Here is a 115343-nt window from a genome sequence, read left to right as displayed (position 1 = left end):
GCGGGGCGCGCTGCCCGCGCGGAGCACCGCCGAGATCGGCGACGCGCTCCGCGTACGAGTAGCGGGCTGACCCGGCCGCCTCTCGAAAACTTCGAAGCCGTCGGGTCGCATCAGCGCCCGGCGGCTTCCCCCTGTCCGCCGCCGGGTGCCACCATCAGTCCCTGGGCCGTATTCACCCCGTTTTCTTCCGTCGTCGGCTCCGCGCGATAATCGAACGCGGAGCCGCGGTATGAGGGAATGCTCGGACGTCCAAGCACAGGCCACCGGCCGTACGGGCGTGAGCGCGGCCCGTCACAACACACTCGGTGAAGGACACTCACTCATGACGACGCCCACGATCGAGCTCAAGCCATCGGCCAGCCCGCTCTCCGACGCGGAGCGGGAGGCCATCCTGGCCAACCCCGGATTCGGCCGCCACTTCACCGACCACATGGTGACGATCCGGTGGACGGAGGGCCGGGGCTGGCACGACGGCCAGCTCGTTCCGTACGCGCCGATCCCGCTCGACCCCGCCACGCACGTGCTGCACTACGCGCAGGAGATCTTCGAGGGCCTGAAGGCCTACCGCCGGCCCGACGGCTCGGTCGCCACCTTCCGCCCGGAGCGCAACGCCCGGCGCTTCCAGGCGTCCTCCCGCCGTCTGGCCATGCCCGAGCTGCCCGTCGAGACGTTCATCGAGGCCTGTGACGTCCTGGTCCGCCAGGACAAGGCGTGGGTGCCGGCGCACGGCGGCGAGGAGTCCCTCTACCTGCGCCCGTTCATGATCGCCACCGAGGTCGGGCTGGGTGTCAAGCCCGCCAACGAGTACCTGTTCCTCGTGATCGCCTCCCCGGCCGGCGCGTACTTCCCGGGCGGTGTGAAGCCCGTCTCCATCTGGGCCTCCGAGGACCGCGTCCGCGCCGTCCCCGGCGGCATGGGCGACGCCAAGACCGGCGGCAACTACGCGGCCTCCCTGCTCGCCCAGGCCGAGGCCGCCGCCAAGGGCTGCGACCAGGTCTGCTACCTCGACGCCGTGGAGCACAAGTGGGTCGAGGAGCTCGGCGGCATGAACCTGTACTTCGTGTACGGGGACAAGATCGTCACCCCGTCCCTGAGCGGTTCGATCCTGGAGGGCGTCACCCGCGACTCGCTGCTGACGGTCGCCCGTGACCTCGGCTACGCGTCCGAGGAGGCCCGCGTCTCCATCGACCAGTGGCAGCGCGACTCCGAGAACGGCACGCTGACGGAGGTCTTCGCCTGCGGCACGGCCGCCGTCATCACCCCGGTCGGCACCGTCAAGCGCGCGGGCACCGAGTGGAAGCAGTCGGGCGGCGAGCCCGGCGAGGTCACGATGAAGCTGCGTCAGGCCCTGCTGGACATCCAGCGCGGTGTCACCGAGGACAAGCACGGCTGGATGCACGCGCTGGCGTAGCCGCCCGCCGGGCCGCGTCCCACCCGGCCGGCCGCCTCCCGCTCCCCGTCCGCCGTCCCCCCGCCTCCCGCCCGCCGCACGTCGGCGACGCGAACCGGTGGGCGGGGAAGGGCGGTTGGCGGCGTGCGGGCCGGGTTTCTCGCGGCACTGGATCCCGGTGTCGGCCCGCGCCGGTTCCTTCCCGGTCCCGACGCGGGCCGACGGCCGCGGCCGTGGGGCGAGCAGCAGGTACACCAGGCCGCCGACGGCCCCCGACAGCAGGAAGCTGCAGTCCACGCCGCCGGTCAGGGACAGCAGCGGTCCCTCGTACGACGGCAGGGACACCGCCGGCAGGCCGACGCCGGCGCCCACCGCCCAGCCGGGCCCGTGACGGTCGCCGCGGCGAGCAGGGTGTAGACGACGCCGTACGAGGCCGCGCTCGGCGTCAGTCCGAACAGCCGGTGCAGGACGGAGACCATCACGTCGCCGCCGATCCACACGGTCAGGGCGGTGTAGCCGAGGGCGAGCAGCAGCCCGACCACCGAGCCGACCAGCCGGCCGCGCACGCCGAACTGGGCGCCGGAAGAGGTTGACAGGTTGGTGCCGGTGCGCAGGGAGACCAGCGCCAGCGGGGCCGTGAACAGCGTGCCGACCACCGTGCCCACCACGATCGAGCTGACCGAGGCCCACCAGCCGAGCCCGAACGACGGCGGCAGCCAGCCGAAGATGATCACGCCGAGGCACAGATTGGACCCCAGCAGGATCGACACCAGATCGCGCGGACCACTGGTCCTCCCCCAAGCTCTTCGAGCAGGGGGGACCCCCACTCCTCGGGGATGGTGTCGACTCCGCGCTGTTCTATCGGCATGGCAGGTCTCCTTCGACGGCCGCCCGGGAGTTAGAGCGACGTTCAATGTGACGGCTGAATGGCTTGCCCGTCAACGGTTCCTTTCTGTGCATCTCACGTTTAGAGTGTTGCTCTAATGTGACGAGCAAGGAGGTGTCGCGGCGTGAGACTGACCCCCACCGAGCGCGACCGGCTGCTGCTGTTCGGCGCCGCCGAACTGGCCCGCGCCCGCAGGGCCCGCGGCCTGAGGCTCAACGTTCCCGAGGCCACCGCCCTGATCGCCGACACGGTGTGCGAGGCCGCCCGCGACGGCGCCCGGCTCGCCGAGGCGATCGAGCGCGCCCGCACGGTGCTCGGCCCGGACGACGTCCTGCCCGGCGTCGCGGACGTGGTCACCGAGGTGCACGTCGAGGCGGTCTTCGACGACGGCTCACGGCTCGCGGTGGTCTCCGACCCGATCGCCGGGGTCGGCCTCGCCGAGCTGGCACCGGGCGCGCTGCTGCCGGGACCGGAGCACACCGAGCCGGAGGCGGCCGTACGGCTCACGGTCACCAACACCGCGTCCGTGCCGGTCTCCGTCACCTCGCACTTCCACTTCTTCGAGGCCAACCCGCGCCTCGACTTCCCGCGCGAGCGGGCCTACGGCATGCGGCTCGCGGTGCCCGCCGGATCGTCCGTGCGGTTCGGGCCGGGGGAGAGCGCCGAGGTCGGTCTCGTACCGATCGGCGGCGAGCGGGTCGCGATCGGCTTCGCCGGCCTCGTCGACGGGCCCCTGGACGCGCCGGGGGCCAAGGAAGAGGCCCTGCGCAGGGCCGCCGCCTGCGGATATCTGGGAGCCGGCCGATGAGCATCGACCCGTACGCGTACGCAGCCACCCACGGCCCCCGGGCCGGCGACCGCGTCCGTCTCGGCGACTCCGGCCTGGTGATCCGGGTCGAGTCCGACGCGCAGCGGTACGGCGACGAGTTCCTCGCCGGTTTCGGCAAGACCGCCCGGGACGGACTGCACCTGAAGGCGGCGGCGGTTCGCGAGACCTGCGACGTGGTGATCAGCAACGTCGTCGTCATCGACGCCGTGCAGGGCATCCGCAAGGTCTCCATAGGCATCCGCGAGGGCCGTATCCAGTCCATCGGACGGGCCGGGAACCCCGACACCCTCGGCGGCGTCGACGTCGTCGTCGGCACGGGCACCACGATCGTGTCCGGCGAGGGGCTGATCGCCACCGCCGGCGCCGTCGACACCCATGTGCACCTGCTGTCGCCGCGCATCATGGAGGCCTCGCTCGCCTCCGGCGTGACCACCATCATCGGCCAGGAGTTCGGGCCGGTGTGGGGCGTGGGCGTCAACTCGCCATGGGCGCTGAGGCACGCGTTCGGCGCCTTCGACGCCTGGCCGGTCAACATCGGCTTCCTGGGCCGCGGTTCGTCCTCCCACTCCGCCCCGCTCGTGGAGGCGCTGGCCGAGGGCGGCGCCTCGGGCTTCAAGGTGCACGAGGACATGGGCGCCCACACCCGCGCCCTCGACACCGCGCTGCGGGTCGCCGAGGAGCACGACGTGCAAGTCGCGCTGCACAGCGACGGGTTGAACGAGTGCCTGTCGGTCGAGGACACCCTGCGGGTCCTGGAGGGCCGCACGATCCACGCCTTCCACATCGAGGGCTGCGGCGGCGGACACGTCCCCAACGTGCTGAAGATGGCCGGGGTCCCGAACGTCATCGGCTCCTCCACCAACCCCACCCTGCCCTTCGGCCGGGACGCGGTCGCCGAGCACTACGGCATGATCGTCTCCGTCCACGACCTCAAGACCGACCTGCCCGGCGACGCCGCCATGGCCCGTGACCGCATCCGCGCCGGGACCATGGGTGCCGAGGACGTGCTGCACGACCTGGGCGCGATCGGCATCACCTCCTCCGACGCCCAGGGCATGGGCCGGGCCGGCGAGACCGTGCGCCGCACCTTCGCCATGGCCGGGAAGATGAAGGCCCAGCTGGGCCCGGTCGACGGGGACGGCCCGGACGACGACAACGCGCGCGTCCTGCGCTACATCGCCAAGCTGACGATCAACCCGGCCATCGCGCACGGCCTCTCCCACGAGGTCGGCTCGATCGAGGCCGGCAAGCTGGCCGACATCGTGCTGTGGCGCCCCGAGTTCTTCGGCGCCAAGCCGCAACTGGTCCTCAAGTCGGGCTTCCCCGCGTACGGCGTGGTGGGCGACCCGAACGCGGCCACGGACACCTGCGAACCCCTGGTGCTGGGACCGCAGTTCGGCGCGCACGGCGCCACCCCGGCCGAGATCTCGGTCGCGTTCGTCGCCCAGGCCGCCGTGGACCAGGGCCACGACACGATGCCCACCCGGCGGCGCCGGGTCGCCGTGCGTGGCACCCGCGGTATCGGCCCCGCCGACCTGCGCCTCAACTCCCGTACCGGATCCGTCGACGTCGACCAGCGCACCGGCCTGGTCACCCTGGACGGCGACCCGGTCCGCTCGGAGCCCGCCGACTCGGTCTCCCTCAACCGCCTGTACTTCCTGTGACCTCCGTGACCCCTGCGAGGACCCCCGAGATGAACAGCCCCGCCGCCGACGGCTTCCGCATGCCCGCCGAGTGGGCGCCGCACGAGCGCACCTGGATGGCATGGCCGGGTCCCAACCCGACCTTCGACACCCCCGACGACGTCGCCGCCTCCCGCGCCGCCTGGGCGTCGGTGGCCCGTGCCGTTCGCCGCTTCGAACCGGTGACGGTGGTCTGCGGCCCCGGCCAGTCGGCCGAGGCCCGCACCCTCCTGGGCGACGGCATCGACACCGTCGAACGCGATCTGGACGACGCGTGGATGCGCGACATCGGCCCCACCTTCCTGACCAGTGACGCGGGTGGACTCGCCGCCGTCGACTGGACGTTCAACGGCTGGGGAGCCCAGGACTGGGCCCGCTGGGAGCACGACGCGAAGATCGCCTCGTATGTCTCGGACCTCGCGGGCGCGACGACGTACGCCTCCTCGCTCGTCAACGAGGGCGGCGGGATCCACGTCGACGGCGAGGGCACGGTCCTGCTGACCGAGACCGTGCAGCTCGGCCCCGAGCGCAACCCGCACTGGACCAGGGAGCAGGTCGAGGCGGAGATCCACGCCCACCTCGGCACCCGCAAGGCGATCTGGCTGCCGCGCGGCCTGACCGGCGACTACCCTCCCCCACTGCCTGAACGGCGCGGGGGGACCCCCATGGGCTACGGCACCCTCGGCCACGTCGACATCGTGGCCGCCTTCGCCCGCCCCGGTGTCGTCGTCGCCCACCACCAGCCGGACCCGGCCCACCCCGACCACGAGGTGACCAAGGAGGTCATCGGCATCCTGAAGTCGGCCACCGACGCCGGGGGCCGCCCCCTGGAGGTCGTCGAAGTCCCCGCCCCCACCGTCCTGGAGGCCGACGGGCACTGGGCCGACTACTCCTACATCAACCACTACCTCTGCAACGGCGGCGTCGTCCTGTGCGCCTTCGACGACCCGCGCGACGAGCAGGCGGCCGGCATCTTCCGCCGGCTCTTCCCCGACCGCACGGTGACCCCCGTCGACGCCCGCGCCATCTTCGCCGGCGGCGGAGGCATCCACTGCATCACTCAGCAGCAGCCGAAGCCGGTCGTCAGGTAGCAGCCGGTCGGGTACAACGTACGAGTGAACGTACTGGTCCGGGCGACCTGCGCCCGCCCCCTCACCGAGCCGCCGCGCGCCCCGCTGGCGTCCGACCCCGGGGACACGCCGTGAGCACCACCCCGGCGCCCCGTCGGCGTACCCCCGCGCCGCCCCGTGAGGACGTCCTCGCCGCCGCCATGGAGATGATCGCCGAGCGCGGTCTGGAGCAGCTCACCATGGCGGCGCTCGGGCGCGAGGTCCAGATGAGCAGCGGCCACCTGCTCTACTACTTCCGCTCCAAGGACGAGCTGCTGCTCCAGACCCTGGAGTGGAGCGAGAGCCGGCTCGGGGCCGAGCGCGGGCGGCTGCTGACCCGTGCCGCCCCGGTCCGTGAACGCCTCGACGCCTACGTCGACCTGTATGTGCCGGACGGTCACCGCGACCCCCACTGGACGCTGTGGCTGGAGGTCTGGAACCGCTCGCTGAACGCCGGCGAGGACGCCCGCGACCGGCAGGCCGCCATCGAGGGCGCCTGGCACCGGGACCTGGCCGCGCTGGTCGCCGAAGGTGTCTCGCGCGGCGAGTTCCGGCCGGTCGACGCGGACCGCTTCGCCGCCCGGCTGCGCGCCCTCCTCGACGGCTTCTCCATCCACGTCGCGATCGGGCTGCGCGGCACCGACCGGTCCCAAGTCATGCGCCATGTGAGGGAGTTCCTCGACGACGCGCTGAACCCGGCCGGGCTCGCGGACGCCTGATCAACCGCCGGGGTTGTACGTAAACCGGCGCATTGCCGCGTACCGGCCGGTGCGTTTGAATCCGGGGAGTCCTCGGCGCGGGACCGGGGGAGGACCGGTTCGGGGGAACCATGGCCATGACCGCACACGTCCGCGCAGTCCTCGGCGCCGCGTCGGCGGCGGCACTGCTGCTCGCGCTCGGCCCGGCCGCCGTCGCCGCCCCTCCGCCGCGCGTCGAGCGGATCAGCACCGCCATCGACGGGAGCGAGCTGACCGCGGCGTCGGGCGGCGGCGTCATCAGCGGCGACGGCCGGTACGCCGTCTTCACCTCGGCGGACCCCGAGGGCGGTTACGACACCCGCCTGTACCTCAAGGACCTGCGCACCGGCAGGCTCGCCCAGGTCCCGGAGGACCTGCTCTACACCACGGGGCCGATGCTCAGCGGCGACGGCCGCCGTCTCGCCTACTCCAACGGCAACCGGTACCCCAAGCCGTACGTGTACGACCGCGTCACGGGCCGCACGGAGGTGGTGTGGCCCCAGGAGCCGCCGCAGGACACCTCCTACGAACTGGGCACCGCCGCCGCGATCAGCGCCGACGGCCGGCACGTGGCGTACACCCTCGGCAACCGCCACGGAGACGACTACGCGCGCGTGCTCCTCGTCCGCGACCTGCACACCGGCACCGACCGGCGGATATCACCGCTGCCGGCCGAGGGCATGATCCTCAACGCCTGGCTCGGCGCCGACGGCCGCACGGTCGCCTACAGCGTGGCGGCCCGCACGAACCAGGGCACCGAGGGGCGGATCCACGTCGTCCGCGACGGACGCGAGTCCGACATCGGCAGCGGATTCTCGGCCACGCTCGTCCGGCTCTCCGACGACGGCCGCCGCGCCCTGTTCAACGCCACGGCGGCCGACTGGACGACCTCCGCGTACGTCGAGGACCTGCGCACCGGACGCGTCCGGCAGGTGGCCGGCACCGGGGCGGTCGCGGCCGACGGGTCGCTGCGGCACGTGCTGCTGTCCGGCGACGGCGGACTCGACCTGCTCACCCTGCCGTCCGGCAGGCGGCAGCAGGTGGCCCCGGCCGGCGCCACCGCCCTTCCCCGCGCGGTGGACCGCACGGGCCACACCGTCGTCTTCTCCTCCGCGGCCGCCGACCTGGTGCCGCACGACACCAACGGCGTCCAGGACGTCTTCCTACGACGCCTGAACTGACGTGCACCACATGCCCGACGCACCCGACGAAGTGCCGGAGGCCGAGAAGGCGTCCAGGGTGACGCCCGCATCCTGAGACGCGAGGTCCGCGGGTGACGGGATTGTGCCAGACTGCCCCCGTGCTCTCGTTCGCCATGATTATTGGCAGCAGGCGCGCCGGTCCGCAGTGACCGCCACGTACGACCAGGTACGGGCGGCCATCGTCGTCCTCGACCCGCGCGCAGACCTCTCGCACCCGCGAGGGGTCTTTCGTTTTCCCGGCCCACCCGCAGCCGGGACCGCCGCGCGAGGGACTATTGGGGGAACGGTGGAGCCGGTCATTGACGGCAAGACCGAGATTGCAAACAGGAGCCTTGAGACCATGACCGCAACCAGCCAGCTCGACGATTCGTTCCACGTCTTCGACACCACCCTGCGCGACGGCGCCCAGCGTGAGGGGATCAACCTCACGGTCGCCGACAAGCTGGCCATCGCTCGGCACCTGGACGACTTCGGCGTGGGCTTCATCGAGGGTGGCTGGCCCGGCGCGAACCCGCGGGACACCGAGTTCTTCGCCCGCGCCAAGGAGGAGATCGACTTCCGGCACGCCCAGCTCGTCGCCTTCGGGGCGACCCGCAGGGCCGGTGCCAAGGCGGCGGACGACCCCCAGGTCAGGGCGCTGCTGGAGTCCGGCGCCGAGGTGATCACCCTGGTCGCCAAGTCGCACGACCGGCATGTGGAGCTGGCGCTGCGCACCACGCTGGAGGAGAACCTGGAGATGGTCCGCGACACCGTCTCCCACCTGCGCGCCGAGGGCCGCCGGGTCTTCGTCGACTGCGAGCACTTCTTCGACGGCTACCGCGCCAACCCCCAGTACGCCAAGGCCGTCGTCCGCGCCGCCGCGGAGGCCGGCGCGGACGTGGTGATCCTCTGCGACACCAACGGCGGCATGCTGCCCGCCCAGGTCCAGGCGGTCGTCTCCACCGTCCTCGCGGACACCGGTGCCCGCCTCGGCATCCACGCCCAGGACGACACCGGCTGCGCGGTCGCCAACACCCTCGCGGCCGTCGACGCCGGCGCCACCCACGTGCAGTGCACGGCCAACGGCTACGGCGAACGGGTCGGCAACGCCAACCTCTTCCCGGTGGTCGCGGCCCTGGAGCTGAAGTACGGCAAGCGGGTGCTGCCCGAGGACCGGCTGCGCGAGATGACCCGCATCTCGCACGCCATCGCCGAGGTCGTCAACCTCACGCCGTCCACCCACCAGCCCTATGTGGGTGTTTCCGCCTTCGCCCACAAGGCGGGCCTGCACGCCTCCGCCATCAAGGTCGACCCGGACCTGTACCAGCACATCGACCCCGAGCAGGTCGGCAACACCATGCGCATGCTGGTCTCCGACATGGCGGGCCGCGCCTCCATCGAGCTCAAGGGCAAGGAACTCGGCATCGACCTCGGCGGCGACCGCGAACTGGTCGGCCGGGTGGTCGAGCGGGTCAAGGAGCGCGAGCTCATGGGCTATACCTACGAGGCGGCCGACGCGAGCTTCGAACTGCTGCTGCGCGCCGAGGCGGAGGGCAGGCCGCTGTCGTACTTCGACGTGGAGTCCTGGCGGGCGATCGTCGAGGACCGCCCCGACGGCACCCACGCCAACGAGGCCACCGTGAAGCTGTGGGCCAAGAGCGAGCGCATCGTCGCCACCGCCGAGGGCAACGGCCCGGTCAACGCCCTCGACCGCGCACTGCGGGTGGCCCTGGAGAAGATCTACCCCGAGCTGGCCTCCCTCGGCCTGGTCGACTACAAGGTCCGCATCCTGGAGGGCAAGCACGGCACCTCCTCCACCACCCGCGTCCTGATCTCCACCTCGGACGGCCGGGGCGAGTGGTCCACGGTGGGCGTGGCCGAAAATGTGATCGCGGCCTCCTGGCAGGCCCTGGAGGACGCGTACACCTACGGCCTGCTGCGCGCCGGCGTGGAACCGGTGAAGTAGCCGGTCCGCCCCCGGGCCGCCGTCCGCCGCACGCGACGGCACAGCGGAGACATGGACGCGGACGACATCCGCTCTCCGGACCGGGCTCTCCGGACGGCCGCTCTCCGGCGAGCGGACAGGTGACGCCCGGTCCGCACGGCCTGGGACCTGGACCGGGTCCGGCGCATCCGCGTCGGCGCTCCGTGGAACGGCCGGGCGGGCCGCCGTCCAAGGGCGCTCGTGGGAAGCTCGGCGCCCGGTCCCGGGACCGCGGGGGAACCCGCCGGGCGTCGGCCGGTCCGTGCGGTGACCGGCGCGACCGTGTCAGGGAGCGCGCCAGATGTTGTCGAAGGCCGCGTTCTCGATGCGCCGCCGCTGCCGCACGGCCTCCAGCTCCGTCACCGCGTTGTTGACGGTGGCCAGCACGGTGACCAGGGCGTCGTCGTCCGGCGCGATGAGCGGGGCGCCCGGCTCCGCCTCGATGCCCACGGCGGCCGCGAGCCCGGCGATGACCGGGTCGCGGGAGGCCCAGCGCTCGGCCGCCGCGCGCCGCGCCGGAGTGTCGGCGGGCGTCTTCCGGTCGCCGCGCGCGGGCATCCAGCGGTGCCGCCGACCGGTGAGCTGCCCCTCCGCGTCCAGGGCGTCGATGTAGGCCACGGCCAGGCCCTCGCCGCGGCGCCACAGCCAGTCCTCGACGGACTCGTGCGGCGACTCCTTCAGTGACGCCGCCGCACGGTCCAGCAGGCGGTCCCCGGTGTCCCGCCGGGGGAGCGGCACGATGCGGTCGCCGTCCAGTCCGGCGGCCCCGGCGGCGAGCAGGTCGACCAGTTCGGCGCCCGCCAGCGCGAGCGACAGGTCGCCCTGCTCGACGGGACGCTCGGACGGCACGTCCATGCTGATCAGCAACAGGTCCCGGGGTGTGGTCATGCCGGCGCTCCTGGTCGGGGTGGTCATGTCGGGCACGGGAACACCCCCGACCATACGTCCGCGAGGAGCCGCCGGCCCGGTGCCGCGACCGGTGTCCTGCCGCGCGGCCGGTGTCCGGCCGGCCGGAGGGGAATCCGGCCGGCCGGCCGGCGCTACTGCAACCGCCACTTCTGGTTGGCCGCGCCGGTGCACGACCAGATCTGCGCACGGGCGCCGTTGGCCGAGGAGTTGTCGGTCACGTCCAGGCACTTGTCGGCGGCGAGGTTCACCACGTCACCGGTCGAGGCGTTGTACGACCACTGCTGGGCCCCGCTGCCGTTGCAGTCGTAGAGCTGCACCTTCGCCCCGTTGGCGGTCGACGCCGACGTCACGTCCAGGCACTTGCCCAGCGCCCGCACCGACCCGTCCGGCTGGACCGTCCACTGCTGGGCCGCGCTGGAGTTGCAGTCGTAGAGCTGGACCGCCGTGCCGTTCGCCGACGAACCGCCCGCCACGTCCAGGCACTTGCCCGCGAGCCCGACGAACGCGCCCGATTTGCTCCCGCCGCCCGACTGCGTCCCGGACCAGGTGAAGGTCGCCGAGGTCCGGCCCGGCAGCGAGTAGGTGGCGTGCTGCGAGCCCCAGTTGACCGTGACGGTCTTCGCGGTGGTGGAGTCGTTGTAGGCGATCAGGGCCTTGCCGCCGTCCGGGTTGCGCCAGGCCACGTTCGGCACCGCCGAGGAGGCGGTGGACGCGATCCGCTGCGCACCCGGCCGTACGAACTTCGTCAGGTGCCCCATGTCGTAGTACTCGACCGTGTAGTCGACCTGCCCCGACCGGCCATCGCCGTTGTGCACGGTGATCAGCCCGGTGCAGGTGCCGCAACCGCCGTTGTGCGGACCCATGCTCTGGTCCACCGCCAGCGACCACTTGGTCACCGACTTCGCCCAGTTCCGGGTGTAGTCCACGATGTTGAGCATGTCCTCGCGTTGCTGGTGCCCGATCCAGGTGCCGCCCGAGTGCTCGGTGGCGAAGGCGTCCAGCTGCGGATAGCGGTTGTGCACGGTGGTCTGCTGGGCGACGTCACCGCCGTAGCCGTGCCAGGCGATGCCGCCGAAGTTCGGATGCGCGCGGACGGCCGCGTCGTCCACCGTCTGGGCGGCGTAGGAGTCGTAGGTGTCCCAGTTCCAGTCGTGCGCCAGCACCTTGGTGGACAGGCCCGCGGCCTGGAGCTTGGGCAGCAGCTCGCTCTTGGTGAAGTAGGCGAGCCCGCTGGCGTTCCAGCTCATCGAGGGGTAGCCGGAGCAGCAGGTGGGCTCGTTCTGCGCGGTCACGTAGGACACCGGGACGCCCTGGTCCCGGTAGGCCTGGAGGTACTTCACGAAGTACGTGGCGTACGCCCCGTAGTCCTCCGCCTTCAGCCAGCCGCCGTTGAGCTGCCCGCTGTCCTTCATCCAGGCGGGCGCGGTCCAGGGCGAGGCCATCACCGTGAGCGCCGGGTTGAGCTGGAGCGCCTGCCGGGTCAGCGGCACCACGTCGGCCAGATCGTGGGCGATGGAGAACTTCGCGAGCGACGGGTCGCTCTGCCCGGCCGGCACGTCGTCGTAGGTGTAGCCGTTGCGGGCCAGGTCGGAGGCGCCCATCGGGTTGCGCAGGAAGGAGAGTCCGATCCCGTCGGTGGGGGAGAACAGCTTCCGCATGGTCGCGTCCCGGGTCGACTGCGACAGCGCGCCGCTGCTGTTCATCAGCCAGGCGGCGGTGTCGGTGAAGGAGGCGCCGCCGCCGGTGAAGGTCTGGTAGCGGGTGTTCTCGTCGACGGTGATGTTCTCACCGCCGCCTCCGGTGCCGGACTGGAAGGCGAACGGCGTCTGCGGTTCGAGGCCGCGTACCACGTGCCGCCCGCCGGAGTCGTCGGTCGTGGTGAGCCAGGCGGTGACGGGCTCACCCGCCGCGTGCGCGGCCGGGGCGCCCAGGGCCGTCAGGCCCGCCGTGGACAGCAGTCCGGCGAGCAGCAGCCGCAGCCCGCGGCCGCGTCTGTCGAGAAAGGGATGCATCGGGGTGCCGCCCTTCGTGAGGTGGGGGATGGGGCGTGCGAGCGGTGAGTAAATGACGGCTTCGGGGCCGAGTCAAGAGGGTGCGCGTTCAGGAGCCGAAGCGACAACCTCCTTGATCCGGCCGTGAGTTGGCAATCCCCTCAGTCCGGCGTGAAGTCTTGACGGCAGTGGCCGGACGCTAGTTCACTCAAGCCGTGATCTAAGTCGTGAGTGAATCATGAGCCTGGGGAAGTCCCAGAGCCGAGGGAAGGTCCGTCCATGCGAAGAACCGCCCTGCTCGTCTCCGCCGGCCTGCTCGCCGCGCTGATCCCGCTGACGTCGGCACACGCGGCCGGCGACCCGGGGCCCGCCCCCGTGTCCGTCGACCGCTTCGAGGGCGAGGTGCCCTTCGCCGCCCAGCCCGCCGAGGGCATCTTCACCTGGGGCGGCGACAGCGACGATCCGCCCACGTTGCGGTTCGCCGACCGCGCCGACGCGCCCGAGGGCGCCAAGGTCCTCTCCGGCACGTACGACATCAGCGGCTACGGCGGCTTCACCCACGACTTCGCGGCCGCCCTGCCGGCCCACGACTGGTCCGCCCACCAGGGCATCCGGTTCTGGTGGGAGGGCCAGAACAACGGCAGGAAGATCGCCTTCGAGATCAAGGACGGCGGTGCGCACGGCGAGGCGTCCGAGCTGTGGACGACATCCTTCACCGACGACTTCACCGGCTGGAAGCAGATCGAGCTGCCCTTCGGCGACTTCACCTATCGCACGGACTACCAGCCGGTCGGCGGGATCGACCACGTCCTCGGCCTCACCGGGATGTGGGGCTACGCCGTCACCCTGCCGACCGGCGTCAAGGGCCGGTTCGCCATGGACGACGTGCAGTTGTACGGCAGGGCCGACCAGTCGGCGCGCGCCTCCGTCACCACCGACGCGCCGGTCTACCCGGTCACCGCGGGCGGCACGGCGGCCGTGAAGGTCACCGTCGCCACCACCGGCGCCGCCCCGCTCGACGAGCCGGTGACGGTCGCCTACCGCACCGGCACCGGCACCGCCGAGTCCGGCAAGGACTACACCCCGGTCTCCGGCACCCTCACCTTCCCCGCGGGCACCGCCTCCGGCACCTCCCGCACCCTCAAGGTCACCACCGTCAAGGCCAAGGCCGCGAAGGCCGCCGGGACGATCCCGCTCCAGCTCACCGTCACCGGCGCCAAGGCCCCCGCCGAGGCCCCGCAGATCGTCGTCGACGCGCACGGGCTGCCGTACCTCGACAGCAAGCTGCCGGTGCGCAAGCGGGTCGCGGACCTGGTCGCCAGGATGTCCCTGGAGGAGAAGGCCGGGCAGATGACCCAGGCCGAGCGCGGGGCGATGACCGCGCCGGGCGACATCGCCGCCTACGACCTCGGCTCCCTGCTGTCCGGCGGCGGCTCGACCCCGACGCCCAACACGCCGCAGGCCTGGGCGAAGATGATCGACGACTTCCAGCTGCGCACCCGGGCCACCCGCTTCCAGATCCCGCTGATCTACGGCGTGGACGCGGTGCACGGCCACAACAACCTGGCCGGTGCCACGGTCATGCCGCACAACATCGGCATCGGCGCCGCCCGCGACCCGCGGCTGGCCGAGAAGACCGGCGCGGTGACGGCGAGCGAGGTCCGCGCCACCGGCATCCAGTGGGACTTCGCGCCCTGCCTGTGCGTCACCCGCGACGAACGCTGGGGCCGCTCCTACGAGTCCTTCGGCGAGGACCCGGCCCTGGTGGACTCCATGGAGACCGTCATCCAGGGCCTTCAGGGACGCGCGGACGGGCGTGACCTGAGCCGCGGCGACAAGGTGCTGGCCACCGCCAAGCACTTCGTCGGCGACGGCGGCACCCTGTACGGCTCCTCCACCACCGGCAGCTACCCGATCGACCAGGGCGTCACCAGGGTCACCCGGCAGCAGCTGGAGGACATCCACCTGGCGCCGTACCGGACGGCCGTGGCCCGGGGCATCGGCTCGGTCATGCCCTCGTACTCCTCGCTGGACATCGTCGGCGACGGTCAGGGCCCGGTGAAGATGCACGCCCGCGGCGACATGATCAACGGCGTGCTCAAGGACCGCATGGGCTTCGACGGCTTCGTCATCAGCGACTGGGCCGCCATCGACCAGCTCCCCGGCAACGCCGCCGCGCAGGTCCGCACGTCGGTCAACGCCGGCCTGGACATGATCATGGTGCCGTACGCGTACCAGGACTTCCGGGCGAACCTGATCGCCGAGGTGAAGGCGGGCCGGATCAGCGTCGAGCGGATCGACGACGCGGTCTCCCGGATCCTCACCAAGAAGTTCGAACTGGGGCTGTTCGAGCACCCCTGGGCCGACACCTCCGGCGCCTCCCGAATCGGCTCCGCCGACCACCGCGCCGTCGCCCGGCAGGCCGCCGCCGAGTCCCAGGTGCTGCTGAAGAACAAGGGCGGCCTGCTGCCGCTGAAGAAGAAGGCCAAGGTCTACGTGGCCGGGTCCAACGCCGACGACCTCGGCAACCAGACCGGCGGCTGGACCATCACCTGGCAGGGCGAGTCCGGCACCCACACCCAGGGCACGACGATCCTCCAGGCCGTGCGCAGGGCGGGCGGGAACGTCACCTACTCCAAGGACGCCTCGGCGCCCACGTCCGGTCACGACGTCGGGGTGGTCGTCGTCGGCGAGACCCCGTACGCCGAGGGCGTGGGCGACGTCGGCAACGGCCACGACCTCCAGCTCCCGGCCGCCGACCGGGCCGCCGTGGACAAGGTGTGCGCGGCCATGAAGTGCGTGGTGCTGGTCGTCTCCGGGCGCCCGCAGCTCATCGGCGACCGGCTCGGGAAGATCGACGCCCTCGTCGCCTCCTGGCTGCCGGGAACCGAGGGCGACGGCGTGGCCGACGTGCTCTACGGCACCCGGCCCTTCACCGGGCAGCTCCCGGTGACCTGGCCGAAGTCGCAGGAGCAGCTCCCGATCAACGTGGGCGACACGGCGTACGACCCGCAGTTCCCGTACGGCTGGGGCCTGACCACGCTCGGCGGTGTCCCGGCGGGCGGCACGGCGACGCTCAAGGCGCTGGGCCTGGCGGCGCGGGCGGCCGAACGGGTCGGCGCCGACACGGTGGGCCGCGAGCTGGTCACCAAGGCCCGGTTGATCGTCCAGCAGAAGGCGGACGGGCGGATGAGCGCGGCGGTGGCGAAGCCCTTCGCCGACGCGGATCACCTGCTGCTGACGGGACGGTACGGAGCGGCGGTGGATCAGCTCACGAAGGCCTACTCGGCAGCGTGAGCCGAAAACAGGGGGCGTCTCGCGCGGGTGCGCGGGACGCCCTCTTCCTCTTCCCAGAGAGACCGGTTTGTCCTTATTCCGGTAACTTCGAAGCATGAAGGCCGTCGCCCCGACCCGAGCCCTTCTCCGCCCCCTCCTCGCCCTCGGGGCCGCCGTCGTGGTCGCGGCCCCGACCTCCGCCGTGGCAGAGGTCACCACGGGTGCGAGGACGGTGCCGCCCGCTGCCGCCGGGCCCATGGCGGCCCCGGTCGTGAACGTCCGGCCCGACGCGGGCGGCGTGCCGCGGGTCGCGGCGGTGACCAGTGTCTCCACGATCGCCCGGGCGCTTCGCAGGAGTCCGGTCTATGTCGATCCGGCCGCGTCCGCACAGCTCTCGCGCGCCGACGCCGCCGCGCTCACCCGGCGGATCAAGGACGCCGGGAAGCCCCTGTTCATCGCCGTACTGCCGGCGGACTACCCGACACGGAACCTGTTCACCGAGCTGCGCACGGCCACCGGCGTCACCGGTGCCTACGCCGTCCGCCTCGGGGACAGGTTCGACGCCCGCGCGGACTCCTCGGTGCTGCCGCGCACCGCCGTGGGCAACCTGGTCACCAGCGTCCAGGGCGAGAGCGCCAGGACCCAGCTCACCGACTTCACCGACCGGGCCCTGACCGGCATGCGCGGCTCGGCGCCCTCCACCTGGGGTGACACCGGGCACCGCGGCACGGTCCCGAACACGGCGCTGATCACCGCCGCAGCGGTCCTGGTGGCGGGCGGCGTGGGAGCGTACGCCCTGGCCAGGCGCGGCAGGAGCCGTCGGGAGGCGGAGCAGCGGGCCGCGCTGGAGAAGCTGCGGGTCGTCGTCGACGAGGACATCACCGCCTTCGGCGAGGAACTGGACCGCCTCGACTTCCATCCGGCGGAGACCGGCGCGGACGACGCCATGCGCGCCGACTACGAGCGCGCGCTGGACGCCTACGAACAGGCCAAGCAGAACATGGCCGCCGCCCGCAGGCCCGAGGACGTGCGTGCGGTGACCCAGGCCCTGGAGGACGGGCGGTTCTCGCTCGCCCAGCTCGCCGCGCGCCGCGAGGGCCGTCCGCTGCCCGAGCGCCGTCCGCCCTGCTTCTTCGACCCGCGCCACGGCCCGTCGGTCACCGACGCCGCCTGGACGCCGCCGGGCGGGTCACCCCGTGAGGTCCCGGTGTGCGCGGCCGACCAGGCGCGCCTGGCCGACGGGCGCGACCCGCGTGTGCGCGAGGTCGACACCGACCGGGGCCGCCGTCCCTACTGGGACGCCGGTCCCGCGTACGGCCCCTGGGCGGGCGGCTACTTCGGCGGCGGCCTCCTGCCCGGCCTCCTGGTCGGCACGCTGCTCGGCAGCGTGATGGCCACCCCGTCGTACGCGGCCGACTACGGCACCGGCTACGGCGACTTCGGCGCGTACGGCGGTTACCAGGGCGGCGACCTGTCGGGCGCGGACTTCGACCCCGGTGACTTCAGCGGCGGCTTCGGCGACGGCGGGGGAGGCGACTTCGGCGGCGGAGGCGACTTCGGTGGGGGAGGCGGCGACTTCGGGGGCGGGTTCTGAGCGGGCTCAGGCGTTCTTGACGGCCGAGATGTCGAAGCTCAGCTTGATCTTGTCGGACACCAGGACACCGCCGGTCTCCAGGGCCGCGTTCCAGGTCAGGCCCCACTCCGAGCGCAGGATCTCGGCCTTGCCCTCGAAACCGACGCGCTCGTTGCCGAACGGGTCCTTCGCGGCGCCGTTGAACTCGAGGTCGATGGTGAGCGGCTTGGTGACACCGAGGATGGTCAGGTCACCGGTGATGCGGTAGTCGTCGCCGCCCAGGGCCTCCGCCTTGGTGGAGCGGAAGGTCATCTGCGGGAACTCCTCGGTCTTGAAGAAGTCCGCGCTCTTCAGGTGGCCGTCGCGGTCCGCGGAGCCCGTGTCGATGCTGTCCATCGTGACGTCGATGGAGGCGGTCGAGCCGGCCGGGTCGGTGCCGTCCAGGTGCAGCGCGCCGGTGAAGTCGTTGAACTTGCCCTTGACGTTCGTGACCATGGCGTGCCGCGCGACGAAGCCGAGCGTGGTGTGCGACGGGTCGATCGTGTACTCGCCGGTGAGCGCGGCCAGGTCCGGGTTCACGGCGGCGGGGGCGGCGGCGGTGGTGGCGGCGGCGTCGTTCTTGCGGCCGAAGATGCCCATGAGGTGCTCCTTGAGGACGGTGGGTCGCTCGGCGCGGAGGGAGGAGAGCGCCGAGTAAGTTGAAGATTCAACGAGGTGAACGGTTACGACCGTAGACCTATTCCGTTCGACTTTCAACATCATCCGGTACGTGTTCACGGAATGGCGCACAGTAATCGCTCACGCCCTCTGGCGGACGCGCGTAGACCTCGGGCACTATCTCCCTGCACCACCTGCACAGCCGCCCCACAGGACGCACGGCCGACAGCAGGAAGGTTCCCCCTATGAAGACCACGAAGGTCAGCAAGCTCACCAAGGCCCGCGCGGCGGTCACCGCCCTCGCCCTCGTCGTCGCCCCCGGTGTCGCGGTCATCGGCACGGCCACCGAGGCCTCCGCCGCCACCAAGATCAGCCACGCCACCGCGACCCAGATGTTCCGCGACGTGGGCATCACCTGGTCCTCCTCCGGCAACTGCTCCGACCGCAACGTCTCCACCTGCACGTCCTTCGACCAGCTCAACCTGGACACCGCGAAGGGGGCGCAGACCCTCAAGAAGGCCAGTGGCTGCGCGCTCAACATCACCGGCGGCACCGAGACCGGCCATGCCTCCGGCACCTACTCCCACTGGAACGGCTACAAGCTCGACTACGGCAAGAACACCTGCGTGACCAACTACATCAAGAACTACTTCGCCTACATCGGCCTGCGCGGCGACGGCGCCCCCCAGTACCAGTCGGGCTCCGGCAACATCTACGCCGACGAGGGCAACCACTGGGACGTCCTGTACTACAACTGCGGCGGCTGCTGACCCGGCGCCGCCGTGCCCCGGACGGCGGCTAGGCTCTGCGTGGGCCGCCGCCGTCCGGGTCTGCGCGTCACTCCAGTGAGGGCATGTGCCCCATCCGAATGTGAGCAGGCTCGCACGCCCTGACTTTGTGGCAACTCCACAACGCGGAAGCCCTCTGAGCAGTTGGAAGGGCTGCAAGCCGCCAAGGTTCTGTTCAGTGGCACCAGGAAAACGGGTCGGAGACTGTACGGAGTCAACGGCCCGCTTTCCCAGGTGTCCTTCGTAAGGTCGCTACATGACCGTTTTGGAAGAGACGACGGGTGAGCCGGCGGACGCGCGCGGCCGGGTCGCCGAACTGCACGGGATCCGTGCGCAGGCGGTGGCGGGCCCCAGCGAGAAGGCGACCGCGGCACAGCACGCCAAGGGCAAGCTGACCGCGCGGGAGCGGATCGAACTGCTCCTGGACCCGGGCTCCTTCCAGGAGGTCGAGCAGCTGCGCCGGCACCGGGCGAGCGGATTCGGCCTGGAGGCCAAGAAGCCGTACACCGACGGTGTCATCACCGGCTGGGGCACGGTGGAGGGCCGGACGGTCTTCGTCTACGCCCATGACTTCCGCATCTTCGGCGGCGCGCTGGGCGAGGCCCACGCCACGAAGATCCACAAGATCATGGACATGGCCATCGCGGCCGGTGCCCCGCTGGTCTCCCTCAACGACGGCGCCGGCGCCCGGATCCAGGAGGGCGTCTCCGCCCTCGCCGGCTACGGCGGCATCTTCCAGCGCAACACCAAGGCCTCCGGGGTCATCCCGCAGATCAGCGTGATGCTGGGCCCGTGCGCCGGCGGCGCCGCCTACAGCCCGGCGCTCACGGACTTCGTGTTCATGGTCCGCGAGACCTCGCAGATGTTCATCACCGGCCCGGACGTCGTCAAGGCGGTCACCGGCGAGGAGATCACCCAGAACGGCCTCGGCGGCGCGGACGTGCACGCCGAGACCTCCGGTGTGTGCCACTTCGCCTACGACGACGAGGAGACGTGCATCGCCGAGGTGCGCTACCTCCTGTCCCTGCTCCCGCAGAACAACCGGGAGAACCCGCCGCGGGTGGAGTCGACCGACTCGGTCGACCGCCGCTCCGACGTCCTGCTCGACCTGGTCCCGGCCGACGGCAACCGGCCGTACGACATGACCAAGGTCATCGAGGAGATCGTCGACGACGGCGAGTACCTGGAGGTCCACGAGCGCTGGGCGCGCAACATCATCTGCGCGATGGCCCGCCTCGACGGCCAGGTCGTCGGCATCATCGCCAACCAGCCGCAGGTCCTGGCCGGTGTCCTGGACATCGAGGCCAGCGAGAAGGCCGCCCGCTTCGTGCAGATGTGCGACGCCTTCAACATCCCGATCGTCACTCTTCTGGACGTACCCGGCTTCCTGCCCGGCGTCGACCAGGAGCACGGTGGAATCATCCGGCACGGCGCCAAGCTCCTCTACGCCTACTGCAACGCCACCGTGCCGAGGATCTCCCTGATCCTGCGCAAGGCGTACGGAGGTGCCTACATCGTCATGGACAGCCAGTCGATCGGCGCCGACCTCACCTACGCCTGGCCGACGAACGAGATCGCCGTGATGGGCGCCGAGGGCGCGGCCAACGTCATCTTCCGCCGTCAGATCGCCGGGGCCGAGGACCCCGAGGCCATGCGGCAGAAGATGGTCAAGGAGTACAAGGCCGAGCTGATGCACCCCTACTACGCGGCCGAGCGCGGCCTGGTCGACGACGTCATCGACCCGGCGGAAACCCGCGAGGTCCTGGCCAAGTCCCTGGCGATGCTGCACTCCAAGCACGCCGACCTGCCCTCCCGCAAGCACGGCAACCCCCCGCAGTAACCCAGCGGACGTGCCGCGGCCATCCCGCGGACCCCTCAGCCACGGAGACTGACACCCATGGACAACGTTGACATCCGCGTCGAGAAGGGCCATGCCGAGCCCGAGGAAGTGGCCGCCATCACGGCCCTCCTCCTGGCCCGGGCCGCGGCCCGCCCCGCCGACACGACCCCGGCCCACCGCGGTCGCCCCAAGGCCGGCTGGCGCCGCCTGGAGCGCGAGAACGGCTTCCGCGCCCCGCACAGCTGGCACGGCTAGACCGGCCGCCGGCCCAGCCGGCCGCGCATGACGAAAGAGGGCCCCTCCACCTGGAGGGGCCCTCTTCCGTTTCCGTCGTCCTCGCGCCCGCCGGGCACAAAAGCAGGCGGCCCTTCCCTTGCGGGAGGGCCGCCTGCTCGTTCGTCCCGAGTGTCGCCGAGTGCTACCGCAGCCGGGCCATGAGGGCGTGTTCCACCAGGGTGATGAGGGTGGATTTGGCGTCGGCGCGGTGGCGTGCGTCGGTGATGATGATCGGTGCGTCGGGGCCGATCTGGAGGGCTTCGCGGACTTCGTCGGGGTTGTAGGGCTGCTGGCCGTCGAAGCCGTTGAGGGCGATGACGAAGGGCAGTCCGCTGTTCTCGAAGTAGTCGACGGCGGGGAAGCAGTCGGCGAGCCTGCGGGTGTCGACGAGGACGACGGCGCCGATGGCGCCGCGGACGAGGTCGTCCCACATGAACCAGAAGCGGTCCTGGCCGGGGGTGCCGAACAGGTAGAGGATCAGGTCCTGGTCGAGCGTGATGCGGCCGAAGTCCATGGCCACCGTGGTGGTGGTCTTGTCCCCGGTGTGGGTGAGGTCGTCGATGCCCGCCGAAGCGGACGTCATGACGGCCTCCGTGCGCAGCGGGTTGATCTCCGAGACGGCGCCGACGAACGTGGTTTTGCCCACGCCGAAGCCGCCCGCCACCACGATCTTCGCGGAGGTGGTGGAGCGGGAAGGACCGCCGCTAGAGCTTGCGAAGTCCACTGAGCACCCTTTCGAGCAGTGTCACGTCTGGCTGGCCACCGGCGTTCTCGTCGCCGCCGGGCTGATGGATGGCGACCAGGCCCGCCTCCGCCAAGTCGGCGACGAGGATCCTGGCCACGCCGAGAGGGATCGAAAGCAGGGCCGAGACCTCGGCCACCGATTTGATCTCGCGGCACAAATGGCAGATCCGCTGATGTTCGGGCAACTGGCCCTGCATCTGGTGCGGCTGCGCGGTGGTGTGCACCAGCGCCTCTATGGCGAGCTGGTACCGCGGCCTGGTGCGGCCGCCCGTCATGGCGTACGGGCGCACCAGGGGGTTGTTCGACGCCCCCGCGGGCGCCGGTTCAGGGGTGCGTGGCTGCGGCTGCACCGGCTGGATACGCGGCGCGGGCGGCTGGTCGTACGGAGACGGACCGGGACCCTGCGGCGTGTATGGCTGCCGGTGGTGGGGGGTGGAGGGAAAACCGTACCGGTTCGCCGAACCGTCGCCCGCGCCCTGTGCGGGGCCGTACGACCAGTTGCCCGAAGACGAACCGCCTGGGAGTGTTGCCACGTTCTCTCCTCCTCCGACTGTGCCGGGCCCCCACGGGGTGGGAGCCGCGTCCCGAAACCTTACGGCCCCGGGACGCCAAAAAGCACCGTCTGTCTGTTAGTTGAGAAGGCTCCCCTGGAGTTCCGCCCGGAGGTCCGGCGTCAGGACCGTGCCCGCGCGGTCCACCAGAAGGGCCATCTCGTACCCGATGAGACCGATGTCCGCATCCGGGTGCGCGAGAACCGCGAGCGAAGAACCGTCGGAGATGGACATGATGAACATGAATCCCCGCTCCATCTCCACAACCGTCTGGTTCACGCTGCCGCCCTCGAAGATGCGCGAGGCACCGGCGGTCAGCGAGGTCAGACCGGAGGCGACAGCCGCGAGCTGGTCGGCGCGGTCGCGGGGGAACCCTTCGGACATCGCCAGAAGGAGTCCGTCGGCGGAGACCACCACGGTGTGGGACACCCCAGGGGTGTTGTCCACGAAGTTGGTGATCAACCAGTTCAGGTTCTGTGCCGCCTGGCTCATCGGGCTCACACTAACGCTCCTGGTTGTAGGTGCTGTCAGGACCACTGTGTTCATTTCTTGTGGCCTGACCGTTCTTGTCAATTCCTGCACTGCGTCCTCGTTGGACGCCCTGGCGCAGGTTGCTCAGCCTGCCCCGGATGTCCTCGGGGGCGCGGGAGACCTGTGGGCCTCCCTGCGGGGTTGATTCCGCGGTGCCCTCGACCAGGTTGGCCTTGGGCACGCGCCGTGGCAGTCCGGAGGAGGTCACCCCGCCTGCCTTGGGCTTGCGAACCTGCGAGGCCTGCTGCCAGCGTTTGTCGTTCGCTGAATGCCAGCCGTCACCGTTGCCCGCCGGAGTACCGTTCGGAGCTTCCTGGTTCACGGGCCCCGCGCCGTTCGAACCGTTCGCGACGGTTCCGCGGCGCGGCAGCCCGGCGTCGGTCAGGTCGTGGGCGGCGGAAGGGGCCGGTCCCGGACGGTCGAAGCCTACGCGGTCCGCCTCGCCCGCGTCAGCGGCCTGCGCGGATTCCGCTTCCGGAGCGTACTCGTCCGGGTGGCCGTTCTGGTACCCGTCCTGCTGCGGCCAGCCGTCCTGGTAGGACTGCTCCTGGAAGCCGGCGTACGTCTCCGGCGCCGCGGCGTGCGCGGACGTGTGCTCCTGCTGCCCGGCTTCCGCATAGCCGGGGTCGGGGTAGCCGCCGTTGGACGAGTAGGCATCGCCCTGCGGCATGCCGGCGTCGGGCGCGAAGTACCCCTCGTCGTACGCCGGTACGCCCTGCTCGCCGTAGGCCGCGCGCTGCTGGTCGTACGCCGTGTGCTGCGGTTCCTGGTACGACGTCTGCTGGTCGTACCCGCCCTGCTCCGGGAAGGGAGCCTGTCCGCTGTCGTACAGCGGCTGCTGACCTGTGTGCTCGTCGGGGTACCCGGCCGGCTCCGGCGTCTCCGGGCCCGCCGGCCCGTCGTGCGTCTGGGCCTCCAGGGCGGCGCGGCGCTCCTCGCGCTTGAGGGAGCGGCCGACGGGGTCCAGCTCCCGGGAGTCGTCGGAGGCCTCGGCGTACCGGCTGTCGTCGAAGCCGAGCTCCGCGGCGGTGCGCATCGGCTGGGACGCGCCGAAGTCCTCGCCCTGGAACCCCTGCTCCGGGATGATCTGCGAGACGGTGAAGTCGTCGCGGTCCAGCGCCTGCTCGCCGCCACCCCCGTGGGTGATGGCGTCCGGCAGCATGACCAGCGAGGTGGTGCCGGCCTGCTCGCCGGAGGGGCGCAGCTGCACGCGGACGCCGTGCCGGTCGGCGAGTCGGCCGACCACGAACAGGCCCATGCGCTGGGAGATCGCCGCGTCCACCGTCGGCGGATTGGCCAGCTTGTGGTTGATGTCCGCGAAGTCCTCGGCGGTCAGGCCGATGCCCTTGTCGTGGATCTCGATCATGATCCGGCCGTCGGGCAGCCGGGTCGCGGTGACCCGGACCTTGGTCTGCGGCGAGGAGAACGTGGTGGCGTTCTCCAGCAGCTCGGCCAGCAGGTGCACGAGGTCGGTCACCGCGCGGCCGTGGATCTCGGCCTCGGGCACGCCGGACAGCTCGACGCGCTCGTACTGCTCCACCTCGGAGGAGGCGGCGCGCAGCACGTCGACCAGCGGGACCGGCTGGTCCCAGCGGCGGCCGGGCTCCTCGCCGGCGAGGACCAGGAGGTTCTCGCCGTTGCGGCGCATACGGGTCGCGAGGTGGTCCAGGCGGAAGAGGTTCTCCAGCTGGTCCGGGTCGGCCTCGTGGTTCTCCAGGTCGGTGATCAGGGTCAGCTGACCCTCGATCAGCGACTGGTTGCGGCGCGAGAGGTTGGTGAAGATCGCGTTGATGTTGCCCCGCAGCAGGGCCTGTTCGGAGGCGAGCCGGACGGCCTCGCGGTGCACCTGGTCGAAGGCGCGGGCGACTTCGCCGATCTCGTCGGTCGAGGTGATCGGGATCGGAGTGACCCGGGTGTCGACACGGCCGGGGTCGGTGCGCGAGAGCTGGTCGACCAGCATCGGCAGGCGCTGCTCGGCGATGCCGAAGGCGGCGTTGCGCAGCCGGCGCATGGAGCGGCTCATCTGGCGGGCCACCAGGGCGGCCAGGATGAACGCGGCCAGCAGGGCGACAACGACGATCGCACCGGTGATGAACGTCGACTTCTTGGCGTTGTCGGCGATCGTGGCCGCCTCGTTCACCGCGGTGTCGGCCATGTCCGACTCGATCTGGCGGTAGGCGTCGAACTTGAGGGTGTTGACGGCCCACCAGTTCTCGGGCGTGATGCCCCGCTGTGCCAGCGCCGCGCGCGCCGCCGGGTCCGTGCCGCTCAGCGTGGCCAGCGCGGTGACCATCTGGGTCGGATCCTGCGGCGGGGCCACGTAGTTCGGGTCCTTGGCCTTGGCCTGCTCGGCCAGGGCCGCGGCCTTCTCCTGGATCTCCTTCTTCAGCGCGTCCAGCTTGTCCGCGTCCTCCTGGGTGCCGCCGCCGATGTACTCCTCGACGGCGATGCCCTCCAGGTAGGCGTAGGACGACAGGGCGACGCGCTGGCCCGCCAGGTCGGTGGCGTCCGGGCCGGGCTTGATCAGCAGGTGCAGGCCGATCGAGCGCTCCAGGGACAGCGCGGCCTTGGTCAGCGAGATGGCGTAGACGGTACGGCCGTAGGAGGTGATGTTGCCGGTGCCCAGGCCGAGTTCGTTGGCGAACTCCATCAGCGGGTGGGCGACCTTGACGTAGCCCTCCTCGGTCTGCGCGCCGGGCAGCTTGGAGGTGAACGCCGCGGCCCGCAGCTTCTGCAGCTCGGGCTCGGTGTCGCGGAACAGCTTGAGCCGGCGCTCCAGACCGGCCTTGTGCGGCATGGACTGCGCGGCCTGGTCGAAGACGTCGGCCGCCTTGTCGGTCTGCCGGCGGGCCTCGGTGACGTCCGGGTCGTCCTGGCCCTTGCCCTGGAGCAGGGGGGCCGCGCTGACGTCGCGCTCGTGGTAGAGGGCGTCGGCGTAGGCCAGCGAGGCCTGCACCAGACGGGCGGTGTGTTCGGCGTCCTGGGCGTCCTGCCAGGTGTTGATGGAGCTGTTGACCTGGAAGCCGCCCATGACGAGGCCGACCAGTACGGGCAGGAGCAGGATCGCGTTCAGCCGGGTCGGCACCCGCCAGTTGCGCGGGGAGAAGCGGCCACCGCTCGCGGTGGTCGCGGCCGTCGGTTGTGAACCGGGCACGTGCGCGGGCGCCGCAGCACGCGGCGGCGGGGTGAAATTGCCCCGGGCCGACGGCTCGGGGCCGTTCTTGCTTCGCCTCACTCGACCAACAACCTCTCGGCGGTCGGCACCTACGTCGTGCCGCAGTGTCTCAGAACCTTGTCCGCCATCGACGGACCACTACCGGTGAGTACGTCTTTGGCCATGGGGTAGTTCAGGCATTCCAGCACGCCGACATGCGCACTTCCAAACAGCGGAAACGGGTGGTTCCGCGTGACACACGTCCCACATAAAACGGTCATAAACAACCAGCCCCGGCAAAAGTCCGGGGGATTGTGCGCGTAGCGGCATCGCATGTGCGCGACGCGTGGCCATACCACGCGATTCCTCTGCCGAAACGTTATGAACACCGGGGCCGACCGTGTCAATGGACCCGGTCGGCCCCGGTGTGTCTACGACAACTGCCGTATGGCGCTCCCCACTTGGGGGCTGCTTCTGGTGCCCCTGTTACCGCAGCCGGGCCATGAGGGCGTGTTCCACCAGGGTGATGAGGGTGGATTTGGCGTCGGCGCGGTGGCGTGCGTCGGTGATGATGATCGGTGCGTCGGGGCCGATCTGGAGGGCTTCGCGGACTTCGTCGGGGTTGTAGGGCTGCTGGCCGTCGAAGCCGTTGAGGGCGATGACGAAGGGCAGTCCGCTGTTCTCGAAGTAGTCGACGGCGGGGAAGCAGTCGGCGAGCCTGCGGGTGTCGACGAGGACGACGGCGCCGATGGCGCCGCGGACGAGGTCGTCCCACATGAACCAGAAGCGGTCCTGGCCGGGGGTGCCGAACAGGTAGAGGATCAGGTCCTGGTCGAGCGTGATGCGGCCGAAGTCCATGGCCACCGTGGTGGTGGTCTTGTCCCCGGTGTGGGTGAGGTCGTCGATGCCCGCCGAAGCGGACGTCATGACGGCCTCCGTGCGCAGCGGGTTGATCTCCGAGACGGCGCCGACGAACGTGGTTTTGCCCACGCCGAAGCCGCCCGCCACCACGATCTTCGCGGAGGTGGTCGCCCGACCCCCGTCAGAGCTTGCGAAGTCCACTGAGCACCCTTTCGAGCAGCGTCACATCCGGTGCGCCACCGTTGTTCTCGTCCCCGCCCGGCTGGTGGATGGCCACCAGGCCGGCCTCTGCGAGGTCCGCGACAAGGATCCTGGCCACGCCGAGCGGCATGGACAGGAGCGCCGAGACCTCCGCCACGGATTTCACCTCGCGGCACAGGTGGCAGATCCGCTGGTGCTCCGGTAGCAGTCCCATCAGCGCTGCCGGGTCGGCCGTCGTGCTGATCAGCGCCTCGATGGCGAGCTGGTAGCGCGGCCGGGTCCGGCCGCCGGTCATCGCATAGGGACGTACCAGCGGCTGGTCGCCCTCATCCCCGTACGGCTCAGCGTACGGATCATGAGAGGCGGGGGGCGGGGTCATGAATCCTCCGGGCGGGCGGGACAGCAAGTCGGTCAGTCAAGCCGTCTGACGGGGCCGGTGGGGGGATTGTGGCGGCCGGACGGTGATTTGGTGAGTTGGATGGTGCCGGAGCCGGTCAGTGCAGCAGACTGCCCTGTAGTTCGGCGCGCAGATCTGGCGTCAGGACCGCCCCCGCGCGGTCGACGAGCAGCGCCATCTCGTAGCCGACGAGGCCGATGTCGCACTCGGGGTGGGCCAGGACCGCCAGGGACGACCCGTCCGACACGGACATCAGGAAGAGGAAACCGCGCTCCATCTCGACGACCGTCTGCGACACACTGCCGCCCTCGAAGATCCGGGAGGCCCCGGCGGTCAGCGAGGTCAGGCCCGAGGCCACGGCCGCGAGCTGGTCGGCGCGGTCGCGGGGGAAGCCTTCGGACATCGCCAGTAGGAGTCCGTCGGCGGACACCACGACGGTGTGGGACACCCCGGGGGTGTTGTCCACGAAGTTGGTGATCAACCAGTTGAGGTTCTGTGCCGCCTGGCTCATCGGGCTCAACTAACGCTCCTGCTGGTGAGTGGGGCTGGGGGAACTGCCCGTCTGACCGTTGCCGGCCTGACGGCCCTGTGCGATGCCCCGACGGAGATTGGTCAGCCGGCCGCGTACGTCGTCGGGCGCACGCGAGACCTGCGGACCGCTCTGGTGCTGTTGCTGCTGAGCCGTGCCCGGGACGAGGTTGGCCCGGGGCACCCGGCGCGGCAGGCCGGAGGTGGTGACTCCGCCCGCGGCCGGCTGCCTGACGCGTTCGGCCTGCCGGACGAGTTCGTCGTTCGGCGAGGTGCGCCAGGCGGAGGCGGCGGGACGCTGGGGGGCCGCAGGAGTCTGCGGCTGTTGCTGCGGCTGCTGCGGCTGCTGAGGTGCGGCCTGGGCGGGAGCCGGTTCGCCGCCCTGCTGCTGCCGCTGTTCACCGCGGAACCAGTTGGTCTCCAGGGTGTCGAACAGCGGCGTACGGCCGTCACCGGGACCCGGGGCCGGCGGCAGGGCCCAGGCGTCGTCCGGCCGCTGCTGCGGGGCGCCCTGGTTGCCAGGCTCCGGGCGGGCGGGACGCTGCTGCGGCCGCTGGGCGGCCTGACCGCGCAGCCCGCCGAAGTCGGCGGGACCACCTTGGTGACCGTTCCGGCCGGGCGCGGCGTTGTGGTGACCGGGCTGGGCGAACTGGCCGGTGGAGCCGTTGTCGTGACCCGGCTGTGCGAACTGGCCCGTGTCGCCGTTGTTGTAGCCCTGCTGGGCGGCGAACTGGCCGGTGTCGCCGTTGTTGTAGCCCTGCTGGGCGGCGAACTGGCCCGTGTTGCCGTTGTTGTAGCCCTGCTGGGCGGCGAACTGGCCGGTGTCGCCGTTGTTGTAGCCCTGTTGAGCGGCGAACTGGCCCGTGTTGCCGTTGTCGTAACCCTGCTGGGCCGGGAACCGGCCCGTGTCGGCCGGGTCGTTCTGCCCGGACGGACCGTAGACGTCCGAGCGGACGAACTGGCCCGTGTTCTGGGAGCCGTCCATGCCCGGCTGCGGCGAGTCGAAGTCGGGGCGCGGGAACGCGGAGGTCTCCGCGGCGGAGCCGGGGCCCTGCCGGTCGTCGAAGCGGGGTATCTCGGCCGTCGCGCCGGGGCCCTGCCGGTCGTCGATCCGCGGCATCTGCGAGGTCTGCGCCGCGTCCTGCTCGTCGTGGCCGCGCGGTGCGTCCAGAGCGGCCCGGTGCTGAGCGTTCTCGTCGGCCCAACCCTGCGTACGGGACGGCCCGTTGCCGCCCGGCAGCTCGGCACGCGGGGCGCCGCGCGCCGGCAGCTGCGGCTGCCGGCCCGGCTCGCCGCCGTTTCCGCGCTGCGGGGGAACACCGCCGCGCGCGCCGCCGAAGGCGTCCTGGCGGTGTCCGTCGCCGAAGCCCTGCGGCTGCTGCTGGGCACCCGGGTGCCGTCCGTCGCCGAAGCCCTGGGGGGCGCCCGCGCCGGGACCCTGCTGGCCCTGCGGCCCGCCGGGTGCGTGGCCGAAGGCGCCTGCCATGCCCGACGCGCCCGGACGGCCCTGCTGCTGCGACTGCCCCGGACCCTGCTGCCCGCGCGCTCCGCCCGGAGCGCCCTGGCGGCCGGCACCGGGCAGCGCGGCCCGCGGGCCCTGACCACCACTGACCTGGCCGCGCGGAGCGGCTCCGGCACCGAGCCGGCCCGCCCCGCCCTGCTGACCACCCGCGCCGAGGGCGCCACCGCCCTGCTGACCGCCCTGACGGCGGGCCGCGGCGGCACCGGCGGCGGCGGCCGCGGCGGCGGGACCGCCCGCGCCCTGGCCACCGGGCTTGCCCCCGCCCGGCTTCTTGCCGCCCTGGGCGACGTCGACGGGCAGCATGACCAGCGCCGTCGTACCACCGGAGTCGGAGGGGCGCAGCTGGATGCGGATGCCGTGCCGCTGGGACAGACGACCGACCACGAACAGACCCATGCGGCGGGAGACCGAGACGTCCACGGTGGGCGGCGCGGCGAGCCGCTCGTTGATCGCGGCCAGGTCCTCCGGGGACAGGCCGATACCGGTGTCGTGGATCTCGATCAGCACCCGGCCGTCCGGCAGCGCGTGACCGGTGACCTTGACCTTGGTCTGCGGGGAGGAGAACGAGGTGGCGTTCTCCAGCAGCTCGGCCAGCAGGTGCACGAGGTCGTTGACCACGCGGCCGGCGACCTCGGTGCCGGGCACCGAGGCCAGCTCGATGCGCTCGTACTGCTCCACCTCGGACGCGGCGGCGCGGAGCACGTCGACCAGCGGGACCGGACGGGTCCAGCGGCGGCCGGGCTCCTCACCGGCGAGGACGAGGAGGTTCTCACCGTTACGGCGCATGCGCGTGGCGAGGTGGTCGAGCTTGAACAGCGAGGACAGCTGGTCCGGGTCGGCCTCGCGGGACTCGAGCTCGGAGATCAGCGAGAGCTGGCGCTGGATCAGACCCTGGGAGCGGCGCGAGAGGTTGGTGAACATCGCGTTGACGTTGCCCCGCAGCAGGGCCTGCTCGGCGGCGAGACGGACCGCCTCGCGGTGCACCTCGTCGAAGGCCGTGGCCACCTGGCCGATCTCGTCCCGGGAGTGCACACCGACCGACTCGACGGACGTGTCGACGTCCTGCGGGTCGGTCTCCGAGAGCTGGCGGACCAGCTCGGGCAGGCGTTCCTGGGCGACCTTGGTGGCGGTCTCCTGGAGCCGGTGCAGCGAGCGGATCATGGAGCGGGCCACGACGAAGGCGCCGACCAGCGACACGCCGAGCACGAGCAGGATCAGCGCACCGGAGACGATCGCGTCGTACTCGGTGGCGCTGCGCAGCTCGCGGGCCTTCTGTTCCATCTCCTCGAGCAGCGTGTGCTCGATCTTCTTCATCTGCTCGATCTTGGTCGAGCTGTCGTCCACCCAGTCGCGGTAGGACCGCTTGTTGGCCTGCTGCAGACCGTCGGGGTTGTCCAGGACGCGCTTGGCGTAGGTGTCCGCGGACAGAATCGTCGGGTTGCCCTCCGCGATGGGCTTGATGAGCTCCTCGGAGCCCTCCCCGTAGATGTTGCGGAAGCTGTTGAGGTCGGAGGTCTGACTCTCCAGCGCCTGCTGGGCGTAGAGGCGGTCGTTGTCCGAGAGGCTGCCGGAGTTGATGTTGTTGGCCGGCAGGGCGGCGGCGATGACCGCGCGCTGGACGGACGCGTACTCCTTGGCGGAGGAGAAGGCGGCCAGGGCACGCGTCCGCTGGATCATCTGCGGGTTGCTGGTCGCCTCGGCCATGTCCTGGGAGAGGGCGAGCAGCTCGGTGATGAGCCGGTGGTAGCTCTCGACCGTGCGGGCCGAGTTCTCCTTGGACGCGTACGCGTCCTTGCGGATCTTGCTGATGCTGTTGAGGTCGCTGGCCAGGCCGACCAGGGTGTCGCGGACACCGAGGAGGTTGCCGTCCTTGCTGGCGGCGTCGATCTCCTCGGACGCGGTCAGGAAGTTGGCGCGGGCGCGGTCGGTGCGGTCCCGGTAGCCCTTGATGGTGATGGCGCTCGCGGGCGAGGGGTTGGTCAGCGGGCCGGCGGACTGGTCGCGCTCCTCCTGGAGCGCGGCGGCCAGTTCGGTGGCCTGCTTGGTCATGACCGTCAGCAGCTTCATGTTGTCGAGCTGCTGGATGTCGTCCATGCTCTCGCTGATGCGGAGCCCACCGAGTGTGGTGGCGGCGGCCACGGGCAGCGTGAGCAGCGCCACCAGACGGGTGGAGATGCGCCAGTTGCGCAGTGCCATGCGCGAACCGGTGCTCACCGGGGTCTGGTTCGCGGACTGCTTGGCGGTCGAAGCCGGGCCCGGCTTCGACGCACCGGCCGGGCCGGTCGTGCCCGCGCGTCCGGTGCGCTCCGCGCCGTCGCCGCCCGGGGTCGGATTCTGGGCGTGCTGGGGCGAGGAACTGACGGCCATGGGGCCAGTCCCGCCGTGCGGCTCCGGCTCCGCCGAAGCGCTGCCATCCCTCTTGAAACGTCCCTGCACTAGCGTCGCAACCTCTGGACCAGGCGCCCCTCCGCGCGAACGGAAGGACGGTGTCGGCGTTGTGGGAAGGGCCCTGAGACGCACTTCCCGGATGGTCGTGAGTGACCGGCGCTGGTTCCCCCTTCTCACCGCCACCCGGCGCTGCGTTGCGCCCCCTGCGCGCCGGCTCGATCCTGCGGCGGTCCGTGGCATTCCAGCACAGTGGCGGATCTCCAACAAGGCATGTGGGCCTAGCTGTGACCTCCGTGACAGCCCGTGAGTGACGGATTACCTGCCGTCGAAAGTGATCTCCCGTATAGGGGACATTTCGCTACGTACCCGCGAGTCACTTCAGGTGTCCCGGTCGCCATGATCGGGAGCGGAATGATGGCTTCAGTGAGTCAATGTCCGATTCGACGATCAGAGGCGCAACTTTGAATCACCCGAATTGTCCATGGCTTCGTGAGCAAACTCACACCGACATCACGGGCTCTTCACACGTTCGGCCGGGAATTGAATGTTTAGCCTGACGCTTTACAGGGATGGCAAATCCGACAACCGGCGCCCGAACGTGGGGTCATGCGGACCTCCCCGGTGCCCGTAGACGACAAGGTCTCGTACAACCGTGAAGACGACGATGATGTTCCGCACCATAGCCAACCCCCGGCGCACGACGCTGATGCACCTCGAGGGAACCGAGACGTTGCGGACGCCGGAGCAGCCGGAGCACTCCGTCTCCCTTCCCGAGCAGACCGCCAACCCCCGGCGCACCGTCCTCATGGAGGCGCCCGTCGCGGCCGTCGCCGCGGAGTAGCGCGCGGTCCGGACACGGACGAAGGACCACGGGGCGTTCCGCATGCGGGACGCCCCGCCCTCATGCCCCGCACGCCGTGATCGCGCGAGGTCCGGGGCCCGGCCGCGTTAGCCTGGAGCGTCAGACTCCAGTCGTTTCAGTCAAGGGGCCAAGCAACCCGTGCGCATCGCCAGGTTCTCCATCGACGGGAACGTCGCCTTCGGCGCGGTCGAGGGCGACAAGCCGGACGAACTCGTCCTCGACATCATCAAGGGCATCCCGTTCGCGGACTTCGAGCTCTCCGGCACCCGGGTGCCGCTGAGCAAGGTACGGCTGCTGCCGCCGGTGCTCCCCAACAAGGTCGTGGCCTTCGGCCGCAACTACGCCGAGCACGCACGCGAGCTCGGCAACGAGGTGCCCGACGCCCCGTTCGCCTTCTTCAAGCCGTCCACCTCGGTGATCGGCCCCGGCGACCCGATCCAGTACCCCTCCTTCTCCCAGGAGCTGCACCACGAGGCCGAGCTGGCCGTGGTCATCGGCCGCATGTGCCGCGAGGTCCCGCGCGAGCGCGTCAAGGACGTGATCCTCGGCTACACCTGCGCCAACGACGTCACCGCCCGCGACGTGCAGCGGCGCGAGAAGCAGTGGGCCAGGGCCAAGGGCTTCGACACCTCCTGCCCGCTCGGCCCCTGGGTGGAGACGGACATCGACATCACCGCCGCGGCCGACCTGACCATCCAGCTCACCGTCAACGGCGAGCAGCGGCAGCTCGGCCGCACCAGCGAGATGATCCACCCGATCGAGGATCTGATCGTCAACATCTCCGAGGCCATGACGCTGCTCCCCGGCGACGTGATCCTCACGGGCACCCCGGCAGGGGTCGGCCCCCTCAACGTCGGCGACGAGGTCGCCGTCACCATCGAAGGCATCGGCACTCTCACCAACAAGGTTGTCAAGCGTGGCTAGCGCACCAGACTCCCCCTCCCCCAAGTCCCCGGCTCCGCTCGGACAGGGGGTACCCCCACGCGTACGTTTCTGCCCTTCCCCCACCGGTAACCCCCACGTGGGCCTGGTCCGCACCGCCCTGTTCAACTGGGCGTTCGCCCGGCACCACCAGGGGACGCTGGTCTTCCGCATCGAGGACACCGACGCGGCCCGCGACTCCGAGGAGTCCTACAACCAGCTCCTCGACGCGATGCGCTGGCTGGGCTTCGACTGGGACGAGGGTCCCGAGGTCGGCGGACCGCACGCGCCGTACCGGCAGTCGCAGCGCATGGACATCTACGCCGACGTCGCCCACAAGCTGCTCGACGCCGGCCATGCCTACCACTGCTACTGCTCCCAGGAGGAGCTGGACAGCCGCCGCGAGGCCGCCCGCGCGGCCGGCAAGCCGTCCGGCTACGACGGCCACTGCCGCGACCTGAGCGCCGCGCAGGTCGAGGAGTACAAGGCACAGGGCCGGGCGCCGATCGTCCGCTTCCGGATGCCCGACGAGACGATCACCTTCACGGACCTGGTCCGCGGCGAGATCACGTACCTCCCGGAGAACGTCCCGGACTACGGCATCGTCCGCGCCAACGGCGCCCCGCTGTACACGCTGGTCAACCCGGTCGACGACGCGCTGATGGAGATCACCCACATCCTGCGCGGCGAGGACCTGCTCTCCTCCACCCCGCGCCAGATCGCCCTGTACAAGGCGCTGATCGAACTGGGCGTCGCCAAGGACATCCCGGCCTTCGGCCACCTGCCGTACGTGATGGGCGAGGGCAACAAGAAGCTCTCCAAGCGCGACCCGCAGTCGTCGCTGAACCTCTACCGCGAGCGCGGCTTCCTGCCCGAGGGCCTGCTCAACTACCTCTCCCTGCTGGGCTGGTCGCTCTCGGCCGACCGGGACATCTTCTCCGTCGAGGAGATGGTCGCGGCCTTCGACATCGCGGACGTGAACCCCAACCCGGCCCGCTTCGACCTGAAGAAGTGCGAGGCGATCAACGCCGACCACATCCGCCTGCTCGAGGTGAAGGACTTCACCGAGCGCTGCGCGCCCTGGCTCAAGGCCCCCGTCGCGCCCTGGGCGCCGGAGGACTTCGACGAGGCCAAGTGGCAGGCGATCGCCCCGCAGGCGCAGACGCGTCTGAAGGTCCTGTCCGAGATCACGGACAACGTGGACTTCCTCTTCCTGCCCGAGCCCGTCTTCGACGAGCCGAGCTGGACCAAGGCGATGAAGGAGGGCTCCGACGCCCTGCTTCGCACCGCCCGGGAGAAGCTGGAGTCGGCCGACTGGACCTCCCCCGACTCCCTGAAGGAGGCCGTCCTGGCCGCCGGCGAGGCCCACGGCCTCAAGCTCGGCAAGGCCCAGGCCCCGGTCCGCGTCGCCGTCACCGGCCGCACGGTCGGCCTGCCCCTCTTCGAGTCCCTCGAAGTCCTGGGCAAGGAGAAGACGCTGACCCGCATCGACGCGGCGCTCACCAGGCTCGCGTCCGCGTAAGCACCGTGTGACACACACAGGGGCGGCAGCCGGTTCGGCTGCCGCCCCTGTCATATGAGGACGACCGCGGGCTGGTGGTGCCCGGTGCGGTGCGGGCCGGGGACGGTCCCCGGAACCCCGGCCGATTTGGCGTACCGTCGGTCTCATGCCGATCAAAGCCGTGCTCTGGGACGTCGACGACACCCTCTTCGACTACACCACCGCCGACCGCGCCGGTATGCGCACGCACCTGGCCGCCGAGGGCCTGCTCGACGGGTACGCGACCGTGGAGGGCGCCCTGGCGCACTGGCGGCGGACCACCGACGCGCAGTGGGCGCGGTTCTCGGCGGGGGAGGCGACCTTCGAGGAGCAGCGGCGGGACCGGGTGCGGGTCTTCCTCGCCCGGCCGGAGCTGACCGACGACGAGACCGACGCGTGGTTCGCGCGCTACCTCGGGCACTACGAGACCGCCTGGGCGCTTTTTCCGGACGTGCTGCCGGTCCTGGACGCTCTCGCCGCCAGCCACCGGCACGCCGTGCTGTCCAACTCCAGCATCCACGTCCAGGAGCGCAAACTGCGCGCCCTCGGCGTGCGCGACCGCTTCGAGACGGTGCTGTGCGCCGCGGAACTCGGTGTGTCCAAGCCGGAGCCGCGGGCGTTCCACGCGGCGTGCGAGGCGCTGGAACTCCACCCGCGCGAAGTGGCGTACGTCGGCGACCATCCGGACATCGACGCGAGGGGCGCCGCCGAGGCCGGGCTGCTGTCGGTCTGGATCGACCGCGCGGGCGTGCACGCCGGCGGCCGGGACGACGGCGGTTGGCGACGGATCGCCTCGCTCGCCGAACTGCCCGCGATCCTCCGCGCCGATACTCGTTTTGGAGCCCCGTCCACCTTCAGGTAATGTTCTTCCTGCGCCGCGGGGCGCGGGCCGAAGGTCCGGAACCGCGGATGCAACACTAGAACAGGATCCTCACAGGATCTTGACTCTCAGTGGCCTATGGTGTAATTGGCAGCACGACTGATTCTGGTTCAGTTAGTCTTGGTTCGAGTCCAGGTAGGCCAGCTCGCAGAGCTCATCTGCACCGCGGATCTCATCCGCAGGCCCCCGTTGTGTAGCGGCCTAGCACGCTGCCCTCTCAAGGCAGTAGCGCCGGTTCGAATCCGGTCGGGGGTACGGATCTCAGGAGCATTCCAGGGATCAAGGCCCCCGTTGTGTAGCGGCCTAGCACGCCGCCCTCTCAAGGCGGTAGCGCCGGTTCGAATCCGGTCGGGGGTACGACTGGTCTAAACCATCATTGGTCTATGGTGTAATTGGCAGCACGACTGATTCTGGTTCAGTTAGTCTTGGTTCGAGTCCAGGTAGACCAGCTCGGACCTGCGGAAACGCAGTGTCCAGGCCCCCGTTGTGTAGCGGCCTAGCACGCCGCCCTCTCAAGGCGGTAGCGCCGGTTCGAATCCGGTCGGGGGTACGCAGTCGGAAGGGCCCTCCCTTAGAGGAGGGTCCTTTTGTGTTTTTCCCTTGCGCTCATACGTGGAGAGTGCCACTATCCAAATATGGATAGTGGCACTCTCCATGGTGCTGTCCGAGGCCACTGAGGTGAGGGAACGGGGGAACGGATGGGTGTCCAGCCGATCGAGGGGCGCATGACCGCCGGGCACGAGGGCGAGGTGGTCGTGTTCCACATCGGGGTGCGCATCAACAGCTTCGCGGCGGTGCGTAGTTGGTGGCCGGTGGTCAAGGCGATGGGACCGATGCTCGCGGAACTCCACCGCGACCCCGACAGCGGACTCCTCGGAGCCAGGCAACTGCTGGCGGGACCGCGCGAGGTGCACGTCGTGCAGTACTGGGAGTCCAAGGAGAAACTCCTCGACTACGCCACCGCGCCCGACCGTAGCCACCGCCCGGCCTGGTCCGCGTTCAACCGCCGGCTGCGCGAGGGAAGGGGCAGGGTCGGCTTCTGGCACGAGACCTACGTGGTCCCGGCCGGCGCCCACGAGGCCATCTACATGAACATGCCCCCCACCGGGCTCGGCAGGGCCACGGACGTGGTCCCGGTGGCCCGCCGCGGAGACCGGGCGGCAGCCAGGCTGCGCCTCTCCTGAGCCACCCGCTGTGTCCCAAGTCCACGCGTGTGACCTCTGCGATGCCTGTGTCAGTGGTGTTGTGGCGTGCGGGGCGGGCGGGACAACGGGCCGGCCCCGGGCGAGCATCGCTCGCCCGGGGCCGGGTGGTCGGGTGTGGTCGGGTGTCGATGTCCCGTGCGCGGGGCCTGCCGCGGCGTTGAGGCCGGCCCTGCGGGGCGCGGGAGTCAGCCGGAGCGGCGCAGGGCCTCGGACAGGCGTGCGGCGGAGTCGATGACCGCCTGGGCGTGCATGCGCCCGGGGTGGCGAGTGAGGCGCTCGATGGGTCCGGAGACCGAGACGGCGGCCACCACGCGGTTGGAGGGCCCGCGCACCGGCGCGGAGACGGACGCGACGCCCGGCTCGCGCTCGCCGATCGACTGGGCCCAGCCCCGGCGCCGTACGCCCGACAGGGCCGTCGCCGTGAAGCGGGCGCCCTGGAGGCCGCGGTGGAGGCGCTCCGGCTCCTCCCAGGCCATCAGGACCTGTGCCGAGGAGCCCGCCTTCATCGTGAGCGTGGAGCCGACCGGGACCGTGTCCCGAAGACCGGACAGGCGCTCGGCCGCGGCGACGCAGATGCGCATGTCGCCCTGGCGGCGGTAGAGCTGCGCGCTCTCGCCCGTCACGTCCCGCAGGTGTGTGAGCACCGGCCCCGCGGTGGCCAGCAGGCGGTCCTCGCCCGCGGCCGCGGCCAGCTCCGCCAGGCGCGGGCCGAGGATGAACCGGCCCTGCATGTCGCGCGCCACCATGCGGTGGTGTTCCAGCGCCACGGCCAGCCGGTGGGCCGTGGGTCGTGCCAGTCCGGTGGCCGCGACCAGGCCCGCGAGGGTGGCCGGACCGGACTCCAGAGCGCTCAGGACAAGGGCTGCCTTGTCCAGAACGCCGACGCCGCTACTGTTGTCCATGCAACGATACTTGCGTCTCACTCTGTGAAACGCAAGTTCAATTTTCCGTGGAACACGCCACTCTGGTAGTCACAGCGGCCCGCGTCGACCGGCGGGCTCTGCGGCGGACGCCCGGAGGGGGGCGCGGGTGCCGCATCCTCAAGATCTCTAGTTGGGCCGGCGCCCGTGGCGTCCGGCCGGAGGGAAAGCGATGGGTAGGACACTCGCGGAGAAGGTCTGGGACGACCACGTCGTCCGGCGCGCCGAGGGCGAGCCCGACCTCCTCTTCATCGATCTGCACCTGCTGCACGAGGTGACCAGCCCCCAGGCCTTCGACGGCCTGCGCAAGAGCGGTCGCGGTGTGCGCCGGCTCGACCTGACCATCGCGACCGAGGATCACAACACCCCGACCCTCGACATCGACAAGCCCATCGCGGACCCGGTCTCCCGCGTCCAGCTGGAGACGCTGCGCAAGAACTGCGCCGACTTCGGGGTCCGGCTGCACCCGCTGGGCGACGTCGAGCAGGGCGTCGTCCACGTGGTGGGACCGCAGCTCGGTCTGACCCAGCCGGGCACCACCGTCGTCTGCGGTGACTCCCACACCTCCACGCACGGCGCCTTCGGCGCGCTGGCGTTCGGCATCGGCACCTCCCAGGTCGAGCACGTGCTCGCCACCCAGACCCTGCCGATGGCCCGCCCGAAGACCATGGCGATCACCATCGAGGGCGAACTTCCCGAGGGCGTCACGGCCAAGGACCTGATCCTGGCGATCATCGCGAGGATCGGCACCGGCGGCGGCCAGGGCTACATCCTGGAGTACCGCGGCTCCGCCATCGAGAAGCTCTCGATGGAGGCCCGCATGACCATCTGCAACATGTCGATCGAGGCCGGCGCCCGCGCGGGCATGATCGCCCCCGACGAGACGACCTTCGCCTACCTCCAGGGCCGCCCGCACGCCCCCGAGGGCGCCGACTGGGACGCCGCGGTCGCGTACTGGAAGACCCTGCGCTCCGACGACGACGCCGTCTTCGACGCCGAGGTCGTCATCGACGCCGCCGAGCTGTCCCCGTTCGTCACCTGGGGCACCAACCCCGGCCAGGGCGCGCCGCTTTCGGCGGCCGTCCCCGACCCCGCTTCGTACGAAGACGCATCGGAGCGGCTGGCCGCCGAAAAGGCCCTGGAGTACATGGGGTTGGCGGCCGGGCAGCCGCTGCGCTCCATCGACGTGGACACCGTCTTCGTAGGCTCCTGCACCAACGGCCGCATCGAGGACCTGCGGGCCGCCGCCGACATCGTGCGGGGCCGCAAAGTCGCCGACGGCGTACGGATGCTGGTCGTCCCCGGTTCCGCGCGCGTGGGTCTCCAGGCCGTCTCCGAGGGCCTGGACGTGGTCTTCAAGGAGGCCGGCGCCGAATGGCGGCACGCGGGCTGCTCGATGTGCCTGGGCATGAACCCCGACCAGCTCGCCCCCGGCGAGCGCTCCGCCTCCACCTCCAACCGCAACTTCGAGGGCAGGCAGGGCAAGGGTGGCCGCACCCACCTGGTCTCCCCGCAGGTCGCCGCGGCCACCGCGGTCCTCGGCCACCTGGCCTCCCCGGCCGACCTGTCCGACGCCCCCACGCCCGCTGGAGTCTGAGAGATCATGGAAGCCTTCACCACCCACACCGGCCGGGCCGTCCCGCTGCGCCGCAGCAACGTCGACACCGACCAGATCATCCCCGCCCACTGGCTCAAGAAGGTCACCCGCGACGGATTCGAGGACGGGCTGTTCGAGGCCTGGCGCAAGGACCCCGGCTTCGTGCTCAACCGCCCGGAGCGCGACGGCGCCACGGTCCTGGTCGCCGGCCCCGACTTCGGCACCGGCTCCTCCCGCGAGCACGCCGTCTGGGCGCTGCAGAACTACGGCTTCAAGACCGTGATCTCGTCCCGCTTCGCCGACATCTTCCGGGGCAACTCGCTGAAGAACGGCCTGCTCACCGTGGTTCTGGACCAGAAGGTCGTGGACGCCCTGTGGGAGCTCACCGAGAAGGACCCCCAGGCCGAGGTGACCGTCGACCTGGTCGCCCGCGAGGTGCGCGCCGAGGGGATCACCGCCCCGTTCGAGCTGGACGAGAACTCCCGCTGGCGGCTGCTGAACGGTCTGGACGACATCTCCATCACCCTCCAGAACGAGACCGACATCGCCGCGTACGAGGCGAAGCGCCCCGCCTACAAGCCGCGCACCCAGCCGGTCTGATCCCCGGCCCCGGCCGATGAGCGGCCGCCGAGCCGGAAACCGCTCCGCGCCGCCTTGGCAAGTCGACTTTCGGCCACCGTACGACCCCGCTGTACCCCCGATCGAGGCGATCGGGGGTACAGCCTTTTTTACGTCCGTACCATCCGGCGCGCCGCCGTCGGTGCGCTCAACTTCCCACGTTAAGCGGGCTATTGCCGGGGTAGACGAGGCTCCGGAGCCCGCCCGGCGCAACCGCCCCGACGGTTGCCGCAGGCGTCAGTTGCCCCCCAGCGCAGGCGACAACTCGCCCCAGATGGCACAATCTGTGCATGGACAACGACGGCCAACTCGAGCTCTATACGGCAGTCGCGGCCCAGCTCAAGGAAGCGCACGAAAGGGTGCGCGCACTGCAAGTCCCGGAGAGCGTACGGATGGCGCTGACCCGGAAGCTGCTGGTCATTACGGCCGCGGCCAAGCACGATCTGGCCAGTGCGACAAGGCGTCTGGAGCGGTTCACGGCAGACCTCGACCAGGGGCGAATCCCCGGCGAGGAAGGCTGAACAGCCCGGGGTCGTCGAGTCCGTTGCGGCACAAGGGTGATTAGCCCGTTTCGTGTTTGATTTGCGGTATATATCTGCCTAACGTGCGAAAACGCTTGAACACTTTCGTTCCGGCAAGGTCTCCGAAGGGGAAGACGTGAACAAGGCGCAGCTCGTAGAAGCGATTGCCGACAAGATGGGCGGCCGCCAGCAGGCCGCCGATGCGGTGGACGCGGTACTGGACGCCGTCGTCCGCGCGGTCGTCGCGGGAGACCGGGTCTCGGTCACCGGCTTCGGGTCCTTCGAGAAGGTCGACCGTCCCGCCCGTTACGCGCGCAACCCGCAGACGGGTGAGCGGGTGCGGGTCAAGAAGACCTCCGTTCCCCGCTTCCGCGCCGGCCAGGGCTTCAAGGACCTGGTGAGCGGCTCGAAGAAGCTCCCGAAGCATGACATCGCGGTCAAGAAGGCGCCCAAGGGCAGCCTCTCCGGCCCGCCCGCCACCATTGCCAAGGCCGTCGGCAAGAAGGCCGCGGCGAAGAAGACCACCGCGGCCGCGAAGAAGACGGCCGCGAAGAAGGCCACCCCGGCGGCGAAGAAGACCACCGCCAAGAAGGCCGCCACGGCCAAGAAGACCACGGCGGCCGCCAAGAAGACGACGGCCACGAAGGCCGCCGCCAAGAAGACCACCGCCAAGAAGGCGCCGGCGAAGAAGGCCACGGCCAAGAAGGCCCCCGCCAAGAAGTCGACCGCCCGCAAGACCACCGCCAAGAAGACCGCCGCCCGCGGCAAGTAGCGGCGCAGGGGCACTCACGCGCCGGGCCGGACTCCCGAGGGAGCCCGGCCCGCGGCGTGTTCGGACCCCGCCGGCAAGGCCGCCGGGTCCCTCGCGCGGAGGGGGCGGTCCTCCCGTCCGTTCAGAAGGTCTGCAGCGTCACCAGGGTGATCCGCAGGGCGTTCGCCTCGCCCTCGGTCTCGATCCGCACCCGCTGTCCCGGCCGCAGCAGCCGCAGGCCGCCCGCGTCGAACGCCGGCGCGTCGAAGGACACCGGGGTGCCGTCGTCCAGCAGCACCTGCCCGCTGCGGCTTTCGGGGTCGTACGTGTATGCGGTCGCCTGCATGACGGCAGCCTACTGCCCCCGGGCCGGCAGCCGCGCGGCCGCGGCGGCCGTCCGCGGCCCCACGCCGAGGGCCAGCGCCGCCCGCAGGTCGTCGCCCGTGTCCACGTCCTGGCGCACGGATTCCACCGCGTCCAGGGACAGTTCCATCGCGCCGGAGGCCCGGTGACGGGCCCGGGAATCGGTACCGAAGGACGGGAGCAGCGGATGCCCGGGAGAGGCCGTCAGCAAAGTCGTGCCGACGGCCGCGGAATCCGCGAGAAATGCCCGCGGGAATTGTCCGGCCGCCGCCAGGACCCGGGCCAATTCCATGGGCCGCAGCGCGGGAAGATCGGCGTTGAGGGCCGCCACCGGAGTCCGGGGGCGCGCGGCCCGCACCACCGCCGCCCCGTGCGCGAGGGCGGCGTTCAGACCGGCCCGGGGATCGTCGGCGACGATCCGGGCGCCGAGCGCGGCCAGCTCCCGCGCGGCCTCGGTGTCGTCCGTGACGACCGCCACATCCGCGACCGCCGGGCAGGCCAGCGCGGCCGCCACCGTGTCCACGGCGAAGGCGAGGGCCAGGCCAGGACGCACCCCCTCGCCGGCGGTGTCCGAGAGCCTGCTCTTGGCCCGGTTCAGGGGCTTCAGGGGAATGACCAAGGTCCACTGCACCGGCGTTCCGTCCCTCTCGTGTGGTCCTCATTGTCCCCCGGACCGTCCGGCGGACCGGGAAGGGGCGGGAAGGGGGAGGGGCGCGAAAGCCCTTCCAAAGGCGCTCCCGGTGACGTGCGGGCGTACGGTGTTCTCGACAGACAGGCGGCCTGGGGCGACACTTGTGCGGCCCCCCAGGCCCTAGAGGAAGGTGTCCGCGTGCCCCGCCGCAGAATCGGCTTCTGGTATCGCTTCGCAGCGGTGATCTGCAAACCGCCACTGGTGGTTCTGATCAAGCGGGACTGGCGCGGAATGGAGCACATTCCGGCCGACGGCGGATTTATCACCGTGGTGAACCACAATTCGCACGTCGACCCCTTCGCGTACGCCCACTTTCAGTACAACACCGGGCGCGTTCCGCGATTCCTGGCGAAGAGCGGGCTTTTCAGGAAGGGATTGGTGGGTGCCGCGATGCGCGGCACCGGGCAGATCCCCGTCTACCGCGAGAGCACGGACGCGCTGAGCGCCTTCCGCGCCGCCATCGACGCCGTGGAGCGCGGCGAGTGCGTCGCCTTCTACCCCGAGGGCACCCTCACCCGCGACCCCGACGGCTGGCCCATGACGGGCAAGACCGGCGCCGCCCGGGTCGCCCTCCAGACCAAGTGCCCGGTGATTCCGGTCGCCCAGTGGGGCGCCAACGAACTGCTGCCGCCCTACGCCAAGAAGCCCGACCTGCTGCCCCGCAAGACCCACCAGGTGCTCGCCGGGCCGCCCGTGGACCTCTCCCGCTTCTACGACCAGGAGATGACTCCGGAGCTCCTCAAGGAGGCCACCGAGGTCATCATGGCGGCCATCACCCGCCAGCTGGAGCAGATCCGCGGGGAGAAGGCGCCCGCCGAGCCGTACGATCCGCGCCGGGAGCGGATCGAGCAGCGCCGCCGCACCGCGACACAGACGCAGGGCAGGACCGTGCCGGCCGCGCAGCGCGCGCCGGACATGCGGGAGTCCGTACAGGAAGAGGGGCAGGGCACGTGAGCAAGCCGGTCAAGGCGGCCGTCTTCGGTACCGGATCGTGGGGCACCGCCTTCGGCATGGTCCTCGCCGACGCCGGCTGCGAGGTGACCCTGTGGGCCCGCCGCGCCGAACTCGTCGACGCGGTCAACTCCACCCGGACCAACCCCGACTACCTGCCCGGAGTCGAACTCCCGGAGAACCTGCGGGCCACGGCCGACGCCGCCGAGGCCGCCCGCGACGCCGACTTCACGGTGCTCGCCATCCCCTCGCAGACCATGCGGGCCAACCTCGCCGAGTGGGCGCCGCTGCTCGCCCCCGACACCGTCCTCGTCTCCCTGATGAAGGGCGTCGAACTCGGCTCGGCCATGCGGATGAGCGAGGTGATCGAGGACGTCGCCAAGGTGGGCGCCGACCGCATCGCCGTCGTCACCGGGCCCAACCTGGCCCGGGAGATCGCCGCCCGTATGCCGGCCGCCGGCGTGGTCGCGTGCACCGACGAGGAGGTGGCCCGCCGGCTGCAGGCGGTCTGCCACACCCCGTACTTCCGGCCCTACACCAACACCGACGTGGTCGGCTGCGAACTCGGCGGCGCCGTCAAGAACGTGATCGGTCTGGCCGTCGGCATCGCGGACGGCATGGGGCTCGGCGACAACGCCAAGGGCTCGCTCATCACCCGCGGCCTCGCCGAGACCACCCGGCTCGGCATGGCCCTGGGCGCCGACCCGCTGACGTTCTCCGGACTCGCCGGCCTCGGCGACCTGGTGGCCACCTGCTCCTCGCCGCTGTCGCGCAACCACACCTTCGGCACCAACCTCGGCAAGGGCATGACCCTCCAGGAGACCATCGCGGTCACCAAGCAGACCGCCGAGGGCGTCAAGTCCTGCGAGTCGGTGCTGGATCTGGCCCGCCGGCACGACGTCGACATGCCCATCACGGAGACCGTCGTCGGCATCGTGCACGAGGCCAAGCCGCCCGTGGTGGCCCTCAAGGAGCTGATGTCGCGCAGCGCCAAGCCCGAACGCCGCTGAAACCCGCGCCCTTCGGCCGTCCGCATCACGTTGCGCGACCGTCCGTGCGACGCTGAGCGACGGGGCCCGGGCGGGCACTGACGCCACGGATACCAGCGGGTACTCTCATCGCGATATGAGCAGCGAGAACCTCCCCCAGAGCCCCGAGCAGCCGTCCCGCAAGCCCCGCGTGGCCGTCGTGTGCGGCGGCCGCAGCTCCGAACACGGGATCTCCGTGGTCACCGCGGGCGCGGTGCTGCGCGCCATCGACCGGACCAAGTACGAGGTCCTGCCGATCGGCATCACCCGCGACGGCCGCTGGGCCCTGACCGCCGACGAGCCGGAGCGCATGGCCATCACCGAGGGCCGCACCCCGAGCGTCGAGGAACTCGCCGACTCCGCCGAGGGCGGCGTGGTGCTGCCCGTCGACCCGTCCAACCGCGAAGTCGTCTACAGCGAGCCCGGTTCGGTGCCCAAGGTGCTCGGCGAGGTCGACGTGGTCTTCCCGGTGCTGCACGGCCCCTACGGCGAGGACGGCACCCTCCAGGGACTCCTGGAGCTGTCCGGCGTTCCGTACGTGGGCTCGGGCGTGCTCGCCTCGGCCGTCGGCCAGGACAAGGAGTACATGAAGCGGGTGTTCACCTCCTTCGGGCTCAAGGTCGGCCCGTACGTGGTGATCCGGCCGCGCGAGTGGGCGCAGGACCCGTCCGCCGCCCGGAAGAAGATCGTCGACTTCGCCGGCGAGCACGGCTGGCCGCTGTTCGTGAAGCCCGCGCGGGCCGGTTCGTCGATCGGCATCACCAAGGTCGACGACCTGTCCGGCCTCGACGAGGCGATCGAGGAGGCCCGGCGGCACGACCCGAAGGTGCTCGTGGAGGCCGCGCTGCGGGGCCGCGAGATCGAGTGCGGGGTGCTGGAGTTCGAGGACGGCCCGCGGGCCTCCGTACCGGCCGAGATCCCGCCGCCCGAGGCGCACGCGTACTACGACTTCGAGGCCAAGTACATCGACTCCACGCCCGGCATCGTGCCCGCCCCGCTGACCGACGAGGAGACCGCCGAGGTGCGGCGGCTCGCGGTGGACGCGTTCGAGGCGGCCTCCTGCGAGGGCCTGGTCCGCGCGGACTTCTTCCTCACCGAGGACGGCGAGTTCGTGATCAACGAGATCAACACCATGCCCGGCTTCACGCCCATCTCGATGTACCCGCAGATGTGGCAGGCGACCGGGATCAGCTACCCGGAACTGGTGGACCGGCTGATCCAGGCGGCACTGCGCCGCTCCACCGGCCTGCGCTGACCCCACACGCCCAGGGGGCGGCGGACACCGGCCGGTGTCCGCCGCCCCCTGGGCGCACGTCGGGCACTCAGTCGGCGATCCCCTTGGGGATCGCCTTCTTCACGGCCGGGGCCAGATCGACCAGCGGCGCGACCCCGTGGTCCGTCCGCCCCGCGGGGATCGTCACCTCCACATAGGCCAGGCGCAGCGCGGTGGTGAAACGGAACGAACCGTCCCCCTGCTTCTGCAGCAGCCAGCCCACGTCGTTCACCTCGGCCCCGTCGGCCTCCGGATCGTCCATCGCGGCGGGCCGCGGGACACCGCAGCGCAGTATGATCGCCGGGCTTCCCCAGCCCGCGGTCAGCGCGGAGGCGGGCCGGGGGTCCTCGCGGCTCAGTCCGTCCACTTTCCCAGGCAGTTCCCGGTCCAGATCACGGCACAGTCTCGCCACCGACGGGCCGGGAGTGGGAACCGCCACGGTGGCGCTGTCGTCGCTCGGGGAGCAGCCCGCGACGGTGATCAGCGCGGCGAGGACGGGCAGACCGAGAAACCGGTGACGGAAGAAGCTCACCGGCCAAGGGTAGACGGGGGCTACAGATGCACGACCGGGCAGGTCAGGGTGCGCGTGATGCCGTCCACTTGCTGGACCTTCGCGACCACCATGCGGCCCAGGTCGTCCACCGTGTCGGACTGGGCGCGCACGATGACGTCGTACGGCCCCGTCACGTCCTCGGCCTGGATCACTCCGGGGATCTTGCCGATCGTCTCTGCGACGGTCGACGCCTTGCCGACCTCCGTCTGGATCAGGATGTACGCCTGTACCACGGAACCTCCAGGGCGGCCACGAGGATCATCTGGGGGAAAAGGAACGCCACGGTACCGCGTCGTCACACGCCGTGGGGAGACCCGGGAGGCCGTGACGCACGCGCCGGGGTGCAGGTAGGACAGAAGTTGACGGTCATCTCGACCGTAGCGAGGACCGCGTGGACGCGCGACCGGGAACACAACCGGGATCATCCAGGGACAGAAGGGGCGAAAGGCCGATGAAGGGCACTGTTGGTGAGCTCGGGGAGTTCGGGCTCATCAGGGAGCTCACCTCCCGTCTCACCACCACCCCGGCGGTCCGGGTCGGTCCCGGCGACGACGCCGCGGTGGTCGCCGCCCCCGACCGCAGGGTCGTGGCGAGCACCGACATACTCCTCGAGGGGCGGCACTTCCGCCGGGACTGGTCCACCGCGTACGACGTGGGCCGCAAGGCGGCCGCCCAGAACCTCGCGGACATCGCCGCCATGGGCGCCGTGCCGACCGCGCTGCTGCTCGGTCTGGTCGTGCCCACCGAGCTCCCGGTCACCTGGCCCACCGAGCTGATGGACGGCCTGCGCGACGAGTGCCAGGTCGCCGGGGCCGCCGTCGTCGGCGGCGACGTGGTGCGCGGCGACACGATCATGGTGTCGATCACCGCGCTCGGTGATCTGCGCGACCACGAACCGGTCACGCGCGCCGGCGCACAGCCCGGCGACCTGATCGCGGTGACCGGCTGGCTGGGCTGGTCCGCCGCCGGGTACGCGGTGCTCTCCCGGGGCTTCCGCTCGCCCCGCGCCTTCGTCGAGGCCCACCGCCGACCCGAGCCGCCGTACCACGCGGGTCCCGCGGCCGCCGGGCTCGGCGCCACCGCGATGTGCGACGTCAGTGACGGACTGATCGCCGACCTCGGGCACATCGCCGAGGCCAGCAAGGTCCACATCGACATCCGCTCGGGCGCCATAGACATCCCCTCGCAGATGAACGACATCGGGCAGGCCGTCGGCGTCGACCCGCTGCAGTGGGTGCTGACCGGGGGAGAGGACCACGCGATCGTGGCGGCCTTCCCGCCGGACGTGAAGCTGCCTGCCCGCTGGAAGGTGATCGGCGACGTGCACAGCCCCTCCGCGCTGCCCCAGGTCACGGTCGACGGCGCGCCGTGGACCAGCAAGGGCGGCTGGGACCACTTCGGGGACATCGAGTCATGACCGCCGCCCCTCCCCGGGTACTGACCGTCGCGGGCTCCGACTCCGGCGGCGGCGCCGGCATCCAGGCCGACCTGAAGACGATGCTCGCCCTCGGCGTGCACGGCATGAGCGTGATCACCGCGGTGACCGCGCAGAACTCCCTGGGTGTGCAGGGGGCCTGGGAACTGCCCGTGGACGCGGTCCGGGCCCAGTACCGCAGCGTCGTGGACGACATCGGCGTCCAGGCGGTGAAGACCGGGATGCTGGCCTCGGCGGAACTGGCCGGGGCGGTGGCCGAACTGATCGCCGGGACGGACGCGCCCGCGGTCGTCGACCCGGTCGGCGTCTCCAAGCACGGCGACCCGCTCCTCGCCGAGTCCGCGCTCCGGACCGTGCGCGAAAGGCTGCTCCCCGTGGCGACCGTCGCCACGCCGAACCTCGACGAAGTGGCGCAGCTCACTGGCGTCCGGGTCCGGGCGGAGGGGCAGATGCGGGAGGCCGCGGCGGCGATGCTGGCGTTCGGGCCGGAGTGGGTGCTGATCAAGGGCGGCCACCTCACCGGGCGGGAGGGCGGCGGCCAGGCCGTGGACCTGCTCACCGACGGCGCCGAGGAGCACTGGCTGCGCGCCCCCCGGTACGACAACCGGCACACGCACGGCACCGGCTGCACCCTCGCCTCCGCGATCGCCTCGTACCTGGCGAAGGGCCGGTCGGTGCCGGAGGCCGTGACGGCGGCCAAGGCGTACGTCACCGGGGCGATCGCGGCCGGCTTCGCGCTCGGCGGGGGGATCGGGCCCGTGGACCACGGCTGGGCCCTGCGGGGATCCCGGGCGGAGTAGTCGCACGACCCGCGCGGGCATGGCGTGTGCGGGTACGGCGTGTGCGGGTACGGCAAAAAGCCGGTCCACCGAGGTGGACCGGCTCAGTGCAGCGAACCAGCGGTGGCCGCGCGCTTAGCTGTTGCTGTGCGTCAGCGCGAGACCTTGCCGGCCTTGATGCACGAGGTGCAGGCGTTCACGCGCTTCGGCGTCCCGCCGACCACGGTACGCACGCGCTGGATGTTCGGGTTCCAGCGACGGGGCGTACGGCGGTGCGAGTGCGAGATGTTGTTGCCGAAGCCCGGCCCCTTGCCGCAGACGTCGCAGTTGGCAGCCACGGGTCACTCCAAAGACTTCAGATGCACTTACGGTTGATCCCGGCATGCCGGGATCAAGATCTCGTGCTCGGAGAGCACTTCTGAAATCTGAGTGGCGTTGCCAGGGGGATAGCCCGATCAGGTCGGGCAACCGGAGCAGCATACAACGGCTGCGTCCGTAGGGCGAAACTACCACGGCGGCTCCGGGGCCCGCGCGGGCCCTCTTCCGTCCGGCACCGCCCCTGGGTCTACGCTGCGTCCAGTCCAGCAGCTCAGGGAGGCGCAGGTGGCGCAGGTGCCGCAGACGTTCGACGCGCCGGCGGTGCGCACCTGGTGCGGACTGGCGCTGCGGGCCCTGGGACGCGCGCGCGAGGAGATCGACGCGATCAACGTCTACCCCGTGGCCGACGGGGACACCGGCACCAACCTGTATCTGACCGTGGAGTCCGCCGTCGCGGCGGTGGAGGCCGTGTTCGCCGCGCACGAGATGGGCGACGGAACCGGCGGGGCACTCGCCGGTCCCTCCCTGGCCGACGCCGCGCGGGCGATGGCGCACGGCGCGCTGATCGGGGCCCGCGGCAACTCCGGGACCATCCTCGCCCAGCTGCTGCGCGGCATGGCCCAGGTGTTCGCCGCCGACGGTGACCTGACGCACACCGACGGGCGCGGCCTGTGCCTGGCCCTGCGGCGCGCCGCGGACTCCGCCCGGCAGGCCGTGGCGCACCCGGTGGAGGGCACGGTCCTGTCGGTGGCCTCGGCCGCCGCGGACGCGGCCACCGGGGCGCGCGGGGACTGCGGCGCCGTCGCTCTGGCCGCCTACGAGGGGGCCTGCGCGGCCCTCGCCGCGACCCCCGGCCAGCTGGCGGTCCTGGAGCGCGCCGGGGTGGTCGACGCGGGCGGGCGGGGACTCGTGGCGGTCCTCGCGGCCCTGGTGGAGACCTGCACGGGACGAGCGCCGGAGCAGGGCGCGTCCGCTTCGGTGGTCGCGGCGGCGGGTGACGGCGGGGCGACCGTGCCCCACGCGCGCGTGTGCTCCGCCGGGGACGACGGGCCCGGTGCCTGCGCGCCGCCCGCGAGCGGTCCCGCCTTCGAGGTGATCTACCTGCTGGACGCCGAGGACGCGGCCGTCGCCCGGCTGCGCGAACGGCTCGACGGGCTCGGGGACTCGCTGGTCGTGGTCGGCGGCGACGGCCTGTGGAACGTGCACGTGCACGTCGACGATGCCGGCGCCGCCGTGGAGGCGGGTGTGGAGGCCGGGCGGCCGCACCGCATCCGGATCACCCACTTCGCCGCCGACGACGCGCACACCGGCGGGCCCGGGGTCCCGCCGCGGCGGGAGCGGGCCCAGCGCGCCGTGGTGGCCGTCGTGCCCGGCGAGGGCCTGGCCGGGCTCTACACCGAGGCCGGGGCGACCGCGGTGGTCACCAGGCCCGGCGAGCAGCTCGCCAGCGGTGAGCTCGTCGACGCCGTACGGCGGGCACACGCGCGCGAGGTGGTCCTGCTGCCCAACGACCCCGAACTGCGCCACACCGCGTCGGCGGCGGCCGAGCAGGCCCGCGGGGACGGTGTCCGTGTGGCCCTGATCCCGACCCGCTCGGCGGTGCAGGGCATCGCCGCCCTCGCCGTGCACGAGCCGGGGCGCAGCTTCGACGAGGACGTCGTCGCCATGACCTCTGCGGCCGGCGCCACCCGGCACGCCGAGGTCATCGTCGCCGAACGCCAGTCGTGGACCACGGCCGGCATCTGCCAGGCCGGTGACGTCCTCGGTCTCATCGACGGCGACGTGGCCGTGATCGGCTCGGACGTCACGGCCACCGCCGAGACCGTCCTGGACCGCATGCTCGCGGCCGGCGGCGAACTGGTCACCCTCGTCCTCGGCGACGAGGCCCCCGACACGATCGCCGCCCATCTCCGGACCCGGGTCCGCGAGTCCTACCTCGCCGTCGACACGGTCGTCTACGAGGGCGGCCGCCAGGGAGCACTGCTGCTCATCGGCGTGGAGTAGGCCACGCCTCCCGGCCGGCCTCGCCGACGGCGGGCTTGGCACACGCGTATCGGTGGGCTCGTAGGTGGTCGCCGCGGCACGCGCGCGTGTGTGGTGGCCCGGGCAGGGCGGCCGGGTGCTGTCGCCGGTCGCCTGCTCCGGGGCCGTCGGTCAGTCGTCCGGCTCCGCATCCAGGGCTCGCAGGAGTCGTTCGGCTTGCGCGCGCCGGAGCGGTGCCTCGGTGTCCCCGTCGGCGGCGTCCTCGTAGGCCGCCAGCACGGCACGTGCGTGTGCCGTGGCCTCGGCGGGGCGGCCCAGGTCGGCTGCCAGCCGGCCCGCGGCGAGTTCCGCTCCGGTGCGCTCGTGCAGGGCGGCCGGACCCAGCAGAGCGAAGGCCGCGATCGCCTGCTCCAGCCGGGACAGCGCCTCCTCGGCCACTGCCTCGTCCGCCGCGCCGTCCGCGAGCAGCTCGCCGAACTGCCCGTGGGTCTGCCCGAGTTCCGCGACCAGCCGCTGCCGCGCCGCCGAGTCGTCGGCCACCGCGTCCAGCGCCGCCTCGCACTCCGCGACGGCGGCCCCCATCAGCTCCCGCGCCGCGTCCAGGCCGGCCTCGGTGCCCGATGCCAGCCACGCGCGTGCGCGCAGAGCTCGGACCAGGCCGTGCACGTCGCCCAGGGCGCGCCACAGGTCGCCCGCGCGCGTGTACGCGTGATCGGCCTCCTCGTGCAGCCCCGCCCGGCTCAGCGACTCGGCGGCCAGATGCGCGAGGGTCGCGTGGTCCTGCTGCTCGGGCCAGTGCCGGGCGATCTCGGCGGCCTGGAGCCGGCGTTCGGCTGCCCCACGGTGTTCCCCGAGCTCGCTCAGGCAGTCGCCGAGCCACCACTGCGTCTGCACGACGGCCCCGTCGCCGTGCGTGTCCGCGGACAGATCCGGCAGCGCGGACTCCAGCACCTCGGCGGCCTCCGCCCACCGACCCAGCCGCAGCAGCAGACCGCCGAGCTGCTGCCGGGCCCACGCGCCGAGCGCCGGTCCCTCGCCCGCCTCGTCGGCCCAGTGCGCCGCCTCAAGGGCGTGTTCCGCCGCCTCCTCGGTCCGGCCGAGACCGCCGAGCACCTCCGCGAGCTGAAGGTGGAGCTGTGCCCGGCCGGGGGCCTCCAGATACGCCCCGCCGTGCTCCAGGGCCGCCCGCAGCGCCCGCTCGGCGCCCTCCGGATCGCCCAGATGGTGCGCGATTACCGCCAGCCGTGCCTCGTACTCCACCGCGAACCACGGCACACCCGCCCCGGCGTACTCGGCCGCGGCACGCTCGAACAGCTCCGCGGCCCCCCGCAGATCACCGGCGCGCGCGGCGGTCTCGGCGAGCATCGCCCGCGCCTCGGCCTCGCGGGCCGCGAGCCGCACATCGTCCCCGGTGTGCCCCTCCACGAGGGCCAGGACCTCCCGCACGGCCCCCTCGGCGGCGGACAGCGCCCCGGGGTCCATCGACCCCTCGGCCTCGTACACGGGCCGCATCAGGATCCGTGCCCGTCCCATCACCACGGACGCGGTCTGCCGGACGCCGGTGCCCTCCTCCGCGTACAGCGCGAGGACCTGCTCGTAGGGCTCGGCGACCGCGGCGAGAGCCCCGGCCACATCGCCGGTCAGCGCCCTCATGTACGCGGCACGCGAGCGTGCCGCCAGCGCCTCGCCCGGGTCGCCCGCCCGCGCGTACGACTCGGCGGCCCGCTCGAACAGCGCGATGCCCTCGGGGCCCCGGCTCATCGCCTCGTGGTCGGCGATCTCGGCCTGGTCGCGGGCCGCCAACTCGACGCCCTCCGCGGCCCGCGCGACCGCCGCCCATGCCTCCGTGGCGTCCGGCCGCAGGGTGTCCGACAGCCGCCGCGCCTCGGCGATCAGCGCGGACAGGTCGGCTTCCCCGGGCGCCGCGGCCGCCGCTTCAGCCGCCGTCCCCGCGGGGACCACAGCGGGAGCCGAAGCCGTGCCGACGGGCCGCCGTGCCGTGCGCACGCCCAGCGGCAGCCGCTCCACCAGCGGGCGCCGCGCCATGCGCGCGCGTGCGCGCTCGCCCACCCGGGACGTGCCGTTGCGCTCGTCGAAGCGGGCCGCCAGAGCCGCCGCCTCCGCACGCGCGTGCGCGGCGAGTTCGGCGGCCGTCCAGGACCGCCCCGCGGGACCGGACACCGCCTGCCCGTCCCGGCCCAGCTCGACCAGCCGCTCCATGAGCAGGGCCGTCACCGCCAGGAAGTCCAGCCTGCTGAGCGGGTTCCCGTCGTCGGTGAAGTACGCCGGCCGCTCGGCCAGCAGTTCCAGGGCCCGCGCTTCGTTGCCGGTCAGCGCGCAGAACGCCACGTGGTCGGCGTAGGCGCCCCGCATGCTCTCCATCGGCCGTACCAGCCTCAGGCCCCGCAGATGGTGGGCGCGCGCCTCGTCGAGGCGGCCGAGCCGCAGCAGCGGCAGCAGCGAGGAGGCGAGGACGCCGTGCGGCTCGTGGGCGCAGGAGAACTCGCCGTCCAGCACCGGCCGCCACAGCTCGACCGCCTCCGCGTCCCGGCCGCACTCGGCCAGCCACCGGCCCTGGTCGTGCAGTTCGCAGGCGTGGCAGTCGGCCATGCTGTCCCGGTCGGCGGCCAGCCACGCCGCGTACGCCCGCTCCGCCCGCGCCAGGTCCCCGATGTGCCGGGCGACGCTGAACTCGGCGCCGCGCACGGCACGTTCGGAGTGGCCGGCGAGCCGGTAGCGGTGCTCCATCTCGCCGAGCCACTTCTCGATCGCGGCCAGCGGAATGTGCGGCTGGCCCAGCATGCCCGCCGACATCCACTTGAAGACCCAGTGCAGCGAGTGGATCTCGTACTCGTCGAAGTCCTCGGGGCGGTCGTCCCACATGCGCAGCAGCCGCGCGAACGGGACGAACATCTTGTCCTTCTCGGAGCTGTAGTTGTAGACCTTCAGCTGGTGTCCGAGCGCCTCGATCACGGCGAGCGGGATGTTCAGCCGCTCGGCCTCGGCGAGCAGCAGCTCAGCGCGCGCGTTGCGGGCCGGGCCCTCCGGCCGCTCGCCGTTGGCGGCCAACTCCCGGCGCAGCGAGTCGAAGTCGGTGATCTCACTCATCGGTGGCCGTCCCCCGTCGCGTCGGTGTCGCTGTGCGTGGCCCACTCCAGCAGGCCGATGAACGCCCGGTTCAGCAGCGCCGAGTCCGCCGGCCGCAGCGGGCGCTGCGCCATCAGCAGCGCCTGCCCGTACAGCGACTCGGTCGCGGTGCCGATCAGTTCCGGGTCGCCGAGGGAACCGATGCGGCGGATCAGCGGGTTGAGGTGGTTGAGCACCAGACGCGCGCGTGGGGCGGTGCCGCGCAGCGAGCCGAGGATGCCCGCCCACAGGTCGTCGGCCCGCTCCTCGGCCTCGGCGCGGGCCTGCTCGTGCCGGGCCGCCCGGTCGTCCAGGTGCAGCGCCGGCACGGACAGCGGGTGGAAGGCGCGCAGCACGACGTCGCAGCCCAGCGGGTCCAGCCGGGTCCGCGCGGCGGCCAGGAAACCCGACAGGGCCAGCTCCTCGGCCGGGTCGACGGAGTCCAGGTGCGCGGTCACGGTGTCCGCGTCCAGCTCGGCGACCACCGTCCCCGGGCGCACGGACGGCAGCGCCTCGACCAGCTCGCTGTCGTAGGTGTAGCCGCCGTTGACGACGCCGACGCCCTGCGCGGAGGCGATCGGCGCGACCTGCCGGTACTCCTCGACTGTCCGCGTGAAGTGCACGACGGGGTGCCGCCGCGCGAACTCCTCCAGGGACAGCCGTCCGTCGGTCGTCTCGAAGGGCAGCCACGGCAGCATCGTGCGCAGCATCTCCGCGTCGTGCCGGGCCAGCGACTTCACGCCCAGGTGGTGCACCGACAGGAACGCCTCCAGGCGCTCCGGGTCGCCGGCCGCGAGAGAGGTCAGCCAGGCCCGTATCCGCTCCCCGAGCGCCTCACGCACGGCGGCCAGCGTCTCGTCCTCGTACAGCGACTCCCGTGAGGCGGTGGGCCGCAGACTGTCCGTGTCGAGCACGCAGCGCACGAAGAACGCCCAGTCGGGCAGGAGCTGTTCCGCCCGCTCGGTCAGCAGCATGCCCTTCAGGTGCACGCGGTGACCCGCCCGCTGCGCCGGGCTGACCGCCGACGGCAGCACGTACGCCACCCCGCGGATCCCGGCCAGCGGCACGTCCAGGCCGATGGCGTCCAGCGGCGTGAACCCGAACACCTCGTGGCAGTGCCTCGCCAGGGCGACCCGGCGGGCCGCGGGGGAGGGGTACGCCCGGTCCCAGGGCGCCGGCAGGTCGGTGACCGCCTCCTCGCCCACCCGGACGTCGTAGGGCAGCAGCGATCCGAAGTCCCGTGCCAGCGCGAGCACGCGCGGCTCGGTGAGCCACTCGCCCGCCCCGGCCCGGGCCTGGAGGTGCACGGTGGTGCCGGGTTCCGGGCGGGCGGAGTCCGGCAGGGTCCGCACGGTGTACGAGCCGTCGTCGCGCGCGGTCCACTCCACGGGAGGCGCCTCGGGCGTCCGGGCGCTGCGGCTGACCACCCGGATCCGCTCGGCCACCACGAAACAGGCCAGCAGGCCGATGCCGAACTGGCCGAGGAAGTCCGAGCGCGCCTCCCGCAGGCCCTCGGCCCGCTTGGAGCTGCGGCCGATGGTGGCCAGCAGTTCGTGGACGTCGGACTCGGTGAGGCCGACGCCGGAGTCCTCCACCCGGAGGGTGCCGCCGTCCGCGAAGAGCCGTACGCGCGCCGGGGCGCCGGGCTCCTCCGCGCGCCGGGCGGTGATGGCGTCCACCGCGTTCTGGAGCAGTTCGCGCAGGTAGACCCTGGGGCTGGAGTACAGGTGATGCGAGAGCAGGTCCACCAGGCCCCGCAGATCGACCTGGAACATATGGGCCGGGCGGGGCTCGCCGGACGACTGTGATGAGTGGGATGCCTGTGCTGACTGTGAGGTCTGGAAGTCCATCGTCGCAGCGCCGGTGGGGGGATGTCGGGTCGGCGCGGGGTAGGGCGGCACCTGTGAGGCGGCTGCCGCGGGGATGGCCGGAGCGCGTCATCCTAGGCCCTGCACGGACCGGCTGACCAGGGGTTTCCCCGGAGGTTTACGGCATTGTCGGTGCCGTGGTGTGCAATGGATCTCGTGCCCGCACTGCAAGAACCACTGAAACAGCCACTGAAGTCAGTGCTCGGCCCCGCCACCGCGAAGGTGATGGCCGAGCACCTCGGCCTGCACACCGTCGGCGACCTCCTGCACCACTACCCGCGCCGGTACGAGGAGCGCGGCCAGCTCACCCACCTCGCCGACCTGCCCATGGACGAGCACGTCACGGTGGTCGCCCAGGTCGCCGACGCCCGCCTGCACACCTTCGCCTCCGCCCGCGCGCCCCGCGGCAAGGGCCAGCGCCTGGAGGTGACGATCACGGACGGCAGCGGCCGGCTCCAACTGGTCTTCTTCGGCAACGGCGTGCACAAGCCCCACAAGGAACTCCTGCCGGGCACCCGCGCGATGTTCGCGGGCAAGGTCTCGGTCTTCAACCACAGGTTGCAACTGGCACACCCGGCGTACGAGTTGCTGAAGGGGGAGGACGGAGAGGCGGTCGAGAGCTGGGCCGGCGCCCTCATCCCGCTGTATCCGGCCACCGCCAAGCTGGAGTCCTGGAAGATCGGCAAGGCGGTCCAGACCGTCCTGCCCAGCGCCCAGGAGGCGCTCGACCCGCTGCCCGAGTCGCTGCGCGCGGGCCGCGGCCTGGTCCCCCTCCCCGAGGCCCTGCTCAAGATCCACCGCCCGCACAGCAAGGCGGACATCGCCGACGCCCACGCCCGGCTGAAGTGGGACGAGGCCTTCGTCCTCCAGGTCGCCCTCGCCCGCCGCCGCCACGCGGACACCCAACTCCCCGCCGTCGCCCGCGTACCCGGCCCGGACGGACTCCTCGCGGCCTTCGACGACCGCCTCCCCTTCACCCTCACCGACGGACAGCGGAAGGTCTCCCGCGAGATCTTCGCCGACCTGGCCACCGAGCACCCGATGCACCGGCTGCTCCAGGGAGAGGTCGGCAGCGGCAAGACGCTCGTCGCGCTGCGCGCCATGCTCGCCGTCGTCGACGCGGGCGGGCAGGCCGCGATGCTCGCGCCCACCGAGGTCCTGGCCCAGCAGCACCACCGCTCGGTCACCGAGATGATGGGGGACCTCGCCGAGTCGGGAATGCTGGGCGGCGCCGCGCACGCCACCAAGGTGGTGCTGCTCACCGGGTCCATGGGCGCCGCGGCCCGCCGGCAGGCCCTGCTCGACCTGGCCACCGGCGAGGCGGGCATCGTCATCGGCACGCACGCGCTGATCGAGGACAAGGTCCTGTTCGACGACCTGGGACTGGTCGTGGTGGACGAGCAGCACCGGTTCGGCGTCGAACAGCGCGACGCCCTGCGCGGAAAGGGCAAGCAGCCCCCGCACCTGCTGGTCATGACCGCCACGCCCATTCCGCGCACGGTCGCGATGACGGTCTTCGGCGACCTGGAGACGTCCGTCCTCGACCAGCTCCCGGCGGGCCGCTCGCCCATCGCCAGCCATGTCGTCCCGGCCGCCGACAAGCCGCACTTCCTGGCCCGGGCCTGGGAGCGGGTGCGCGAGGAGGTGGCGAAGGGCCACCAGGCGTACGTGGTCTGCCCGCGCATCGGGGACGAGGAGGACGATCCGAAGAAGTCCGCCGCGCGGAAGTCCGCCGAGGACGAGGCGGAGAAGCGCCCGCCGCTCGCCGTGCTGGACATCGCCGACCAGCTCGCCAGGGGCCCCCTGCACGGCCTGAAGGTCGAGGTGCTGCACGGCCGTATGCAGCCCGACGACAAGGACGCGGTCATGCGCCGCTTCGCCGCCGGCGAGACCGACGTCCTGGTCGCCACCACGGTCATCGAGGTCGGTGTGAACGTACCGAACGCCACCGTGATGGTGATCATGGACGCCGACCGCTTCGGTGTCTCCCAGCTGCACCAGCTCCGCGGCCGCGTCGGCCGCGGCTCGGCGCCCGGCCTGTGCCTGCTGGTCACCGAGATGCCGGAGGCGAGCGCCGCCCGGCAGCGGCTCAACGCGGTGGCCTCCACCCTCGACGGCTTCGAGCTCTCCCGCATCGACCTCGAACAGCGCCGCGAGGGCGACGTCCTCGGCCAGGCCCAGTCCGGTGCCCGCTCCAGCCTGCGGGTGCTCGCCGTCATCGAGGACGAGGAGATCATCGCCGATGCCCGCGAGGAGGCCGCCGCCGTGGTGGCCGCCGACCCCGAGCTGGAGCGCCTGCCCGGGCTGCGCACGGCGCTGGACGCGTTGCTGGACGAGGAGCGGGAGCAATACCTGGAGAAGGGCTGACAGACTGGGACCGGCCCGCACCCGAGCCGCCACGCCACGGCCGTCACCGACGAGACCGTCACCGACCAGGCCGTCCCCGACAAGCAAGGACCAGACATGACCCGCGTGATCGCCGGCCGGGCCGGCGGACGCCGTCTCGCCGTACCGCCGGGCAGCGGAACCCGACCCACCTCGGACCGGGCGCGCGAGGGCCTGTTCTCCACCTGGCAGTCGCTGCTCGGCGGCCCGCTGGACGGCGAGCGCGTCCTGGACCTGTACGCCGGCTCGGGCGCCGTCGGTCTCGAGGCGCTGTCGCGGGGCGCCGGGCACACCCTGCTCGTCGAGGCCGACCAGCGAGCGGTCCGCACCGTCCGGGAGAACGTGAAGGCGCTCGGCCTCCCCGGCGCCGACGTACGGGCGGGCAAAGCGGAACAGATCATCCACACACCGCCCCCGGCGCAGCCGTACGACCTCGTCTTCCTCGACCCGCCGTACGCGGTCTCCGACGGCGATCTCCGCGAGATTCTGCTCACACTCCGCACCCAGGGGTGGCTCGCGGCCGACGCCCTCGTCACCGTGGAGCGCAGCACCAGGGGCGGGGAGTTCACATGGCCGCCGGGATTCGACGCGATCAGGGCCCGTCGCTACGGCGAAGGGACGTTTTGGTACGGTCGCGCCGCCTCTACGTGCGAAGACGCACGATGACCGGACCGGAGAGCGAGGGATCTCAAGTGCGCCGCGCCGTCTGCCCCGGGTCGTTCGACCCCATCACCAACGGACACCTGGACATCATCGCCCGCGCCTCCCGTCTCTACGACGAGGTCTACGTCGCGGTGATGATCAACCAGTCGAAGAAGGGCCTGTTCGAGATCGACGAGCGGATCGACCTCATCCAGCAGGTCACCGCCGAGTACGGCAACGTCCGCGTCGAGGCCTTCCACGGCCTCCTCGTCGACTTCTGCAAGCAGCGCGACATCCCGGCCATCGTCAAGGGCCTGCGCGCCGTCAGCGACTTCGACTACGAACTGCAGATGGCCCAGATGAACAACGGCCTCTCCGGGGTCGAGACGCTGTTCGTGCCCACCAACCCCACCTACAGCTTCCTGTCGTCCTCCCTGGTCAAGGAGGTCGCGGCCTGGGGCGGCGACGTCTCCCACCTGGTGCCGCCGCAGGTCCTCGAAGCCCTCAACGAGCGGCTGAAGAAGGACTGAGGCGGCTGACGGCCAGTCACCCGGTGTCCGGCGATCACCTCATGGACGTACAGTCGTCCCGTCCGTCTCCGACACATCGGTAGTCCAACACACCTGTAGAGAGTGGCGAGCACACGGTGGACGTGCAGAAGAAGCTCGACGAGATCGTGTCCACGGTCTCCAGCGCCCGGTCCATGCCCATGTCGGCGTCGTGCGTGGTCAACCGCGCCGACCTGCTCGCACTGCTCGACGAGGTGCGCCAGGCCCTGCCCGGCTCCCTCGCCCAGGCCCAGGAGCTGATCGGCGACCGCGAACAGATGGTGCAGGAGGCCCGGCGCGAGGCCGAGCGGATCATCGAGACGGCGCACGCCGAGCGCGGTTCGCTGATCTCCGGCACCGAGGTCGCCCGCCGCTCCCAGACCGAGGCCGACCGGATCCTCGGCGAGGCCCGGCAGGAGGCCGAGGAGGTCCGCGCCGAGGCCGACGAGTACGTCGACTCCAAGCTCGCCAACTTCGAGGTCGTTCTCACCAAGACCCTCGGCTCGGTCGGCCGCGGCCGCGAGAAGCTGCTCGGCACCGGCCCCGGCCTCGACGAGGAGGGCTACGAGGACGAGGACGCCCCCGAGCGCAGCCACGACCCCGAGACCCTGCGCCGCAACGCCGACGCGTACGTCGACGCCAAGCTCGGCGCCTTCGAGGCGGTCCTCGCCAAGACCCTGGAGGCCGTCGGCCGCGGCCGCCAGAAGCTGCACGGCCGCATCGCCACCGACGACCTCGGCGCCCTCGCCGACGACACCACCACCGTCCAGCACTCCAGCGACGCCGACTACCTCGCCGACCTCGCGGCCCTGGCCGACGCCCCGGCCGCCCCGCGGACCCCGGCGGCCCCGCCCGCCGAGCAGCCCGCCCCGCCGCAGTACGAGCCGCAGCCGGCCTACGGCTACCAGCAGCCCGAGCAGACCGATCCCTACGGCGGCTACCAGCAGGGCTACGGCGGGCAGGACCAGTACGGCTACCAGCAGCCCGACCCGTACGCCCAGACCGCCGACGCCACCGGCTACGCCCCGGCGCAGGGCGCCTCCTTCCAGGCCTACGACGCCCAGCCGGGCGCCTACGACCCGAACCAGGGGCAGCAGGACCCGCAGGACCCCCACGGCTACGGACAGCAGCAGGCCCACGCCCTCGACGAGACCAGCCTCTTCGACACCGGCATGATCAGCGCCGAGCAGCTGCGCGCCTACGAACAGGGCCGCGGACTGTAGCCGGGCCGCCGATTGGGCCGAGAGCGAAAGGTCAAGTATCCTGGCCCTTCGGTCGCGCATACGTCCGCGATCCGCGCTGCCCGGAACACCACCGGGCAAGCGTCCCCCCGAGTTCGGAAACCGAAAGCAGGAATGGCTCACAACGCCCGCCTCGACCACCGTGACCCTCTCGTGTTCGACACGCACGAGCTGGGGCGGCGGCCCGGCGCGCTGCAGCGCCTGACCCGCACGGTCCCCGCCCCCAAGGACCTCGGTCTCCAGGGTGTCGTCGGAGTGCCGGAAGGCGCCCCGGTGGAGCTCGAACTCCGACTCGAGTCGGTCATGGAAGGGGTGCTCGTCACAGGCACCGCCCGTGCACAGGCCGAGGGGGAGTGCGTAAGGTGTCTGGAGCCGCTCGAGTTCGATCTCGAAGCGGACTTCCAGGAGCTGTTCTCGTACCCTGACGCCGACGAGCGGGGCCGCGTGTCCGCGGAGCCCGACGCCGACGCCGAGGACGACGAGGACAGGCTCTTCCTCGAGGACGGACTCTTCGGCCTCGAACCTCTGCTGCGCGATGCGGTGGTGCTCGCACTGCCGATGCAGCCGGTGTGCCAGGAAGACTGCCCTGGGCTGTGCTCCGAGTGCGGTGCGCGGCTCCTGGACGACCCGGACCACCACCACGACGCCGTCGACATCCGTTGGGCGGCTTTGCAGGGACTCGCCGGCACCATGAAGGACGGCGAGAAGGACGAGATGAGCGGCGGCGCGCCTCGATCGGCACGCCCCGACGAGAAGCAGGAGAAGTAGCCGTGGCTGTTCCGAAGCGGAAGATGTCGCGCAGCAACACGCGCCACCGCCGGTCGCAGTGGAAGGCTGCGGTCCCCACCCTGGTTGCGTGCGAGCGCTGCCACGAGCCCAAGCAGCAGCACATCGCGTGCCCGTCGTGCGGCACCTACAACAAGCGCCAGGTCCTCGAGGTCTGAGCGGCTGGTGAGAGGCACTGTGTCCACTGCCAAGAAGGCGGAAGGCGCCGAAGCGGGCAACCGCCGACGCGGAGCCGCTCCGTCGGACAACACGGCCTCGTCCCACACGCTTCTGGAAGGGCGGCTCGGCTACACGCTCGAGTCCGCCCTTCTGGTGCGCGCGCTGACCCACCGTTCCTACGCGTACGAGAACGGCGGTCTGCCGACGAACGAGCGGCTGGAGTTCCTCGGTGACTCCGTCCTCGGCCTGGTCGTCACGGACACGCTGTACCGCACCCACCCCGACCTGCCCGAAGGCCAACTGGCCAAGCTGCGGGCCGCGGTGGTCAACTCGCGTGCGCTGGCGGAGGTCGGGCGCGGGCTCGACCTGGGCGCCTTCATCCGGCTCGGCCGCGGTGAAGAGGGCACGGGCGGCCGGGACAAGGCGTCCATCCTCGCCGACACCCTGGAAGCGGTGATCGGCGCGGTCTACCTCGACCAGGGCCTCGACGCGGCCTCCGAACTGGTGCACCGCCTGTTCGACCCGCTGATCGAGAAGTCCTCCAACCTCGGAGCCGGCCTGGACTGGAAGACCAGCCTCCAGGAGCTCACCGCGACCGAGGGGCTCGGCGTGCCCGAGTACCTGGTCACGGAGACCGGCCCCGACCATGAGAAGACCTTCACTGCTGCCGCCCGCGTCGGAGGCGTCTCGTACGGCACCGGCACCGGCCGCAGCAAGAAGGAGGCGGAACAGCAGGCCGCGGAATCCGCGTGGCGGGCCATCCGGGCCGCGGCGGACGAGCGCGCCAAGACGGTGGGATCCACCGACGGCGCCGATGACGCGTCGGCCTCCGCCTGAGCAGCCTGAGAACCGAAAACCCAGCGCGGCCGTCCGGCGGTCCTCCGCCCGCGGCCCGCGCCCAGCAGAACGCGACCGAGCGCCCGTCCCCGCCCCGGGGCGGGCGCTCGGCCCGTGACGGCCACAGCGGCCGCGATGTGTGAACGGGGGAGTCATGCCCGAGCTGCCCGAGGTCGAGGTCGTACGACGCGGACTGGAACGGTGGGTCGCGCACCGCAGCGTCGCCGGCGTCGAGGTGCTGCACCCGCGTGCCGTACGCCGCCACCCGGCCGGCGCCGAGGACTTCGCGCACCGCGTCCAGGGCCACCGGCTCGGCCTGCCCGGCCGCCGCGGCAAGTACCTGTGGCTGCCCCTGGAGGACAGCGGCCAGGCGGTCCTGGCCCACCTCGGCATGAGCGGCCAGCTACTGGTCCAGCCGGTCGGCGCGCCCACCGAGAAGCACCTGCGCATCCGCGTCCGCTTCGCCGACACGCCGGCCCCTGCCGCCTCCACGGCGGACGCCACCGAACTCCGCTTCGTCGACCAGCGCACCTTCGGCGGCCTGTCGCTGCACGACACCACCCCCGACGGGCTGCCCGACGTCATCGCGCACATCGCCCGCGACCCCCTCGACCCGCTGTTCGACGACGAGGCCTTCCACCAGGCCCTGCGCCGCAAGCGGACCACCATCAAGCGGGCCCTGCTCGACCAGTCCCTGATCAGCGGCGTCGGCAACATCTACGCGGACGAGGCGCTGTGGCGCTCCCGCGTCCACTACGAACGCCCCACCGCGACCCTCACCCGCCCCGGCACGGCCGAACTCCTCAGCCACGTCAGGGAGGTGATGAACGAGGCCCTCGCCGTCGGCGGCACCAGCTTCGACAGCCTCTACGTCAACGTCAACGGGGAGTCCGGCTACTTCGACCGCTCCCTGGACGCCTACGGCCGCGAGGGCCTGCCCTGCCGCCGCTGCACCACCCCGCTGCGCCGCCGCCCGTGGATGAACCGCTCCAGCTACTACTGCCCGAAGTGTCAGCGGGCGCCGCGCACGGCGTCGTAACGCTCGCGTGCCGCCAGTACCTCGTCCATGCGTCCCTCCACGCACTGGATGAGGGCCAGCAGGCGTTCGGCGACCTCGCGGCCCAGCGCCGTGAGCTCGTAGTCCACCCGCGGCGGATTGGTCGGCTGGGCCTCCCGGTGCACCAGGCCGTCCCGCTCCAGCGCCTGCAGGGTCTGGGACAGCATCTTCTCGCTCACGCCGTCGACCCGGCGGCGCAGCTCGTTGAAGCGGAGCGAGCCCTCGTACAGGGCGCCCAGCGCCAGCCCGCCCCAGCGCCCCGTGACATGCTCCAGCGTCCCGCGCGAGGGACAGGCCCTGGCGAACACGCTGTACGGGAGATCCTCGGTCTGCGGGGTGCTCATACCCACCAGGGTACTGGCGCACAGCGCTGACCGTCAGACGGCGCTAACCACGAGTCAGCGCCACCTGACGATCCGCCGGACGGGTCCCGCCCGGTGCCGGGGCACTAGTAGCCGAAGTCCTGCGTCCACCACGGACCGCCGGAGCCGAAGTGCACGCCGACGCCCAGGGTCTTGAAGTCGCAGTTCAGTATGTTGGCGCGGTGGCCCGGGCTGTTCATCCAGGCGTCCATCACCGCCGCCGCGTCGGCCTGCCCGCGGGCTATGTTCTCGCCGCCGAGGCTGGTGATGCCGAGCTTCGCCGCCCGGTCCCACGGCGAGGCGCCGCTGGGGTCGGTGTGGTCGAAGAAGTTCTCCGCGGCCATGGCCTCGCTGAAGTCCTGGGCGAGCCCGGCGAGCGAGCTGCTCGCCGTCAGCGCGCTGCACCCCACCTTCGACCGCTCCTCGTTGACGAGCCTGAGCACCTCGGCCTCGACGGCCGCCTGCGTGGGGGCGGCGGTCGGCGCCTCGGTCTTCACCGGGGCCTTGGAGGCGGTCTCGGCCGGCGCGGTCTCCGGCTTCTCCGGGGCGGTGGTCGGCTTCGCCTCCGGGGCCTTGGTGGGCGTGGCCGACGCCTCCGCGTCCGGCGTCGAGACCGGAGCCGACTCGGAGGCGGACCGCTGCGACGGCACGGGCCGGTCCACGCCGCGGCTCGTCGTGGAGCCGCCCGCCTGGCCGCCCGCGTCGGCGCTGCCGGAGGTGCCGCCCAGCGGGGCCTCGCTGTTCGTGGGCGAGCCCGCGGCCTGCACCTTGTCGGCGCCGCCGCCCGGGCCGCCCAGCTTGTAGTTCTCCAGGCCGGGCACCGCGCCGGTGGCGACCGCGACGGTGCCGAGGGCGACCGCGGCGGAGACCCCGAGCAGCCCCGTGCGGACCGGCGTCGCGGCCTTCTTCTTGCGGCGGTGCCCCCGCTCCCGCGGTCCGTCCGCCGGGCTGAAGCCGTCGGCCGGGAAGATCACGGTGGTGGCGGCGTGGGCGGAGCCGTCGTCCGTGTCGAAGAGGTACTCCGGAGCCGCGGGGTGGGCGTCGCTGTACAGGTCCGGGTTCAGATAGGGCGCGATGCCCAGGCGGCCGTCGTCGTCCTGCGGGCGGCTGTCCCACGGATCGCGGTCGGGCTCGTAGTCGTACGAGCCGTGCGTCCGGCTGTCCCCCGTGGCGCGGCCCGTGGCGGCGCGGCCGGCGTCCCAGCGTCGGTGGCGTCCCATGTGCTGGCCTTCCTCGTCTCTCTCGGTCGACGCGCGCCCTGAGCCGACGCGGTCAACCCAACTCACACGATCGAGTGAGTTTCAGATGAGAATTCATTGGATCGGGACGGTACCGCATGGCGCGAGGGGCGGAGGTGCCCCGAGAGACATTGGCCGGTTAGGTTGCACCCATGAGCGAGGATGTTCGACTGGTCGCCTGGGTCCGCGGACACGTCCAGGGAGTGGGTTTCCGCTGGTTCACGCGGGCCAGGGCGCTGGAGATCGGAGGCCTGAGCGGTTTCGCCGTCAACCTGGGGGACGGGCGCGTGCAAGTGGTCGCCGAAGGGGCCCGCGAAGGGTGCCAGAAGCTCCTGGACTGGTTGCAGGGCGCCGACACGCCCGGACGCGTCGACGGTGTCACCGAGATATGGGACACACCTCGCGGCGGCTACGACGGATTCGCGATCCGCTGACCGTGTGACGCGGTGGGGCCCCGACGGCGGCGGCGGCATCTGCCACCGGCACCTGCCCGGAGGGAAAAGGGGCAGGTGGTTGCCAAGAAACGCCCGGCGTGGCAGGCTCCGCACAGCAGAATGATCCGCACGCCCCGAAGGGCCCGCAGGAGTCGCAGCGCCACCCGTTTTCCGGTCGCGCGCCCCCGGGACACCCATGGATACGGGGCGTGATCGTGTTGACCGTCAAACTTTTTGGTGAGACGCTGAAAGCCCGCGCACCTCAGCTGTTTGGCATGGATGTACGGCACCACAACTCAGGCAGTGCCAAGCACCACGGGTGCGAATCCCTCACGACCCACACCGCTTCGGTCGGTCACTCAGTGTGGAGGACCATCCATCATGGCAAAGGCGCTTCTCGGTTACGTCGGTGGCTCCGACCCTCGACTCCTCGCCGAGATGCGACGGCTCCAGCAGCGCGTCCAGGACCTGGAATCCGAGCTTGTGCGGATCCAGGCGGAGAACGACGCCCTGACGGCTGCCGCTTCTCACGACAGGATCATGGAGCGCGTCGACGCACACCAGGCGGAGCCTGCGCTCACCTGATCACTGCATCGCACAACGACACAGGGGTTGGGCTGCCCGTCAACCGCTCAGTTGTCAGAGTTGCAAGGGACGCTTCGGCGTCCCTTCGTTCTTTCCCCCGGCCCTTGCCCGCCCGTCTTGCCCCGCCTTCGTTGCCCCCGCGCATCCTTTCACCGTCTTTAACATTTGGTGTGCCCTGCATATTCAAAGGCGAAACCGCGCGGTTGCGAGGGTTCGTGGAGTGAGGTAGCGGGTGCCGGTAAAGTCCGGCTGCGTGCACCTCAAGGCCCTGACCCTCCGCGGGTTCAAGTCGTTCGCCTCGGCGACCACGCTCCGGTTCGAACCGGGGATCACGTGCGTCGTCGGTCCGAACGGCTCGGGCAAGTCCAATGTCGTGGACGCGCTCAGCTGGGTCATGGGCGAGCAGGGGGCCAAGTCGCTGCGCGGCGGCAAGATGGAGGACGTCATCTTCGCCGGCACCACCGGGCGCCCGCCGCTCGGCCGCGCCGAGGTGTCCCTGACCATCGACAACTCCGACGGGGCCCTGCCCATCGAGTACGCCGAGGTCACCATCACGCGGATCATGTTCCGCAACGGCGGCAGCGAGTACCAGATCAACGGCGACACCTGCCGGCTGCTCGACATCCAGGAACTGCTGTCCGACTCCGGCATCGGCCGCGAGATGCACGTCATCGTCGGCCAGGGCCAGCTCGACTCCGTACTGCACGCCGACCCCATGGGCCGCCGCGCCTTCATCGAGGAGGCCGCGGGCGTCCTCAAGCACCGCAAGCGCAAGGAGAAGGCGCTCAGGAAACTGGACGCCATGCGGGCCAACCTCGCGCGCGTGCAGGACCTCACCGACGAACTGCGCCGCCAGCTCAAGCCGCTCGGCCGGCAGGCGGCGGTCGCGCGCAGGGCCGCCGTCATCCAGGCCGACCTGAGGGACGCGCGCCTGCGGCTCCTCGCCGACGACCTCGTCGGCCTGCGCGAGGCACTGAGGACCGAGGTCGCCGACGAGGCGGCCCTGAAGGAACGCAAGGAAACCGCCGAGCAGGAGCTGAGGAAGGCCCTCCAGCGCGAGGCACTCCTCGAGGACGAGGTGCGCCGGCTCGTCCCGCGCCTCCAGCGCGCCCAGCAGACCTGGTACGAACTGTCCCAGCTCGCCGAACGCGTACGCGGCACGATCTCGCTCGCCGACGCACGCGTGCACAGCGCCACCTCCGCGCCCCCCGAGGAGCGGCGCGGCCGCGACCCCGAGGAACTTGAACGCGAGGCCGAACGCGTCCGCGAGCAGGAGGCCGGCCTGGAGGCGGCCCTGGAAGCGGCCCAGCGCGCCCTCGACGACACCGTCGCCCACCGCGCCGAACTCGAACGGGAACTCGCCGTCGAGGAACGGCGCCTGAAGGACGCGGCCCGCGCCATCGCCGACCGCCGCGAGGGCCTGGCCCGGCTCGCCGGCCAGGTGAACGCGGCCCGTTCGCGCGCCGCCTCCGCCCAGGCCGAGATCGAGCGGCTGGCCGCCGCCAGGGACGAGGCCCAGGAACGGGCCGTCCACGCCCAGGAGGAGTACGAGGCACTCAAGGCCGAGGTCGACGGCCTCGACGCGGGCGACGAGGAACTGGCCGGGCGGCACGAGGCGGCGAGGACGGCGCTGACCGAGGCGGAGGCCGCCCTGACCGCGGCCCGCGAGGCGGTCACCGCCGCCGAACGCAAGCGCGCGGCCACCCAGGCCCGGCACGACGCCCTCGCCCTGGGACTGCGCCGCAAGGACGGAACGGGCGCCCTTCTCGGCGCCAAGGACCGCCTCACCGGCCTGCTGGGCCCCGCCGCCGAACTCCTGACGGTCACCCCCGGCCACGAGACCCCCCTCGCCACCGCCTTCGGCGCCGCCGCCGACGCCCTGGCCGTGACCACCCCCACCGCGGCGGCCGACGCCCTGCGCCTGCTGCGCAAACAGGACGCGGGCCGGGCCGCGCTGCTCCTCGCCGGACCCGCACCGGAAACCACCGCGCCTCCGCCCGCCCCGGCATCGGACCACCCCTTCGCCGCCGAGTTCGTACGCGGCCCCGCCGAGCTGATGCCCGCCGTCCGGTGGCTGCTGCGGTCGATCGTCGTGGTGGGGACGCTGGAGGACGCGGAGGATCTGGTTCTCGCACGGCCGGAGCTGACCGCGGTGACCGCCGAGGGCGACCTGCTCGGGGCGTACTTCGCCCAGGGCGGCTCCGCGGGTGCGCCCAGTCTGCTGGAGGTACAGGCCTCCGTGGACGAGGCCGCCGCCGAGCTGGAGCGGCTCGACCTGCGGTGCGAGGAGCTGACCGAGGACCAGCAGCGGGCCGCCGAGCGGCGCGGCCGGTGCGCCGCGCTGGTCGAGGAACTGGGGGAGCGGCGGCGGACCGCCGACCGGGAGAAGTCGGCCGTCGCCCAGCAACTGGGCCGGCTCGCCGGGCAGGCCCGCGGCGCCGCCGGGGAGGCCGAGCGCTCGGCGGCCGCCGCCGCCCGCGCCCAGGAAGCCCTCGACAACGCACTTCAGGAAGTGGCGGAGCTGGCCGAGCGGCTCGCCGTGGCCGAGGAGATGCCGATCGAGGAGGAGCCCGACACCTCCGCACGCGACCGGCTCGCCGCCGACGGCGCCAACGCCCGCCAGACCGAGATGGAGGCCCGCCTCCAGGTCCGCACGCACGAGGAACGGGTCAAGGGGCTGGCCGGCAGGGCCGACTCGCTGGACCGGGCCGCCCGCGCCGAACGAGAGGCACGCGCGCGTGCCGAGCAGCGGCGGGCCCGGCTGCGCCACGAGGCGGAGGTGGCCTCGGCGGTCGCCGCCGGCGCCCGGCAGTTGCTCGCCCACGTCGAGGTCTCCGTGAGCCGCGCCGAGGAGGAGCGGTCCGCCGCCGAGGCGGCCAAGACCCGTCGCGAGCAGGAGCTGACCGCCGCCCGCACCGAGGGCCGGGAGCTCAAGGCCGAACTCGACAAGCTGACCGACTCGGTCCACCGGGGCGAGGTGCTCGGCGCAGAGAAGCGGCTGCGCATCGAGCAGCTGGAGACCAGGGCCCTGGAGGAACTGGGAGTCGAACCGGCGGGCCTGATGGAGGAGTACGGTCCGCACCAGCCCGTACCGCCCTCGCCCCCCGCCGAGGGCGAGCAGCTCCCGGAGGACCCGCAGCACCCCCGCAACCGGCCCCGGCCCTACGCGCGGGCCGAGCAGGAGAAGCGGCTGAAGGCCGCCGAGCGCGCCTACCAGCAGCTCGGCAAGGTCAACCCGCTCGCCCTGGAGGAGTTCGCGGCGCTGGAGGAACGCCACCAGTTCCTCAGCGAGCAGCTCGAGGACCTCAAGAAGACCCGCGCCGACCTCCTCCAGGTGGTCAAGGAGGTCGATGAACGCGTCGAGCAGGTCTTCACCGAGGCCTACCGGGACACCGCCCGCGAGTTCGAGGGCGTCTTCGGCAGGCTCTTCCCGGGCGGCGACGGGCGGCTCGTGCTGACCGACCCCGACAACATGCTCACCACCGGCGTGGACGTCGAGGCACGTCCGCCGGGCAAGAAGGTCAAGCGGCTCTCCCTGCTCTCCGGCGGCGAGCGGTCACTGACCGCCGTGGCGCTGCTCGTCTCGATCTTCAAGGCCCGTCCGAGCCCCTTCTACGTCATGGACGAGGTCGAGGCGGCCCTCGACGACACCAACCTCCAGAGGCTGATCCGGATCATGCAGGAGCTCCAGGAGGCCTCGCAGCTCATCGTGATCACGCACCAGAAGCGCACGATGGAGGTCGCCGACGCGCTCTACGGCGTCTCCATGCAGGGCGACGGCGTCTCCAAGGTCATCAGCCAGCGCCTGCGCTAGCGGCCCGGCGCGCGTGCAGTGGCGGGCGGGTTCCGCGTGCGCTCGCCACTTCGGGGTAGTCGGATCATGCCCGACCCCCACCCCGGCAGCCGCCGCGGGTGTGCCCGAGGAGTACAAGTGACCACAACGCAGGCCCCGGGCCCAGGAGCCCGGACAGCTCACCCCGAACATCTCGGGCACGTCATCTTCATCGCCGCGGCCGCCGCCATGGGCGGCTTCCTGTTTGGATACGACAGCTCCGTCATCAACGGCGCCGTCGAGGCCATCCGGAGCCGCTACGGCATCGGATCCGCCGAACTGGCCCAGGTCATCGCCATCGCCCTGATCGGCTGCGCGATCGGCGCCGCCACCGCGGGCCGTATCGCCGACCGCATCGGCCGCATCCGCTGCATGCAGATCGCCGCGACGCTGTTCACCATCAGCGCCGTCGGCTCCGCCCTGCCGTTCGCCCTGTGGGACCTCGCCTTCTGGCGGATCGTCGGTGGCTTCGCCATCGGCATGGCCTCGGTCATCGGCCCCGCCTACATCGCCGAGGTCGCCCCGCCCGCCTACCGCGGCCGCCTCGGCTCCTTTCAGCAGGCCGCGATCGTCGTCGGCATCGCCGTCTCCCAGCTCGTCAACTGGGGACTGCTCAACGCCGCCGGCGGCGACCAGCGCGGCCGGCTGCTGGGCCTGGAGGCGTGGCAGGTCATGCTCGGCGTGATGGTCGTCCCGGCCGCCCTGTACGGACTGCTGTCCTTCGCCATCCCCGAGTCCCCGCGCTTCCTGCTCTCCGTGGGCCGTCGGGAGAGGGCCCGCCGGATCCTCGCCGAGGTCGAGGGCGACCACATCGACCTCGACGCGCGCGTGGCCGAGATCGAGAACGCCATGAAGCGCGAGCACAAGTCCAGCTTCAAGGACCTGCTCGGCGGCAGCTTCCTGTTCAAGCGGATCGTCTGGATCGGCATCGGCCTGTCCGCCTTCCAGCAGTTCGTCGGCATCAACGTCGCGTTCTACTACTCCGCGACGCTGTGGCAGTCGGTCGGCGTCAACCCGACGGAGTCGTTCCTCTACTCCTTCACGACGTCGATCATCAACATCGTCGGCACCGTGATCGCGATGATCTTCGTGGACCGCATCGGCCGCAGGCCGCTCGCGCTCATCGGCTCGGCCGGCATGGTCGTCGGTCTCGCCCTGGAGGCCTGGGCGTTCTCGTACCCGCTGGTCGGCGGCAAGCTGCCGGCCACCCAGGGCTGGGTCGCCCTGGTCGCGGCCCACCTCTTCGTCCTCTTCTTCGCCCTGTCCTGGGGTGTCGTCGTCTGGGTCCTGCTCGGCGAGATGTTCCCGAACAAGCTCCGCGCCGCCGCCCTGGGTGTGGCCGCCTCCGCGCAGTGGCTCGCCAACTGGGCCATCACCGCGAGCTTCCCGTCGCTGGCCGACTGGAACCTCGCCGGGACCTACGTCATCTACGCGGCCTTCGCCGCGCTCTCCATCCCGTTCGTCCTGAAGTTCGTCACGGAGACGAAGGGCAAGGCACTGGAGGAGATGGGCTGACCACCCGGCCACCCGCTCCCACCGCCTCCCGCCGCCCCGGCTCGCGACCCGAGCCGGGGCGGTACGCGCCCGTGCGGCCGTACGTCCCCGCGTCCCGTGGGACGGGCGGCCGCCGGGCCCGGAAAACAGGGGCACGCGGCCCCGTCGGCACTACCCCGGACCGCGCAGACAGTCACGCATACTGGACAGGTTATGGAAACCATCATCCTTGCTGTAGTCATCGCCGTGGTGGTGCTCGGCGCGCTCGGCGGGCTCATCGTCGGCAGCCGGCGGAGGAAGCCGCCGCCCCCGCCGCCGCCCTCGGCGCCCGACATCACCGCCCCTCCGGCCGAGCCGCACGTCGGCGAGGAGGCCGAGACGCCGCGGGAGGAGCCGCGGCGGACGATCGAGGAGGTGGACCTGCCCGGCGGCTCGGCTCCCACCGCCGTCGAGGAGCCGCCCGTCGAGGAGCTCCCCGCACCCCCGATCGAGGTGCCCGAGCCCACCGCCGGCCGCCTGGTGCGGCTGCGCGCCCGCCTCTCCCGCTCGCAGAACGCCCTGGGCAAGGGCCTGCTCATCCTGCTGTCCCGAGAGAACCTCGACGAGGACACGTGGGAGGAGATCGAGGACACGCTGCTGACCGCCGATGTCGGCGTGCAGCCCACCCAGGAACTGGTCGAGCGGCTGCGCGAGCGGGTGCGCGTGCTCGGCACCCGCACCCCCGAGGAGCTGCGCGGACTGCTCCGCCAGGAGCTGCTCACGCTGATCGGGCCCGACATGGACCGCGTCGTGAAGACCGAGCCGGCCACCAGCAAGCCGGGCATCGTGATGGTCGTCGGCGTCAACGGCACCGGCAAGACCACGACGACCGGCAAGCTCGCCCGCGTCCTGGTCGCCGACGGCCGCAGCGTCGTGCTGGGCGCCGCCGACACCTTCCGCGCGGCCGCCGCCGACCAGCTCCAGACCTGGGGCGAGCGGGTCGGCGCCTACACCGTGCGCGGACCGGAGGCCGGCGACCCCGCTTCCGTCGCCTTCGACGCGGTGAAGGAGGGCAAGGAGATGGGCGCCGACGTGGTGCTCATCGACACCGCCGGCCGCCTGCACACCAAGACCGGCCTCATGGACGAGCTCGGCAAGGTCAAGCGCGTCGTGGAGAAGCACGCGCCGCTGGACGAGGTGCTGCTCGTGCTCGACGCGACCACCGGGCAGAACGGCCTGGTCCAGGCCCGCGTGTTCGCCGAGGTCGTCGACATCACGGGCATCGTGCTCACCAAGCTGGACGGCACGGCCAAGGGCGGCATCGTGGTCGCCGTCCAGCGCGAGCTGGGCGTGCCGGTCAAGCTGGTCGGCCTCGGCGAGGGACCGGACGACCTGGCCCCCTTCGAACCGGAGGCCTTCGTCGACGCCCTCATCGGCGACTGACCCCCACCCTCCCCAGCGCCCGCCCCATCACAGGGGCGGGCGCTTTCGTCTTGAGGAGGCCGCGCCCCGGTCCCCCTTCGCAAGCGCAGGGGCCGCTGCTGGCGGCCATGCCCGAGGCCGTTCCGCTACGCCCGGGAGCGATGGGCCACGTAGGCGAGGGTGCCGAGGAGGAGGCGGGCCTGAGGGGGCCCGGCCGCGTCCAGGGCGGGCGGGCGGAGCCAGCGCACCGGGCCGCGGCCGCCACGGTCGGAGGGCGGGGCCGTGAGGAACGTACCGGGGCCGAGGCCGCGCAGGTCGAGGGAGCCGGGATCGTCCCAGCCCAGCCGGTAGAGCAGGGCGGGCAGCTCGGCGGCGGCGCCGGGGGCGACGAAGAACTGGGCCCGGCCGTCCGGTGTGGCGGTCACCGGGCCGAGGGGCAGTCCCATCCGCTCCAGCCGGGCCAGGGCACGGCGCCCGGCCGGCTCGGCGACCTCGATGACATCGAACGCGCGGCCGACGGCCAGCATCACCGCGGCCCCGGGCAGCTCCCGCCACGCCCTGGTCGCCTCGTCGAGCGTGGTCCCGGCCGGGATCCCGGGCGCGAAGTCCAGGGGATGGGCGCCCGGAGCCGGGCAGACCCTACGGCCGCAGGAACAGGCCCCGCCGACGGCCCGAGCGCCCCGCACCACGTCCCAGCCCCACAGCCCGGTGTACTCGGCCACCGCCGTGCACTCCGACGATCGGTACGACCGGCCGCGCCGCCGCGTGCCGGAGCGGATCTCGCGCATGCCACCGATCGTGAAGCCCATGCCCCCTCCAACGGGTCCACCGCCCCGATGGTTACGAGACGGATGTTCGTCGTCACTCTCCGCTTCCGCTCGCCCCCGGTCGCGCCGGGCGCATACGGCGTGCGGAAGCGCCGCGGGCGGTGCGCCCGGCGGTGCGCGCCCTCGCGTGCACCGCTCCACTCGCCCGCGGCCGGACTATGTCAAGTGAATCGCGCCTGGGCCGAAGCGGGTTCATACGAAGGGGTGGCGAATGGTGGCGTTTCAGCGATCCCCGTGGCTGAGCGGGTGATCGTAGGATTACTGTGAGTGTGCGAGGCCTGGGGGCACATGCACTCGTGGGTATGCCGGAGGCAACTCGGCAGTCGGTTCGAAGGGTGAGAATCGGCGGACGAAAGGCCTTGTTGACCGGCATTCTGATAGGGCTTGGCGCACCAAGCGACAAGTGGTCTCAGGGATGGGGGCGTTCCAGTGAGCGGCAACGGCGGAAGCGGGACGAGCGCGGCGAGCGCGGACAAGCGTCCGAACGAGCTGCTCGCCTCGTGGTTCGTGCGCAGCGGCTGGTCCAAGGGCGAGCTGGCCCGACAGGTCAACCGCCGCGCCCGCCAGCTGGGCGCCAGCCACATCTCCACCGACACCTCGCGCGTCAGGCGCTGGCTGGACGGCGAGAGCCCGCGCGAGCCGATCCCCAGGATCCTCTCGGAGCTCTTCTCCGAGCGTTTCGGCTGCGTCGTCGCCGTGGAGGACCTGGGTCTGCGCACCGCACGCCCGACGCCCTCCGCCACCGGCGTCGACCTGCCCTGGACGGGCCCGCAGACCGTGGCCCTGCTCAGCGAGTTCTCGCGCAGCGACCTGATGCTGGCGCGGCGCGGCTTCCTCGGAACGTCGCTGGCGCTGTCCGCGGGCCCGTCCCTCATCGAACCGCTCCAGCGCTGGCTCGTGCCCGCGCCCCCGGCGCCCCTGGAGGAGCCCGAGCCGCAGGCCGCCTCCCGCCGCCCCGGCCGGCTCTCACGGCCCGAGCTGGAGCTGCTGGAGACCACCACGGTGATGTTCCGGCAGTGGGACGCCCAGTGCGGCGGCGGCCTGCGCCGCAAGGCCGTCGTGGGCCAGTTGCACGAGGTGACGGACCTCCTCCAGGAGCCCCAGCCGGAACCCACCGGCCGCCGGCTGTTCAAGGTCGCCGCCGAACTCGCCGAACTGGCCGGCTGGATGAGCTACGACGTGGGACTCCAGCCCACCGCCCAGAAGTACTTCGTGCTCGCCCTGCACGCCGCCAAGGAAGCCGGCGACAAGCCGCTCGGCTCCTACGTCCTGTCCAGCATGAGCCGCCAGATGATCCACCTCGGCCGCCCCGAGGACGCCCTGGAGCTCATCCACCTCGCGCAGTACGGCAGCCGCGACTGCGCGAGCCCGCGCACCCAGTCCATGCTGTACGCGCTGGAGGCCCGCGCCTACGCCAACATGGGCCAGCCCGGCAAGTGCAAGCGCGCCGTGCGCATGGCCGAGGACTCCTTCGGCGACGCCGAGGACTGGGACGATCCCGACCCCGACTGGATCCGCTTCTTCTCCGAGGCCGAGCTGTACGGGGAGAACTCCCACTCCTTCCGCGACCTCGCCTACGTCGCCGGCCGCAGCCCCACCTACGCCTCCCTGGCGGAGCCGCTGATGCGGAAGGCCGTGGAGCGGTTCGCCGAGGACCACGAACACCAGAGGTCGTACGCCCTGAACCTCATCGGCATGGCCACGGTCCACCTGCTCCAGCGCGAGCCCGAGCAGAGCACCGAGTATGCGAGGCAGGCCATGAGGGTGGCCAAGAAGGTCCGCTCCGAGCGCGTGAACACCCGTATCCGCAAGACCGTCGACAACGCCGTGCGCACCTACGGGGACCTCGCCGAGGTCATCGACCTGACCGAACAGCTCGCCATCGAACTGCCCGAGAACGCCGCCGAGGCCGTCTGACAGCGCCTCCCCGGACCCCGGCCGCGGCCGGCCCTCCCGAACTGCCCGACTCGGCTCCCCCATGCCTGGTCATCGGAAGGCCGCCCGCGGCCGGTCTCTTCTCCCGCACGGCCTTCACGGCACGTCATCACGCGATTCACCGCCACGTAACAGAGCAGACCTCTTCGTCATCCGGGCGAAACAACGAGAGCCGTCCGCCGAAACCGCGCTCGGCCAGTCTCGTGACACGGTCGGCCGGCCGGCACCTCGCCGCCTCGCCGACCGGACCGAGCAAGTCTTCGCCCGGCCGCCCGCGCGGGGGCCGTACCGACCGACGAGGAGACGCCGATGGCACCAGCCGCCATCATGCTGGCCGCGGACGCGCCCAGACTGTCGTCCGCCAACACCGGCTTCATGCTCATCTGTTCCGCCCTGGTCATGCTGATGACCCCCGGACTGGCCTTCTTCTACGGAGGCATGGTTCGGGTCAGGAGCACGCTGAACATGCTGATGATGAGCTTCATCAGCCTCGGAGTCGTCACGGTCCTGTGGGTGCTCTACGGCTTCTCGATGGCCTTCGGCACCGACCGGGGCTCCCTCATCGGCTGGACCTCCGGCTTCGTCGGCTTCAGCGGCATCGGCAAGACCGAGCTGTGGCCCGGATACACCATCCCGGTCTTCGTCTTCGCCGTCTTCCAGCTGATGTTCGCGATCATCACCCCCGCCCTGATCAGCGGAGCCCTGGCCGACCGGGTGAGGTTCAGCGCCTGGACGCTGTTCCTGGTGCTGTGGGTCACGGTCGTGTACTTCCCGATCGCCCACTGGGTCTGGGGCACGGGCGGCTGGGCCAGCAAACTCGGCGTCATCGACTTCGCGGGCGGCACCGCCGTCCACATCAACGCCGGCGCGGCGGCACTCGGCGTGATCCTCGTCATCGGCAGGCGCGTCGGATTCAAGAGGGACCCGATGCGCCCGCACAGCCTCCCGCTCGTCATGCTGGGCGCGGGCCTGCTGTGGTTCGGCTGGTTCGGCTTCAACGCCGGCTCCTGGCTCGGCAACGACGACGGCGTCGGCCCGCTGATGTTCGTCAACACCCAGGTCGCCACCGGCACCGCCATGCTCGCCTGGCTCGCCTACGAGAAGATCCGGCACGGCGCGTTCACCACCCTCGGAGCCGCCTCCGGCGCGGTCGCCGGACTCGTCGCGATCACCCCGTCCGGCGGCGCCGTCTCCCCGCTCGGCGCGATGGCCGTGGGTGCCGTCGCCGGAGTCCTGTGCGCCATGGCGGTCGGCCTGAAGTACCGGTTCGGCTACGACGACTCCCTCGACGTGGTCGGCGTCCACATGGTCGGCGGCGTCGTCGGCTCCCTGCTGATCGGCTTCTTCGCCAGCGGCAAGGGCCAGTCCGCCGTCCGGGGCCTGTTCTACGGCGGCGGCCCGGAGCAGTTCTGGAAGCAGTGCGCCGGAGTCTTCGCCGTCCTCGCCTACTCCCTGATCGCCTCCGCGGTCCTCGCCTTCCTCCTGGACCGGACCATCGGCATGCGGGTCACCGAGGACGAGGAGGTCTCCGGCATCGACCAGGCCGAGCACGCCGAGACCGCGTACGACCTCACCGGCGCGGGCGGCGGAGCGGTCGCCGCCGCCCCGGCCCTGGCCGCCGCGCGGATCAAGAAGGCCGCCACGCGGAGCAGGAAGGTGGACGCATGAAGCTCATCACCGCCGTGGTCAAGCCCCACCGGCTCGACGAGATCAAGGAGGCCCTCCAGGCGTTCGGCGTCAACGGCCTCACCGTCACCGAGGCCAGCGGCTACGGACGCCAGCGCGGCCACACCGAGGTCTACCGCGGAGCCGAGTACACGGTCGACCTGGTGCCCAAGATCCGCATCGAGGTGCTCGCCGAGGACGACGAGGCCGAGCAGCTGATCGAGGTCGTCGTCAAGGCCGCACGCACGGGCAAGATCGGCGACGGCAAGGTCTGGTCCGTGCCGGTCGAGACGGCGGTCCGGGTCCGCACCGGCGAGCGCGGTCCGGACGCGCTCTGAACGGCGAGGACGGGAGCCGCCGATGACGGGCGCGGACGTACGGGGCGAGGCGGAGGACGGCTACGCGGCGGCCCGGCTGCGGCTTCTCACCGAGGGGTCGCGGCCGGGGCAACCGCGCCGGACCGCGCTCGCCGGACTGACCGACGGCTGGCTCGCGGAGCTGTTCACCGCGGCGGCCGGGGGACCGCGGGGCGTCGCCCTCGTCGCCGTGGGCGGCTACGGGCGCGGAGAGCTGTCGCCCCGCAGCGATCTGGACCTGCTGCTCCTGCACCACGGCGGCGACCCCGAGGAGATCGCCGCCCTCGCCGACCGCCTCTGGTACCCCGTGTGGGACCTCGGCCTCGCCCTCGACCACGCGGTCCGTACTCCGGCCGAGGCCCGCGGAGCGGCGCACGAGGACCTCAGGGTCCAGCTCGGCCTGCTGGACGCCCGGCACCTCGCCGGCGACCTCGGCCTGACGGCCGCACTGCGCACCGCGATCCTCGCCGACTGGCGCAACCAGGCGCCGAGACGGCTGCCGGAACTCCGCGAACTGTGTACCGAACGCGCCGAACGGCAAGGCGAGTTGAGGTACCTCCTGGAACCCGACCTCAAAGAGGCCCGCGGCGGCCTGCGGGACGCCACCGCCCTGCGCGCCGTCGCCGCCTCCTGGCTCGCGGACGCCCCGCGGGAGGGCCTCGCCGACGCCCGCCGCCGGCTGCTCGACGTGCGTGACGTCCTGCACCTGACGACGGGCCGCGCCACCGACCGGCTCGCGTTGCAGGACCAGGACCAAGTGGCCGCGGAACTGGGCCTGCCCGACGCCGACGCGCTGCTGCGCCGGGTGTACGAGGCGGCACGTGTCCTCTCGTACGCCGGTGACGTCACCTGGCGCGAGGTGGGGCGCGTGCTCCGGTCACGCGCCGTGCGGCCGAGGCTGCGCGCCCTGCTCGGCGGCGGAAAACAGGTCGTGGAACGCACCCCGCTCGCCGAAGGCGTGGTGGAACAGGACGGCGAGGTCGGACTCGCCCGCACCGCGCGCCCCGAACTCGACCCCGTGCTGCCGCTGCGCGCCGCTGCCGCCGCCGCGCAGGCAGGTTTGCCCCTCTCCCCGCACGCGGTACGGCACCTCGCGGCCACCGTGCACCCCCTGCCCACGCCCTGGCCCGCCGAGGCCCGCGACCAGCTCGTCACCCTGCTCGGCTCCGGCCGCCCCACCGTCGAGGTCTGGGAGGCACTGGAGGCGGAAGGGCTGATCACCCGGCTCCTGCCCGACTGGGAACGGGTGCGCTGCCGCCCGCAGCGCAACGCCGTCCACCGCTGGACGGTCGACCGCCACCTGATCGAGACCGCCGTACGCGCCTCCGCCCTCACCCGGCGCGTCGGCCGTCCCGACCTGCTCCTCGTCGCCGCGCTCCTGCACGACATCGGCAAGGGCCGGCCCGGCGACCACTGCGCGGCCGGGGCACCCGTCGCCGCGGATGTCGCCGGGCGCATCGGCTTCGGCCCGGCGGACACCCGGGTGCTCGCCACCCTCGTACGCCACCACCTGCTGCTCGTCCGCACCGCCACCAGGCGCGACCTGGACGACCCGGCCACCGTCCGCGCCGTCGCCGAGGCGGTCGGCACCCAGAGCACCCTCGAACTGCTGCACGCCCTCACCGAGGCGGACGCGCTGGCCACCGGGCCCGCCGCCTGGTCGTCCTGGCGCGGCTCCCTCGTCGCCGACCTCGTCGGACGGGTCCGCGCGGTCCTCGCCGGGGACATGCCCGACGAGCCCGGGCCCGCCGCGCCCACCGCCGAGCAGGAACGTCTCGCCATCGAGGCATTCCGCACCGGCGGGCCGGCCCTGGCCCTGCGGGCGCGGACCGAGCAGCCCGTCGAGGAGCACCCGGGGGGACCCGAGCCGCTCGGCGTCGAACTGCTGATCGCCGTCCCCGACCAGCCCGGCGTCCTGCCCTCGGTCGCCGGAGTGCTGGCGACCCACCGGCTCACCGTGCGCACGGCCGAGCTGCGGCCCCTGGACCTGCCGGACGGCGTCGGGGGCGACCCCGTACTCCTGCTGGACTGGAGGGTCGCAGCCGAGTACGGCGCCCTGCCCCGGGCCGCCCGGCTGCGCGCCGACCTGGTCCGGGCCCTGGACGGCAGCCTCGACATCGCAGGCCGCCTCGCCGAACGGGACGCCGCCCACCCGCGCCGCCACGGCGTGGCCGCACCCCCTCCCCGGGTCACGGTCGCCCCGGCCGCCTCCCGGCACGCCACCGTGATCGAGGTCCGCGCCCAGGACGCGCCGGGACTGCTGTTCCGGATCGGACGGGCGCTGGAGGACACGAAGCTGCGGGTCCGCAGCGCCCACGTCAGCACGCTGGGCGCGAACGCCGTGGACGCCTTCTACGTCACAGGACCCGCGGGCGACCCGCTCCCCGGCCAGGAGGCGGCGTCGGTGGCGCGACGGCTGGAGGAGGCGCTGCGGACGTGACCCGGCGCACGGGCGGGGACGAATCCCTTGCGGGGCCGGATACCCTGGAGGGCGATCCATCCTGTCGCCTAATGCCGAGGACCGACGCCGCCGTGTTCGATACTCTCTCCGACCGCCTCTCAGCCACCTTCAAGTCCCTCAGGGGCAAGGGGCGCCTCAGCGAAGCGGACATCGACGCCACGGCTCGCGAGATCCGCATCGCGCTGCTCGAGGCCGACGTCGCCCTCCCGGTCGTGCGTTCGTTCATCAAGAACGTCAAGGAGCGCGCTCTCGGCGCCGAGGTGTCCAAGGCGCTGAACCCGGCCCAGCAGGTCCTCAAGGTCGTCAACGACGAGCTGGTGACCATCCTCGGCGGGGAGACCCGCCGGCTGCGCTTCGCCAAGCAGCCGCCCACCGTGATCATGCTGGCCGGTCTCCAGGGTGCCGGTAAGACCACCCTCGCGGGCAAGCTCGGCAGGTGGCTCAAGGAGCAGGGCCACTCCCCGCTGCTGGTCGCCTGTGACCTCCAGCGCCCGAACGCCGTCAACCAGCTCAGCGTCGTCGCCGAGCGCGCCGGCGTCGCCGTGTACGCGCCCGAGCCGGGCAACGGCGTGGGCGACCCGGTCAAGGTCGCCAAGGACTCCATCGAGTACGCGCGGACCCAGGTCCACGACATCGTGATCGTGGACACCGCCGGCCGCCTCGGCATCGACCAGGAGATGATGCAGCAGGCGGCGGACATCAGGGACGTCGTCAGCCCCGACGAGATCCTGTTCGTCGTCGACGCGATGATCGGCCAGGACGCCGTCAACACCGCCGAGGCCTTCCGCGACGGCGTCGGCTTCGACGGCGTGGTGCTGTCCAAGCTCGACGGTGACGCCCGCGGTGGCGCGGCCCTGTCGATCCGGCAGATCACCGGCAAGCCGATCATGTTCGCGTCCAACGGTGAGAAGCTCGACGACTTCGACGCCTTCCACCCGGACCGGATGGCCTCCCGCATCCTCGACATGGGTGACCTGCTCACCCTGATCGAGCAGGCGGAGAAGACGTTCAGCCAGGAAGAGGCCGAGAAGATGGCCTCCAAGCTGGCGTCCAAGAAGGGCCAGGACTTCACCCTGGACGACTTCCTGGCCCAGATGGAGCAGGTCAGGAAGATGGGCAGCATCAGCAAGCTGCTCGGCATGCTGCCCGGCATGGGCCAGATCAAGGACCAGATCAACAACATCGACGAGCGGGACGTCGACCGCACGGCCGCCATCATCAAGTCGATGACGCCGGGCGAGCGCCAGGACCCGACCGTCATCAACGGCTCGCGCCGTGCCCGTATCGCCAAGGGTTCCGGCGTCGAGGTCAGCGCGGTGAAGAACCTGGTCGAGCGGTTCTTCGAGGCGCGCAAGATGATGTCCCGCATGGCCCAGGGCGGCGGGATGCCCGGCATGCCGGGGATCCCGGGCATGGGCGGCGGTCCCGGCCGGAGCAAGAAGCAGCCGAAGAAGGCCAAGGGCAAGCAGCGCTCCGGCAACCCGATGAAGCGCAAGCAGCAGGAGCAGGAGGAGGCCGAGCGCCGCGCAGCCGCCCAGTCCGGCGGCGCCCTCGGACTGCCGCAGCAGGGCGGCCAGGACTTCGAGCTTCCGGACGAGTTCAAGAAGTTCATGGGCTGAGGCCCACCCCGAGCGCCGTGGGGGACACGCGTGTCACCCGTACGGCGTCCGGACGACGACGAAGGGCGCCCTTCCACGGAGGGGCGCCCTCAGCGCGTGCCGGGTTACGCCATGTGCCGTAACGTCCAGATATGAGCAATGCCGCGCCACCGCGCGATGGCTCTGACCAGCCGTGGCGTACCGAGGGCACGCCGGACGAGCCGCCCGGGCGCCCCGGTGGCAGGCGGACGCGCGGCAGGTGGTGGGGGCTCCTCGTCACCGCGGTGATCGTCTTCCTGGTGGCGTACGGCGGGCTGAGCTACTACAACCAGGGCAACGAGCCGACGATCTCGTACACCGAGTTCAGCAGGCAGCTCGGCGCCGGCAACGTCGGCACGATCTACTCCAAGGGCGACGCGATCCAGGGCCGGCTCAGGAGCGCCCAGACCAATCCGCAGGGCGGGGGGAAGTACACCAAGTTCAAGACCCAGCGTCCGGCCTTCGCGGACGACAGGCTCTGGCAGAGCCTGAGCAGTCATCACGTCACGGTGACCGCGCAGCCGGTCGTGCAGGAGCGCGGCCTGCTGCCGAACCTGCTGCTCTCGCTGGCGCCGATCGTGGTGCTGGCAGCGCTGTGGATCTTCTTCGCGCGGCGGATCGGCTCGGGTCTCGGCGGGCCGGGCGGTCTGCTGGGGCGCAAGACGCCGCCACGGCCGGTCGAACTCCAGCCGGGCACCCAGCGCACCACCTTCGCGGACGTGGCGGGCATCGACGAGGTCAAGGGCGAGCTGGACGACGTCGTGGACTTCCTGGAGCATCCGGACGCCTACCGCCACATGGGCGCGAAGATGCCGCGCGGGGTGCTGCTCACGGGGGCGCCGGGCACCGGCAAGACGTTGCTCGCGCGGGCCGTGGCCGGTGAGGCGGGTGTGCCGTTCTTCTCGGCGTCGGCGTCCGAGTTCATCGAGATGATCGTGGGGGTGGGTGCCTCCCGGGTGCGCGAGCTGTTCGCCGAGGCCCGCAAGGTGGCGCCGTCGATCGTGTTCATCGACGAGATCGACACCATCGGCCGGGCCCGGGGCGGCGGCGCCTCGATGGGCGGGCACGACGAGCGCGAGCAGACGCTGAACCAGATCCTGACGGAGATGGACGGCTTCTCCGGCTCGGAGGGCGTCATCGTGCTCGCCGCCACGAACCGCGCCGACGTGCTGGACCCCGCGCTGACCCGGCCGGGCCGTTTCGACCGGGTGGTGAGCGTCTCGCCGCCGGACCGGGGCGGCCGCGAGGCGATCCTGCGGATCCACACCCGCCGGATCCCGCTCGCCCCGGACGTGGACCTCGCCCGGGTGGCGCGTACGACGCCGGGCATGACCGGGGCGGAGCTGGCCAACCTCGCCAACGAGGCCGCCCTGCTCGCGGTCAAGCGGCGGCAGGAGCAGGTGACGCAGGCCGACTTCTCGGAGGCGCTGGAGAAGGTCCAGCTCGGCGCCGAACGCGCGCTGGTGATGCCCGAGGAGGAGCGCAGGCGTACCGCGTACCACGAGAGCGGGCACGCCCTGCTGGGCATGCTCCAACCCGGTGCCGACCCCGTACGCAAGATCACCATCGTGCCGCGCGGCAGGGCGCTCGGGGTGACGCTGTCGACGCCCGAGTCCGACAAGTACGCGTACACGGAGGAGTACCTGCGGGGCCGCATCATCGGCGCGCTGGGCGGCATGGCGGCGGAGCACGTCGTCTACGGGGTGATCACGACCGGCTCCGAGCACGACCTGGAACAGGTCACCGGCATCGCGCGCGGGATGGTGGCCCGCTGGGGCATGAGCGAGCATCTGGGCCGTCTCTCCGCCCTGCCGGACGACGCCCAGCAGGCCTACGGGCTCGCCGCCGCCCCGCAGACCCTGGACGCCATCGACAGCGAGATGCGGCGCATCGTCGACGAGTGCTACGAGGAGGCGTGCCGCAAGCTGCGTGACCACCGCGAGCAGCTGGACGCGCTGGCGCAGGCGCTGCTGGAGAACGAGACGCTGGAGGAGGCCGACGCCTACCGGGTCGCCGGGATCACCCGGCTGCGCAAGGAGGCGGAGGCCGGCGACGTCCGGTGAGGCCCGTCCAGCGGGGTTCAGGGCGTCCGTGCGATCAGGTACCGGAAGACGTTGGGCATCCACACGGTGCCGTCCGGCCGCCGGTGCGCGTGCAGGGCCTCAGTGAGTTCCTTGTCGACCTGGTCGTGGTCGGTGGCGGCGACGGCCGCGTCGAACAGCCCCGTGGAGAGCAGTCCGCGTACCGCGCTGTCGACGTCGGCGTACCCGAACGGGCAGGCGACGCGCCCGGAGCCGTCGGGCCGCAGGCCTGCTCGCTGGGCCACCTCCTCCAGGTCGTCGCGCAGGGCGGGGCGCCAGCTTCCGGGACTGCGCAGCGGATCGGCGAGTTTGGTGGCCACCCGCAGCACGGTCGAGGTCGCGCAGCGCTCCGGCGGTCCCCAGCCGGCCAGGACCACGGGCGCCCCCTTCTCGGCGAGCGGTGTCGCGGCGGCGAGCAGACCGGCGAGCCCCTCCGAGTCGCCCGCGAGGCAGCCGATCGGCTCGAAGGCGGTCACGAGGGTGTACGGGTCGGCGCCGGGGCGGGCCGCGTCCCGTGGTGATCCGTCGACGATCCGGGCGGTCGTACGCGTGCGTGTGTCCCACGGCTCCGGCAGCAGCCGCTGCCGGGCGAGGGCGAGCCGTTCCGGGCAGGAGCGGTCGACGCCGGTGACCGTCGCGCCTCTGGCCGAGGCCAGGAGCACGGCGAGTCCGGAACCGCAGCCGAGGGCCAGCAGCCGGGTGCCGGAGCCCACCTCCAGCCGCGCGTAGACGGCCTCGTGGAGCGGGACCAGCATCCGCTCCTGGATCTCGGACCAGTCACGCGCGCGTGCGCGTGGCTCCGCTTCGGCCGCTGTTGCCGTGTCGCGTAAGTGCTGCCGCACGAGCGCAGGTGTCATGGATAGGCGCCCCAATCCGCCGAGTGCTGCCGTTGTGCCCGGTTCCGTGGCCCCCGTGCAGTGCGCTCCCACTTCCCCCGTATGCCAGGTAACTCCGAGCCCTTGCCCGCGTCCAGGGGTCGCGGGGCCCCGCTTGCGTCCTGGGGCGGAACGGGACGGGATTTCACGCACCGGCAACCTGGGGCCGAGATCGACGTGGCCGGAAGTCGGCTGTTTCGTGGGCCGGTGCCCTGGGGCGCGAGCGCACCGGGTAACGTCGGGGGTCTGCGACCGGTTGAGGCTCTTTGGCCCGGGAAGCGGCCGAAACGCCTCTTGCGTGTGGCCCGATCCCGTCGCCCCCGGCGTGCGGGAGCGTCGTACGCGCCGGTGCGTACTCCCCTTGCGCACCACCTTGGGAGGAGCTGTGCGGCTTCTCCGCAGATCAGCGCACCCGCCCTCGTCAGGACGCATCAGTGACGACTGACGGGTACGTGCAAATTATTTGGGATGCCCCGGAATAGGAACACAGCGGCCCTCCGGCTCGTTGTCATTACGTGAGCACGACACCACCTGTTCTCGCCGCAGAGCTGGCGCAGGCGTGGGCCGACATTCAGCGGTACCACCCCGAGCTGCCGGACCTTGCCGCGCCTGAGTCCCTGATCGGGGAGTCCTCGTCCGCGTGCGGACATGAACTCTCCTTCGAGCGACTGCTTCACGAGGCAGTCCATGGCGTAGCCGCCGCGCGCGGTGTACGCGACACGTCCCGCGCAGGCCGCTACCACAACCGCAGGTTCCTCGCGATCTCCGAGGAGCTGGGCCTGGACCACCCCGAGGAGCCGCATCCGAGCAGCGGCTTCTCACTGGTCACGCTCAGCCCCGAGGCGAAGCGGCGCTACCGTCCCACGATCGAGCGCCTCCAGCGCGCGCTGAAGGCGCACTCGGCCGCCACCTCCGCCGACACCGGGCGCAGCTTCCGCGGACCCGCCGCCCGGCACGGCTCCTCCGGGGGCGGGGTCAGGGTCAAGGCGGTCTGCGACTGCGGCCGCAACGTACGGGTCGTCCCCTCGGTCCTGGCCCAGGCCCCGATCATGTGCGGCGGCTGCGGCAAGCCGTTCAGGATCCCGGAGCCGGTGGGCGCGGCGGCCGGCTGACCGGCCGACGGCGTCCCGGCATCTCGTGGGTGCCGGACGAGCAGCAGGACGGTGCGCGGGGCGCCGCCGATCGCGGCGGCGTCCCCGCCGGGGCGGGCGGGCGCCCGCGTTCCACGGCACCCGGGGCGCCGGGTGCCGCTCAGTCGTGCCCGGGAGCGGCCCCGGCGACCTCCGCGGAAAGGGCCCCACCGGGTGTGGCACAATGGCTAGCTGTACTCGACAGCCGCACAGGACCCCTCTCTCCTCCGGCTGACGCGTCCATCGGGCACTCGGGTACCGCAACCCCACGCGGCGTCTCCGCCGTGCCCAACCACGTCAATTCCAGGAGAACCCACTCCCGTGGCAGTCAAGATCAAGCTGAAGCGTCTGGGCAAGATCCGTTCGCCTCACTACCGCATCGTCGTCGCCGACTCCCGTACCCGCCGTGACGGCCGGGCCATCGAGGAGATCGGTCTGTACCACCCGGTGCAGAACCCCTCGCGCATCGAGGTCAACGCCGAGCGTGTGGCGTACTGGCTCTCCGTCGGCGCCCAGCCGACCGAGCCCGTGCTCGCCATCCTGAAGAAGACCGGCGACTGGCAGAAGTTCAAGGGCGAGCCCGCCCCTGCTCCGCTGCTCCAGCCGGTCGAGAAGGCCGTTCGCCCGTCGTTCGAGGCCCTCGGTGGTGACGACGAGAACAAGGGTGAGGCCATCACCCAGAAGAAGAAGGCTGAGAAGAAGGACGAGGCCGGCGCCGAGTCTTCTTCGGCTGAGTCGACCGAGGCCTGAGCAGCATGCTCGAGGAGGCGCTTGAGCACCTCGTGAAGGGCATCGTCGACAACCCTGACGATGTGCAGGTCGCCTCGCGCGACCTGCGTCGCGGGCGCGTGCTCGAGGTCCGGGTCCACCCGGACGACCTCGGTAAGGTGATCGGTCGCAACGGCCGCACCGCGCGCGCCCTGCGCACCGTCGTGGGCGCCATCGGCGGCCGCGGAGTCCGTGTCGACCTCGTCGACGTGGACCACGTCCGCTGACGCTTTTCGCAACCGGCTCGGGCCGGGGAGGGCCGCTGGGCCTTCCCCGGCCCGTAGTCGTATGAGCCGCCCGGCGGCTCGTGTACTGACGTTCCGACAGGAGATCTTCCACGTGCAGCTGGTAGTCGCACGGATCGGCCGCGCCCACGGCATCAAGGGCGAGGTCACCGTCGAGGTACGTACCGACGAGCCCGAACTGCGGCTCGCTCCCGGCGCCGTCCTGGCCACCGACCCGGCGTCCGCCGGCCCGCTGACCATCGAGACGGGCCGCGTCCACAGCGGTCGCCTCCTGCTGCGTTTCGAGGGCGTGCGCGACCGCGGCGCCGCCGAGGCCCTGCGCAACACCCTCCTGATCGCCGAGATCGACCCGGAGGAGCTTCCCGAGGGCGAGGACGAGTACTACGACCACCAGCTGATCGACCTCGACGTCGTTCTGGAGGACGGCACGGAGATCGGCCGGATCACCGAGATCTCCCACCTGCCCTCCCAGGACCTGCTGATCGTCGAGCGTCCGGACGGCACCGAGGTGATGATCCCGTTCGTCGGGGAGATCGTCACCGAGATCGACCTGGAGGAGCAGCGGGCGGTCGTCGTCCCGCCACCCGGCCTCATCGACGACCGCTCCGAGTCCGACGAGGCCGCCGAAGCGCCCGGCGCCCCCTCCCGCACGCCCGCAGAGCACTCGGAGGACGCCGAGCACACGGAGGACGAGTCCTGATGCGGCTCGACGTCGTCACGATCTTCCCCGAGTACCTGGAACCCCTGAACGTCTCCCTCGTCGGCAAGGCACGCGCGCGCGGGCAGCTGAACGTGCACGTCCACGATCTGCGCGACTGGACCCACGACCGCCACCACACGGTTGACGACACGCCCTACGGCGGCGGTCCCGGCATGGTCATGAAGACCGAGCCCTGGGGCGACGCCCTGGACACCGTCCTCGCCGACGGCTACGAGAGCGGCTCCCACGAGCCCGCGCTCATCGTCCCGACACCCAGCGGCCGCCCCTTCACCCAGGAGCTCGCCGTGGAGCTCTCCGAGCGTCCCTGGCTGATCTTCACACCGGCCCGCTACGAGGGCATCGACCGCCGGGTGATGGACGAGTACGCCACCCGCATGCCCGTCCACGAGGTCTCCATCGGCGACTACGTCCTCGCCGGCGGCGAGGCGGCCGTACTGGTCGTCACCGAGGCCGTGGCGCGGCTGCTGCCCGGCGTCCTGGGCAACGCCGAGTCGCACCGCGACGACTCCTTCGCGCCCGGCACCATGGCCAACCTCCTGGAGGGCCCCGTCTACACCAAGCCGCCCGTCTGGCGCGGCCAGGGCATCCCCGAGGTGCTGCTCAGCGGCCACCACGGGAAGATCGCCCGCTGGCGGCGCGACGAGGCACTGAGGCGTACGACGGCCCACCGGCCCGACCTGATCGAGCGCTGCGATCCGAAGGTCTTCGACAAGAAGGACCGCGAGATGCTGTCCATCCTGGGCTGGGCGCCGGACCCCGAGGGCGGGGCGCGGGGCCGATTTTGGCGCAGGACCGACGGCGTGGAACAATAGACCGCTGTTGTGCGCCGTCCGGCGTGCGCCCCTGCCACAGGGGGACACGACGCCCGTTCCGACCCGCGCGGCACCCATCCCGTACTTCTAGTTCCCGTTGATGGCCTGTGGCATCAACGAAGAAAGCAGACGAAATGTCTCACCTGCTCGACACCGTCGACGCCGCGTCGCTGCGCGACGACGTCCCGGCCTTCCGCCCGGGCGACACCGTCAACGTGCACGTCCGCGTCATCGAGGGCAACCGCTCCCGTGTGCAGCAGTTCAAGGGCGTGGTCATCCGTCGCCAGGGCTCCGGCGTGCGCGAGACCTTCACGGTCCGCAAGGTCTCCTTCTCCGTCGGCGTCGAGCGCACCTTCCCGGTGCACACCCCGATCGTCGAGAAGATCGAGCTCGTCACCAGGGGTGACGTGCGCCGCGCCAAGCTGTACTACCTGCGTGAGCTGCGCGGCAAGGCCGCGAAGATCAAGGAGAAGCGCGAGAACTGAGCGCCTCCCGGAGTTCATGGCGGGGCCGGATAACATTCGGCCCCGATGGACACCGAAGCACAGCAGACGGAGCGCGACCGCTCCTCCCGCCCTTGTGACGGCGAACCCGGGACGACCCCGGGGACGCGGGGGCCGGAGGAACGGTCGCGTTTCGCGTTGATCTCGCGGATCACCGAGTGGCTCCCCGGCGGGAGGATCGCCCTGACCGCGCTGAGCTGCATGGTCCTCCTGCTGCTCCTCAACACGTTCGTGATCCAGCCGTTCGAGATTCCGAGCGGATCCATGGAGCCGGGATTGAGGATCGGGGACCGCGTTGCCGTAAACAAGTTGGCGTACCGTTTCGGAGCCGCACCGCGGCGCGGCGACGTCGTCGTGTTCGACGGCACCGGGTACTTCGGGGACGGCGACTACATCAAACGCGTTGTGGGTGTAGGCGGAGACCATGTGGTCTGCTGTGACAAGGAGGGCAGAATCCAGGTGAACGGCCGGTCGGCCGACGAGTCGGCGTTCCTCTATCCCGGTGACAGCCCGTCCACCGTGCCCTTCGACGTGGTCGTGCCCGAGGGCACCCTGTTCGTCCTCGGCGACCACCGCGGCGACTCCAGCGACTCCCGCGACCATCTCGGCTCGCCGGGCGGCGGCATGATCCCGGTCGGCGAGGTGATCGGCCGGGCCGACTGGATCGTCTGGCCCTTCGGCCACCGGACCCACCTGCACCGCCCGGACGCGTACGCGCGCGTACCCGCCGCCGGACACGTGGACGGCAGCCATGGGTAGCCGCGGCAGACCGCGCGGCGTCTCCGCCAACGCCGCCGACAACCTCCTGCCCACCGGGGCACGGCGCGCCACCGGCTCGGCCGGCGGCCGAAGCCGCGCGGAGCGGCGCAAGCTGCAACGCAAGGTCAAGCGGAAGCGCAGGCGCTCCGCGGTCCGGGAGATACCGCTCCTGGTCGGCGTCGCCGTCCTCATAGCCCTGGTGCTGAAGACCTTCCTCGTGCAGGCCTTCGTGATCCCGTCCGGCTCCATGGAGCAGACCATCCGGATCGGCGACCGGGTCCTGGTCGACAAGTTCACCCCGTGGTTCGGCGCCAAGCCGCAGCGCGGGGACGTCGTCGTCTTCCACGACCCGGGCGGCTGGCTGGCCGGGGAGCAGACCGCACACACGGACGACCCCGTCGGCGTCAAGCAGGTCAAGCAGGGTCTGACCTTCATCGGCCTGCTGCCCTCCGACGACGAGAAGGACCTCATCAAGCGGGTCGTCGGCGTCGGCGGTGACCACGTCAAGTGCTGCGACACCCAGGGAAGGATGACCGTCAACGGCGTTCCCCTGAACGAGACGGACTACCTCCATCCGGGAAACGCACCCTCCAACACCCAGTTCGACATCACCGTCCCCCCGGGCCGGCTGTGGGTGATGGGCGACCACCGGGACAACTCCGCCGACTCGCGGGCCCACCAGGACACCCCGTACGGTGGCACCGTCGCGGAGACGTCCGTGGTGGGGCGGGCCATGGTCATCGGCTGGCCCTTCGGCCACTGGACCATGCTGAGGGAGCCGAAAACCTTCTCCTCGGTGCCCGACGCGGCGGCGGGGTCGACCGCCGCTGCCCGGCTGTCGCATAGGGTTGCCCCAGACGATCCGAACGGATCGGTTCGACTCCCGAGCCCTGCGGAACTCCCGCTCGTTATGGGAGTGGTGGGCCTGCGCCGCGCATGGGGCAGGCGGCGGCACGGAGTGAGGAGTTGGCGTGGGGGATGTGGCGGTTGGCGCACGGTCCGGACACGACGGCGAGGAGCACCGCGGACACCCCGAGCAAGCGGCGGACCCCGCTGCGCGTGGCGCCGTGGCCTCCGGAAGTGAGAGCGAAGCAGCCGAGGACGGCACGGTGACGGAGTACAACGACGGCGGTGACCGGGGGAGCGGAGGCACGCCCGAGGCGAGGAAGCCCCGCTCCTTCTGGAAGGAGCTGCCCATCCTGATCGGTATCGCGCTGGTGCTGGCGCTGCTGATCAAGACCTTCCTCGTACAGGCGTTCTCGATTCCCTCGGACTCGATGCAGAACACCCTTCAGCGGGGCGACCGCGTCCTGGTCGACAAGCTGACCCCGTGGTTCGGCTCCGAGCCCGAGCGCGGCGAGGTCGTCGTGTTCCACGACCCGGACGACTGGCTGGCGGGCGAGCCGGCGGCCAGCCCGAACGCGCTGCAGACGGTGCTCAGCTGGATCGGCCTGATGCCGTCCGCTGAGGAGAAGGACCTCATCAAGCGGGTCATCGGCGTCGGCGGCGACACCGTCGAGTGCAAGAACACCGGCCCGCTGCTGGTCAACGGCAAGCCGCTGGACGAGCAGTCGTACGTCTACGCGGGCAACACGCCGTGCAGCGTCGACGACCAGGGCGGCCAGTTCAAGGTGCACGTGCCCAAGGGCTTCATCTGGGTGATGGGCGACCACCGGCAGAACTCCCGGGACTCGCGCTACAACCAGAGCGACAAGAACCACGGCATGGTCCCGGTGAAGGAGGTCGTCGGCCGCGCCATCGTCAAGGCCTGGCCGATCAACCGCTGGGGCACGCTGCCCGTCCCGGACACCTTCGACCAGCAGGGCATCAACCAGCAGTCCTCGGCGGCGGGCGCCCTGTCGGTGGCCCCCGAGGGTGTGGCCCTGACCGCGGTCGTGCCGATGGCGGTGTGGCGGCGCAGGCGGGCCGCGAAGGCCGCGGCCGGCACGGGCACGCCGACGACGGCCACGGGAGGCCGCTGAGCCCCCGTCCGGGGCGGCCCGCGCTCGTCCGTCCACCGCTGTGAAGCCCTTGTGGAGCATGCGGCGGTGGCCGGGAAGGAGGGGCTGCCCCGTTCCGGTACCGACCGGTAGGGTGCGGGTCCATGGGTGGTGAGAGCGCGACACGTACGGACCCGCGCAGCGGCGGCACAGGCAGGACCCCGGTGGGCGGCAGAGCCGGACAGCGGTTGTCCGGGCTGGCCGTGGCCGTGGGGCTGGTGCTGTTCCTCGCGGGATTCGCGTGGGCGGTGGTGATCTACCGCCCGTACACCGTGCCCACCGGCTCGATGGAGCCGACGATCGGCATCGGCGACCGGGTGCTGGCCCAGCGGGTCGACGGCGGCCAGGTGCACCGCGGTGACGTGGTCGTCTTCCACGACAGGAACTGGGTGCAGAACTCCGCCGTGATCAAACGCGTGGTCGCCGTCGGCGGCGACACCGTCTCCTGCTGCGAGAAGGGCAGGCTGACCGTCAACGGCAAGCAGGTCGACGAGCCGTACCTGAAGGGCGACGTCGCCGAGGCCGGCGGCTTCCCGACCGTGAAGGTGCCCAAGGGCCGGCTGTTCCTGCTCGGCGACGAACGCCACGGCTCCCTGGACTCCACCGCCCACCTCACCGACGCGGCCGCGGGCACTGTCTCCCGCGACGCCGTGGACGCCCGGGTCGACGCCGTCGTCTGGCCCATGAAGGGCCTGCTGGAGCGCCCCACCGGCTTCGAGGCGCTCGGTGCCCTCTCCCAGCCGGGACCGCTGCGCACGATCACCACGATGATCGTGGCGGGCGCCGTCCTGGTCCTCGCCGGGGGCGCCTACGGCCCGATCGCGGCGCGGCTGGGCGGCTCGCGCGCCCGCACCCGGACGGAGCCGGCCGGTGCTCGCTGAGGACGCCGGGGGCGCCGGGAACACGGACGGCCACCGCGGAGGGCTGCGCAAGGTCGCACGGGTGGTCCTGCTCGACCCCGAGGACCGCATCCTGCTGCTGCACGGCCACGAGCCGGACGACCCGGCCGACGACTGGTGGTTCACCCCGGGCGGCGGCCTGGAGGGCGCCGAGACGCGCGAGGAGGCCGCCCTGCGGGAACTCGCCGAGGAGACCGGCATCACCGGGGTCGAACTCGGTCCGGTGCTGTGGCGCCGGACGTGCTCGTTCCCGTTCGCGGGCCGACGCTGGAACCAGGACGAGTGGTACTACCTGGCCCGTACGGACCGGACGGCGGTCGAGGCCACGGCCCTGACGGAGCTGGAGCGGCGCAGCGTCGCCGGAGCGCGCTGGTGGACGTGTCAGGAACTGATCCGGGCACATGAGACGGTGTATCCGACCAGACTCGCCGAGCTGCTGCGCACACTGCTCGACGAAGGTCCCCCGGCCGGGCCCGTGACCCTCGACACCGAAATCGTCTAGGGCCTCGTGGGACTGGCGCACAATGGTGGGATCGCACGGCTGAAGGGGAACATGCCATGAGCGCCGAGGACCTCGAGAAGTACGAGACCGAGATGGAGCTCAAGCTCTACCGGGAGTACCGCGATGTCGTCGGTCTGTTCAAATACGTGATCGAGACCGAGCGGCGCTTCTACCTCACCAACGACTACGAGATGCAGGTCCACTCGGTGCAGGGTGAGGTGTTCTTCGAGGTGTCGATGGCCGACGCCTGGGTGTGGGACATGTACCGGCCGGCCCGGTTCGTGAAGCAGGTGCGCGTCCTCACGTTCAAGGACGTGAACATCGAGGAGCTGAACAAGAGCGATCTGGAGCTGCCGGGAGGGTGACGGCGTTGTCCACAACCGGTGAGTAGCCCACCAAGATCCACTCCATGGGGCCGGATGCGTGACCGTGGGCGCCGGAGGTGGTGCCGACATGAACGCACGGAGCGCGCTCGGCAGGTACGGAGAGGGCCTGGCGGCCCGGCGGCTGACACAGACCGGCATGACGGTCCTGGAGCGCAACTGGCGCTGCGGCAGGACCGGTGAGATCGACATCGTGGCCCGGGACGGCGACGTCCTGGTCGTCTGCGAGGTGAAGACCCGCCGGGTGGGGCTCTTCGAGCACCCGATGGCCGCGGTGACACCGGAGAAGGCCGAGCGGCTGCGCGGCCTCGCGGAACGCTGGATCCAGTCCCACGGCGGGGCGCCGCCGGGAGGCGTCCGCATCGACCTGGTCGGCGTCGTGCTGCCCCGGCGCGGCGCCCCCGTGGTCGAGCACGTACGGGGGGCCGCCTGATGGGCTTCGCGCGTACGTGCTCCGTGGCCCTCGTCGGTGTCGAGGGCGTGGTCGTCGAGGTCCAGGCCGACCTGGAACCGGGCGTCGCCGCCTTCACCCTGGTGGGCCTGCCGGACAAGAGCCTGACCGAGAGCCGGGACCGGGTGCGGGCCGCGGTGGTCAACTCCGGTGGCGAGTGGCCGCAGAAGAAGCTCACGGTCGGACTCAGCCCGGCCTCGGTGCCCAAGGCCGGCAGCGGCTTCGACCTGGCCGTGGCCTGCGCGGTGCTCGGCGCCGCCGAGCGGATCGACCCCCGGGTGCTCGCCGACATCGTGATGATCGGGGAGCTCGGCCTGGACGGGCGGGTGCGCCCCGTCAGGGGCATCCTGCCGGCGGTGCTGGCCGCCGCCGACTCCGGGTACGAGCAGATGGTCGTGCCCGAGTGCGCCGCCGCCGAGGCCGCGCTGGTGCCCGGCGTCTCCGTCCTCGGCGTCCGAAGCCTGCGGCAGCTGATCGCGGTGCTGACCGACGAGCCGGTGCCCGAGGAGGACCCGGACGAGCAGGGGCGACCGGACCCGCTCCTCGCGGGCCTGCGCCTGCCCGGCACGGGCGCGGCCGCCGGAATGCACAGCGTGGGCGCCGCCCAGCAGGACCAGGGACACGACCTCGCCGACGTCGTCGGCCAGGTCTCGGCCCGTACGGCGGTGGAGGTCGCCGCTGCCGGGGCGCACCACCTGTTCCTCGAAGGACCGCCGGGCGCGGGCAAGACCATGCTCGCCGAGCGGCTGCCCGCCCTGCTGCCCCGCCTCCCCCGGGAGGAGTCCCTGGAGGTGACGGCGATCCACTCGGTGGCCGGACTCCTGCCGCCGGGCAGACCGCTGATCGACCTCGCCCCTTACTGCGCCCCGCACCACTCGGCCACCATGCAGGCCCTCGTCGGCGGCGGCCCGGGCGTCGCCAGGCCGGGGGCCGTGTCGCTGGCCCACCGAGGCGTGCTCTTTCTGGACGAGACCCCCGAGTTCAGCAGCCACGCGCTCGACGCCCTGCGCCAGCCGCTGGAGGCGGGCCATGTGGTGATCGCCCGCAGCGCCGGGGTGGTGCGGTACCCGGCGAAGTTCCTGATGGTGCTCGCGGCCAACCCCTGCCCCTGCGGACGGTTCTCGCTGCGGGACACCCTGTGCGAGTGCCCGCCCTCGGCGGTCCGCCGCTACCAGGCCAGACTGTCCGGGCCGCTGCTCGACCGGGTCGACCTGCGGGTCGAGGTCGACCCGGTCACCCGCTCCGAACTCGCCCGGCGCGACGCCGGGGGCGAGGCCACGGCGGCGGTGGCCGACCGGGTGCGGGCCGCCAGGGAACGCGCGGCGGCCCGGCTGGCGGGCACGCCGTGGCGGACCAACAGCGAGGTGCCCGGCCGCGAGCTGCGCAGCCGCTGGCAGGCGGCGGCCGGCGCCATGGACGAGGCCGAGCGCGGTCTGGAGCGGGGCAGCCTCACCGCGCGCGGACTCGACCGTGTCCTGCGGGTCGCCTGGACGGTCGCGGACCTCGCCGGCCACGACCGGCCCGACGCGTCGGACGTCGCCCTGGCGCTGCAACTGCGCACCGGAGTGCCCCGGGGCGTGCCCATGGCCATCGGGGCGCCGGCGTGAACACCGTCCCGCCCCCGGACGGCGAGCTGCTCGCCCGGGTCTTCCTCAGCCGGGTCCTGGAGCCCGGGGACGCGGTCGGCGGCCGGTGGCTGCGGGAGCTCGGGGCGGTGGAGGTGGCCCGGCGGCTGCGTGACGGCGCCCCGCGGCTCGCCGGGGTGTCGGACAAGCGGTGGGCGGGGCTGTGCGCCCGGGCGGCACGGGCCGAGCCCGGACGGGACCTCGCCGCGGCGCGGGAGGCCGGGGTGCGGTTCGTGCGCCCCGGGGACACCGAGTGGCCGGCACAGCTCGACGACCTCGGCGACGCGCGGCCCACGGGACTGTGGGTGCGTGGCCGGCCGAGCCTGCGCATATGGGTGCTGCGCTCGGTCGCGGTCGTCGGCGCCCGCGCCTGCACCCAGTACGGCGCCCACATGGCCGCGGCCCTCGCCGCCGGCCTCGCGGAGCAGGGCTGGGTCGTGGTCTCCGGTGGCGCCTACGGAGTCGACGGCGCCGCCCACCGCGGCGCGCTCGCCGCGGGCGGCGCCACCGTCGCCGTACTGGCCTGCGGCGTCGACCGGCCCTATCCGCGCGGGCACACCGAGTTGATCAGCAGGATCGCGCAGCAGGGACTGGTGGTCGGCGAACTGCCGCCCGGTGACCACCCGACGCCGAGCCGGTTCATCGTCCGCAACCGGGTGATCGCGGCGCTCACCCGGGGCACCGTGGTCGTGGAGGCCGCCCACCGCAGCGGATCGCTGGTCACCGCGCGGGCGGCCCTGCGGCTGGGACGGCACACCATGGGGGTGCCCGGCCCGGCCACCAGCGCGCTCTCCGCCGGTGTCCACGAACTCCTGCGCGGCGGGGCGGTGCTGGTCACCGACGCCGCGGAAGTCGTCGAACTCGTCGGCGACATGGGGGAACTCGCCCCGGACCGGCGCGGTCCCGTACTCCCGCGCGACCTGCTGGAACCGGACGCGCGGCAGGTTCTGGCCGCGTTGCCGGCGCGCGGCGGGGCGACGCCGGACGAGATCGCCCGCGATGCCCGGACGACCACGGACGACGCGATCGCGAAACTGTACGAACTCCTGTCACTGGGTTACGTCGAACGACATGGCGAGGGATGGAAGTTGACACGCCAGGCGCTGATCTCGGCCCGGGAGGGCCGCGAGCGGTGCTGACCGAGCGTGTTCGGCCGCCCGGGGGAGGCCCGACGCCAGGGGTGATTCCCGCAGTTGGACGTCGTGACGGTCACCGAGGGTGACAGGCATGACCCGGCGGGGCGCATCGCGGAACGAATCTGCGCACGCTTCGCGCCCCGCCCTTCGCACACCGCGACACTTCAGTCACGCTACGCTCACGTGGTTCGGACCGCAGACACCCTCCAGACCGACAGCTCACTCGGATGCCCGCATTCCACGGCAGAACGACACAAGGCGACTAATGCCCCAGCACACCTCCGGGCCCGACCGGGCGGCGATCCCCCCAGCCGCCCGCGACGGTGGCAGCGTGCGGCCGCCCGCTCCCTCGACGCTCGAGGAACTGTGGCGGTCGTACAAGGCGACGGGGGACGACCGGTTGCGGGAGCAGCTGATCCTGCACTACTCGCCGCTGGTGAAGTACGTGGCGGGCCGGGTGAGCGTCGGCCTGCCGCCCAATGTGGAGCAGGCCGATTTCGTCTCCTCCGGGGTCTTCGGGCTCATCGACGCGATCGAGAAGTTCGACATCGAGCGCGAGATCAAGTTCGAGACCTACGCGATCACCCGGATCCGGGGCGCGATGATCGACGAGCTGCGGGCGCTGGACTGGATCCCCCGCTCGGTGCGGCAGAAGGCGCGGAACGTGGAGCGGGCGTACGCGACCCTGGAGGCCCGGTTGCGGCGTACCCCGACGGAGGTCGAGGTGGCCGCGGAGATGGGCATCGCGGTCGACGAACTCCATGCTGTTTTCAGCCAGTTGTCGCTGGCCAACGTGGTGGCGCTGGAGGAGCTGCTGCATGTGGGCGGCGAGGGCGGCGACCGGCTGAGCCTGATGGACACGCTGGAGGACACCGCCGCCGACAACCCGGTGGAGGTGGCCGAGGACCGGGAACTGCGCACGTTCCTGGCCCGGGCGATCAACACGCTGCCCGAGCGGGAGAAGACCGTCGTGATGCTCTACTACTACGAGGGCCTCACGCTCGCCGAGATCGGCCATGTGCTCGGTGTGACCGAGAGCCGGGTCAGCCAGATCCACACCAAATCGGTGCTCCAGCTGCGGGCGAAGCTGGCGAGCTTCGGCCGCTGACCCGGCCGGAGTCACTCCCGGTCCGGGTGGCACGTCCGTAAAGTGGTTGACGTGCCAAGGATTCGAGCGGCCTCCGTGGCCGAGCACCGGTCGATGCAGCGAGCCGCCCTGCTGGACGCGGCGAGGACCCTGCTGTCCGAGGGCGGTACGGAGGCGCTGACCTTCCCGGCCCTGGCGGAGCGGACGGGGCTCGCGCGGTCGTCGGTGTACGAGTATTTCCGGTCGCGGGCCGCCGTGGTCGAGGAGCTGTGCGAGGCCGACTTCCCGGTGTGGGCCGCTGAGGTCGAGGCCGCGATGGCCTCCCTCGACGGGCCCGCGGCCAAGGTCGAGGCGTATGTGCGCAAGCAGCTGGAGCTGGTCGGCGACCGGCGGCACCGGGCCGTCGTGGCGATCTCGGCGAGCGAGCTGGACGCGGGCGCCCGGGAGAAGATCCGGGCCGCCCACGGCGGGCTCGTCGCCATGATCGTGGAGGCGCTCGGCGAGCTGGGCCACGAGCAGCCGCGGCTGGCGGCGATGCTGCTTCAGGGCGTGGTGGACGCGGCGGTGCGGCGCATCGAGCTGGGCGCCGCGGAGGATCCGGCGTCCATCGCCGAGGCCGCGGTCGCCATGGCCCTGCACGGCGTCTGCGGCTGACACCGCGGCGAGGCGCCACTGCCACCGCCCTCCGTGAGCTGGGCCGGGACACTGGGGCTCTCTAGGGCAGTGGCACCCCCAGGACCGGGAGCAGTCTCGTCGGTCCGTTCAGGAGCCATGGGGGGAGCAGGAGGAGCGGGTTCAGGTAGGTCGTGCCGCGCAGGAGGCCCCAGTGGACGCACGGGCCTTCGCAATGCCGGCCCGTCGCCTCGACCGTCCCGACGACCGCGCCCGCCGCCACCTCGTCGCCCTGCTTCACCGACGCCGTCACCGGCTCGTACGTCGTCCGAAGCGGTGGTTCTCCGGTGCCCGTCAGCTCGATCGACACCACGCCCCGGCCGGCCACCGGGCCCGCGAAGAACACCCGCCCCGCCGCCACCGCCCGGACCTGAGCACCCGGCGGCGCTCCCAGGTCCACGCCCCGGTGTCCGGGCCCGTAGACCGTCGCCGGTGGATCCCAGCCGCGCAGCACCCCGGGTCGCACCCCCACCGGCCACACCCGGCCCACGGCGGGCACCGGCGGATCCCCCGGCGCGGCAGGGCCGGCGTCCGCCCAGGCCGTCCGCGTCGCCGAGCCCGTCGGCGTCACCGAGCCCGCCGGTGTCGCCGAGGCCGTGAGCGTCATCAGGAGCACCGAGGCCATCAGCGTCGGCGACGCCATCAGCGCCACCGAGGTCGCCGGCGCCGCCTCCCGCCGACGCAGAAGACGCCGCCGGACGCCGGCGCCCGTCCATCGCATCGCACGCATCCGAAACATGCGCCCACCGTCCCGCACCCCGCCGTCGGCGACCGTCAACCTGTGGACGACTCACGCATTGTGGACAGCGGCGTCACCCGGGGCCCCGCGGGTCCCGTACACTTCTGGTGGCGACCCGGGTCACCGGGTCGACTTCGCACGCCCCGACACCCGGACCGGCAACGGCCGGTGTCAGCGCCCCTCGGTCCTTCGTGGCACGGCGCGCCGCGGGCGTCAGGCGCGGAAGCCGTCCGGCATCCGCGGCACAACCGAGAAACTCAAGGAGATACGGCCATGGCCGTCGTCACGATGCGGGAGCTGCTGGAGAGCGGCGTCCACTTCGGTCACCAGACCCGTCGCTGGAACCCGAAGATGAAGCGCTTCATCTTCACCGAGCGCAACGGCATCTACATCATCGACCTGCTCCAGTCGCTGTCGTACATCGACCGCGCCTACGAGTTCGTCAAGGAGACCGTCGCCCACGGCGGCACGGTGATGTTCGTCGGTACGAAGAAGCAGGCGCAGGAGGCCATCGCCGAGCAGGCCACCCGCGTCGGCATGCCCTACGTCAACCAGCGCTGGCTGGGCGGCATGCTCACCAACTTCTCGACCGTCTACAAGCGCCTGCAGCGCCTGAAGGAGCTCGAGCAGATCGACTTCGAGGACGTCGCGGCCTCCGGTCTGACCAAGAAGGAGCTCCTGGTCCTCTCCCGCGAGAAGGCCAAGCTGGAGAAGACCCTCGGCGGTATCCGCGAGATGCAGAAGGTGCCCAGCGCCGTCTGGATCGTGGACACCAAGAAGGAGCACATCGCGGTCGGCGAGGCCCGGAAGCTCAACATCCCGGTCGTCGCCATCCTCGACACCAACTGCGACCCCGACGAGGTCGACTACAAGATCCCGGGCAACGACGACGCGATCCGCTCCGTCACCCTGCTCACCCGCGTGATCGCTGACGCCGTCGCCGAGGGCCTCATCGCCCGTTCCGGCGTCGCCACCGAGGGCAAGGGCGAGAAGGCCGCGGGCGAGCCGCTCGCCGAGTGGGAGCGCGACCTGCTCGAGGGCGAGAAGAAGGCCGAGGAGACCCCGGCTGCTGAGACCCCGGCCGCGGAGGCCCCGGCTGCTGAGACCCCGGCCGCGGAGGCCCCGGCTGCTGAGACCCCGGCCGCGGAGGCCCCGGCTGCGGAGGCTCCCGCCACGGAGGCCCCTGCCGCTGCCGAGGCGCCGGCCGCCGAGGGCGAGCAGGCCTGACCCGTCAGCGCCAGCGTTGACGGCGGGAGCGGCGACATGAAGTCCGCTCCCGCCGTTCACCCGTAGGTCAGCACCGAGTCGGGAACCTGCATCTACATGTAGACCGCAGACCCGTGCAGATCTTCGATCCTCCAGACTTCGAGAAAGATTCACAGACTCATGGCGAACTACACCGCCGCTGACGTCAAGAAGCTCCGTGAGCTCACCGGCGCCGGCATGATGGACTGCAAGAAGGCGCTGGACGAGGCCGAGGGCAACGTCGAGAAGGCCGTCGAGGCGCTCCGTATCAAGGGCCAGAAGGGCGTCGCCAAGCGCGAGGGCCGCTCCGCCGAGAACGGCGCCGTGGTCTCGATCATCGCCGACGACAACTCCTCCGGTGTCCTCGTCGAGCTGAAGTGCGAGACGGACTTCGTCGCCAAGGGCGAGAAGTTCCAGGCCGCCGCCCGCGCGATCGCCGAGCACGTCGCCAAGTCCGCCCCGGCCGACCTCGAGGCCCTGCTCGCCTCCGAGATCGAGGCCGGCAAGACCGTCCAGGCGTTCGTGGACGAGGCCAACGCCAACCTCGGCGAGAAGATCGTCCTGGACCGCTTCGCGCAGTTCTCCGACGGCTTCGTGGTCGCGTACATGCACCGCACGATGCCCGACCTGCCCCCGCAGATCGGTGTCCTCGTCGAGCTCGACAAGCAGACCGATGAGAGCGCTGCGGTCGCCAAGGGCATCGCCCAGCACATCGCCGCCTTCGCGCCGAAGTACCTCGCCAAGGAGGACGTGCCGGCCGACATCGTCGAGTCCGAGCGCCGTGTCGCCGAGGAGACCACCCGCGCCGAGGGCAAGCCCGAGGCCGCGATCGCCAAGATCGTCGAGGGTCGTCTCAACGGCTTCTTCAAGGACGCGACGCTGCTCGGCCAGCCCTACGCCCTGGACAACAAGAAGTCGGTCCAGAAGGTTCTGGACGAGGCCGGTGTCACCCTGAAGCGCTTCACGCGCATCAAGGTCGGCATCTGAGTCCACGGTCCGTACCGCGACGGACCCCCGACCCCGATAGGGTCGACAGCAGTCGTCCACGTCGCGCGCGTGTGCAGCCACACACGCGCGCGTGACGGACGGCAGCAGATCTGACAAGGAGGCCATTGCCGCTGCATGGGATGCGAATCACGCCCCACCGGCAATGGCCTTCTTCGCATGTGCACCACGTAACAGAGGCGGGATCTCATGACCACCAAGGCCCAGAAGAGCGACGACGGCAAAGTACCCGGCCGGTTTCTGCTGAAGCTGTCCGGAGAGGCCTTCTCCGGCGGCGGGGGCCTGGGAGTCGACCCGGACGTGGTGCACGCCATCGCCCGTGAGATCGCGGCCGTCGTACGCGACGGAGCGCAGATCGCGGTCGTGATCGGCGGCGGCAACTTCTTCCGCGGCGCCGAACTCCAGCAGCGCGGCATGGACCGCGCCCGCTCGGACTACATGGGCATGCTCGGCACCGTGATGAACTGCCTCGCCCTGCAGGACTTCCTGGAGAAGGAAGGCATCGACAGCCGGGTCCAGACCGCCATCACCATGGGTCAGGTCGCCGAGCCGTACATCCCGCTGCGCGCCGTGCGCCACCTGGAGAAGGGCCGCGTGGTCATCTTCGGCGCCGGTATGGGCATGCCGTACTTCTCCACCGACACCACCGCCGCCCAGCGCGCCCTGGAGATCGACGCCGAGGCGCTGCTCATGGGCAAGAACGGCGTGGACGGGGTTTACGACTCCGACCCGAAGGCCAACCCGGACGCCGTGAAGTTCGACTCCCTCGGCTACGGCGAGGTCATCACGCGGGACCTGAAGGTCGCCGACGCGACGGCGATCACGCTGTGCCGGGACAACAAGCTCGCGATCGTCGTCTTCGAGCTCCTGAAGGAGGGCAATATCGCCCGCGCCGTCAAGGGTGAGAAGATCGGCACGCTGGTGGGTGACCAGGGCAGCCGGGACTGACCGGCGGGCCCCGTACCGCGGGTCGCCGGAAAGAGACCTGTCCGGGCGACGGACAGGACGGACTCCGGCCGGAGGATGGACAATGTCCTGCCGGTCGGGAACCGTGCAGGAAGAACGCGACGAGCCGGCCGCCGGTCCCGACAGGGAGCCGCAGCCGGGCCTACTCAAGACACGCAGGAGCAAGTGGTGATCGAAGAGACCCTCCTCGAGGCCGAGGAGAAGATGGAGAAGGCCGTCGTGGTCGCCAAGGAGGACTTCGCCGCGATCCGCACCGGCCGTGCGCACCCGGCGATGTTCAACAAGATCGTGGCCGATTACTACGGCGCGCCGACGCCGATCAACCAGCTGGCCTCGTTCTCCGTGCCGGAGCCGCGCATGGCCGTCGTGACCCCGTTCGACAAGACGGCGCTGCGCAACATCGAGCAGGCGATCCGCGACTCCGACCTGGGCGTCAACCCGAGCAACGACGGCAACATCATCCGCGTGGTGTTCCCCGAGCTGACCGAGGAGCGCCGCCGCGACTACATCAAGGTCGCCAAGGGCAAGGGCGAGGACGCCAAGGTGTCCATCCGCTCCGTGCGCCGCAAGGCCAAGGACGCCATCGACAAGCTGATCAAGGACGGCGAGGTCGGCGAGGACGAGGGCCGTCGTGCGGAGAAGGAGCTCGACGACACCACCGCGAAGTACGTGGCGCAGGTGGACGAGCTGCTGAAGCACAAGGAAGCGGAGCTGCTCGAAGTCTGATGGACGACACTTCCTGGGGAGCGCCGCGGCAGGCCGGGTACCGGGGACCCGTGGACGGGCCATCCGCCCATCAGGGGGGATCCGTCCCGGGGGCCGCTCCGGCGGGTGCCGCGTACGATGCGCATGACGCCCAGCGGACCCGCCCCATGCCCGTCGTGCCCGACGCGCCCGCTCACGGCGGAAACCAGGATGACGACCGGGGTGCCGCCCAGCCGGGCGGCGCCTCGTTTCGCGACACGCCGCAGCAGCCGCACCGAGCGCCGCAGCCGTGGCCCCACGACACGCCGCAGACACCGTCCTTCCACGGGACGGCGTCGCAGAATCCGGAGCCCATGCACGACGCCCCGCAGCCGGCGCCCGCGCCGCAGAAGAAGAACGCGGGCCGTGACCTGGGCGCCGCCATAGGCGTCGGCCTCGGGCTCGGCGCGGTGATCGTCGTGTCGCTGTTCGTCGTGAAGGCCGTCTTCGTGGGCGTCGTCGCGATCGCGGTCGTGGTGGGCCTGTGGGAGCTCACCAGCCGGCTCGCGGAGCGCAAGGGCATCAAGGCGCCGCTCGTGCCGCTGGCGGTCGGCGGCGCGGCGATGGTCGTCGCCGGGTACGTCCGGGGTGCCGAGGGCGCCTGGGTGGCGATGGCGCTGACGGCGCTCGCGGTCCTGGTCTGGCGTATGACGGAACCGCCGGAGGGCTACCTCAAGGACGTCACGGCCGGCGTCTTCGCGGCGTTCTACGTGCCGTTCCTGGCCACGTTCGTCGCGATGATGCTGACCGCGGACGACGGTCCGCGCCGCGTGCTGACCTTCCTCCTGCTCACGGTCGTCAGCGACACGGGCGCGTACGCCGTCGGCTGGCGCTTCGGCCGGCACAAGCTCGCCCCACGCATCAGCCCGGGCAAGACCCGCGAGGGCCTGTTCGGAGCGGTGGCCTTCGCGATGGTGGCGGGCGCGCTGTGCATGCAGTTCCTGATCGACGACGGCGTCTGGTGGCAGGGCCTGCTGCTCGGCCTCGCGGTCGCCGCCACCGCCACCCTCGGCGACCTCGGCGAGTCCATGATCAAGCGGGACCTGGGGATCAAGGACATGGGCACGCTGCTCCCGGGCCACGGGGGCATCATGGACCGCCTGGACTCCCTGCTGCCCACGGCGCCGGTGGCCTGGCTCCTGCTGGTCCTCTTCGTCGGCTCCGCCTGATCCCACGGCCAGTCGTCGGCTCCGCCTGATCCCACGGCCAACCATCGAGCCCCCACCCGGACCGGGTGGGGGCTCGATGCCGTTCTCCTCGTGTATGAGGGTTCAGCGGCCAACCACCGGTCACGTCTCTCCCCTTGGCGGACTCACTCACCCCCTGCCGGACACCTCCGGAGTGTGCCACGCCCGCCGGGGCCGTCCGAGGCGCCGCAGGTCACCCAAGTGGATCTGCGACACTGGTACCACCATGCCCAAGCCCGGAGAACTTACTTTCGTCGCGCCGCGCGGTGCCAAGAAGCCGCCGCGGCATCTTGCCGATCTGTCGCCCGCCGAGCGCAAGGAGGCCGTCGCCGCGATCGGCGAGAAGCCGTTCCGTGCGAAGCAGCTCTCGCAGCACTACTTCGCGCGGTACGCGCACGACCCGGAGCAGTGGACCGACATCCCCACCGGGTCCCGCGCCAAGCTCCAGGAGGCGCTGCTTCCCGAGCTGATGACGGTCGTACGGCATCTGTCGACCGACCAGGGGACCACCCGCAAGACGCTGTGGCGCCTGTTCGACGGCACGCTCGTGGAGTCGGTGCTCATGCGCTACCCGGACCGGGTGACCATGTGCATCAGCTCGCAGGCGGGCTGCGGCATGAACTGCCCGTTCTGCGCCACGGGACAGGCCGGGCTCGACCGGAACCTGTCCACCGCCGAGATCGTGCACCAGATCGTCGACGGGATGCGCGCCCTGCGGGACGGCGAGGTGCCCGGTGGTCCCGCGCGCCTGTCGAACATCGTCTTCATGGGCATGGGCGAGCCGCTCGCCAACTACAACCGCGTCGTCGGTGCCATCCGCGCCCTGACCGACCCCGAGCCGGACGGGCTCGGCCTGTCCCAGCGCGGGATCACCGTCTCGACGGTGGGTCTCGTGCCGGCGATCCACCGGTTCTCCGACGAGGGCTTCAAGTGCCGGCTCGCCATCTCCCTGCACGCGCCCGACGACGAACTGCGCGACACGCTCGTCCCGGTCAACACACGGTGGAAGGTGCGGGAGGTGCTCGACGCCGGATTCGAGTACACCGCCAGGTCCGGGCGCCGGCTGTCCATCGAGTACGCGCTGATCCGGGACATCAACGACCAGGCGTGGCGCGGTGACCGGCTCGGCCGGCTGCTCAAGGGCAAGCCCGTGCACGTCAACCTGATCCCGCTGAACCCGACGCCCGGCTCGAAGTGGACCGCGTCGCGGCCCGAGGACGAGAAGGCGTTCGTCGAGGCGATCGCCGCCCACGGTGTGCCGGTGACCGTCCGGGACACCCGGGGCCAGGAGATCGACGGCGCCTGCGGTCAGCTGGCCGCCACCGAGAGGTAGCCGCGCGATGGCCGGAAGGTAGGCTGAGAACCTACACATCTTCATATTCCGACAGGGGAGCGCCACAGCGCTGAGAGTGCGGCACCGGCCGCAGACCCTCTGAACCTCGCCCAGGTCATTCTGGGTAGGAAGTTCGGTCACCACTCAAGCTGTTGTGCCCTGCCCGGGTGTCCCTCGCGGATCCCGGGCAGGGCCGCGTCTCTTCCTGGCCAACCCCCAGGAGGACATCCAGTGCACATCAAGACCTTCACGGCAGTCGTGGTCGGGCTCGGCCTGGTCACGCTGTCGGCGTGCGGCTCGTCACCGAACGACAAGGACTCCGCGGGCTCCAGAACGGTGACGCTGGTCAGCCACGACTCGTGGGCCGCGTCCAAGAGCGTCATCGCGGACTTCGAGAAGAGCTCCGGCTACAAGGTGAGGGTCCTGGAGGACGGCGACGCCGGCCGGGCCGTCAACAAGGCCATCCTCACCAAGGACAACCCGCAGGGCGACGTCTTCTTCGGCGTCGACAACACCCTGCTGTCGCGTGCCCTGGACAACGGGCTGTTCCAGCCGTACGAGCCGAAGGGCGCCGACCTGGTCCTGCCGCAGTACCGGGTCGACGAGGCCAAGCACCGCGTCACGCCCATCGACAGCGGCGACATCTGCGTCAACTACGACAAGAAGTACTTCGCCGACCACAAGCTGGCCCCGCCCGCCTCGTTCGACGACCTGATCAAGCCGCGGTACAGGAACCTCCTCGTCACCGAGAACGCCGCCACCTCCTCGCCCGGCCTCGGCTTCCTGCTCGGCACCGGGGCCAAGTACGGCGACAAGGGCTGGCAGGACTACTGGAAGAAGCTCAAGGCCAACGGCGTCAAGGTCGTCGACGGCTGGGAGCAGGCCTACAACCAGGAGTTCTCCGGTTCCGCCGGCGGCAGGAAGGCCAAGGGCGACCGGCCCCTCGTCGTCTCCTACGCCTCCTCGCCGCCCGCCGAGGTCATCTACGCCGACCCGCGCCCGAAGACCGCGCCGACCGGCGTCGCGCAGGGCACCTGCTTCCGCCAGGTCGAGTACGCGGGACTGCTCAGCAACGCCGGGAACACCGAAGGGGGCAAGGCCTTCCTGGACTTCCTGCTCAGCGAGAAGTTCCAGGAGGACATGCCGCTGAACATGTTCGTCTACCCGGTGCGCGAAGCCGCCCAGGTACCCCCGGAGTTCACCGAGTACGGTCCCCAGGCCAAGAACCCCGAGACCATGGCCCCCGACCGGATCGCCGCCAACCGTGACCAGTGGGTCAAGTCGTGGACCTCGCTCGTCCTCAGGTAGGCCGCGGACGCGGCCGCCGGACGGGGAACGCGGCGCGGCTCGGTCTCATGGCCGTGCCCGTCGCGTTCTTCGCGGTGTTCTTCGCCTACCCCGTGACCGCGATCGTCCGGCGCGGCCTGGAGAGCGACGGGGCCTGGCAGTTGGGGCGGATCACCGATGTGCTCGGACAGTCCGACATCCGGCACGTGCTGTGGTTCACCACCTGGCAGGCGCTCGCCTCCACCGCGCTCACCCTGCTCGTCGCCCTGCCCGGCGCCTATGTCTTCGCCCGTCTCGACTTCCCCGGTCGGCAGGTCCTGCGGGCCGTCGTCACCGTGCCGTTCGTGCTGCCCACCGTGGTGGTCGGCACCGCGTTCCTCGCGCTGGTGGGGCGCGGCGGCCTGCTCGACGAACTGTGGGGCGTCCGCCTTGACACCACGGTGTGGGCGATCCTGCTCGCCCACGTCTTCTTCAACTACGCCGTCGTCGTACGGACCGTGGGCGGACTGTGGGCGGGACTCGACCCGCGCCAGGAGGAGGCGGCCCGGATGCTCGGCGCCTCGCCGCTGACCGCCTGGCGCAAGGTCACCCTGCCCGCGCTGGCCCCCGCGGTGGCCGCCGCGGCACTGATGGTCTTCCTGTTCACGTTCACCTCCTTCGGCGTGGTGCAGATCCTCGGCGGACCCACCTTCTCCACCCTCGAAGTGGAGATCTATCGGCAGACCTCCGAGATCTTCGACCTGGCGACCGCGGCGGTCCTGACGATCGTCCAGTTCGCGGCGGTCGGCGCGATCCTCGCCGCGCACGCCTGGACCGTACGGCGCCGGGAGACCGCGCTGAAGCTGGTGGACGCCTCGCTGACCGCCCGCAGGCCACGCGGCGCCGGGCAGTGGACGCTGCTGGCCGGCGTCCTCGCCACCGTCGCCGTCCTCATCGTGCTGCCGCTCGCCGTCCTGGTGCAGCGGTCGCTCACCGCGCCGGGGTTCGGCTACTACCGGGCGCTGACGGACGCGGACGGCGGCACCTTCCTGGTCGCGCCGATCCACGCCGTCGGCACCTCCCTGGGCTACGCCGCCGCGGCGACCGCCATCGCCGTGGTGATCGGCGCGCTCGCCGCCGCCGCTCTCACCCGCCGGGACGCCGGCCGGCTCGTACGCGGCTTCGACGCGCTGCTGATGCTGCCGCTCGGGGTCTCGGCGGTGACCGTCGGCTTCGGCTTCCTGATCGCCCTGGACCGGCCGCCGCTGGACCTCAGGCAGTCCTGGATCCTGGTCCCGCTCGCGCAGGCCCTGGTCGGCGTGCCGTTCGTGGTACGGACCATGCTGCCCGTGCTGCGCGCCGTGGACGTAAGGCTGCGGGAGGCGGCGGCCGTGCTCGGGGCCCCGCCGTGGCGGGTGTGGCGGGAGGTCGATCTGCCGCTCGTGCGGCGGGCGCTGCTGGTCGCCGCCGGGTTCGCGTTCGCGGTGTCCCTGGGGGAGTTCGGGGCGACCGTGTTCATCGGGCGCCCCGACAATCCGACGCTGCCGGTCGCCGTGGCCCGGCTGATCGGCCGCCCCGGCGACCTCAACTACGGCCAGGCGATGGCCCTGTCGACGATTCTGATGGTGGTGTGCGCGGTGGCGCTGCTGGTGCTCGAGCGGCTGCGCACCGACCGGAGCGGGGAGTTCTAGATGCTGCTGAGCCTCGATGCCGCGACCGTGCGCTTCGGCGGACGGGCCGTGCTGGACGCGGTCGACCTGTCGGTCGCCGAGCACGAGATCGTCTGCGTGCTCGGCCCCAGCGGCAGCGGCAAGTCGACGCTGCTGCGCGCGGTGGCCGGGCTTCAGCCGCTGGACTCCGGACGGGTGCTGCTGGACGGGCGGGACCAGTCGGGGGTGCCGGTGCACCGGCGCGAGGTGGGGCTGATGTTCCAGGACCACCAGCTGTTCCCGCAGCGGGACGTGGCCGGCAACGTCGGCTTCGGACTGCGGATGCACGGCGCGGCGAAGGGTGAACGGGACGCCCGGGTGGCGGAGTTGCTGGAGCTGGTCGGGCTGCCGGGGGCCGGGCGGCGGGCCGTCGCCGCGCTCTCCGGCGGGGAGCAGCAGCGAGTGGCCCTGGCCAGGGCGCTCGCCCCCCGGCCGCGGCTGCTGATGCTGGACGAGCCGCTGGGCCAGCTCGACCGCTCGCTGCGGGAGCGCCTCGTCGTCGAACTGCGAGAGCTGTTCGGGCGGTTGGGCACGACCGTGCTCGCCGTCACGCACGACCAGGGCGAGGCGTTCGCCCTCGCCGACCGGGTCGTGGTGATGCGGGACGGCCGGATCGCCCAGTGGGGCACGCCACTTGAGGTGTGGCAGCGGCCGGCCGACGCGTTCGTGGCCCGGTTCCTCGGCTTCGAGAACGTGGTGGAGGCGCGCGTGGACGGCGAGGTCGCGGTCACCCCGTGGGGCAAGGTGTCGGTCCCCGACGGCTCCGCCCAGGGCACCCGCACCCTCCTCGTCCGGCCCGCCGGCGTCCGCCTGGTCGCCGCCGGCGAGGGCCTGCCCTGCACGGTGACCGCGCGCACCTTCAAGGGCACCCACGTCACCGTCCACCTCCAGCCCGCCAACGCCCCGCGTCTGGAGGCGGCCTGCGCCCTGCGTACGGCACCGGAGGTCGGGGACGAGGTGGCTGTGGAGTTCGACACGAGCGAAATCCTGGTGATGGAATGCTCGCGAAGCACCTAGTGTGCGGAGCATGACGCTACTTGCCTACGACCGTTACTGCGATCAAATCACCTGCCAAGTCGACGAGTTGAGGGCCCTGGTCACCTCCGGGGCCGACTTGTCGAGCACTGTGCCGACCTGCCCGGACTGGACACTGGAGCAGCTGCTCCGGCACGTGGGCGGTGCCCTGCGCCTGACCGAGGCGCTGGTCAGGACCCGCGCGCAGGAGAACATTCCGGGCACGGACATCCCACTCGCAGGGGGCCCCGAGGAGCAGGGCGACCCGGCCGCCCTGGACGCCTGGCTCGCGGAGACCGGCCGCATCCTCGTCGAGGCTCTTCGCGAGGCCGGACCGGACGCGAAGGTGTGGACGTGGGCCGGGATCCTCGACGCCGGCTTCTGGGCCCGCCGGATGACCAACGAGATCACGATCCACCGTGCCGACGCGGCGCTCACCGCGGGCCTGCCCTACGAGGTCGCCCCGGACGTGGCCGCCGACGCCGTCGACGAGTGGCTGCAGATCGTGCAGTTGATCCAGCGGAGCAGGAGGCGCCCGGGCGTCCAGGAGCTGCACGGTCCGGGCCGCAGCATCCATCTGCACGCCACCGACGCCGGTCCCGAGCTGAACGCCGAGTGGGTCGTCGAGCTCACCGAGGACGGTGTCGTCTGGCGCCGCGGTCATGAGAAGGCGACCGTCGCCCTGCGCGGGCCGCTCACCTCCGTGCTGCTCGCGTTCTACAACCGGCTTCCCCTGGACAGCCCCGGCCTGGAGGTGCTCGGCGAGCGGGAGCTGCTGGAGTCCTGGCTCAAGCAGGCGGCCTTCTGAACGACCGTGGCCCGCCCCCGAACTCGGGGGCGGGCCACGGAAGGCGTGCGCGGGACGTCAGCGGTTGCTGTTCGCTCCACGACGGCGCATGCCGAAGAACACCGCGCCACCGCCGACGACGACCAGGGCGGCCGCGATGCCGGCGATCATGCCGGTGTTGGAGTCGGCACCGGTCTCGGCGAGGTTGGAGTCACCGACCGCGGGCGACGGAGCGTTGTTCTCGCTGCCGGCCGGAGCGTTGGTGCTCTCCGAGGCGGACGGCGCCGAGGACGCCTCCTGCGACGGGGCCTCCTCCGACTCCGGGGCGGACTCGGACGGAGCCGGGGTCGTCGTCTCCGGCTGAGACGGCGTGGTGGAGTCGGTCGGCTCCTCGGTCGGCTCCTCGGACGGCTTCTCGGTCTTGCACGCGGTGGCCGGAGCGATCAGGTTCGGCTTGATGTCCGCGTTGACCTTGAACCGGCTGTTCTTCGCGGTCTCGACGTGGATCCGGTAGACCGCGTCCGGCTTCCAGTCCTCGGTGAAGGAGATCGTGGTCCCCTGACGGGAACCCTTGATCTCCTGCTCACCGATCTTCTTGGCGTCGGCACCCTTGTCCTCGAGGAACACGGTGACCGTGGCCGAGGTGCTGGAGGAGTCGATGCTCTTGACGACAATGACACCGTTGTCGCCGTCGCACTTGGCTTCGGCGGAGAAGTCCTTGATGTCACAGGCGAGCGCGTTACCCGCGGCGCCGAGAGCGAGAGCGGCGGACGCGGAGGCGACACCGAGGATGCGCACGGTACGTGCGGTACGACGGGATATGGACAAGATAGCCACTTTGCCCTTCACGGGATGCCCAATTGCGGGGGGTTTGCGGGGTGTTGGGGCGGCGATCAGGCCGTACTCCCAGAAACCCCAGGAGGCTCAGATTTATAAGCGCTCCGGCGGGAGTGTCAATCCGAAAGCCTCCCACCGGCGTTGACTTTACCGCATTATTAACTGGTCAAATGTTTCAACGTGTTGGCAGACGTCGGGGCGGGTGCCGACGCACCCGCCCCGATAGTGGTGAGCCTCCGCCCCCCGCGGGCTCAGCCCTGCACGGCCGCCGGGTCCATCCACATGACCTCCCAGGTGTGGCCGTCGAGGTCGTCGAAGGCGCGGCCGTACATGAAGCCCTGGTCCTGCGTCTCGCCGCTCACGGTGCCGCCGGCCGCGACCGCCTTCTCCACCAGCTCGTCGACCTTCTCGCGGCTCTCCGCGCTCAGGCAGATGAGCACCTCGCTGGACCTGGTCGAGTCCGCGATCTCCTTCTTGGTGAAGTTCGCGTAGTGCTGCTTGCTGAGCAGCATCGCGATGATGGTGTCGCTGATGACGACGCAGGCGCAGTCGTCGCTGGAGAACTGGGGGTTGATGGTGTAGCCGAGGTCGGTGAAGAACTTCCTGGACGCGGCCACGTCGTTCGTCGCCAGGTTCACGAAGATCATCTGCTGGTACATGGCGGGTCTCTCCCATCGCGGTTCGTTGCCGTTCGCAGGGGTAGACCCGGGGCCGGCGCGGAATTCATCGGCGGCCCCGGGACTTCTTCGTACGTCGTCTCCGGGACCGACGGCGGGTCGATGGGCCGGTGGGCCGGTGATTCAGGGGAGCAGCGGCAGTGCGGCGAGGTCGGCGACGACCAGGGTCAGCGGGACGAACAGGGCCAGCAGGGCGCCGCAGCGCAGGAGGGCGGCCGAGCGCAGCATCGTGGCCGGCGCGCCGAGCCGGCGCAGCGCCGCGGTGGCGTCGGCACGGGACTGCCTCGCCTCGACGGCGGCGATCAGGAGGGCCGTCAGGGCGCAGCCGCCGACGAGCAGCGTGCCCAGCGTCGTCAGCGGGCCGAGCGGCCGCGCGGTGCCGTCGTAGGCCGCGATCATGGCGTACGTCCCCGACGCCACCGCGCAGGCCACGCCCAGCGGGCGGCCGACGCGGCCCGCCTCCGCCATCAGGACGCGCCCGGCCAGGAGCCGCAGCGCTCCCGGGCGCGCGGACTGGAGCACCCGGCCGCACAGGTGGGTGAGGCCGGGGCCGGCCAGGGCGAGACCAAGAGCGGTCATCAGCCAGCCGACGAGCACCGTGGCGGAGTCGGCCGCCAGCCCGCCGGGCAGGGCCGGTCCTGCGGTGGCAGCGGAGTCGGCGGACTGTCCGGCGTACGCCTCCACGGTCAGCCCGGCGGCGAGCACGGCGATCCCCCAGGGAAGCCCGGCGGGCGCCTGGCGCGGAGCCGGGGGCCGATCGGGATCGGAGCCGTCACGCACACCTTCACGCCCGCCGTCCCCGAGCGCCCCGGCCAGGTCGGTCCCGGCCAGGTCAGAGTCGGTCAGGCCGGCCGCCTTCAGATCAGCCGCGCTGATGCCGGTCCCGGTCAGACCGGCCCCGGTCGGGTCGGCCTCGGTCAGGCCAGCCCTGCTCGGGTCGGTCCGGGTCGGGTCGGTTCCGGTCAGGTGGATCCGGGTCCGGTCGGTCCCCGTCAGATCGGTCCCGGTCGCATCGGGATCGGTCAGGCCGGTCCCGGTCAGGTGGGCCCTCAGATCGGTCCCGTTCGGGTCGGTCCCGGTCAGGTCACTCCCGTTCGGGTCGGTGCCGGTCAGGTCACTCCCGTTCGGGTCGGTCCCGGTCAGGTCACTCCCGGGCAGGTCTGCCCCGACCAGACCCGTACCCGCCAGATCTGCCCCGACCAGGCCCGTACCCGCCAGGTTTTCCTCGGTCCGGGTGTCCCCGGGCAGCATCGTGCTGACGGCCGTGTCCCGGGAGCGGGTCGCGCACGCCGTCGCCGAGCCGCCCCGGCGTGCGGCGGTGCCGTCGCCGAGCCGGGCGCCGAAGCGGCCGTACGCACCGAACGTCTCCGGCGTGCCGGTGCGGCGGTACGCGCCGAAGCGACCGAACCGCCGGCCGGAGGGCCGGGCCGCCGCGGGCGTCGCCTCGCGCGGGCGCAGCACCAGCGCGACCGTCACCGAGGCGAGGGCGGGGACGACGGCCAGCAGGGTCAGCACCGCCGGTACCGGCAGCGGCTCCCCGGCCGCCAGGAACACCTGGGCCGCGCCGTCGCCGCGCAGGAACGTGAAGACCAGCAGCGCGAGCAGCGAGCCGAGGCCGCAGGCCAGGGCGGTCGTGGCCGCCGAGACGGCCATCAGCCGGCCCTGGCCGAGGCCGAGCGCCGAGAGACCGGGGCGGGGACGGGTCCCCGGGTCGGTGCGGGCCACCGCGACCGCGAGGTACAGCGTCGCGGCCAGGGGCAGCACGCACCAGGACAGCCGCAGCGCCGCCGCGGCCGCGTGCTCCGGGTGGCCGAGCGCGTAGCCGAGGCTGGACAGCAGCAGGAAGCCCGTGCCCGCCGACGCCGCCGCGACCGTCAGGCGGCGCAGCTGGACGCCCGGGCGGGCGACGCGGATCAGACGGAGAGCGAGCACGCGGCCCGGCCTTCCGCCGTGTCGCCGACCGGGGGCAGGTGCACGGTCCGCACGCACCGCCCGTCGAGCACCGCGACGGTCCGGTCCGCGAGGGCCGCGGTCGCGGCGTCGTGGGTGGCGAGCACGACCGTGATGCCGTGCGAGCGGGCCGCGGTGGTGAGCGTGCGCAGCACCTGGGCGCGGTCGGCGCGGTGCAGCGGCGCCGTCGGCTCGTCGGCGAACAGCACCGTGGGGAAGGGGGCGAGCGCGCGGGCGATGCAGACGCGCTGCCGCTCGGCCTGGCGCAGCCGGTGCGGGCGCATCCGCGCCAGGTCGCCGACGTCGAGGCGCTCAAGCCACTCCTGGGCGGCGACCTTGGCCCGTCGCCGGCTGGTGCCGCGGAGCATCAGGGGCAGGGCCGTGTTCTCCCAGACGTTCAGCTCCGGTACGAGCACGGGCGCCGGGTCGACCCAGCCGAACCGGTCCCGGCGCAGCCGTTCACGGGCCAGCGGGCCGAGGGTGTGCAGGGGGACGCTGTTGAACCAGACCTCGCCGCGCCGCACCCGCGTCATGCCGGACAGGCAGCGCAGCAGGGTGGTCTTGCCGCTGCCGCTGGGCCCGCTCACGGCGAGGATCTCGCCCTGTGCGACACCGAGGGAGACGCCGCCGAGAGCGGGCGAGCCGTCGTCGTGGGTGTAGTGCAGGGCCCGCGCCCAGAGCACCTCGTTCTCGGGTGGGACGTCCATGGGCGTACACCTCGGTTCTCATCGGGGATGACGTGCCGTGTCCCCCGTACGGGTGAACGAGGCCGAAGACCTCGGGTCACGGAGCCGGTCCGACGCAGAGTGACGCGTCAACAGCACGCTAGGCAGCCGCTCTGAGGAGCCCGGACAGCACACGGCCCCGGGCCGCCGTTTCTCACTCGAACGGTAGGCACCGGGGCCGGTGATGATCAGCTGATCGCAGGTGTGCGCCTTTCGCGCGGCGGTCCGACCGCCGCGGTCAGAGCTTGGTCCACGCCTCCGTCAGGGTCGCGCGCAGGATCTGCTCGATCTCGTCGAAGGTCTCCTGGTTGGAGATCAGCGGCGGGGCGAGCTGGACGACCGGGTCGCCGCGGTCGTCGGCACGGCAGTACAGGCCGTTGTCGTACAGCGCCTTGGAGAGGAAGCCGTACAGGACCCGCTCGGTCTCCTCCTCGTTGAAGGACTCCTTGGTGTTCTTGTC

103 protein-coding genes, 5 tRNA genes, 1 pseudogene and 1 riboswitch (2 of these 110 cut by a window edge) are annotated in these 115343 nt (G+C 71.8%); of the genes and pseudogenes, 79 read left to right on the top strand and 30 right to left on the bottom strand.

From position 1 onward, the window contains the following. Positions 1-70 carry the end of a 3-isopropylmalate dehydrogenase gene (locus tag ACIP4X_RS23965; protein ID WP_358735679.1) on the top strand. 974 nt of this gene lie to the left of the window's left edge, so the window shows 70 of its 1044 coding nt (coding positions 975-1044); its start codon lies beyond the left edge, outside the window; it ends in the stop codon at positions 68-70. A 252-nt stretch (positions 71-322) separates the two neighbouring features. Further along, positions 323-1411, top strand: a complete 1089-nt coding sequence (locus ACIP4X_RS23960; RefSeq protein WP_358735677.1) for a branched-chain amino acid aminotransferase — start codon at positions 323-325, stop codon at positions 1409-1411. 362 nt (positions 1412-1773) lie between these two features. On the opposite strand, the pseudogene ACIP4X_RS23955 reads toward ACIP4X_RS23960, so the two are convergent. Continuing rightward, positions 1774-2258: pseudogene (locus tag ACIP4X_RS23955) on the bottom strand (cytosine permease); the annotation flags it as partial. A 142-nt stretch (positions 2259-2400) separates the two neighbouring features. On the opposite strand from ACIP4X_RS23955, the gene ureA reads away from it, so the two are divergent. The 6 genes from ureA (at position 2401) to cimA (ending at position 9780) form a co-directional block, all read left to right on the top strand. Beyond that, positions 2401-3084 (top strand): urease subunit gamma, encoded by a 684-nt coding sequence (ureA, locus tag ACIP4X_RS23950; RefSeq protein WP_358735675.1) that lies wholly within the window; start codon positions 2401-2403, stop codon positions 3082-3084. Beyond that, positions 3081-4769 (top strand): urease subunit alpha, encoded by a 1689-nt coding sequence (locus tag ACIP4X_RS23945; protein WP_401350474.1) that lies wholly within the window; start codon positions 3081-3083, stop codon positions 4767-4769. Before ureA ends, ACIP4X_RS23945 begins: the two co-directional genes overlap by 4 nt. Before the next feature lie 29 nt (positions 4770-4798). Continuing rightward, a complete protein-coding gene (locus ACIP4X_RS23940; protein WP_401350471.1) occupies positions 4799-5878 on the top strand; it encodes an agmatine/peptidylarginine deiminase in 1080 nt (359 codons plus the stop codon). Between the two features lie 179 nt (positions 5879-6057). Further along, positions 6058-6615 carry a TetR/AcrR family transcriptional regulator gene (locus ACIP4X_RS23935; protein WP_401350559.1) on the top strand — a complete coding sequence of 186 codons (558 nt, stop codon included), beginning with the start codon at positions 6058-6060 and terminating at the stop codon, positions 6613-6615. Between the two features lie 116 nt (positions 6616-6731). After that, on the top strand, positions 6732-7814 hold the full coding sequence (locus tag ACIP4X_RS23930) for a TolB family protein (RefSeq protein ID WP_401350469.1): 1083 nt from the start codon (positions 6732-6734) through the stop codon (positions 7812-7814). A 361-nt stretch (positions 7815-8175) separates the two neighbouring features. Next, positions 8176-9780, top strand: a complete 1605-nt coding sequence (cimA, locus tag ACIP4X_RS23925) for a citramalate synthase (protein WP_358735667.1) — start codon at positions 8176-8178, stop codon at positions 9778-9780. Between the two features lie 303 nt (positions 9781-10083). On the opposite strand, the gene ACIP4X_RS23920 is transcribed toward cimA, so the two are convergent. Both ACIP4X_RS23920 and ACIP4X_RS23915 read right to left on the bottom strand, forming a co-directional pair. Next, positions 10084-10686 carry a GPP34 family phosphoprotein gene (locus ACIP4X_RS23920; RefSeq protein ID WP_391458260.1) on the bottom strand — a complete coding sequence of 201 codons (603 nt, stop codon included), beginning with the start codon at positions 10684-10686 and terminating at the stop codon, positions 10084-10086. Between the two features lie 152 nt (positions 10687-10838). Beyond that, positions 10839-12719 carry a ricin-type beta-trefoil lectin domain protein gene (locus tag ACIP4X_RS23915; protein WP_401350464.1) on the bottom strand — a complete coding sequence of 627 codons (1881 nt, stop codon included), beginning with the start codon at positions 12717-12719 and terminating at the stop codon, positions 10839-10841. A gap of 258 nt (positions 12720-12977) precedes the next feature. On the opposite strand from ACIP4X_RS23915, the gene ACIP4X_RS23910 reads away from it, so the two are divergent. Beyond that, entirely contained in the window at positions 12978-15995 is a 3018-nt protein-coding gene (locus tag ACIP4X_RS23910; protein ID WP_391458265.1) for a glycoside hydrolase family 3 N-terminal domain-containing protein, read from the top strand. A gap of 235 nt (positions 15996-16230) precedes the next feature. After that, positions 16231-17568, top strand: coding sequence for a hypothetical protein (locus tag ACIP4X_RS23905; RefSeq protein ID WP_401350556.1), 1338 nt, complete (start codon positions 16231-16233; stop codon positions 17566-17568). Positions 17569-17574: 6 nt separating this feature from the next. On the opposite strand, the gene ACIP4X_RS23900 is transcribed toward ACIP4X_RS23905, so the two are convergent. Further along, entirely contained in the window at positions 17575-18186 is a 612-nt protein-coding gene (locus ACIP4X_RS23900) for a YceI family protein (RefSeq protein WP_358735660.1), read from the bottom strand. A 263-nt stretch (positions 18187-18449) separates the two neighbouring features. Here ACIP4X_RS23900 and ACIP4X_RS23895 point away from each other — a divergent pair, with 263 nt between their 5' ends. The 3 genes from ACIP4X_RS23895 to ACIP4X_RS23885 all read left to right on the top strand — a co-directional run bounded on the left by ACIP4X_RS23895 (position 18450) and on the right by ACIP4X_RS23885 (position 21087). After that, on the top strand, positions 18450-18974 hold the full coding sequence (locus ACIP4X_RS23895; protein ID WP_358735658.1) for a hypothetical protein: 525 nt from the start codon (positions 18450-18452) through the stop codon (positions 18972-18974). A 274-nt stretch (positions 18975-19248) separates the two neighbouring features. Further along, on the top strand, positions 19249-20832 hold the full coding sequence (locus tag ACIP4X_RS23890; protein ID WP_358735656.1) for an acyl-CoA carboxylase subunit beta: 1584 nt from the start codon (positions 19249-19251) through the stop codon (positions 20830-20832). Positions 20833-20889: 57 nt separating this feature from the next. Then, complete coding sequence (locus ACIP4X_RS23885) at positions 20890-21087, top strand: acyl-CoA carboxylase epsilon subunit (protein ID WP_358735654.1); 198 nt, start codon at positions 20890-20892, stop codon at positions 21085-21087. A 163-nt stretch (positions 21088-21250) separates the two neighbouring features. Here the strand turns inward: ACIP4X_RS23885 and ACIP4X_RS23880 are convergent, their stop codons facing one another. From ACIP4X_RS23880 to ACIP4X_RS23845, 8 genes are all read right to left on the bottom strand, one after another. Further along, complete coding sequence (locus ACIP4X_RS23880) at positions 21251-21832, bottom strand: ATP/GTP-binding protein (protein ID WP_358735652.1); 582 nt, start codon at positions 21830-21832, stop codon at positions 21251-21253. Continuing rightward, positions 21813-22385 (bottom strand): DUF742 domain-containing protein, encoded by a 573-nt coding sequence (locus tag ACIP4X_RS23875; RefSeq protein WP_358735650.1) that lies wholly within the window; start codon positions 22383-22385, stop codon positions 21813-21815. The genes ACIP4X_RS23880 and ACIP4X_RS23875 overlap by 20 nt, the downstream gene beginning before the upstream one ends. 96 nt (positions 22386-22481) lie before the next feature. Continuing rightward, positions 22482-22895 carry a roadblock/LC7 domain-containing protein gene (locus ACIP4X_RS23870; protein ID WP_358735648.1) on the bottom strand — a complete coding sequence of 138 codons (414 nt, stop codon included), beginning with the start codon at positions 22893-22895 and terminating at the stop codon, positions 22482-22484. Between the two features lie 10 nt (positions 22896-22905). Beyond that, positions 22906-26169 (bottom strand): nitrate- and nitrite sensing domain-containing protein, encoded by a 3264-nt coding sequence (locus ACIP4X_RS23865; RefSeq protein WP_358735646.1) that lies wholly within the window; start codon positions 26167-26169, stop codon positions 22906-22908. Between the two features lie 405 nt (positions 26170-26574). Next, a complete protein-coding gene (locus ACIP4X_RS23860; protein WP_358735645.1) occupies positions 26575-27150 on the bottom strand; it encodes an ATP/GTP-binding protein in 576 nt (191 codons plus the stop codon). Next, positions 27131-27529: a DUF742 domain-containing protein gene (locus ACIP4X_RS23855; RefSeq protein WP_358735643.1), complete on the bottom strand. Its 399-nt coding sequence runs from the start codon at positions 27527-27529 to the stop codon at positions 27131-27133. The genes ACIP4X_RS23860 and ACIP4X_RS23855 overlap by 20 nt, the downstream gene beginning before the upstream one ends. A 115-nt stretch (positions 27530-27644) precedes the next feature. Further along, on the bottom strand, positions 27645-28058 hold the full coding sequence (locus tag ACIP4X_RS23850; protein ID WP_018544706.1) for a roadblock/LC7 domain-containing protein: 414 nt from the start codon (positions 28056-28058) through the stop codon (positions 27645-27647). Between the two features lie 9 nt (positions 28059-28067). Continuing rightward, entirely contained in the window at positions 28068-32033 is a 3966-nt protein-coding gene (locus tag ACIP4X_RS23845) for a nitrate- and nitrite sensing domain-containing protein (RefSeq protein WP_401350454.1), read from the bottom strand. A 604-nt stretch (positions 32034-32637) separates the two neighbouring features. Between ACIP4X_RS23845 and ACIP4X_RS23840 the strand changes: the two genes are divergently transcribed. From ACIP4X_RS23840 to ACIP4X_RS23795, 10 genes are all read left to right on the top strand, one after another. After that, positions 32638-32826, top strand: coding sequence for a hypothetical protein (locus tag ACIP4X_RS23840; protein WP_358735640.1), 189 nt, complete (start codon positions 32638-32640; stop codon positions 32824-32826). 159 nt (positions 32827-32985) lie between these two features. Then, entirely contained in the window at positions 32986-33771 is a 786-nt protein-coding gene (locus tag ACIP4X_RS23835; protein ID WP_358735638.1) for a fumarylacetoacetate hydrolase family protein, read from the top strand. Then, entirely contained in the window at positions 33764-35290 is a 1527-nt protein-coding gene (gene gltX, locus ACIP4X_RS23830) for a glutamate--tRNA ligase (protein WP_358735636.1), read from the top strand. Before ACIP4X_RS23835 ends, gltX begins: the two co-directional genes overlap by 8 nt. Before the next feature lie 145 nt (positions 35291-35435). Then, positions 35436-36170, top strand: coding sequence for an HAD family hydrolase (locus ACIP4X_RS23825; RefSeq protein WP_358735634.1), 735 nt, complete (start codon positions 35436-35438; stop codon positions 36168-36170). 90 nt (positions 36171-36260) lie between these two features. Further along, positions 36261-36332 (top strand) — tRNA-Gln (locus ACIP4X_RS23820). A gap of 38 nt (positions 36333-36370) precedes the next feature. Next, a tRNA-Glu gene (locus ACIP4X_RS23815) sits at positions 36371-36443 on the top strand. A 29-nt stretch (positions 36444-36472) separates the two neighbouring features. Further along, positions 36473-36545, top strand: a tRNA-Glu gene (locus tag ACIP4X_RS23810). Between the two features lie 20 nt (positions 36546-36565). Further along, a tRNA-Gln gene (locus ACIP4X_RS23805) sits at positions 36566-36637 on the top strand. Between the two features lie 28 nt (positions 36638-36665). Then, positions 36666-36738, top strand: a tRNA-Glu gene (locus ACIP4X_RS23800). 148 nt (positions 36739-36886) lie between these two features. Next, complete coding sequence (locus ACIP4X_RS23795; protein ID WP_358735632.1) at positions 36887-37372, top strand: DUF4188 domain-containing protein; 486 nt, start codon at positions 36887-36889, stop codon at positions 37370-37372. Positions 37373-37578: 206 nt separating this feature from the next. On the opposite strand, the gene ndgR is transcribed toward ACIP4X_RS23795, so the two are convergent. Further along, positions 37579-38295, bottom strand: a complete 717-nt coding sequence (gene ndgR, locus ACIP4X_RS23790) for an IclR family transcriptional regulator NdgR (RefSeq protein WP_100571774.1) — start codon at positions 38293-38295, stop codon at positions 37579-37581. 190 nt (positions 38296-38485) lie between these two features. On the opposite strand from ndgR, the gene leuC reads away from it, so the two are divergent. The 4 genes from leuC to ACIP4X_RS23770 all read left to right on the top strand — a co-directional run bounded on the left by leuC (position 38486) and on the right by ACIP4X_RS23770 (position 41821). Continuing rightward, a complete protein-coding gene (gene leuC, locus ACIP4X_RS23785) occupies positions 38486-39910 on the top strand; it encodes a 3-isopropylmalate dehydratase large subunit (protein WP_358734769.1) in 1425 nt (474 codons plus the stop codon). 6 nt (positions 39911-39916) lie between these two features. After that, a complete protein-coding gene (gene leuD / locus ACIP4X_RS23780; RefSeq protein ID WP_358734767.1) occupies positions 39917-40510 on the top strand; it encodes a 3-isopropylmalate dehydratase small subunit in 594 nt (197 codons plus the stop codon). A gap of 308 nt (positions 40511-40818) precedes the next feature. Continuing rightward, positions 40819-41049 (top strand): hypothetical protein, encoded by a 231-nt coding sequence (locus ACIP4X_RS23775; protein WP_358734765.1) that lies wholly within the window; start codon positions 40819-40821, stop codon positions 41047-41049. 136 nt (positions 41050-41185) lie between these two features. Continuing rightward, the gene (locus tag ACIP4X_RS23770) at positions 41186-41821 is read left to right on the top strand and encodes an HU family DNA-binding protein (protein WP_358734763.1); all 636 of its coding nucleotides are present in this window, start codon (positions 41186-41188) and stop codon (positions 41819-41821) included. A 121-nt stretch (positions 41822-41942) separates the two neighbouring features. Here the strand turns inward: ACIP4X_RS23770 and ACIP4X_RS23765 are convergent, their stop codons facing one another. Both ACIP4X_RS23765 and cofC read right to left on the bottom strand, forming a co-directional pair. Further along, positions 41943-42146: a hypothetical protein gene (locus tag ACIP4X_RS23765; protein ID WP_358734761.1), complete on the bottom strand. Its 204-nt coding sequence runs from the start codon at positions 42144-42146 to the stop codon at positions 41943-41945. 9 nt (positions 42147-42155) lie between these two features. Next, on the bottom strand, positions 42156-42794 hold the full coding sequence (gene cofC, locus ACIP4X_RS23760) for a 2-phospho-L-lactate guanylyltransferase (protein ID WP_358734759.1): 639 nt from the start codon (positions 42792-42794) through the stop codon (positions 42156-42158). Between the two features lie 198 nt (positions 42795-42992). On the opposite strand from cofC, the gene ACIP4X_RS23755 reads away from it, so the two are divergent. The 3 genes from ACIP4X_RS23755 (at position 42993) to ACIP4X_RS23745 (ending at position 46088) form a co-directional block, all read left to right on the top strand. Then, a complete protein-coding gene (locus ACIP4X_RS23755) occupies positions 42993-43808 on the top strand; it encodes a lysophospholipid acyltransferase family protein (RefSeq protein WP_358734757.1) in 816 nt (271 codons plus the stop codon). Then, complete coding sequence (locus ACIP4X_RS23750; RefSeq protein WP_358734755.1) at positions 43805-44815, top strand: NAD(P)H-dependent glycerol-3-phosphate dehydrogenase; 1011 nt, start codon at positions 43805-43807, stop codon at positions 44813-44815. Before ACIP4X_RS23755 ends, ACIP4X_RS23750 begins: the two co-directional genes overlap by 4 nt. Positions 44816-44930: 115 nt before the next feature. Further along, complete coding sequence (locus ACIP4X_RS23745; protein ID WP_358734753.1) at positions 44931-46088, top strand: D-alanine--D-alanine ligase family protein; 1158 nt, start codon at positions 44931-44933, stop codon at positions 46086-46088. Positions 46089-46155: 67 nt separating this feature from the next. On the opposite strand, the gene ACIP4X_RS23740 is transcribed toward ACIP4X_RS23745, so the two are convergent. Next, positions 46156-46638 (bottom strand): DUF3515 domain-containing protein, encoded by a 483-nt coding sequence (locus tag ACIP4X_RS23740; protein WP_358734751.1) that lies wholly within the window; start codon positions 46636-46638, stop codon positions 46156-46158. 20 nt (positions 46639-46658) lie between these two features. Further along, positions 46659-46892 carry an Lrp/AsnC family transcriptional regulator gene (locus ACIP4X_RS23735; protein WP_100571763.1) on the bottom strand — a complete coding sequence of 78 codons (234 nt, stop codon included), beginning with the start codon at positions 46890-46892 and terminating at the stop codon, positions 46659-46661. 218 nt (positions 46893-47110) lie between these two features. Between ACIP4X_RS23735 and ACIP4X_RS23730 the strand changes: the two genes are divergently transcribed. Together ACIP4X_RS23730 and thiD are read left to right on the top strand one after the other, a co-directional pair. Then, positions 47111-48076: a thiamine-phosphate kinase gene (locus ACIP4X_RS23730; protein WP_358734748.1), complete on the top strand. Its 966-nt coding sequence runs from the start codon at positions 47111-47113 to the stop codon at positions 48074-48076. After that, complete coding sequence (thiD, locus tag ACIP4X_RS23725) at positions 48073-48894, top strand: bifunctional hydroxymethylpyrimidine kinase/phosphomethylpyrimidine kinase (protein ID WP_391458284.1); 822 nt, start codon at positions 48073-48075, stop codon at positions 48892-48894. The genes ACIP4X_RS23730 and thiD overlap by 4 nt, the downstream gene beginning before the upstream one ends. Before the next feature lie 131 nt (positions 48895-49025). Here the strand turns inward: thiD and rpmB are convergent, their stop codons facing one another. Continuing rightward, on the bottom strand, positions 49026-49211 hold the full coding sequence (gene rpmB / locus ACIP4X_RS23720) for a 50S ribosomal protein L28 (protein ID WP_004924906.1): 186 nt from the start codon (positions 49209-49211) through the stop codon (positions 49026-49028). 265 nt (positions 49212-49476) lie between these two features. On the opposite strand from rpmB, the gene ACIP4X_RS23715 reads away from it, so the two are divergent. Continuing rightward, positions 49477-51195 carry a DAK2 domain-containing protein gene (locus tag ACIP4X_RS23715; protein ID WP_391458286.1) on the top strand — a complete coding sequence of 573 codons (1719 nt, stop codon included), beginning with the start codon at positions 49477-49479 and terminating at the stop codon, positions 51193-51195. Positions 51196-51345: 150 nt separating this feature from the next. Here the strand turns inward: ACIP4X_RS23715 and ACIP4X_RS23710 are convergent, their stop codons facing one another. Continuing rightward, on the bottom strand, positions 51346-54282 hold the full coding sequence (locus ACIP4X_RS23710) for a tetratricopeptide repeat protein (RefSeq protein ID WP_391458288.1): 2937 nt from the start codon (positions 54280-54282) through the stop codon (positions 51346-51348). Then, the gene (locus ACIP4X_RS23705; RefSeq protein WP_391458290.1) at positions 54279-56150 is read right to left on the bottom strand and encodes an HSP90 family protein; all 1872 of its coding nucleotides are present in this window, start codon (positions 56148-56150) and stop codon (positions 54279-54281) included. Before ACIP4X_RS23705 ends, ACIP4X_RS23710 begins: the two co-directional genes overlap by 4 nt. 165 nt (positions 56151-56315) lie before the next feature. Here ACIP4X_RS23705 and recG point away from each other — a divergent pair, with 165 nt between their 5' ends. From recG to mutM, 8 genes are all read left to right on the top strand, one after another. Further along, entirely contained in the window at positions 56316-58535 is a 2220-nt protein-coding gene (gene recG, locus ACIP4X_RS23700; protein WP_391458292.1) for an ATP-dependent DNA helicase RecG, read from the top strand. 96 nt (positions 58536-58631) lie between these two features. After that, positions 58632-59219, top strand: coding sequence for a 16S rRNA (guanine(966)-N(2))-methyltransferase RsmD (gene rsmD, locus ACIP4X_RS23695; protein ID WP_358734739.1), 588 nt, complete (start codon positions 58632-58634; stop codon positions 59217-59219). 26 nt (positions 59220-59245) lie between these two features. Further along, positions 59246-59725, top strand: coding sequence for a pantetheine-phosphate adenylyltransferase (coaD, locus tag ACIP4X_RS23690; protein ID WP_358734780.1), 480 nt, complete (start codon positions 59246-59248; stop codon positions 59723-59725). A gap of 116 nt (positions 59726-59841) precedes the next feature. Further along, positions 59842-60966, top strand: coding sequence for an ATP synthase F0 subunit B (locus ACIP4X_RS23685; protein WP_358734738.1), 1125 nt, complete (start codon positions 59842-59844; stop codon positions 60964-60966). 132 nt (positions 60967-61098) lie between these two features. Then, entirely contained in the window at positions 61099-61752 is a 654-nt protein-coding gene (locus tag ACIP4X_RS23680) for a YceD family protein (RefSeq protein ID WP_358734736.1), read from the top strand. A gap of 2 nt (positions 61753-61754) precedes the next feature. Next, positions 61755-61928 (top strand): 50S ribosomal protein L32, encoded by a 174-nt coding sequence (gene rpmF / locus ACIP4X_RS23675; protein WP_003951102.1) that lies wholly within the window; start codon positions 61755-61757, stop codon positions 61926-61928. Positions 61929-61935: 7 nt separating this feature from the next. Beyond that, positions 61936-62766, top strand: coding sequence for a ribonuclease III (gene rnc / locus ACIP4X_RS23670; RefSeq protein WP_358734734.1), 831 nt, complete (start codon positions 61936-61938; stop codon positions 62764-62766). Positions 62767-62920: 154 nt separating this feature from the next. Continuing rightward, positions 62921-63805 carry a bifunctional DNA-formamidopyrimidine glycosylase/DNA-(apurinic or apyrimidinic site) lyase gene (gene mutM, locus ACIP4X_RS23665; RefSeq protein WP_391458297.1) on the top strand — a complete coding sequence of 295 codons (885 nt, stop codon included), beginning with the start codon at positions 62921-62923 and terminating at the stop codon, positions 63803-63805. Here the strand turns inward: mutM and ACIP4X_RS23660 are convergent. Together ACIP4X_RS23660 and ACIP4X_RS23655 are read right to left on the bottom strand one after the other, a co-directional pair. Then, the gene (locus ACIP4X_RS23660) at positions 63778-64167 is read right to left on the bottom strand and encodes a winged helix-turn-helix transcriptional regulator (protein WP_391458298.1); all 390 of its coding nucleotides are present in this window, start codon (positions 64165-64167) and stop codon (positions 63778-63780) included. The genes mutM and ACIP4X_RS23660 overlap by 28 nt on opposite strands. Positions 64168-64271: 104 nt before the next feature. After that, a complete protein-coding gene (locus tag ACIP4X_RS23655; protein WP_358734729.1) occupies positions 64272-65405 on the bottom strand; it encodes a CAP domain-containing protein in 1134 nt (377 codons plus the stop codon). 170 nt (positions 65406-65575) lie between these two features. On the opposite strand from ACIP4X_RS23655, the gene ACIP4X_RS23650 reads away from it, so the two are divergent. From ACIP4X_RS23650 to ftsY, 5 genes are all read left to right on the top strand, one after another. Continuing rightward, the gene (locus tag ACIP4X_RS23650; RefSeq protein WP_358734727.1) at positions 65576-65857 is read left to right on the top strand and encodes an acylphosphatase; all 282 of its coding nucleotides are present in this window, start codon (positions 65576-65578) and stop codon (positions 65855-65857) included. A 381-nt stretch (positions 65858-66238) separates the two neighbouring features. Further along, the gene (locus ACIP4X_RS23645) at positions 66239-66442 is read left to right on the top strand and encodes a hypothetical protein (protein WP_009190853.1); all 204 of its coding nucleotides are present in this window, start codon (positions 66239-66241) and stop codon (positions 66440-66442) included. A gap of 253 nt (positions 66443-66695) precedes the next feature. Next, complete coding sequence (gene smc / locus ACIP4X_RS23640) at positions 66696-70256, top strand: chromosome segregation protein SMC (protein WP_358734724.1); 3561 nt, start codon at positions 66696-66698, stop codon at positions 70254-70256. A gap of 117 nt (positions 70257-70373) precedes the next feature. Next, positions 70374-71789 carry a sugar porter family MFS transporter gene (locus tag ACIP4X_RS23635; protein WP_391458302.1) on the top strand — a complete coding sequence of 472 codons (1416 nt, stop codon included), beginning with the start codon at positions 70374-70376 and terminating at the stop codon, positions 71787-71789. Between the two features lie 192 nt (positions 71790-71981). Then, the gene (gene ftsY / locus ACIP4X_RS23630; RefSeq protein ID WP_358734722.1) at positions 71982-73190 is read left to right on the top strand and encodes a signal recognition particle-docking protein FtsY; all 1209 of its coding nucleotides are present in this window, start codon (positions 71982-71984) and stop codon (positions 73188-73190) included. A 125-nt stretch (positions 73191-73315) separates the two neighbouring features. On the opposite strand, the gene ACIP4X_RS23625 is transcribed toward ftsY, so the two are convergent. After that, the gene (locus ACIP4X_RS23625) at positions 73316-73978 is read right to left on the bottom strand and encodes a bifunctional DNA primase/polymerase (protein ID WP_391458305.1); all 663 of its coding nucleotides are present in this window, start codon (positions 73976-73978) and stop codon (positions 73316-73318) included. Positions 73979-74425: 447 nt separating this feature from the next. On the opposite strand from ACIP4X_RS23625, the gene ACIP4X_RS23620 reads away from it, so the two are divergent. The 6 genes from ACIP4X_RS23620 to ftsH all read left to right on the top strand — a co-directional run bounded on the left by ACIP4X_RS23620 (position 74426) and on the right by ftsH (position 84113). Continuing rightward, entirely contained in the window at positions 74426-75913 is a 1488-nt protein-coding gene (locus tag ACIP4X_RS23620) for a hypothetical protein (RefSeq protein ID WP_358734718.1), read from the top strand. Between the two features lie 327 nt (positions 75914-76240). Continuing rightward, positions 76241-77599, top strand: coding sequence for an ammonium transporter (locus ACIP4X_RS23615; RefSeq protein ID WP_358734716.1), 1359 nt, complete (start codon positions 76241-76243; stop codon positions 77597-77599). Further along, positions 77596-77934 carry a P-II family nitrogen regulator gene (locus ACIP4X_RS23610; protein WP_225079378.1) on the top strand — a complete coding sequence of 113 codons (339 nt, stop codon included), beginning with the start codon at positions 77596-77598 and terminating at the stop codon, positions 77932-77934. Before ACIP4X_RS23615 ends, ACIP4X_RS23610 begins: the two co-directional genes overlap by 4 nt. A 22-nt stretch (positions 77935-77956) precedes the next feature. Further along, the gene (locus ACIP4X_RS23605; RefSeq protein ID WP_391458308.1) at positions 77957-80392 is read left to right on the top strand and encodes a [protein-PII] uridylyltransferase; all 2436 of its coding nucleotides are present in this window, start codon (positions 77957-77959) and stop codon (positions 80390-80392) included. Between the two features lie 92 nt (positions 80393-80484). Then, positions 80485-82032 (top strand): signal recognition particle protein, encoded by a 1548-nt coding sequence (gene ffh / locus ACIP4X_RS23600; RefSeq protein WP_358734712.1) that lies wholly within the window; start codon positions 80485-80487, stop codon positions 82030-82032. Positions 82033-82163: 131 nt separating this feature from the next. Then, complete coding sequence (gene ftsH, locus ACIP4X_RS23595) at positions 82164-84113, top strand: ATP-dependent zinc metalloprotease FtsH (RefSeq protein ID WP_391458311.1); 1950 nt, start codon at positions 82164-82166, stop codon at positions 84111-84113. 17 nt (positions 84114-84130) lie between these two features. On the opposite strand, the gene ACIP4X_RS23590 is transcribed toward ftsH, so the two are convergent. After that, positions 84131-84988 (bottom strand): SAM-dependent methyltransferase, encoded by an 858-nt coding sequence (locus ACIP4X_RS23590; protein ID WP_391458313.1) that lies wholly within the window; start codon positions 84986-84988, stop codon positions 84131-84133. A gap of 533 nt (positions 84989-85521) precedes the next feature. Between ACIP4X_RS23590 and ACIP4X_RS23585 the strand changes: the two genes are divergently transcribed. The 17 genes from ACIP4X_RS23585 (at position 85522) to ACIP4X_RS23505 (ending at position 98681) form a co-directional block, all read left to right on the top strand. Beyond that, positions 85522-86118, top strand: coding sequence for a hypothetical protein (locus ACIP4X_RS23585; RefSeq protein WP_358734707.1), 597 nt, complete (start codon positions 85522-85524; stop codon positions 86116-86118). A gap of 339 nt (positions 86119-86457) precedes the next feature. Beyond that, on the top strand, positions 86458-86886 hold the full coding sequence (gene rpsP / locus ACIP4X_RS23580) for a 30S ribosomal protein S16 (protein WP_391458316.1): 429 nt from the start codon (positions 86458-86460) through the stop codon (positions 86884-86886). Positions 86887-86891: 5 nt separating this feature from the next. After that, a complete protein-coding gene (locus ACIP4X_RS23575) occupies positions 86892-87131 on the top strand; it encodes an RNA-binding protein (protein ID WP_005479813.1) in 240 nt (79 codons plus the stop codon). Between the two features lie 112 nt (positions 87132-87243). Beyond that, complete coding sequence (rimM, locus tag ACIP4X_RS23570; RefSeq protein WP_358734703.1) at positions 87244-87849, top strand: ribosome maturation factor RimM; 606 nt, start codon at positions 87244-87246, stop codon at positions 87847-87849. Beyond that, entirely contained in the window at positions 87849-88682 is an 834-nt protein-coding gene (gene trmD, locus ACIP4X_RS23565) for a tRNA (guanosine(37)-N1)-methyltransferase TrmD (RefSeq protein WP_358734701.1), read from the top strand. The genes rimM and trmD overlap by 1 nt, the downstream gene beginning before the upstream one ends. A 134-nt stretch (positions 88683-88816) precedes the next feature. Next, positions 88817-89167 (top strand): 50S ribosomal protein L19, encoded by a 351-nt coding sequence (rplS, locus tag ACIP4X_RS23560; protein WP_358734699.1) that lies wholly within the window; start codon positions 88817-88819, stop codon positions 89165-89167. A 45-nt stretch (positions 89168-89212) separates the two neighbouring features. Beyond that, positions 89213-89944, top strand: coding sequence for a signal peptidase I (gene lepB, locus ACIP4X_RS23555; RefSeq protein WP_391458320.1), 732 nt, complete (start codon positions 89213-89215; stop codon positions 89942-89944). After that, a complete protein-coding gene (lepB, locus tag ACIP4X_RS23550) occupies positions 89937-91028 on the top strand; it encodes a signal peptidase I (RefSeq protein WP_358734695.1) in 1092 nt (363 codons plus the stop codon). The genes lepB (ACIP4X_RS23555) and lepB (ACIP4X_RS23550) overlap by 8 nt, the downstream gene beginning before the upstream one ends. After that, positions 90916-91926 carry a signal peptidase I gene (gene lepB / locus ACIP4X_RS23545; protein ID WP_358734693.1) on the top strand — a complete coding sequence of 337 codons (1011 nt, stop codon included), beginning with the start codon at positions 90916-90918 and terminating at the stop codon, positions 91924-91926. The genes lepB (ACIP4X_RS23550) and lepB (ACIP4X_RS23545) overlap by 113 nt, the downstream gene beginning before the upstream one ends. A 122-nt stretch (positions 91927-92048) precedes the next feature. After that, positions 92049-92825, top strand: a complete 777-nt coding sequence (lepB, locus tag ACIP4X_RS23540) for a signal peptidase I (RefSeq protein WP_391458322.1) — start codon at positions 92049-92051, stop codon at positions 92823-92825. Continuing rightward, positions 92815-93345, top strand: coding sequence for an NUDIX hydrolase (locus ACIP4X_RS23535; protein WP_358734689.1), 531 nt, complete (start codon positions 92815-92817; stop codon positions 93343-93345). The genes lepB (ACIP4X_RS23540) and ACIP4X_RS23535 overlap by 11 nt, the downstream gene beginning before the upstream one ends. Positions 93346-93401: 56 nt before the next feature. After that, a complete protein-coding gene (locus ACIP4X_RS23530) occupies positions 93402-93710 on the top strand; it encodes a DUF2469 domain-containing protein (protein WP_003965949.1) in 309 nt (102 codons plus the stop codon). A gap of 88 nt (positions 93711-93798) precedes the next feature. Continuing rightward, complete coding sequence (locus ACIP4X_RS23525; RefSeq protein WP_358734687.1) at positions 93799-94161, top strand: YraN family protein; 363 nt, start codon at positions 93799-93801, stop codon at positions 94159-94161. After that, entirely contained in the window at positions 94161-95786 is a 1626-nt protein-coding gene (locus tag ACIP4X_RS23520; RefSeq protein WP_358734685.1) for a YifB family Mg chelatase-like AAA ATPase, read from the top strand. The genes ACIP4X_RS23525 and ACIP4X_RS23520 overlap by 1 nt, the downstream gene beginning before the upstream one ends. Next, positions 95783-96943 (top strand): DNA-processing protein DprA, encoded by a 1161-nt coding sequence (gene dprA, locus ACIP4X_RS23515; protein ID WP_358734683.1) that lies wholly within the window; start codon positions 95783-95785, stop codon positions 96941-96943. Before ACIP4X_RS23520 ends, dprA begins: the two co-directional genes overlap by 4 nt. Positions 96944-97205: 262 nt before the next feature. Next, complete coding sequence (whiG, locus tag ACIP4X_RS23510) at positions 97206-98048, top strand: RNA polymerase sigma factor WhiG (protein WP_100571722.1); 843 nt, start codon at positions 97206-97208, stop codon at positions 98046-98048. A 75-nt stretch (positions 98049-98123) separates the two neighbouring features. Next, a complete protein-coding gene (locus tag ACIP4X_RS23505; RefSeq protein ID WP_391458400.1) occupies positions 98124-98681 on the top strand; it encodes a TetR family transcriptional regulator in 558 nt (185 codons plus the stop codon). 61 nt (positions 98682-98742) lie between these two features. On the opposite strand, the gene ACIP4X_RS23500 is transcribed toward ACIP4X_RS23505, so the two are convergent. After that, entirely contained in the window at positions 98743-99420 is a 678-nt protein-coding gene (locus tag ACIP4X_RS23500; RefSeq protein WP_391458326.1) for a peptidoglycan DD-metalloendopeptidase family protein, read from the bottom strand. A 291-nt stretch (positions 99421-99711) separates the two neighbouring features. Here ACIP4X_RS23500 and rpsB point away from each other — a divergent pair, with 291 nt between their 5' ends. From rpsB to ACIP4X_RS23450, 10 genes are all read left to right on the top strand, one after another. After that, positions 99712-100665 carry a 30S ribosomal protein S2 gene (gene rpsB / locus ACIP4X_RS23495; protein WP_401350422.1) on the top strand — a complete coding sequence of 318 codons (954 nt, stop codon included), beginning with the start codon at positions 99712-99714 and terminating at the stop codon, positions 100663-100665. A 159-nt stretch (positions 100666-100824) separates the two neighbouring features. Further along, a complete protein-coding gene (gene tsf / locus ACIP4X_RS23490; RefSeq protein ID WP_358734679.1) occupies positions 100825-101670 on the top strand; it encodes a translation elongation factor Ts in 846 nt (281 codons plus the stop codon). Positions 101671-101877: 207 nt separating this feature from the next. Next, positions 101878-102636 carry a UMP kinase gene (gene pyrH, locus ACIP4X_RS23485; RefSeq protein WP_358734677.1) on the top strand — a complete coding sequence of 253 codons (759 nt, stop codon included), beginning with the start codon at positions 101878-101880 and terminating at the stop codon, positions 102634-102636. A 186-nt stretch (positions 102637-102822) separates the two neighbouring features. Beyond that, positions 102823-103380, top strand: coding sequence for a ribosome recycling factor (gene frr, locus ACIP4X_RS23480; RefSeq protein ID WP_100571789.1), 558 nt, complete (start codon positions 102823-102825; stop codon positions 103378-103380). Continuing rightward, positions 103380-104567: a phosphatidate cytidylyltransferase gene (locus ACIP4X_RS23475; protein WP_358734674.1), complete on the top strand. Its 1188-nt coding sequence runs from the start codon at positions 103380-103382 to the stop codon at positions 104565-104567. Before frr ends, ACIP4X_RS23475 begins: the two co-directional genes overlap by 1 nt. A gap of 244 nt (positions 104568-104811) precedes the next feature. Further along, the gene (gene rlmN, locus ACIP4X_RS23470) at positions 104812-105918 is read left to right on the top strand and encodes a 23S rRNA (adenine(2503)-C(2))-methyltransferase RlmN (RefSeq protein ID WP_401350416.1); all 1107 of its coding nucleotides are present in this window, start codon (positions 104812-104814) and stop codon (positions 105916-105918) included. 43 nt (positions 105919-105961) lie between these two features. Then, positions 105962-106067: riboswitch (TPP riboswitch) on the top strand. An 82-nt stretch (positions 106068-106149) separates the two neighbouring features. Next, positions 106150-107226 (top strand): thiamine ABC transporter substrate binding subunit, encoded by a 1077-nt coding sequence (locus ACIP4X_RS23465; protein WP_401350413.1) that lies wholly within the window; start codon positions 106150-106152, stop codon positions 107224-107226. After that, positions 107202-108875, top strand: coding sequence for an ABC transporter permease (locus ACIP4X_RS23460; RefSeq protein WP_401350411.1), 1674 nt, complete (start codon positions 107202-107204; stop codon positions 108873-108875). The genes ACIP4X_RS23465 and ACIP4X_RS23460 overlap by 25 nt, the downstream gene beginning before the upstream one ends. Next, positions 108876-109910, top strand: coding sequence for an ATP-binding cassette domain-containing protein (locus ACIP4X_RS23455; RefSeq protein WP_391458336.1), 1035 nt, complete (start codon positions 108876-108878; stop codon positions 109908-109910). A 10-nt stretch (positions 109911-109920) separates the two neighbouring features. Next, positions 109921-110715, top strand: coding sequence for a maleylpyruvate isomerase N-terminal domain-containing protein (locus ACIP4X_RS23450; RefSeq protein ID WP_391458338.1), 795 nt, complete (start codon positions 109921-109923; stop codon positions 110713-110715). A 57-nt stretch (positions 110716-110772) separates the two neighbouring features. On the opposite strand, the gene ACIP4X_RS23445 is transcribed toward ACIP4X_RS23450, so the two are convergent. From ACIP4X_RS23445 to ACIP4X_RS23425, 5 genes are all read right to left on the bottom strand, one after another. Further along, a complete protein-coding gene (locus tag ACIP4X_RS23445) occupies positions 110773-111522 on the bottom strand; it encodes an LAETG motif-containing sortase-dependent surface protein (RefSeq protein WP_358734664.1) in 750 nt (249 codons plus the stop codon). Between the two features lie 260 nt (positions 111523-111782). After that, a complete protein-coding gene (locus ACIP4X_RS23440; RefSeq protein WP_358734662.1) occupies positions 111783-112190 on the bottom strand; it encodes a VOC family protein in 408 nt (135 codons plus the stop codon). 141 nt (positions 112191-112331) lie between these two features. Next, positions 112332-114140 (bottom strand): pentapeptide repeat-containing protein, encoded by a 1809-nt coding sequence (locus ACIP4X_RS23435; RefSeq protein WP_401350406.1) that lies wholly within the window; start codon positions 114138-114140, stop codon positions 112332-112334. Further along, entirely contained in the window at positions 114122-114865 is a 744-nt protein-coding gene (locus ACIP4X_RS23430; protein WP_358734658.1) for an ATP-binding cassette domain-containing protein, read from the bottom strand. Before ACIP4X_RS23430 ends, ACIP4X_RS23435 begins: the two co-directional genes overlap by 19 nt. Before the next feature lie 256 nt (positions 114866-115121). Beyond that, positions 115122-115343, bottom strand: partial view of an aspartate aminotransferase family protein gene (locus tag ACIP4X_RS23425; protein ID WP_358734656.1) — the end only. 1158 nt of this gene lie beyond the right edge of the window; the window shows 222 of its 1380 coding nt (coding positions 1159-1380); the start codon falls outside the window, past its right edge — the gene reads right to left on this strand; it ends in the stop codon at positions 115122-115124.

The organism is Streptomyces sp. NPDC088817 (assembly GCF_044750345.1).
Taxonomy (GTDB): Bacteria; Actinomycetota; Actinomycetes; order Streptomycetales; family Streptomycetaceae; genus Streptomyces.
This window is presented reverse-complemented; position numbering and strand designations above follow the sequence as displayed.

Bases quoted from the DNA above. Each gene is read 5' to 3' on its own strand.
- ACIP4X_RS23960 (WP_358735677.1), top strand. From the start codon at position 323: ATGACGACGCCCACGATCGAGCTCAAGCCATCGGCCAGCCCGCTCTCC.
- ACIP4X_RS23945 (WP_401350474.1), top strand. From the start codon at position 3,081: ATGAGCATCGACCCGTACGCGTACGCAGCCACCCACGGCCCCCGGGCC.
- ACIP4X_RS23940 (WP_401350471.1), top strand. From the start codon at position 4,799: ATGAACAGCCCCGCCGCCGACGGCTTCCGCATGCCCGCCGAGTGGGCG.
- ACIP4X_RS23935 (WP_401350559.1), top strand. From the start codon at position 6,058: ATGGAGATGATCGCCGAGCGCGGTCTGGAGCAGCTCACCATGGCGGCG.
- ACIP4X_RS23930 (WP_401350469.1), top strand. From the start codon at position 6,732: ATGACCGCACACGTCCGCGCAGTCCTCGGCGCCGCGTCGGCGGCGGCA.
- cimA (WP_358735667.1), top strand. From the start codon at position 8,176: ATGACCGCAACCAGCCAGCTCGACGATTCGTTCCACGTCTTCGACACC.
- ACIP4X_RS23920 (WP_391458260.1), bottom strand. From the start codon at position 10,686: ATGACCACACCCCGGGACCTGTTGCTGATCAGCATGGACGTGCCGTCC.
- ACIP4X_RS23915 (WP_401350464.1), bottom strand. From the start codon at position 12,719: ATGCATCCCTTTCTCGACAGACGCGGCCGCGGGCTGCGGCTGCTGCTC.
- ACIP4X_RS23910 (WP_391458265.1), top strand. From the start codon at position 12,978: ATGCGAAGAACCGCCCTGCTCGTCTCCGCCGGCCTGCTCGCCGCGCTG.
- ACIP4X_RS23905 (WP_401350556.1), top strand. From the start codon at position 16,231: ATGGCGGCCCCGGTCGTGAACGTCCGGCCCGACGCGGGCGGCGTGCCG.
- ACIP4X_RS23900 (WP_358735660.1), bottom strand. From the start codon at position 18,186: ATGGGCATCTTCGGCCGCAAGAACGACGCCGCCGCCACCACCGCCGCC.
- ACIP4X_RS23895 (WP_358735658.1), top strand. From the start codon at position 18,450: ATGAAGACCACGAAGGTCAGCAAGCTCACCAAGGCCCGCGCGGCGGTC.
- ACIP4X_RS23890 (WP_358735656.1), top strand. From the start codon at position 19,249: ATGACCGTTTTGGAAGAGACGACGGGTGAGCCGGCGGACGCGCGCGGC.
- ACIP4X_RS23885 (WP_358735654.1), top strand. From the start codon at position 20,890: ATGGACAACGTTGACATCCGCGTCGAGAAGGGCCATGCCGAGCCCGAG.
- ACIP4X_RS23870 (WP_358735648.1), bottom strand. From the start codon at position 22,895: ATGAGCCAGGCGGCACAGAACCTGAACTGGTTGATCACCAACTTCGTG.
- ACIP4X_RS23855 (WP_358735643.1), bottom strand. From the start codon at position 27,529: ATGACCCCGCCCCCCGCCTCTCATGATCCGTACGCTGAGCCGTACGGG.
- ACIP4X_RS23850 (WP_018544706.1), bottom strand. From the start codon at position 28,058: ATGAGCCAGGCGGCACAGAACCTCAACTGGTTGATCACCAACTTCGTG.
- ACIP4X_RS23825 (WP_358735634.1), top strand. From the start codon at position 35,436: ATGCCGATCAAAGCCGTGCTCTGGGACGTCGACGACACCCTCTTCGAC.
- ACIP4X_RS23795 (WP_358735632.1), top strand. From the start codon at position 36,887: ATGGGTGTCCAGCCGATCGAGGGGCGCATGACCGCCGGGCACGAGGGC.
- ndgR (WP_100571774.1), bottom strand. From the start codon at position 38,295: ATGGACAACAGTAGCGGCGTCGGCGTTCTGGACAAGGCAGCCCTTGTC.
- leuC (WP_358734769.1), top strand. From the start codon at position 38,486: ATGGGTAGGACACTCGCGGAGAAGGTCTGGGACGACCACGTCGTCCGG.
- leuD (WP_358734767.1), top strand. From the start codon at position 39,917: ATGGAAGCCTTCACCACCCACACCGGCCGGGCCGTCCCGCTGCGCCGC.
- ACIP4X_RS23775 (WP_358734765.1), top strand. From the start codon at position 40,819: ATGGACAACGACGGCCAACTCGAGCTCTATACGGCAGTCGCGGCCCAG.
- ACIP4X_RS23765 (WP_358734761.1), bottom strand. From the start codon at position 42,146: ATGCAGGCGACCGCATACACGTACGACCCCGAAAGCCGCAGCGGGCAG.
- ACIP4X_RS23745 (WP_358734753.1), top strand. From the start codon at position 44,931: ATGAGCAGCGAGAACCTCCCCCAGAGCCCCGAGCAGCCGTCCCGCAAG.
- ACIP4X_RS23730 (WP_358734748.1), top strand. From the start codon at position 47,111: ATGAAGGGCACTGTTGGTGAGCTCGGGGAGTTCGGGCTCATCAGGGAG.
- thiD (WP_391458284.1), top strand. From the start codon at position 48,073: ATGACCGCCGCCCCTCCCCGGGTACTGACCGTCGCGGGCTCCGACTCC.
- ACIP4X_RS23710 (WP_391458288.1), bottom strand. From the start codon at position 54,282: ATGAGTGAGATCACCGACTTCGACTCGCTGCGCCGGGAGTTGGCCGCC.
- ACIP4X_RS23705 (WP_391458290.1), bottom strand. From the start codon at position 56,150: ATGGACTTCCAGACCTCACAGTCAGCACAGGCATCCCACTCATCACAG.
- recG (WP_391458292.1), top strand. From the start codon at position 56,316: ATGGATCTCGTGCCCGCACTGCAAGAACCACTGAAACAGCCACTGAAG.
- rsmD (WP_358734739.1), top strand. From the start codon at position 58,632: ATGACCCGCGTGATCGCCGGCCGGGCCGGCGGACGCCGTCTCGCCGTA.
- ACIP4X_RS23680 (WP_358734736.1), top strand. From the start codon at position 61,099: ATGGCTCACAACGCCCGCCTCGACCACCGTGACCCTCTCGTGTTCGAC.
- mutM (WP_391458297.1), top strand. From the start codon at position 62,921: ATGCCCGAGCTGCCCGAGGTCGAGGTCGTACGACGCGGACTGGAACGG.
- ACIP4X_RS23660 (WP_391458298.1), bottom strand. From the start codon at position 64,167: ATGAGCACCCCGCAGACCGAGGATCTCCCGTACAGCGTGTTCGCCAGG.
- ACIP4X_RS23655 (WP_358734729.1), bottom strand. From the start codon at position 65,405: ATGGGACGCCACCGACGCTGGGACGCCGGCCGCGCCGCCACGGGCCGC.
- ACIP4X_RS23650 (WP_358734727.1), top strand. From the start codon at position 65,576: ATGAGCGAGGATGTTCGACTGGTCGCCTGGGTCCGCGGACACGTCCAG.
- ACIP4X_RS23645 (WP_009190853.1), top strand. From the start codon at position 66,239: ATGGCAAAGGCGCTTCTCGGTTACGTCGGTGGCTCCGACCCTCGACTC.
- ftsY (WP_358734722.1), top strand. From the start codon at position 71,982: ATGGAAACCATCATCCTTGCTGTAGTCATCGCCGTGGTGGTGCTCGGC.
- ACIP4X_RS23625 (WP_391458305.1), bottom strand. From the start codon at position 73,978: ATGGGCTTCACGATCGGTGGCATGCGCGAGATCCGCTCCGGCACGCGG.
- ACIP4X_RS23615 (WP_358734716.1), top strand. From the start codon at position 76,241: ATGGCACCAGCCGCCATCATGCTGGCCGCGGACGCGCCCAGACTGTCG.
- ACIP4X_RS23610 (WP_225079378.1), top strand. From the start codon at position 77,596: ATGAAGCTCATCACCGCCGTGGTCAAGCCCCACCGGCTCGACGAGATC.
- ACIP4X_RS23605 (WP_391458308.1), top strand. From the start codon at position 77,957: ATGACGGGCGCGGACGTACGGGGCGAGGCGGAGGACGGCTACGCGGCG.
- ftsH (WP_391458311.1), top strand. From the start codon at position 82,164: ATGAGCAATGCCGCGCCACCGCGCGATGGCTCTGACCAGCCGTGGCGT.
- ACIP4X_RS23590 (WP_391458313.1), bottom strand. From the start codon at position 84,988: ATGACACCTGCGCTCGTGCGGCAGCACTTACGCGACACGGCAACAGCG.
- ACIP4X_RS23575 (WP_005479813.1), top strand. From the start codon at position 86,892: ATGCTCGAGGAGGCGCTTGAGCACCTCGTGAAGGGCATCGTCGACAAC.
- trmD (WP_358734701.1), top strand. From the start codon at position 87,849: ATGCGGCTCGACGTCGTCACGATCTTCCCCGAGTACCTGGAACCCCTG.
- rplS (WP_358734699.1), top strand. From the start codon at position 88,817: ATGTCTCACCTGCTCGACACCGTCGACGCCGCGTCGCTGCGCGACGAC.
- lepB (WP_391458320.1), top strand. From the start codon at position 89,213: ATGGACACCGAAGCACAGCAGACGGAGCGCGACCGCTCCTCCCGCCCT.
- lepB (WP_358734695.1), top strand. From the start codon at position 89,937: ATGGGTAGCCGCGGCAGACCGCGCGGCGTCTCCGCCAACGCCGCCGAC.
- lepB (WP_391458322.1), top strand. From the start codon at position 92,049: ATGGGTGGTGAGAGCGCGACACGTACGGACCCGCGCAGCGGCGGCACA.
- ACIP4X_RS23530 (WP_003965949.1), top strand. From the start codon at position 93,402: ATGAGCGCCGAGGACCTCGAGAAGTACGAGACCGAGATGGAGCTCAAG.
- ACIP4X_RS23525 (WP_358734687.1), top strand. From the start codon at position 93,799: ATGAACGCACGGAGCGCGCTCGGCAGGTACGGAGAGGGCCTGGCGGCC.
- ACIP4X_RS23520 (WP_358734685.1), top strand. From the start codon at position 94,161: ATGGGCTTCGCGCGTACGTGCTCCGTGGCCCTCGTCGGTGTCGAGGGC.
- whiG (WP_100571722.1), top strand. From the start codon at position 97,206: ATGCCCCAGCACACCTCCGGGCCCGACCGGGCGGCGATCCCCCCAGCC.
- ACIP4X_RS23500 (WP_391458326.1), bottom strand. From the start codon at position 99,420: ATGCGATGGACGGGCGCCGGCGTCCGGCGGCGTCTTCTGCGTCGGCGG.
- rpsB (WP_401350422.1), top strand. From the start codon at position 99,712: ATGGCCGTCGTCACGATGCGGGAGCTGCTGGAGAGCGGCGTCCACTTC.
- tsf (WP_358734679.1), top strand. From the start codon at position 100,825: ATGGCGAACTACACCGCCGCTGACGTCAAGAAGCTCCGTGAGCTCACC.
- pyrH (WP_358734677.1), top strand. From the start codon at position 101,878: ATGACCACCAAGGCCCAGAAGAGCGACGACGGCAAAGTACCCGGCCGG.
- ACIP4X_RS23475 (WP_358734674.1), top strand. From the start codon at position 103,380: ATGGACGACACTTCCTGGGGAGCGCCGCGGCAGGCCGGGTACCGGGGA.
- rlmN (WP_401350416.1), top strand. From the start codon at position 104,812: ATGCCCAAGCCCGGAGAACTTACTTTCGTCGCGCCGCGCGGTGCCAAG.
- ACIP4X_RS23455 (WP_391458336.1), top strand. From the start codon at position 108,876: ATGCTGCTGAGCCTCGATGCCGCGACCGTGCGCTTCGGCGGACGGGCC.
- ACIP4X_RS23450 (WP_391458338.1), top strand. From the start codon at position 109,921: ATGACGCTACTTGCCTACGACCGTTACTGCGATCAAATCACCTGCCAA.
- ACIP4X_RS23440 (WP_358734662.1), bottom strand. From the start codon at position 112,190: ATGTACCAGCAGATGATCTTCGTGAACCTGGCGACGAACGACGTGGCC.
- ACIP4X_RS23430 (WP_358734658.1), bottom strand. From the start codon at position 114,865: ATGGACGTCCCACCCGAGAACGAGGTGCTCTGGGCGCGGGCCCTGCAC.